This is a genomic window from Arthrobacter sp. UYEF36, assembly GCF_040547025.1.
Classification (GTDB): domain Bacteria; phylum Actinomycetota; class Actinomycetes; order Actinomycetales; family Micrococcaceae; genus Arthrobacter.
This window is the reverse complement of sequence record NZ_JBEPOX010000007.1, coordinates 113,168-226,800: the sequence shown is the minus strand read 5'-3', so window position 1 is coordinate 226,800 and position 113,633 is coordinate 113,168. Positions and strand designations below refer to the sequence as shown.

Below are 113,633 nucleotides of genomic sequence, written 5' to 3'. Positions count from 1 at the left end.
CGTCCGCGCCGGCTTCGCCGCGGCGTCGGGCGACATCATCGTGATGCTGGACGCCGACGGGAGCATGGATCCGCAGGAAATCGGCTGGTTCGTTTCCCCCCTCCAGCATGACTACGACTTCGTCAAGGGCTCGCGCTACGTCACCGGAGGCGGATCGGAGGACCTGACCTGGTTGCGGAACGCCGGCAACCGCGTGCTGACGGGGTTGGCGAACACGGTGCTGAGGAGTAACTACTCGGACCTCTGCTATGGCTACATTGCACTCCGCAGGGAATGCCTCGAGGTTCTTGAGCTGGAGTCGGACGGCTTTGAGATCGAGACGGAGCTGATTGTCAGGGCCGCACGCGCAGGTCTTCGCATCGCGGAAGTGCCAAGCTTCGAACTTGACCGCATCTCCGGAGTCTCGAACCTGCAGACCTTCCGCGACGGATGGCGGGTCCTCCGCACCCTGGCGCGGGAATGCACCACATGGGAAGCGCCAACCGCCGGGGCAAGGCCAGAAGCCCTCCGGCGGGTGAAGTACACCTATCCAAACGTCCGGTTTGCTCGCACACCCACGGACCCGCAAAGCGTCCTTACCGTGGCGGAAGGAGCCTAAGGTGCTCGACTTCAATTTCCGGCCTACCGCTTCGGTGGTCATCTGCTCCTACACGGAGCAGCGCTGGGACCTGCTGATGGACGTCATTAACTCCGTCCACGCCCAGACGTTCCAGCCGAAGCAGGTGATCGTTGTGGTTGACCACAACGAGGACCTGTACAAACGACTGGTGGCAGCCGTCCAGGACGTCACCCTGGTGGAGAGCACCGGGCTTCAAGGGCTTTCCGGAGCGCGCAACACGGGGGTGGGGCTTTCTACCGCGGACATTGTGGCCTTTCTGGACGACGACGCCGTGGCGGCTCCCGACTGGCTCGAAAAGCTGACGGCCCTGTACGACGATTCCGACGTCCTGGCAGTCGGCGGCAAGGTTGAACCCGCTTGGGAAGCCGGACGGCCAAGCCACTTCGGCCCGGAGCTGGACTGGATTGTCGGTTGCAGCCACCGCGGCATGCCGAAGGTGGCCTCCGAAGTGCGGAATGTCATCGGCGCCAACATGTCCTTCCGGCTGCAAGTGCTCCAGCAAGTGGGAGGCTTCAACCTCTCCCTTGGCCGCCAGGGGACCAAACCGCTGGGATGCGAGGAAACCGAAATCTGTATCCGGGCCGCTATCGGCTCCCCGGGGTCGCGCATCGTGTACGAGCCGGCAGCCGTGGTGCATCACTTCGTACCCATCCAGCGGGGAACGTTCCGCTACATGCTGGAACGCTCCTGGTCGGAGGGCATTTCCAAAGCCCAGGTCAGCCACGTGGTGGGCCATAAAAGGGCCCTGGGACCCGAGCGGCGCTATGTGCGCAGCGTCCTGCCGCGGGCGTTCTTTTCCGCGCTGGCGGACTGGAGCAGGGGTGCCGACCCTGAGGGCTGGCGCCGGGCCGGGGCGTACGTAGCTGTTCTGGGGTTCACGGCCGCAGGATACTTCCGCGGACGCCGGCTCGCCCAAGGCTCCGGATCAGTCCTGACCGGGTCAGCACCCGTTCCCCATCGCAGCCCTCCCTGGAGGGAAGCCACGTGATTGAAGTTGGAAATGAGTTTGTGGTGGCACTTGAGGACGCAGGCCTGGACATTGCACCGTCGATGGGGACCGAGGCCGTCCCCGACTGGCCGGGCGCCCTGTGGGTTGGAGCCGTCGACCTCGATTCCCTCGCCGGTTACACCCACCTGAGGCTGCAGGACTCCAAGGGCTATCACCGTGCGCGCTTGCTGGTGCGCAGCGGACCGTCCGTCCGCGGGTTCATCGACGTCGACGCCCCAGACGGCATCCTGGACTGCGGGGTTCTTGCGTCCGCAGCGGCGGCCCTGCCCGCGGCGGTGGCATCTCCGGCGTCGTCGACGCCCTCTATTACCGTGGTTGTGTGCACGCGGGACCGGGCGTCGCTGCTGCGCGGGGCCATCAGCGCGATCCTGCGGCTCGACTATCCGAACTTCGATGTCATCGTGGTGGACAACGGGGCCAGCAATGCCGACACCCGGGACATGGTCCGTGATGAGTTTCGCGACCCCCGGTTGACCCTGATCTCCGAGCCCAGGCCGGGGCTGTCAAAGGCACGCAATGCCGGCTTGCGCCGTGCGCGCGGCGACATCGTCGCGTTCACGGATGACGACGTCGTTGTGGACGAGTTTTGGCTGCGGGGGATCGCCGCCGGTTTTGAACAGGCCCCCGATGTTGCCTGCGTGACAGGGCTGGTGCCGGCCGGTGAGTTGCGCTCGCCCGCCCAGGGCTACTTCGATGAACGCGTCAACTGGTCCAAGATCGTTGCGCCGAAAGTTTTTTCCATGGCAGACCCCCCGGCCGATCTGCCGACATTTCCGTTCTGCGTGGGAGCTTTCGGCACCGGCGCGAACTTCGCCCTGGACCGCCGCGCCGCCCTGGCGCTGGGAGCTTTTGATCCCGCCCTCGGCGTCGGGACGCGGACGTGCGGTGGCGAGGACATCGACATGTTTACCCGGGTCATCCTCGGAGGGCACTCGCTGGTGGTCCAGCCCTCCGCGATTGTCTGGCACCGTCACCGGGCGGAGCTGGAGGACCTGATCATTCAGGCCCGCGGGTACGGCAAAGGCCTCGGATCGTGGCTGACAAAGATTCTCCTGGATCCACACACGGCCCGTCTGGCGATCGCACGAAGCCCGCAAGGCGCGCTGCACTTCCTGAGAAACGCACGAAACCATTCTCTGGGGCAAAGTGCGGTGGAGGCCGCAGCGCCGGTGCCGCGGGACCCGCGCGTCGCAAAGGCCCTGCGGACTGAACTCCTCTCAGTGGCGCGAGGTCCACTGAACTACCTTCTCGAGCGCCGGTCGGGGAAGACATAGACGGGCGTCGCAGTCCCTGGCACGACCGACAGCACACAGTTCCTGGGGTAACGCGGCACAACGGGACGCTCACTTCCCAGTTGCGCAGTTCCCGTAGATCGATCAAGGAAGTATCAGCGATATGAGTCTCTTACTCCAAGACGAAACACCAACCCCCAAATCACCGAAACCATCGGTTGCGGCGTTGAGGGCAAGTAGGCCCTTGGACTTTGGACTGGCGCTGGCCGGCGTCATGCTGGCGGTTCTTATCCTGTTCGACCTCGGCGGCCCGGTGCTCGCGCCGGTCACGCTCCTGGGGTGCCTCGTGCTGCCCGGATGGGTTCTGGTGCGGCGGCTTCCCGACGCTGATCCGGTGGCGCAGGTGGTCTGGACTGTGGTGATGAGCGCGGCCATCTACACCGTGCCTGCCCTTCTTATGGCGTGGGCCCACGTATGGCATCCCCGGCCCATGACGGCCGCCATCCTGATTGTGGCCTCTGCCCTGATCGCAGTATTTCCGCCCGGAAGCGGCACCGGCCGGCATGCAATCTACGGGCATCCGGTCAACAGGCGCCCGGTGGACTGGCGTTCCCTGCGGAATCTGGACGCATTACGGGGCCGGGGCCCGGGGACGTACGTCCCGTGGGCCATCCTCGGGATCGCGATGGTGGTGTGGGGCGTGGCCCTGGCAATCACGGGGGAGGAACTTATCGGGGACAGGGGGCTGCTGACATCGTTCCCGCTGATCTGGTACTTCGCCGTGGCCGCCGTCGTGGCCCTGTGCATCTGGGCCGTCGCCGCGCGGAAGATGGCGTCCAACGTGTTCCTGGGAGCCTCCATCACAGGGCTCGTCGCCATGCTCTACGCCTCGGCTCCGATGGTGGTCAGCGTTCCGCGCCTGCCCTGGTCCTACAAGCACATCGCCGTCACCAACTACATCGGTGCCACGGGCCAGGTGGATCCGTCGATCGATATTTACCAGCGGTGGCCAGGTTTCTTCTCGGTCAGCGCCTTTATGGGCGAGGTCGTGGGCTACCGCAACGCCGTGGACTACGCGGCGCTGGCAGAGTTCAGCTTTGCCCTGCTGGATGTCGTGATCATCCTGGCCATCGCGCGGACCCTCACCAACAACCCGAGGATCTACTGGACCGCCACACTGGTCTTTGCCCTCACCAACTGGGTGAACCAGAACTACTACGCACCGCAGGCGTTCTCCTACACGCTCTACCTGACGATGTGCCTCGTCGCCCTGACGTTCCTCCGGAGCACACCCGCCAAAATCGCGACCCTGGTGGAGGACCGGCTGAAAGGGCTGCAGGTGCGGTTCAATCCCGGACTCCAGCCCGCCCCGGAGGCTCAGGCAATCCGCCCCAGCCGCGCAATGGTCATGCCTGCGGCGGTGGCACTTCTCTTCCTGCAGGCCGTGACAGTCGCGAGTCATCAGCTGACACCGTACATGGCCATCCTGGCGCTGTTCCCGCTTTTTGTTTTCGGCTATTTCCGGCCCAAATGGGTCGGCCCCGCGCTGGCGGTTCTGGCGATCGCGTACTTCCTGCCGAACCTCGACTACGTGGACAACAAATATGGCCTCTTCAGCGGGTTCGACATCTTCAAGAACGCGAGTTACAGCCCGCCCCAGGTGAGTAACATCAATGACGCCTCCCGCTGGTTGGCCCGAGCCCCGGATGCCCTCTCCCTCTTCATCGGGCTGCTCGGGATGGCCGGCTTCGCCCGCAATCTGCTCCGCGGCAACGTCAGGCAAACACTGGTCGTCGGCTGGCTGGCCGTCGCACCGATGTTCTGGCTTTTGGGCCAGTCCTATGGCGGGGAGGCCAAGTTCCGCGTCTTTATGTTCGCTCTCCCGTGGCTGGCGGTCGGGGCGGCCTGGCTGTTCTGGTCCGGACCGGTCCGCACCCGTAACGCCGTGATGGGCGCGACCGCCTCGCTGACGATCATGGCCATGCTGTTCACGATTGTGTATTTCCAGGCCGAAGGGAAATTCCGGGTCCCCAAGGAAGACGTTGTGGCGGCGCAATGGCTGGATGCCCGGGTCGGGGAGAAGGATGTCATTTTTGAAACCAACGCCTTTTTCCCGCTGCTGATCGGCCCGAACTACCCCAGCTTCCTGGAGTGGGGCCGGGTCACTTCGCTGACCAAATTCCTCCAGAAGTCCAACGGGAACGTTATGCCGGAGGATGTGGAGCGGTACGCGAACAAAAACTGGAAACCTCAGCGCATCTTCATCGTCTTCTCGGACTCACAGCTCGCGCAGGCGATCAAAGACAAACTATTCGATGCCGAAATGCTCCCCGCCCTTGAGAGGGAGATAGCTGTAGGGGATAAGGCCGATCATGTATTTGACAATGGAGCCGTCCGAATCTACCAAATCAAAAAGACCCTTTAGATTGGGCAGTGGCGGCGCGGTCCTGGCCAAGGTCGTCGCGATGGCGGTCGCAGGTGCGCTGCTTATTGCGCTGGTTTTCATCCTGTCGCGGAAAGCCCCGCCGGCGGAAATGCCGGTGGGGGATCTTCCGGGGTGGAAGCAGACGGGCGCCCAGGACTTCACCACCCCGGCCACGCTTGGCCGCGTGGGGGAGGTCTACGGCTCGGATATGCGCGGCTACCACGATCTGGAGGACACCTCCGGCCAGGGCATCTACACCCCGGATTCCGTGCTCTCCGTGAAAGAGGGAAAACTCGATTACCACCTGCACACGAAGGGTGGAATACCGCGGGTGGCGAGCGTCGTCCCCTTTGGCTATGCCGGTCAGACTTATGGCCGCTACTCCATCCGGTTCCGGTCAGATACCCTGCCGGGCTACAAAATCGCCTTTCTGCTCTGGCCTTCAAGCGACGATTGGCTCGAGGGCGAGATTGACTGGCCGGAAGGCGAACTCGACGGGAAGATGTACGGCGTTTCAGCCATCAAGGATTCCACCCTTAAAGGCCCGGCCCGCTTCGATCCCTCCACCCGGTACTACTCGCCGACCGATGCGACCGAGTGGCATGTGGCGACGACGGAATGGACGCCCGGCAAAGTCAAGTGGTTTTGGGACGGGGAACTCGTCGGTGAGACCACGATGCCCAAAGGTGTTCCCACCACGGACATGCGGTTGACCCTGCAGGCCGAGACTAAAGACGGCGCGGACTCGTCGTCACCCAAGCCGGAAACCTCCGGACACCTCGAAGTCGATTGGGTAGTGCAGTATGCCTACGCGCCCTAGCCCCGGCCACCCGCTCATCACCGTCAGGATTCGTCAGGCATGATCACCAGGGCTACGGGGGAGGAACAGATGGAAGACCCGACTAACGGCCAGACCGACGCCGGCGAATGGAACGGAGAGCAGCCAGGCATCCACCCGTCTATCGCGAGGGCGTTCCGGGCGCTGGACGGGTCGGGGCTTCCGTGGGTGCTGCTGCGCGGGGAAGATGACCTGGTCCGTCCAAACGGCGATGTGGACATTCTTGTGGCCGGCGGCCAGCTTCCGCGCCTGGACGCCTTGCTGGCGGGTGCAGGGTTCCGCCGGATCATGGCCCGCGGGCACGGAAGCCATCGGTTCTATTTCAATTACGACGCCACGGAGGACCTGTGGCTCAAACTGGACATCGTCGCCGAGATCTCCTTTGGTCCGTTTCAACAGTGGCACACGCTCCTTGCCCCGGGTTGCCTCCAGCGGCGCATCCGCAACGGCCTGCTCTGGCTCCCCGCAACAACCGAGCAGGCATGGCTCCAGCTCCTCCACACGATGCTGGACAAGGGTGGAGCCGTCAGGCCTGGGCGGATGGAAACCGTCCGGGTCGCCGGCGCGCTGGCATCGACGGACGACGTGATCGCGGCCTTTGTCGATCGTCAGGTGGGACCCGGAACCGCTGCGCAGCTGCTGAAGCTCGTTCGATCCGGCAGCGTTGACGATTTCCGTGAGCCGGCACGCCGCATGGCATCAGCCCTGACCCGGAACGCGCCGTTGCGCACCCGGCTGACCGCAGGAAGAAACAGGATCCTCCGGCTGCTCAGCCCGACCTTCCCGGGGCGCTTCAGGCGCGGGCTTGTGGTTGGTGTCATCGGCCCGGAAGGGGCGGACACGACCATACTGCTGCGCCGGCTCGGGGAGACCTTTCCCATCCCCAGCCGCTACGTCTCCCTGGGCAGAACGGCACCCGGGCATGGGGGCGGCTGGGTCACCCGGATTCCCGGTGGGCTGCACGGCCAGCAGGTAATCCGGCAGCTCCGCAGCGCGTTGGCGGCCAAATACCACTACCGCCGGGGCCGGCTGGTTCTGGTGGACCGGCCGGCCTACGACGCTAGCGTGCCGGGATATGCCGCGGCCGGAGGGCAGAAGGAAACGGCCCTGGCGGCCGCGCTGGCGCCCGCACCCGACGTGCTGCTGGTGCTCGACTCGCCCGGCGGGGTCATGCCCGCCGGGAACGGCGGACACTTGCACGAGGTCCTTGAGCAGCGGCGGCAGGCCCGGCTGGAGACGGCGAGGCGGCTCCCTAACGCCTGGGTTGTTGACGCGTCCCAGCCTCAGCCGCTCATCAACAGGGTTGCCACCGGGATCGTCTGGGAGCAGGTGTCGGGTTCCTCCGCCGTGGCCGCCCCCGGCCAGCCCGGCCAGCCCGGTCAGCCGAAGTCAGCGGCGCCGGAAGCCGGAGGGCAGCCGTGAACTTCATCGACTCGGTGCTGCGCGGGCACTACGACGAGTGGAATTTGGCGGACTTCGGACTGGGCGCGGAGTGGACCACCGTCCTGGTGACGCCGCAATTCACCACTTCCCGGCACGTTGTGGGGCTGGTCTTCCCGGCCGGCGCCAGCCAACCCAGCCTGGTCGTGAAAGTGCCGCGGTGCCCGGGAGACAACGAAGGCGTCCAGCGGGAGGCGGACATGCTCCGTCAGCTCAGCACCCTCAGCGGCGGGCGGGTGGAAGGCATCCCGCACATCGTGGCCACCTTGGACGTCGGGCAGCACACCGTGCTGGTGGAGACTGCTTTGACCGGCGCTCCGCTGGACCCGTACCGGGTCGCGGGGGATCTGGCCGGTGCAGTGGCTCTCGGTGTGGACTTCGTGGCCGCGCTGCCGTGCACCCTGCCGGGACCGGACAACCCGGGCTGGTACGAGCGGACGGTCGAGCGCCCGCTGGAGGCACTCGCCTTGCTGCTGCCGGGGGACGCCGAGGTGTCCGCGCTGGTCCACCGCACCCACGAGCTGCTGACGCCGCTGCGGAGCAGCACCCTGCCAGCGGTGTTCGAGCACGCGGACTTGAGCCACCCCAACCTTCTGGTGCAAAGCGACGGCCGGCTTCAGGTTATGGACTGGGAACGGTCGTCGCTGTTCGGCCTGCCCGGCCACGACCTCGTCTTTTACCTGCAATATCTCAGCGAATCGTCCGACATGGCGTTTTCGCGGGTTGCCCAGCTGGCGGCGTTCGACAAGGCCTTCGGGCCCGGCGGGTGGGCGCTGGCGACCCTGCGCGAGCACCTGGTGCTCAGGAACGTCGACCCGGAGTTGCTTCCCCAGGTGGTGATCGCCACCTGGGCACGCTCCGCTGCCACCCTGGCCTACCGACTCGCTGCCGAGGACGTTCCGGCGCCGGGGTCAGCGCAGCTGAGGGCGGCGGTGCTGGACGACCGCGACTTCTGGCTGTGGCGGCACGTCGTCGCCGCCGGGCTGAACTAGGGGTGCGCAGACAAGCCCGGACGGAAGCGGGGCGGGCAATTCGCCCCGGCCAGCGCTTCACGGCAAGATGTGAGCATGGAGCACACTGACCAGCAGCCCTGGGTGAAGAACTACCAGCCGGGCGTCCCGGCCGACATCGAATTGCCCACGGAGTCGCTCGTTGCGATGCTGGAGCGGTCCGTGGCCGAGGCCGGTACGGCCCCCGCGCTGGAGTTCTTCGGCCGCCGGACCAGCTACACCGAACTCGGGGACCAGGTCGACCGGGCAGCCGAGGGCCTGCGCCGGCTCGGTGTCCGTGCCGGCGACCGGGTAGCCCTGATCCTGCCGAACTGCCCGCAGCACGTCGTCGCGTTCTACGCGGTGCTGCGCCTCGGCGCCGTCGTCGTCGAACACAACCCGCTGTACACCTCCCGGGAACTCCGCCACCAGTTCGAGGACCACCAGGCCAGGGTCGTCATCACCTGGGACAAGGCCGCGGCGGCCGTGCGCGACTTTCCGTCGGACATCGAGATTGACCATGTCGTTTCGGTTAATCTCCTGGCGGCGTTCCCCGCCGTCAAGCGACTGGCCCTGCACCTGCCCGTGAAGAAACTGCGGGAGTCCCGCGAAGCACTGACGGCCCCGGCGCCGGGCACCACAGCGTGGAAGGAACTCCTCAGCCACGGCCGCATCGATCCGGAACATCCCCGCCCCGGGGTGTTTGACCTCGCCGCGATCCAGTACACCTCGGGAACCACGGGCCGTCCCAAAGGCGCCATGCTGACCCACTTCAACCTGTACTCCAACGCGCTGCAGGGTGAGGCCTGGATGCAGGGCGCCGAGTACCGCAAGGAAATCTTCTACGCGATCCTGCCGATGTTCCATGCCTTCGGCATGACCCTCTACCTCACCTACGGCATCCGCAAGCAGGGCCTTCTCGTGCTGTTCGCCAAGTTCGACCCGGACCTGGTGCTGGCCGCCATGAAGAAGTCGCCCGCCACCGTCTACTGCGCGGTCCCGCCGATCTACGAACGCACCGCGATGGCCGCGAAGGAGAAGGGCATCTCGCTCCGGTCCTGCAAATACTGCATCTCCGGCGCCATGAACCTGCCGGACCACGTGGTGGAACTGTGGGAATCGGTTTCCGGCGGGCTGCTGGTGGAAGGGTACGGCATGACCGAGTCCTCCCCGGTTGCGCTGGGCAACCCCTTCCACCCCACGCGCCGCAACGGCACGATTGGGGTGCCGTTCCCCTCCACCCTGATGAAGGTGGTCGACCTGGACGACCCGGCGGTGGAAGTGGCGCCGGGCCAGCCGGGGGAATTGCTGCTCAAGGGCCCGCAGGTTTTCCAGGGTTACTGGAACAACCCGGAGGAAACAGCGAAGACCCTCACCGCCGACGGCTGGCTCCGGACCGGCGACGTTGTGACCGTGGACGAGGGCGGTTTCACCACGATCGTTGACCGGGCCAAGGAGCTCATCATCACCGGCGGTTTCAACGTCTCACCCAGCGAGGTGGAGTCGGTGCTGCGCCTGCACCCGGACGTCAGGGACGCCGCCGTCGTCGGCAAGCCCCTTGAGCGGGGCGGTGAGCTGGTGGTCGCCGCCGTCGAGCTTGAACCGGGCGCCACGCTGGATGAGGAGGCCCTCCGCGGGCACTGCCGCGAGCACCTGGCCGGCTACAAGGTCCCCAAGCGAATTGTGGCCATCCCCGACATGCCGCGTTCCATGCTCGGCAAGATCCTGCGCAAGCAGGTTCGCGAGCAGGTGCTGCCGACGCTCTGACCTTTCCGGGCGCCGGAGCGAGTAGGCACGTGTGGCACCGGGGCACTGCCCAAGTAGATCCCCGCGGGAGGGGCCAGAAGCCGCTACTGGTGACACCCCTTGGCGCAGATCGTAGGCTTCATTCCAACGCTCCCGCGGCGGCTTCGCCGTCGGTGTCTTCCGGCGACTGACGCGGTTGATTGAAGCGCTGGGCAGCTTCACGCGGCAGCCGAACCCGGTCAAGGAGGTCTCACGCACATGGTCCACGAGGTCCGAAGCGACGTCCCGGCACCCTTGCTGCCAGGAGACGCTCGACGGCGGTGCGCATGACTGCGGACCCGCACACCAGCCATTCGGCCGTGCACCCGACGGTAGCCAGGGCGTTTTCCGCCCTTGACGACACGGGACTGCCCTGGGTTCTGCTGCGCGGTGAGGATGACCTTGCCCGGCCCGCCGGCGATGTGGACATCCTGGTGGCGGGCGGGCTGCTGCCCGGCCTGGACGAGCTGATGAACGGGATTGGGCTGTGCCGGGTGCGGGCCGCGGGGCACGGGAGCCACCGCTTCTACTTCGGGTACTCGGACTCCGGTGAGCTGTGGCTGAAGCTGGACATCGTCTCGGAGATCTCCTTCGGCCCATTCCAGCAGTGGCGGACCCCGCTGGCGCCGGGCTGCCTCGAGAGGCGCGTCCGGAACGGCGGGTTGTGGATGCCCGCCCCGGCCGACCAGGCCTGGCTACAACTCCTCCACCTCGCACTGGACAAAGGGGAAATCCAGCCGCAACGGGAAGGAACAGCTCTGGCTGCTGCCGCCGGCGCGTCGCCAGAGGACCGCATTGCCGGGTACGTGGACCAGCGCAGCGGGCCGGGCACCGCGGCGCAACTGCTGGATCTGGTCCGTTCGGGCAGATTTGGCGAGTTCTCCGCCCTGGCCGCGCGGCTGCGGTCCGGCTGGACGGACGGGGCACCGCTGCGCACCCAGTCACTGGCCCTGGCCAACCGTGCCTTGCGCCAGCTCAGCCCGAGGCTCCCGGGCCGGGGACTGGTGGTGGGGGTCATGGCCCCCGACGGCGCCGGCAAGACCACTTTGCTCCACGGCATGCGCGCAGATTTCCCCGTCCCCACTGCCTACGTCTATATGGGAATGTGGGGGGCGGGTCCCTGGGACGGCTGGCTGCACCGGGTTCCCGGCGGGCGAACCGCCAAGAAGTTGTACAGGGTCCTCAAAGGAGGGACGGCCGCCAGGTACCACCGTGCCCGCGGCCGCGTGGTGCTGATGGATCGGGTCGCCTACGACGCCCTGCTGCCCGCCGCTGCTGGCAGCAATCCCACAGGCAGCAAACCCGCCGGCGGAGTGTCCAACGCGCTCGCCGTGTGGCTGGGCGCCGCTCCGGACCTCCTGCTGGTCCTCGATGTGCCTGGTGAGGTGATGTTCGCCCGGAAGGGTGAACACACGGCAGAAATCCTGGAGCACTGGCGGCAGTCCTATCTCGCGTTGGCCGATCGGCTGCCGGGATCCCGGATTCTCGACGCCGCCCAGCCCCAGCACGTGGTCCAACAACTGGCCACAAAGACGGTGTGGCGCAGCGTGTGCCCCGGCGAAGCGGAGACTTCCGACCAGGCCAGCCCCGCGGTCCCGGAGGATGCGGCGGCCCTCTCCCTGCATCTGTGGCGGCTGCTCGACTGGCGCTTCCTGGTGCCCGTATTGCAGCCCCGCACCGTGGCATACGGCGGTGCGGTGGGCCCGGAGCTGCTGGCGGCGCTGCGTCTGCTGGACCCCGCCGCCACCCGCATCCAGCCCGGCGGCCACACCGGCACCCGCGCAGGCACCCGCAGCGGCACCCCGGCAGATATGTTCGAGATGGTGCTGCTCAGGGAGCCCGAACTGCAACTCTTCGAGAAGGCGGCGGCGGCGGTGCAGCCCGGCGGCTGGATGTGTGCCCAGGTGAAACGTTCGCTGCTGCGGCGCTCGGGCCCGCGCACCCTGGCGGGATGGAAGCGGACGTTCAGGCGGTCCGGGTTCGAGGACGTCAGCGTCTCCTGGCACGCGACGAGCCTGGACAGCCCGGGCCGCCTGGTTCCCGTGGCGTCGGCAACCGCGGTCAAGGACACCCTGGCGCTACATAAGGGAATCCGCTTCGGACTGGCCAAGGCGGTCCTGGCCCGGCTCGCCCTGGCGCTGCGGCTGTTCGACGTCGCCGTCCCGGAAGGGACCGTGACCGGCCGCCGGCCGGAGAACTGAGAAAGGGCCGGGAGGACCCCGGTCCCGGTTCCGGCTGCCGCCGGTACAGCGGCGCCGCGGGTTCAGCGGCTGCCCCCCGTTCAGCGAAATTCGGACTCACTTGCGCCGGAGCATCTGCACCAGCTCATCATGCAGGGGCCTGAAGCCGAAGCGAAGAATCGCGTAGACCACCGCAACGGCTGTCGGGACAACCAGGATCAGGGTGGTCACCGCGCCCAGGACCGGCGCCGCCAGGACACCGAGGCCCGCCACCGCCACCGCAGCCCCGCAGACCAGGCCGGGGGCTATGGCACGGAGCAGTTCGCGTGCCCGCAGCTGGATGACTCTGGCGGCCACAAGCTGCATCCCGCAGGCGAACAGCACCGCGACGACGAACTGTGCGCAGGCGATGCCCACGATGCCCCACTGGGTGGCAAACAACAGGACCGGCAGCAGGATGACGAGCCGCACCAGCGATACCCCGATGGAAAGCCCCGGACGGCCGATGGCCTTGTACACGTCGTTGGCACCGGCGCCCAGGGAGCGGGCCGCGGCATAGAGGGCGAGGAAAACGAGCGGCAGCACAGCGTCCATCCACTTCTCGCCGAAGACCAGCGGCACCAGAACCGGGGCCACGACTGCCAGCCCCACACCGGTGGTGACGCCGTACAGGGACTGGATCCGTACGCTGGTCAGGTAGCCGGAGCGGAGCCGTTCCGGCTCGCTGCGGACCTGGGTGTACAGGGGGAACAGGACGGTCGACAGCACAAAGAAGACGTTGAGGATCAGCACCTCGGGGAGGCGGAAGGCCAGGGTGTAGTAGCCCAATGCCTGCGCGCCGAGGAACAGCCCGATGATGAGGTAGTCGATGTCGAAGATCAGCCGGGCCAGGAGGCTGCTCCCGGCGACCGGTGCGCCGTATTTCAGGTTGGCCTGGAGGGCATCTTTGCGCACACGCCAGATTTGCCAGGGTCCACCCCTGCCGAGCAGGAGCCAGCACGATGCTGCGTACGCCACGGACCCGGCTGCTGTGCCGACGGCCAGCGACCACGCCCCGTGGCCGGAGAAAGCAAGGGTGAGGGTCAAGGTGCCCATCGTGGCGGCACGAACCACCGGGGCCACCGTGAGCTTCTTGAATTTCAGGTCACGCCGCAGCAGAGCCTCGGGGACAGCGCCGAGCGAGGTGGCCAGCACCGAGATCCCCAGGACCTGGACCAGGGGTTCCACGTCGGGAAGGCTGAAGAGCTCCGCAATCAGCGGTGCGGCAAGGAAGGCGCCCAGGCCAAGGAGGGTGCCAAGCACCACCGAGATCAGCAGCGCGGATCGTGCAATAACGCCGGTGCGTGGAAGGTAGACCAGCGCCTGGGCCACCCCGGCGTCGGCTACAGTCTCCGCGTAGGCCATGAGGACCAGAGCCAGCGCCACGAGGCCGTATTCCTCGGGGGAAAGCAGCCGCGCCAGCACGATGGTCGTGGCCAGGACGATGATTCTCCCGCTGGCAAAGGCCAGCCCCTGCCAAATGGCGCCCCGGACACCGGTCCGGGCCAGTTCTCCGGGAGCGTACGTCATGCCGGTGAGCTTCCAAGCGGCAGATCCGCGCCGCCGGGTCGGGTCGCGCTGCGCAGCTCTTCCAGGTATTCCTGCGTGACCGTCTGCCAGGTCCGGACGGCGCCGGCGTCTCGCTCTGCATCCTGCGGACGCGGGCCGGTCAGCCGGTTGACGAGGTGATCAACAAAGCTCCCGGTGTCCTGCGCGACGGTCAGCAGGGGATGTGGTTCCTGTTCACGGGCGGCGACCGGCGTCGCAACCACGGGGAGCCCCGCGGCAAGGGCTTCACGGACCGAGTTCCGGATGCCGACGCCGTGTTCGTCGGGAAATGCTGCCACATCGGCGGATTGGAAAACATCGAGGACAGACGGCACATTGGCGAGGACCTCCACCCGGGGGCCGGCCAGGGCGAGGACCTCAGGCTCGGGGCGGCGGCCGGCGAGGACGAACCTGGCGTCAGGGACCTGCTCCCACACGAGGGGGGCGATCTTCCCGACCAGGACCTTCGCGCTGTCGATGTTCGGCCCGTAGTTCAGGCTGCCGACAAAGCAGATGACGGGGACGGTCTGCCTGGAGTCAGGGCGGACAGCCAGCTCAGCTCCGTTCGGGATGCTCCGCACCGGCCTCCCCAGCCGTTCAGCCCATTCACGGGCGTCCTGGGACCCTACCGTGAGGAGGCGAGCCCGCGCGGGCAGGCGGCGCTCCGCCCGTAACCATTGCCGTTCCCGAGCCCGGTAGGCAGGCCGCAGGAAGCGGGGGGCAATAGCTGTGTCCATCCCGGCTCTGATCGACCAGGGGTCCACTGTCTGCAGCACAACTGGTCCCTGCACATGGTGGGCGAGAACCAGTGCGTGCGGGCCGTGGATCAGGGTGGCGTCACTGTCCGCGGAAAGCCTGGCTGCCGTCGAGACAGCCTCCGCTGTGGCGCGTTCGTGCTTTCCGACGCCGTTCAGTCCAGCGAAGGAGCGCACCAGCGCCGCCTTGCGGCTCCGGGGCGTCAGGACGTGGACCGCTGCGCAGCGGCTGCGCACCTCGTCCGGAAGGCCGATCGGCCCTGAGTACGTCAGCAACGTCACGTCCACGTCCGCTGGCAGATTCCGCAGGATCTCATAGGGGATCATGGAGCTGCCGTCACCGAACGCGGGGTCCCGATTGGGCACACTTTCTGTGATGTACAGAAGCCTCATTGCACGAGTGTACTGGAGCCGGGGGCCGGGCGGCCGGGGGTCCAATGACCCTGTTGGGGCCGCCTGCCGCTGCCGCCCCGGCGTTCGTCCTTGGCCGCCGGGATTCTGATTCGCATACTGGTAGCAGAGTGCATATCGGCGCAGCAGAGAAGGGCGGGGAGCCATGAGTGGCGGGTCAAGCGGGTCGTTCCGGCGCCGGGTGGAGCGGGCAGCGGAACTCCGCTCTCTTCGGGTGAGCGGAATGTCGGTCCGGGAAGAGGAGGAGCTGGCCGCTGCCGAAGCGAAGGAACGGGAACTGCGCGCAAAATTCGACGACGCCGCCAGGGCCGAGTACCTGGTCCGCGATGCCATGGCGCAGGGCAAATTCGACCACCTCAAATACGCCGGAAAACCCATTCCCGGGCTGGGGGAGAAGTACGACCCCGACTGGTGGGTCAAAGGCCTGATCCAGCGCGAAAACATCACCGGGATGGGTCCCAGGGCCATCCTGCTCCGCACCGAGGACGCCGGGCTCGATGACCGGATCGACGAGCAGCACTCCGAAAAACAGGTCCGCCAGCTCCTGGACGATTTTAACGCCCGCGTGATTGATGCCAGACGGCAGCTGCAGGGCGGGCCGCCGGTCGTCACGAAGACCCGCGACGTCGACTCCGAGGTGCGGCGCTGGGTGGAACGCCGCGCGGCCCGCGCCGCCGTCGTCGCTGAGCTGGCGGCGCAACAGGGACCGGAACAGATCCGCCGTCGGTGGTGGCGGCGGTTCTGGTCCGGTCCCTAGCGGGCTTCCGGCCGGGGGCCCCTGGCCGCGGCCCGGGTCAGTACAGCGAGACTCAGTACCGCGCGATCTGGGTCAGGTAACCGTAGTACTGGCCATCGATCGGGCGGAGCGGGTCGCCCTCGAAGCCGAAGTCGCGGTGTTTCTTGTTGTAGGAGGCGGTGATGTCCAGGAACTGGGACATCACGTCCGCGCCCGTTCCCTCGCACTCCCCTTCGCTGATGCACAGCGCCAGGGAACCGGCGACGGCAGGGCTGGCGAAGCTGGTTCCGTGGGCCACGGCATAGCCGCCCGGGGCCGTGGAGGTCATGCAGACCCCGGGACCGGCGATGGTATGCGCCTTGTCCTCGGACTCGCTGGCGTAGTTGGAGAAGAACGCCGGACGGTCATCCAGTTGCCCCACCCCGGCCCAGTCCTCGGCCCCGCAGACCGGGGCCCCGAGGCCATCAGGCTTCCCGTCGAAGTCTGCTATCGCCGTGGCGGTCAGCACCTCGTCGTACGTGGCCGGGACCGTGCCGGCAATGTCCTGACCGGAGTTTCCGGCTGCGACGGCGTACACGACTCCGGCCTTGACTGAGCGGCAGATGGCGTAGTGCATCGGATCCGTGCCTTTGCCGCAGTTGTCAGTTTCGGTGCCCGGGCCGCCGATGCTGATGTTGGCCACCTCAATGTCGTTCTTCGGATCCTTGTCCTTGCGCGTAGCCGTCACCCAGTCGATGGCGCAGATGAGCATTTCCTCCGTGATCACGCCGGCGTCATCCACAACGCGAACGGACCACAGCGGGGTTCCCGGTGCCGCGCCGATCACGCCCTCGTTGTTGTCTTTGGCTCCGATGACCCCGGCCACGAAGGTCCCGTGTCCAACGTTATCTGTGGGCTCCACGTTGACCGGCGACCCGGTGGAGCAATCGATGCCGCCGCGCACATTGAGGTCCGGGTGGCTTCCGTCGATGCCGCTGTCGATCACGGCCACGTTGACGGCGACGGAGTCTGTGTCACCCTGGTGTCTCGTGTCATCAGAAGCAGCGCCGCCGATCCGCAGCCACCAGAGCGGCTCCACCTGGGTGCTCGGCTCGGGGGCCTCGGGCTTTTGGAATTCCCGGGCGAGGGTGACAAAGTCAACGCCCGGGTCGGCGGCGAGGCGGGCCGCGACGGATGCCGTCATGGTGGCGGCGTACCCGCTCACGGCAGCCCGATAGACCGTGGAAACGGAAAGACCATAGCTGCCCTGCTGTGCCGCGGCCGCGGTGCCGGCGTCGACGAAGCCGTCCTTCAACACCACAATGTAGCTTTGTTCCGGCTCGGCGCCGGCTGAGGGGACGGCGGCGAGCAGTCCTCCGGCCACGGCGATGCTCAGCGCTGCGAGGCCGCTCACGATTCCCCGGAACCTTGTGATGTTCGGCGGTGGCGCGGCGGTTCCTGCGTTCCGGCGTGCCCCCGCGGCTGCAAGCATTGGTTCCCGTGATGATCCCGAACGGCGGACGTGGCTGAACATCGTGGCCTCCCTTAAGCGTCTACGCTACTGAGCGCCCCCCGGTCCTAGCTTAGGCCTGCGACTGTCTCTTGCACACGGACCTTTGGCATTACTTGGAAAAGGACCGCGGCAGCCCTAGGCACGGAGCCAGTCCTGATCGAAGTCGGGGTGGTCGTAATAGGGCAGGGCCAGCGCGTTCAGCGACTGTTCCAGCCATTCCAGTGATTGCGGGATCCAGACGGCGTCCTGAATGGGGTCGCTGACCAGTGATGCGAGGGCCGCCTGCCGGGCTGATTCCACGATACGGATGAGGCGCCGCTTGGCCTCACATTCGAGCAACAGGCGTTGTTCGTACCAGGCACCGGATTTCGAGACAGCCCGGTCGCCCAGGAGGGTCCGCGCCACGGCCTCGTCCTCGGTGATCCGCTCGGACAGGAAATCGACAATGTCCACACCGCGAGCGTACGCGCGGTCCTTGGCCGGCTGCCAGCCCCGGCGGCCGCAACAGCTGCCCCGGTGGCTAGTGCGCTGCCAGGTTTTCCGCGTCCTCCGGGCCGACGAAGTGGCAGGATCCCTCGTGCCGCTCGGACAGGTCGCAGGTCCGGCCGGTGGGCAGGTGGACGTTGCCGCAAAGTCCGGTTATGGCGACGTCCTCGCGGACGTGCAGGCTGCTCAGGTCGGGCCGGCCCTGGCTTTGTTCGTGGATTTGGCGGCCGGCGGAATTGTGCTCTGGACTGTTCATGTCTGCTGCTCCTGGAGTGCCGTGCAGGGAAGTGCCAGTCTCGATTGAGTCCGATGCCCCCCAGTCTCACACGGCGACGTTAATACCGGGTTACCGCCCCGTTAGGGTTTTGTCTCAGGCCCGGTACCGGGCCTGGTTGGAGGGGTATATTTCGAAGGAGAGCAGCGACATCAACCAGGCAAGGGGTGCGCCGTGATGGTGCCAGATTCAGCGGATATCGGTGACCGGGAACAGGGTCCGCGCGGCGAGGCACCGATCAGCGCGGACGCTCTTGCCACCCGGCTGGGTGACATTGCCCGGGAGCTCCAACACGAGGAGGACCCTGACTCCGTGCTGGCCGGGATCGTGCACGCCGCGTTGGAGCTGGTACCGCATGCGGCCGAGGCCTCGGTCTGCCTGGTCACGGGCGACCGGACGGTCGACTCGCGTGCTGCTTCCAGTGATTTGCCGCGCCTGGTGGAAGCCCTGCAAAGCGAGACCGGGCAAGGGCCGTGCCTGGAGGCCTCCTACGAAGAGCGGGTAGTCAGCGTTCCCGATCTCGGCTCGGACGGGCGCTGGCCGGAATTCTCGCGGGCGGCCTACAACCTCGGGGCACGGAGCATGCTCTCCTTCCAGCTCTTCGTTGATGGCGCCCACCTCGGAGCCTTGAATCTGTTCGCGAGGGATGTGGGTGCCTTCGACGCCGAATCCGAGCGCATCGGGGCCATGGTGGCGGCCCACGCCGCGGTAGCCGTCGCCGGCAGCCAGCAGGTCAGCCAGCTCACCCAGGCACTGGATACCCGGGACCTGATCGGGCAGGCCAAGGGAATCCTGATGGAACGCTACAAGATCACGGCCCAGCAGGCTTTCCTGCTGCTCTCGCGGGCCAGCTCGGAGCTGAACATCAAGCTTCACGACGTTGCGGAGCAGTTGACCGTCAGCGGCGAAATGGCCAAAAAGCGGTGACCCCGGCCGGGCCCGCGCCCGCCCCAGGGTCTCAGCCGCTGGGAGGAACCCGCGTGCCATCGATGAGATCCGCGCACACCGTGCCGTTTCATCAGGATCACGCATGCGCGGTTGGTGTCGTCCCGGCCGGCGAGGGCCAGTTCATCGAGGGGGAGCGGATTGAATGGCTGGTTGAGCACTTGCGGCCTTACGGCGTGCGGGCACGATCACCCTGCGTATGCCCCCTGCTGAACCGGGACGCCTGGAGCGGCGGTCCACCTAAGTGACACCTCCGGGTTTTTCCATAAGCGTGCTTACTATAGTTTCGAGGCGGTAACCACCAACTGACGACAGGAGTCCCGGCATGGCTCAGCGAACGGTTTCGGATCTTATCGTGGAACGCCTCCGAGCGTGGGGCGTGGACAGGGTCTTCGGGTACAGCGGAGACGGCATCAATGGTTTTATGGGTGCCCTCCGCCGGTCGGAGGACGCCATCGAGTTCGTGCAGGCAAGGCACGAGGAAGCGGCAGCTTTCATGGCGGTCGGGCACGGAAAGTACACCGGTGGCGTCGGAGTAGTGACGTCCACTCAAGGTCCCGGCGCCGTGCACCTGCTCAATGGCCTCTACGACGCCAAGCTGGACAGCGTCCCGGTGGTGGCGATCATCGGCCAGCAAAGCACCACCGTGTTGGGGGCGGGGTACATGCAGGAAATCGACCTGCTGACGCTCTTCAAGGACGTCGCTGCACAGTTCGCGCAGCTGGCCAGCTCCCCGGAGCAGGTGCCCATGCTGATAGACCGCGCCTTCCGCACAGCACTGGAGACGAAGTCCCCCTGCGTGGTGATCGTGCCCCACGACATCCAAACCGCGGACGCCCCCGAGCTGGAGCATGAACACGGCATCGTGGTTACCGCTCCTGTTTGGAGCCCCGCCCGGGTGATGCCGGGGGAGGCTGAACTGGACGCCGCCGCAGGGATCCTTGCAAAGGGCGAGCGGATCGCACTCTTCGTCGGCCAAGGTGCCCGCGGCGCGCAAGCTGAGGTTGTTGCCCTGGCCGAAAAGCTGAACGCCGGAATCACCACGAGCCTGCTGGGCAAACCGTACGTTGATGAGACACTTTCCTTCGCCACCGGCACCATGGGCCACCTGGGCACTACGTCCAGCGCATATCTGCTCGAGAACTGTGACACCTTGCTGATCATAGGATCCAATGATCCGTGGACAGAGTTCTACCCCAAGCCCGGGACATCCAGGGCTGTGCAGATCGACATCGACGGCCGCAAGATCGCCAACCGGTACCCCGTGGACGTGGGACTGGTAGGCGATGCCGCCGAAACGCTTCGCGAGCTGACGGCGCGGCTCGACAAGGGGCCAAACCAGCCCGCACGCACCCAGTGGCGGACCGACGTCGAGGGTCAAGTGCGCGCCTGGCGCGCCCTGTCAGAGGAACGCGCCAACGTCGCCGCCGAGCCCTTCAATCCGGAACGGGTGGTGCGCGAGCTTAACGGAAGGCTTCCCGCCGACGCGCAGCTGAGCATCGACGTCGGCAGTTGCGTCTATTGGTACGCCCGCCAGCTGGTGTTGCCAGCCGGAGTCCCGGCGCATCTGTCCGGAACGCTCGCCAGCATGGGCTGCGCCATCCCCTACGGACTCGCGGCGAAGCTGGCCCATCCGGAGCGGCCACTGGTGGCACTCGTCGGTGACGGAGGCATGCAGATGTTGGGCCTCGCCGAGTTGATCACCGTTGCGCACCGATGGCGGGACTGGGCGGATCCACGGTTCGTGGTGTGCGTTTTCAACAACCGCGACCTCGCCGAGGTCTCCTGGGAGCAGCGCGAAACAGAGGCCGAACCGCGGTTCCCGGCCAGCCAGGTTATCCCGGACTTCCCCTATGCCGGCTACGCGGAATTGCTGGGCCTGAAAGGTGTCCGCGTCGACGACTCCACGCAGCTGGGCCCCGCCTGGGACGAGGTACTTTCCGCTGACCGGCCAGCGGTCCTGGAAGTACTGACGGACCCGGACATCCCGCTGCTGCCGCCCTTCCCCGCCGGAGCCGAAAAGCTGGAGGACATGCGATCAGCGCTGGCTGAAGAGGGCCCCGATGGCGAGCACGCCCTGAAGCTGCTGGACACGTACGTGGAGGGCGAGTCCCGGATGCGGGACTCCCAGGGTTAACATGCACTGAAGCGCACATCCGGGTTGCGCTGGCACTACCCCCGAAGGGCGTCTTGACGACCGCTGTCCGGCCGCCGAGCATAAGCCCGGCTCCGCCACGAATGGGCCGCGAGTCCGTACGACACCTCAGGCGAGAGAGAGAATGAACGACAGCACGAACCCGGCGGCGGTGCTCAGGGCCACCGCCGGCCCGCCGTGCTCGAAGGCCTCCGGCATCAGGGTGTCGGCCAGGGATGCGATCACTGCGCCGGCGGCAAAGGCCAGCGGCAGCGAGATCGCTTCGGGATCGCTGCCGGACAGGGGACCCGCTCCGACCACGACGGCGATCACAAGCAGTGCGGCGCACGCGGTCCACAGGCCCAGTATCACCCCGGCGGATTTGCCTTGGCTGCGCATCGACGAGGCGCCCACCAGTGCTTCCGGCAGGTTGGACACGAAAATCGCGGCAAGCAGGGCCAGCCCGCCGGTCCCTTCGCCCAGGGAGACTCCCAGCGCGACGTTCTCCGGGACGCCGTCGAGCGTCACGGCGGCGAGGAGCGCAAGGCCCGCCGCGCCGCGGGTGGAGGCGGAGGTGGCGTTCCGGTCCGAGGCTGCCGCATCAGTATCCAGCTTGGGGCTGCCTTGGACCTTATCGGCGGGAACTGCCCTGGCCGTCGAGCCCGGCTGGGCCCAGCGGTCCAGGAAGGCGCTCAGCACGGTGAAGACCACCGCGCCGGCCATAAAGCCGATCGCTGCGCGCACGATGCCGCCGCGCTGATAGGCGTCCTCGAACAGTTCAAAGGTCAGTGCGGTGATCAGGGCACCGGCGGCGAAGGACAGCAGGATCGCCAGCACGCGTTTGGGCAACTCGAATTTGGCGCCGATGAACGCCCCCAGAACCAGAGCACTGGAGGCGACCAGGCCGAAAACCAAGGACGTTCCCACGCGGTCAGTATAGGAAGCAGGCCTATCCGCGGGAAGAGGTCCGGGAAAGGGGCCTTCGGGAAGGGGCGTCATGGAGAAGTGCGTTGAGCTGGTGCCAGCCCCGCCTCAGCCCGCAGCCGCCAGCGGAATTTCCAGGAACCCGCCAGCGGCGTCCCAGCTGCCCGCCGTCCCGAGGTGCCGGCTGAGCCGCTGCATCCGTTCCGCGATCTGCCGGGAACTCCGGCCCGCCAACCGTGCCTGGAAATCGGTGATCAGCGTCGGGTACAGCCGCAGCGTCAGCGGTGTGCCCCCGTCTGTAGCGAGCTGGAAGATGAACGACTGGTCGTTGCGCTCCAGCGGATCCACCGCGTAGTCGTCCACGAAGTCCCCGGCGCTGTAGATGATCGGCCGGTTCCGGAACAGCTCGACGCCGCGGAATATGTGCGGCGAATGCCCGAAGACCACGTCGGCCCCCGCCTCGATCAGTGCCCGCGCCAGCTCGCCGTGCTCGGACAGCGCCCCGGTGCCCCAGTTTGGCCCCCAATGGGCGGAGACGATCAGAAGTCCGACGCGGGCCTTCGTCCGCCGGACCAGGGCCAGCAAATCGGCCACCCTGGGGTCGCTGTCCACCACCGGGACGTAGAAGACCCCGGCCCCGCCGTCAGCCTCCCAGTCCGGCTGGTTGTCGGTGAAGGCAATGAGGCCGACGGCGGTTCCGGATACGCGGCGTACCGCGGGCCGGCGCGCGGAGTCCCGGTCCAGTCCCGCGCCGGCATGCAGGATGCCGGCCGAGTCGAGGGCCGGCAGCATTTCGCGGAAAGCGCCGGCCCCATAGTCCAGGACGTGGTTGTTGGCCAGCGACACCATCCCGATTCCCGCGGACCGGAGGCTTGCGACGTTCTTCGGATCGGACCGGAAGTGGAAGACCTTCCCGGCCTCCGGCTCCCCGCCGGCTGCCAGGACGCACTCGAGGTTGGCGATCGTCAGGTCCGCCTGGCGCAGCACGGAGTCCGTGTCTCCCCACGGGTACTCGGCGCCGACCCGTCTCAGCCGCTCATTGACCAGCCGTCCCAGCATGACGTCGCCCAGCAACCCAATCAACATCGCACACCCGCCCGGGGTTCAGGATTCGTAGTTTTCCACCTGCTTGACGGGCCGGGGCTCTGCCTCATCCGGGTTTTCGCCGTACTGCAGCTTGGCCCTCCGCTGCCGCAGGAGGTCCCAGCACTGGTCCAGATCCTCCTCGATGCGCTTCAACCGCACGTGCTCCGGACCGTGCTCGTAGTCCGGCGAGGAGGACGGGGCCTTCTCGCGGAGCGCCTGCTCTTCTTCCACCAGCGCTGAAATTCGTTCCAGGATGTGCTGTTCGTCCATGACGGCCTTCTTCCGGGTAGCAGTCCTCCCGCCAGAGTAGCGAGGCCGCGAAGCGCTGGCCAGAGGACCGAAGCATAATAATCAGCTTGCTTATTATTTTGTCGCTTCCTAGAGTGGATCCTGTAAGGCATCAATCTCTCCGTGTGGAGGATCCCGGCCCGGTCACGGCCGCGTGACCTCCCCGGCCACCAGAGGAGGACCCATGTCAGAGCACAACATTGCCGGTAAGAAAGTCGCCTTCCTGCTCACGGACGGTGTGGAACAGGTAGAACTGACCAGCCCCTGGAACGCGGTAAAAGAAGCCGGCGGCGAACCCACCCTGGTTGCCCCCAAGGTCGGCAAGCTCCAGGGCTACGACGGCACCGAAAAGGGGCAGGAATTCGACGTCGACCTCGCCGTCGCCGAGGCCAACGCCTCTGATTTCCACGCCCTGGTGATCCCCGGCGGCGTCGTCAACGCGGACCACCTCCGCGCCGACAAGGACGCCCAAGCCTTCACCCGGGCCTTCTTCGAGCAGCACAAGCCGGTGGCCTCGATTTGCCACGGCCCCTGGCTGCTGATCGAGGCCGGCGTCATCAGCGGCCGGAATGTCACCTCGTACCACACGCTCGAGACCGACCTGAAGAACGCCGGCGCCAACTGGAGCGACCAGGAAGTGGTGGTCGACCAGGGCCTCGTGACCAGCCGGAATCCGCACGACCTTCCCGCCTTCAACGACAAACTGCTGGAGGAAATCGAGGAGGGCGAGCACGCCGGCCAGACCGCCTAGGCGGCGACGCCCCAGCACTCCGGGCTGTGCCCGCATCTACCCTCAAGGGCTGATCTGGGGCAGGATATGCCGTGTAACGTGCGCCGCGGCGGCCGCAACACGGCACTCTGGCCGGCGCCCCAGCTGCAAGGAGTCCCGGATATGACCACGCTTAATCCGTACCTGAGTTTCCGCGACAACGCTAAGGAAGCCATGACCTTCTACCAGTCGGTCTTTGGCGGCGAACTGAACATGAGCACGTTCGGCGATTATCACGCCAGCGAAGATGCTTCCGAGCAGGACAAGATCATGCACGCCATGCTGACCACGGACAAGGGAATGGTGCTGATGGGTGCGGACACGCCCAACGGCATGGACTACACGCCGGGCAGCAGCATCTCGGTCTCGCTCAGCGGCTCCGACGAGTCCGAGCTGCAAGGTTACTTCGACAAACTCGCCGACGGCGGCCGAGTGACCGTCCCCATGGAGAAAGCTCCCTGGGGGGATGTCTTCGGCATGTGCACGGATCGCTTCGGCACCGACTGGCTGGTCAACGTCGGCCCCGAGTAGGGACCAAAGGCGGCTGCGGACTGAGGCCGCCCGGCTGCCGGGCCGAGCCGGGCAGCGAGTGGGCTGCCCGGCTCCTAGTCCGGGCTGGAATCCGTCGTGAGTCCGCGGTCGTCGTCGGACTGTTCGTCCTGTTCCTCCGCCGGGCCGGTCGCCTTGTTGCCGTCGTTGGCCCCGGCTTCTGCCTGTGCCTCGGTGGCGCCTGAACCCCCAACGCTCGCGACCTGGCCTTCCTCGCGGGCCACCGGCGCGGCACCCGCCTGGCTGCCGTCCTCGACGCCGTCCTTAACTATGTCTTCTGGTTTCTTGGGTTCCTTGCCCATCGGTTCCTCCCCGCTCTGGCTGCTCCGGTCCAACTGCGAGGGCCCGGCCGCGGGCCCTGACTGCCCAAGATACACCGCCACCCGGCCGGCGTATTCCCCTCTACCGTGGCCGCGACTATTCTGGAGGCGGCCGGGGCGCCGCACATTCGAGTCCACCTTCCCGGTCCAGAGAGGTATGCCATGACCGAGAAGTTGCACCTGACGCCGGAGGATGAGTTCCCGGAGGACCTCACCAAGGTGGCGAACAAGGACCTGCAGGTCCTCGACAGCCAGGTCCAGCGGCAGTTGGACCATGAATACGTGGCAGACGGCGAACCGAACCCGGAGACCGAATTCAGGCACTACGACCTCGATGAGGAGTTCAGTGAGCGCGACAAGAGGAGCGACTGACCGGCGGGTTCTGTCAGTATGCTTACTAGACGCTAACGAGTGGCGCTAGACAAATGCGCTGAACAGAAAAGAGCCCACCATGGACAGGCCCGACCGTTTTGAGATCGAGGCTGCAGGGCATCTGGGCCATGTGTTTGTTTCCACAAGGCCGGCCGGTTCAGCCGGCGCCGAGGCGGCGCGTCCGGCCGTCGTGCTGATCCACGGGATCGGCGTCTCACACCGCTATCTCAAGAGGCTCCATGGGCTGCTGGCCGAGTCTGCGGACACCTACTCGATTGACCTGCCAGGCTTCGGTTCCACGCCGCGGCCGGAGCACACCCTCACGGTCGCCGACCATGCAACCTACATCCTCGGCGCCCTGGAACAGCTGGGGGTTTTGGAGTTCGTGCTGGTGGGGCACTCGATGGGCACCCAGTTCGCGATCGAAGCGGCGCTCCAGCAGCCCGGCCGGATCTCCCAGCTGGTCCTGATGGGACCGGTGGTCGATGCCAAACGCCGCACCGTGGTGCAGCAGGCCCTGGCGTTGGGCCGGGACAGCGTGTTCTTCGAAAGCCCGTCCTCGAATGCCCTCGTTTTTACGGACTACTTCCGCTGCGGGCCCCTCTGGTACCTGAAGACCCTGCGCGTCATGATGGGCTATCCCACGGAACAAAAAATTCCGGGGGTGTCCGCTCCGGTCCTCGTGGTGCGCGGCGCCAGCGACCCGGTGGCCTCCGCCGACTGGTGCCGTCGGCTGGCCGCGCACGCAGACCGGGGGCAACTGCTCGAAATCGAAGGCACCGGGCACGTGGTGCAGCATAACCGCTCCGGGGAAGTGGCGGGAGCCATCCTCGACTTCGCCGGGATCCGCAGGACGGCTGGAGAGGCTCCCCAGGGGCGCCCGGCATGAGCGGGCTCCTGCAGGCCGCCCGGTGGTGGGCCCAGGACTACCTCTATGCCGCCGGCCGGCAGATCCTCAGCGCTGTGTCCCGGACCGGGCCGGAGGATTTCCTCAGCGGGACCGGACGGCCCGTGGTCGTGATTCCCGGGGTTTACGAGGATTGGCGCTTTATGCTGCCGCTGGTCAAGCGGCTCCACGAGGCCGGCCATCCGGTGCATGTGCTGACCCTGCTGCACCGGAACCGGCTCGCAGTTCCCAAAGCTGCGGACCTGATTGCCGGATACATCCGGGACCGTGACCTCACGGACGCGGTGATCGTCGCCCACAGCAAAGGCGGACTGATCGGAAAATTCGTAATGATGCAGCTGGATCCGGAACGCCGGATCGCCGGCATGGTGGCGGTCTGCTCGCCGTTCTCCGGCTCACGCTATGCCTTGTTCATGCTGCTGCCGAGCCTGCGGGCCTTCTCGCCACGGAATGCCGTGACCATACAGCTCTCCCGTGAGGAACGCGTCAACGAGCGGATCACCTCGGTCTACGGGAGCTTTGACCCGCACATCCCCGAGGGGAGCGTGCTCCCCGGCGCCCGGAATATCCAGCTCGACACCGCCGGCCACTTCCGGATCCTGGCCCACGAGGACACGATCCGCACCATCCTGGACACAGCGGCCGCGCCTTCGAGCCAATAGTTGCCCGCGCCAGCCCGTCGACGGCTAGTCTGACAGTGAACGTATCAATGTCCGAATCCCGGACTGACCTTTCAAGGGTTCAGTATGTCTCTTCGCCGGCCATTTCCCGCGGCCGGGGCGTCGCCCGACGTTGCCGGCGGCATTCCCCCGGAGCTCCTTGTCCGCGCCCTTGAAGCGACCTCCGAAATTTCCCTAATCACGGACGCGGCACAGAACATCCTGCATGCCAGCCGTTCCTTCAGCGCCATCACCGGCTACTCGGAAGCAGAGGTGCTCGGCAGTAACTGCCGGATCCTTCAAGGTGCCGGTACCGCGCCGGAGGCCGCCGGGGCCATCCGTGACGCCCTGGCCCGCGGGGAGCAGTTCCGGGGGGAGATCCTCAACTACCGCAAGGACGGATCGCCGTTCTGGAACGCCCTGGCCATTACCCCGCTCCGGGACGAGCACGGTCAGGTGACACACTTCGTCGGTGTGCAGCGGGACATCAACGCCCGGGTCGCCCTGCACGAACAGCTCCGGTTCCAGACCACCCACGATCAGCTGACCGGCCTGCCCAACCGCGCCGCCCTGGACGGCCACCTCGCCAAGGTGCTGGATCCCGACGGCGGCTCCCGGCCCGCCGTCGCCGTCGGACTGATTGACCTGGACCGGTTCAAGGAAGTTAACAACGCCCTCGGGCATGAGGCCGGTGACATCATCCTGAAAAGCTGGGCCGCCCGGATGCAGGCCCGGCTCCAGCCGGCGGAGTTCCTCGCGCGGATGGGCGGAGACGAATTCGTGCTCGTGGTCGCGGGCGCGGCCGGCGGCGACGCAGCGGCGCTGGGCAGCGTGCTCCAGCGGCTCGGCCGGAGTATGGCCGAGCCCTTCGACGTCTCCGGGGAACTGATTTCCCTGACCATGAGCGCGGGGCTGGCATGTTCGCCCCGCGACGGCATTGAAATGCGCACCCTGCTGCGTGCAGCCGATGCCGCGCTCAATGTGGCCAAAGCGCGCGGGGGCGGAACTCAGGGCTGGTGGCAGCTGGCCGGGGACTCCGCGGACGCCGGCGTGGCCGTGGGATCCGCGGCGACTGTCGAACCACCCGGAGGGACACCCGCGGAGGCGGATCCCTCCGGTGATTCCGTCGCCTTCTACCGGGAGCGGCTCTTCGAGGGCGGGCTGGAAATGTTCATGCAGCCAACCGTGGACCTCGACGCAGGCGGCGTCTATCTCTTCGAGTCCCTGGCCCGGCTCAGGCTCGGGGATGGCAGCGTCGTGCCGCCGGCGGCGTTCCTCCCGCACCTCAGCACGGCCGAGACCGCCAGGCTGTTCCGGGCGGGGCTGGAGCAGGTGCTGGCGAGCCTCGCGGCCTGGGACGGGCTGGGGCTCTCCGCCAAGGTCTCCGTCAACATTGCGCCGTCCACCCTGCTGGACCCGGACTGCCCGCCCTTCGTTGAAGAGGCGCTGCGGCGGCATGCGGTCGCGCCGGAGCGGTTGGTCCTGGAACTGCTCGAATCCGAGACCGCGGACTGGGACCTGCTCCGCGGACCGCTGAACCGGCTGGTCACGCTGGGCGTGGGCCTGGCCATGGACGATCTCGGCGCGGGCTACAGCAGCCTCAAGCGGCTGTCGATGCTGCCCTTCACGGCGGTAAAGATCGACCGGGACCTGCTCACGGGTCTCCGCACCAGTCCGCTGGAAACACTCAGCCTGATAGCCACCCTTGTGCAGATCGGCCGGGATTTCGACCTGACGGTCGTGGCCGAAGGCCTGGAAGACCTGGGCGCGACCGAAGCCGTGGCCGTACTGGGCGCACGGTACGGCCAGGGCTACCACCTCGCCCGCCCGATGCCGGCCGCCGAGGTCCCGGGCTGGACGGCGGACTTCGAACCTCAGGAGTACCACCGCCGGGTCCGGACTGCCCTCGGTGCACTGGCCTTCCACTGGAAGTTCCTTCGCCTCGGATCCCCGCATCCGCACGCCGTCGGGGACTGCCCCTTCACGGGTTACCTGGAGTCCCGCGGCGGGAGGCAGGAGAACGTCCACCGCTGGCACGCCCAGCAGCATCGGGCCGACAGCAGCTCCGGCGCCAGCCGGATGATTGTGGATTGGCTGGTCCGGGAAATCCGGCGCGGGGCTTAGGCGTCGAAGTGCGTCCGGGCCGGTCCCTTGCCGAGCGATTCCACGACTCCGGCCGCAACGGCGTGCAGCTTGATGTTCCGTGCGCTGGAAGCAGCTTTGAGGAGCTCGAAGGCCTCGGCCTGGCCGCAGCGGTTCTGCGCCATGATGATGCCTACCGCGACGTCGATGCCGGTCCGTGTCTCCAGGGTTGCCCTGAGGTTCGCCGCCGTGTCGCTGTAGTGCGCGAACCGCACCGCCAGACGCAGCGCCAGGGACGTCTGGCCCACGAAGGTCCGGGCCAGGTCCATCGCCCTGCCATCAAACCGGCCAGAGCGGTGCGAATAAAGGTTGAGGGCGGCACGGGTGTCGCCGTCCAGCAGGAACGGCAGGGCCAGGATCGAGCGGACGCCGTGACCCCGGACGGTGGCGGCGTACTGCGGCCAGCGCCCGCAATCCTCGAGATCCCGGATATGGACAGTTTCCTGTTCTCTGGACGCCGTCACGCACGGGCCGTCACCAAAGGTGTATTGGATTTCGTCCATGGCTTGGGCGGCCGCGCTGCTGCTGGCCACGGTCGCGGCCTTCCGGTGCCGGAAGAGCGTGATCCCGCACAGGATCTCGTCGCCGGGCTCCGAGAGGCTGCGCGCGGAAACCCGCGCCAATTCGCGCAGGAACTCCTCAACGTCGGAGCTGTTGAGGACCAGTTCCTGCAGGTGCTGGTTGGTTGAAGGTGCGTCTATTGAAGCTGCGGTTGATTCTCTAACCACTGTCGCGTCGTGCCGTTTCACTCAGGTCAAACCGATCCGGACGGGCGGCCCACGTGCGTCGGGGCGACAGTGGCGGACGGCGGAGGGCCGGATCGAAGAACAATCCAACGGCTCGCTGCAAAACCGTACGGGGAAATTATATACAGCCGGTACCCGCTTCCCGGCGCACAAGCCGGGGCCGGCCGTGGAGGATTCAGCTTGTGGACGTACCCTAGGGCATAACTCCACGTTCGAACGGATCCTGCATGCCAGAACCCGATGTCCAGAGACCCACTTCCCCGCCCCTGGCGATCGCCGACGCCGCCCACCGGCCGGCGGAAGAGGTCGCAGAGCAGCTTGGCTCCGGCGCGCAGGGCCTGGGCAGCAGCGAGGCCGCCCGGCGCCTCCTCGAGCTGGGACCGAATGCGCTTCGCACCCACCAGGCCAGCGGATGGTCGGTCCTGGGCAGGCAGCTGCGCAGCCCCATCCTGATCCTGCTGCTCGTCACGGCCGGGCTCTCGCTCTTCCTTGGCGATGCCACCAACTCGATCGTGATCGGCGTGATCCTGCTGGTCAGCGTCGGACTGGGGTTCAGTAACGAATTCCGTGCCGAACGCGCCGCCGAGGCGCTGCACTCCCGCGTCACCCACCGCGCCGTCGTCGTCCGCGACGGAACCCCCCAGGAAGCCGACGTCACCGCCCTGGTGCCCGGCGACGTCGTGCATCTGGCCATCGGCGCGATCATTCCCGCCGATATGCGGCTGCTGACGGCGAAGGATCTGCTCTGCGACGAAAGCATCCTCACCGGCGAATCAATGCCGGTCAGCAAGGACCCCGCCCCCGTCCCCGGCGCAGCTGCCCTCGGGGACCTGACGTCGTGTCTGTTCATGGGCACCGTGATCCAGGCCGGCAGCTGCACCGGCGTAGTGGTTGCCACCGGCGGGAGGGCCGAATTCGGACGGATCGCCCTCGGCCTCGGCGAGCGCCAGCCCCAGACCGAATTCCAGCTGGGCCTCCAGCGCTTCTCCTACCTCCTGCTCCAGGTGGCGATCGGGCTCACGTCCCTGATCTTCATCGCGAACCTGATGCTGCAGCGGCCGGTGATCGAGTCGCTGCTGTTCTCGCTCGCGATCGCCGTCGGGATCACGCCACAGCTGCTCCCCGCCATCGTCAGCACGAGCCTGGCCACCGGAACCCGGCAGCTGGCCAAACGAAAAGTCCTGGTCAAACGGCTGGTCTGCATCGAGGACCTCGGGGACATGGACGTTCTGGCGACCGACAAAACCGGAACGCTGACGGAGGGCCGGATCAGCTTCACCGCCGCCCTGCCCGCCGCCCCCGGCATCTCCGCCGGCGAGCTGCTCACCCTGGGGCTGTTGGCCACCGAAGCGGACTACGCGGAATCCCAGACCTCCCCGGTGGGCCTGAACCCCCTGGACGCCGCGCTGTGGGCCTCCGCCGGCGCCGCAGCCTTCCAGCCCGCCCGGTACGAGAGGTTCGACGTCATCGACTTCGATCATCTGCGCCGCCGGACCAGCGTGCTGGTCAGCGAAGCGGGCGCCGCGGCGCGCGTGGTCACCAAGGGCTCGCCGGAAGACGTCCTGGCGCTCTGCGGGGACACCCCGGCCAGCGTGCTGGCGATGCTGGACGAACAGTTCGAAACCGGGTCCCGGGTCGTGGCGGTCGCCACCCGCCCGGCCGAGGGCCTGACCGCGATCGGGCCCGCTGACGAAAAAGACCTGGTCCTCGCCGGCTTCCTCATCTTCCTGGACCGGCCGAAGGCCACCGCCCGCGCTTCCCTGGACCGGCTCGAGGAACTCGGCATTACCGTCAAGATCGCCACCGGGGACAACGCCAAGGTCGCCGAAAAGGTCTGCGACGAGCTCGGGGTGCTCTCCGGCGGAACGCTGACCGGGGCCGCGGTCGAGGCCATGTCCGATCCGGAACTGGCCGCGGCGGCGCGGGAGGCCAGTATCTTCGCCCGGGTCTCGCCCGAACAGAAGGCCCGGATCATCAGGCTGCTGCGGCAAAGCGGTGGGTCCGTCGGCTTCATGGGGGACGGCGTCAACGATGCGCTGGCGCTGCATGCCGCGGACATCGGCATCTCCGTCGACAGCGCCACCGACGTCGCCAAGGACGCCGCCGACGTCGTGCTGTTGGACAAGGACCTGGGCGTCCTGGCCGAGGGCGTGATGGAGGGCCGGCGGATTTTCGCCAACACCATCAAGTACGTCCTGATGGGGACCTCCAGCAACTTCGGCAACATGTTCAGCGCGGCCACGGCCTCCGTGGCGTTGAGCTTCCTGCCGATGCTGCCGGGACAGATCCTGCTGAACAACCTGCTCTACGACGCCGGCCAGCTCGCCATCCCGGGGGACCGCGTGGACAAGGAACAACTGCTCGCGCCCTCGCACTGGGACATCGGCTTCATCCGGCGCTTCATGTTCCTTTTCGGCCCGATCAGCTCCCTGTTCGATTTCGCCACGTTCGCCCTGATGCTGTTCGTCTTCGACGCCGTCCCGGGCGAATTCCGGGCCGGCTGGTTCATCGAGTCCATCGTCACGCAGACGCTCATCATCTTCGTCATCCGGACCCGGCGGGTGCCGTTCTTCCGCAGCCGGGCGTCGGTGGGCCTGGTGGGCGCCTCCCTGGCCGTCGTGGCCGCGGGGGTCTACCTTCCGTTCTCGCCGCTGGCCGGTGTGCTTGGCTTCGATCCGCTGCCCCTCCCGTTCTTCCTCGCCCTGCTCGGGATGGCCGTGGTGTACCTGGTGCTGGTTGAACTGGCCAAACTCTGGTTCTACTCCCGCGCAGCGCAGCAGCCTGTCCTGCCTAAGCCTGCGGGAGTCCGGCGCCGCGGCCGGACCCACCACATCGCGCGCCGGGCCGCACGGTTCAGCACTGCGAGGCCCGGTCACATGCTCCATTACCGGGGGACCGGGCGGGGGCGCCAGCCAATCCGGGCACAAAGGCCCTCACATCCCGGGGCCTCCTGACAGATAGTGGGAGGGAGCGGCCAACTGGTCAATTTCCCAGCCTGCGGAGCTCACGCCTGGATGAGGTCAGGGCCGACATCCCGATTGGAAGCCATATCGATGAGCATTTTCGAAGACAGGGTCGACGCCGGACGGCAATTGGGAAGGCGGCTCGCGGAGTTGCGGGGTCAGGACATCGTGGTTCTGGGCCTGCCCCGCGGCGGAGTCCCCGTTGCCTTCGAAGTCGCCGCCGCCCTGGACGCGCCGCTGGACGTGATCGTGGTGCGGAAGCTGGGCCTGCCCTACCAGCCGGAGCTTGCCATGGGAGCGATCGGGGAGGGCGGCGCCCGCGTACTGGAAGAACACGTGCTGGCCCATTCCCGGGTCAGTGATGCAGAGCTGAAGGCCGTCGAAGACCACGAACGCGCGGTGCTGGAGAACCGGGTGCTCCGGTTCCGGAAGGGCCGGACGCGGCAGGACCTCACCGGGCGCATCGCCGTCATTGTCGACGACGGGATCGCCACCGGGTCCACCGCCCGGGTCGCGTGCCTGATCGCCCGGAAGCTCGGCGCCGCGAGGGTCATCCTGGCCGTTCCGGTCGCCCCCGCCGACACCCTCAGGAGCCTGACCGGGCCCGACGAGGTGGTCTGCCTCGCCACCCCGCACCAGTTCTCCGCGGTGGGCTACCACTACCGCGATTTCTCGCCCACCGAGGACGACGAGGTGGTGCAGCTGCTCGACGCCGCGGCCAAGCGCCTGCAGAACTCGCAGCCGGCGTCCCGCACGCCGGCCACGGCCAGCGTGCAGGACTCGGAGTTCGATGCGGAAGTCGAGATCCCGTCGCGCGCGGTCCGGCTTCAGGGCCAGCTGCACCTGCCGGTTCCGGCGCGGGCCGTGGTGCTGTTCGCGCACGGCAGTGGCAGCAGCCGGCACAGCCCGCGGAACCGTTATGTCGCCGGAGTGCTCCAGCAGGCCGGCCTCGGCACCCTGCTGCTGGACCTGCTGACCCCGGCGGAGGAGCGGAACCGGGCCAACGTCTTCGACATTGAACTGCTGGCCCGCCGGCTGTCCGCTGCCACCGACTGGCTGGCCACCCGGCAGGACACGACCGACTGCACGATCGGCTATTTCGGGGCCAGCACCGGTGCCGGGGCCGCGCTCTGGGCCGCCTCCGAACCGACCGCCAGGATCGACGCCGTCGTCTCCCGTGGCGGACGTCCCGATCTGGCCGGCCCCAGGCTATCCGCCGTCCGTGCGCCCACCCTCCTCATCGTGGGCAGTTATGACCACGAGGTGCTGGAGCTCAACCGCAAGGCGAAGTCGATGATGCGCTGCCCCAACCAGTTGGCCGTGGTCCAGGGCGCCACGCATCTCTTCGAGGAACCGGGTACGCTGGCGGCGGCTGCCATCCTCGCCAGGGACTGGTTTGTCGACTACCTTCTGCCGGCCAAAACCACTCCAGGAGCAACAACATGAGCTACACCTACACCGCCGTCGTCCCGCTGAGCTGGGAAGACGCCGTCGAAAAGACGCGTGCGGCGCTCGCCACCCAAGGGTTCGGAATACTCTCGGAAATCGATGTGCGCGCCACCTTCGCCGCCAAACTCGGCGAGGACGCGGCGGAAGCGCTGGGGGACTACGTCATCCTGGGTGCCTGCAATCCGATGCTCGCAAGCCGGGCGCTCGCCGCCGAGCCGGAGATGGGGGCGCTCCTGCCCTGCAATGTGGTGGTGCGACGCGGCACGGGGGCCACTGCGACGACGGTCCATGCCATCGACCCGCAAACCATGGTCCAGCTCAGCGGAGCTCCCGAGGTCCGCGAGGTCGCAGACGACGCCGGCACCCGCTTGCGGGCGGCCATGGCCGAACTGTCCGGGGACGTCTGATCCGTCAGACTCCGTGCACCTTGTGGTGTCCGCCGGCGCGGTGGCGGTAGGCGTACACCAGCAGCGCCACGCCGGCGAACACCAGGAGCACCGGGACGAAGAACTCGCTGGCGGTGAGCAGCGCCGTGGCCTGCAGGGCGAAGATCAGCCCCATCACGGCGAGGACGGCGGCTGGAATGAGTGGCCACTTCATCCTGGCCGGTTCGGTGGCCCCTAGCTGGGCGGGGCCGCCGGCAGGCTGGCCGGGGCGATGTTCCGGGAGGTGCTCGGGCCGGACCGGAACGAGCGAAAGTGCCGCGAAAGTGGCAGCCATGCCCAGGAACAGGACGGCGGCAACAGCCGTGCCTTCCCAGGCCGGCGGGAGGGCCACCACAAGGGCCAGCGTCAGCATCACCCCGCAGGGGATCAGCGCCCACCAGTTGGAACGTTCGCGCACATACACCGCGCCGAAGCCTGCGCCCATGAACAGGAACAGGAAGGCGCCGGCCCAGAACGCCGCCGGGCCCGGCCAGAGCTGGGTGATCAGGATGACCGCCGCCAGGCCCAAGAACACCGAGCCGGGAATGGCCGCCCACCAGTTCTCGCGGCTGCGGAAGAACAGAACCACAAAAGCGGTTCCGGCTGCAGCGAAAATCAGCGGCCACACGAGGGCCGCGCTATCGAGGATCCCAAACAGGTCCAGCAGCAGCAGGACGCCGGCGGCCATCAAGGCAATGCCGGCGATGATGCTGGTATTTGACGATTTCACCAGTTGCCTCCCGGAACCGGGCGGGCGGCCGCAAAACCGCCTCTGAACCTTCAGGCTATTCCCGCGCGGGCAGCCGGCCTAGGGCACAAGGTCATGGAGGCCGCCGGCCGCCCGGTTAACGGCCACGGCTTTCTGCCCGGGACTTGATGCCCAGGAGCATGCGCCGTTCCATGATGAACTGCAGGGGTTCCAGCACCGGCCGGAGAATCAGCCCCACGGGCAGCGGGGAGTAGTCGTAGCGCGTCCGGGACAGCAGCCTCGTGCTGTGTTCAGTGACAGGCTGCAGCACAAACGTCCAGCCGAGCTCCACCCGAGGCCCCGCGGCAGCGCCGCCGGACGGCCTGATCCTACCGGTGCGCGGGTCCATCGTGCCGCCCAGGCCCAGCACTGATCCGGCCTCCACGCGCCGGACCGGAATCCCCACGTCCGGGCCCAACGGCAGAACGTCGCCGACGTCGAGCTGCTGGTATTCGGGAAGGATCCGGTCTGCGCTGTGCATGCCGAGGCCCGCGGCGTTCTCCAGTAAGTCGTAGCTGTACATGCCGCCGCGTCCGGCCCCGAGCTGGACCAGCCAGGGCCAGACGCTCGCGGACGGCGCGTTGATGGTGACCGCCCGTGTGCTCTGCATCCGGGGCGTCCGCACGAGTTCGTCGCCCGGCAGTGGCGCCGCGGTTTCCTGGGCGGTGGCTCCCCAGTGCAGCAGCCGCGGCCGCACCGCGAGGACATAGCCGGCGGCGACGGCGGCGGCTGCGAGGGCAGCCAGCGGTCCGCGGAGCCGGCGGGTGGCAGGGGACCGGCTCATCATTTGCGGCTTCCTTCGTGTGGTGGCTGGCGGCGCCGGTGTGCGACGGCGGACGGGACAAGGAACGCCAGCGCCGGGACACCCCACAGCCAGAAACCCCAGCCGAACAGCATAAGCCCCAGGTGGAAGGCGATCACGCCGGCCCAGCCCACGGTGGCCCAGGCGCCGCCCCGGAGCAGCAGGAGGCCGAGGGCAACCTCGCCCAGGGACAGGGCCAGGCCCCAGGCGGAGGGATTGGCCATGAAGACGCTTTGCCAGGCGGAGGTGATGAAGGGCAGCAGCGCCCCGTCAGCGAAATGCCGGTAGAACTCCGGGTCCGCGGCCGCGATTCCGAGGTGGATCCCGCCGGTGAAGAGGAAGAAGCAGCCCACGATTCTTCCCGGCCGTCCGGTGCGCTCCGCGGGCCGGGTCCGTTCCGCAGCCTGCGGCTGAGTCATGGCTCCTACTTTCCGGGGCTGGCGCCGGCGCCGGCGCCGGCATCCGCGGTCCGGGCCGGGGGAGTCCGGTGGCGCAGCGCCGCGCCACCGCCGGGATTCAGGTCCAGCTTCCAGAAGTGCAGCCCGCCCAGCACCAGGAAGAAGGCAGAGAGCAGTACCGAGGACCACAGGGACAACGCGGAGACAGGGACGTTAAAGATCGGCTTGAACAGCTCCCCCAGAGCCAGGGAGAAGATCAGTGTGAAGCCGAGCAGGTACAGGGCGGGCATGAACACCAGCCCGGGCCAGCGGCCCCGGAACGTCAGGACGGCGAGGATGAGGAAGGCCGGCATGATGAAGCACAGGTCAAGGACGAAGACGGAGTAGAGCGAATCGATTTGATCGCCGGTCCGCATCAGCGGCAGCAGCATGGCTATCCACAGCGGATAGAAGATGAGCGGCTGCAGGAGCGCGCCGGAGGCGGACAACACCCTGATGCCCTTCGCCAGCCGCGCCCGCCTCGGTCCGTCCGCCCGCAGTTCCAGTGCCGTGTAGACCATCCCCCAGAAGGACAGGGCAAAGACGGCCAGATAGACGAGGTAGAAGCCGTTGTATGTCCGCTCGATGGCGTAGATGCCGTAGGCGTAAAACAGGTAGCCCAGGATTCCCAGCGCCACGAGCTGCACCCTGGGTTGCCCCCGCCGCCCGGCGAAGGCCAGGACCGGCAGGGCAGCGCCGGCGACCGCGGACATCAGGTCCTGGGACACCGCGCCGGGCAGGAGTTCCGTTGCCACGACGCCCCGGTAGATCTCCGGGAACAGCAACCCGGTCACCGCGGCGGGGAGGGTCAGCGCACCGGTGAGGATCCAGAGGGCCAGCACCGGCCACCGGCTGCGGTTCATTCCCTCGCCTGGTGTTTGTCCTCGTCGGCACCGACCACCAGCACCGGACAGTGGGCATGGGCCGCGCAGGCACCGCTGACCGATCCCATGATCTGTGCCAGGAAGCCGCCGCGGCCGCGGCGGCCGACCACCAGGAGCTGGGCGTCCCGGCTCGCCTCGACCAGGACCTTGGCCGGCGGGCCGAACTTCACGGTCCGGGTCAGGCCTGCCGGGACGTCGCCGCCGAACGCACGCTCCAGGGATTCGTCGACGAGCCGTTTGGCCGTCTCTTCGAGCTGGGTGGTGGTGGGGGTGCTCTCTTCGGGCAGGTGCGAGGCCAGGAACAGGTCCGAGGTGCCCAGGCAGGTGAGGACTTCCAGCGGCGCGTCCAGGCTGCGAGCCATGCGCCCGGCGAGCCGGAGTGCCTTCGTCGAGAAATCCGAACCGTCCACGCCCACGACTATCCGCTGATCAGCCTTCATGACCCCAGCCTGACCGGTCCGCCCGTCCGCGCCTAGGGCCAAAAGTCACGCGCGGAGTCGCTCGCAGCCGAAATGGAACCCTGCCGCGGGGGCTCCGGTTTCGGGGGCGGACCGGCCAGGGGGTGTGCACCGCCCCCGCCCACCTTTAGGGTGGAACAAACCCCACACGCCCCACGATGCGAGGAGTACTGATGAGAGTTGCTGTTACCGGAGGAAGCGGAAAGCTGGGCCGGAGCGTCGTCCGGCGGCTGAGCGAGGACGGGCACGAGGTCACCAACCTGGACCGCACCGGCACCCGCGGGCGCGGGTTTACCGAGGTGGACCTGCGCGACTACGGCCAGGTGGTGGACGTGCTCCTGGGCCTTGAGGACCGGCACACGGGGTTCGACGCGGTGGTGCACCTGGCCGCGATCCCGGCGCCCGGCCACGCCCCGGACGCCGCAACCTTCGAGAACAACATGCAGGCCACCTACAACGTGTTCCAGGCGGCGCGCCGCGCCGGGATCAAGAAAATTGTCTACGCATCCAGCGAGACGGTGCTGGGACTGCCGTTCGACGTCGACCCGCCCTACATCCCGGTGGACGAGGAGTACCCGGCCCGGCCGGAAAGCACCTACTCCCTGGTGAAGCACCTCGAGGAACAGATGGCGATCCAGCTCACCCGCTGGGATCCGGAGCTGAGCATCACCGGCCTGCGCTTCTCCAACGTGATGGACCCGGAGGACTACGAGGAGTTCCCCGGCTTCGATGCCGATGCCAGGCTGCGCAAGTGGAACCTCTGGGGCTACATTGACGGCCGGGACGGCGCGCAGGCCGTGGCCCGCGCCCTTGAGCACGGCACCCCGGGTTTCGAGGCGTTCATCATCGCCAACGCGGACACGGTGATGAGCCGCTCCAGCGCCAGCCTCGCGGCGGAGGTGTTCCCCGGCGTGCCGGTGGCCAAGGAGCTCGGAGAGCACGAGACCCTGCTCTCGATCGACAAGGCCAAACGGCTGCTGGGCTATGCCCCTGAGCACAGCTGGCGGAACTACCACCCGCTGCGCACCACTCCAACCGAAGACTGAAGAGGAGTCCCATGCAGTACCGCACCCTGGGCACCAGCGGCGCCGTCGTCTCCACCTTCGCGCTGGGCACCATGACTTTCGGCGCCGAAGCCAGCGGGGAACAGTCCCATGCGATCCTGGATGACTACCTCGCGGCGGGCGGCAACTTCATCGACACCGCCGATGTCTACGCCGCGGGGGTTTCGGAGGAGATCATTGGCCGCTGGCTCGCCGCGCGCCCGGAGGCCCGGGATCGCGTGGTGCTCGCGACCAAGGGCCGCTTCCCGACCGGAAAGGCTCCGAACGACGTCGGCACCTCCCGCCGGCACCTGAACCGCGCGCTGGATGACTCGCTGCGCCGCCTCGGCGTGGAGCAGATCGACCTGTACCAGCTGCATGCCTGGGATCCGATCACGCCGCTGGAGGAATCCCTGCGGTTCCTGCACGACGCCGTCTGCAGCGGGAAAATCGCCTACTACGGCTTCTCGAATTTCCTGGGCTGGCAGCTGACCAAGGCCGTCCACGTGGCCCGCGCCCACGGCTGGAGCGGACCCGTGACGCTGCAGCCGCAGTACAGCCTCCTGGTCCGCGAGATCGAGTCCGAGATTGTTCCGGCCTCGCTCGACGCCGGGATCGGGCTGCTGCCCTGGTCGCCGCTGGGCGGGGGCTGGCTCTCCGGGAAATACAAGCGGGACCAGCCGCCCGCCGGCGCCACCCGGCTTGGCGAAAACCCGGAGCGCGGCATGGAGGCGTGGAAGGGACGGAACGCGGATCCGCGCACCTGGGAGATTGTGGAGGCGGTGCATGACATCGCCGGACGGCACGAGGCAAGCGCCGCCCAGGTGTCCCTGGCCTGGCTGGCGGAACAGCCGGCCGTGACCTCGGTGATCCTGGGTGCCCGCAGCAGGGAACAGCTCGCCGACAACCTTGCGGCCGCGGACCTCCTGTTGACCGAGGGGGAGCTGATGCGGCTGAGCGAGGTGAGCCGGCCGCGCGTCGGCGTCTACCCGTACGGGCCGCTGGCCCAGGAGCAGCGCAGCCGGAAGATCACCGGCGGACGCTAACAAAGCAACGCGGGGTCATTTCGCGCCTATCCCAGCGCCGGGGATGGGCGCGAGGTGACCCCGCGTTGCGTCTCGGGGGCGGGCGCAGGCTGTGTGCCGGGGGCGGATGAAAGCGCAGGAGCAGGTCCGGGTGCGGGGGCGGCGGGCCGCTGGTGGCGGGACCAGATGTCGCCCATCTCCTCGGTGGACTGCTCCACAATCCGGCTCATCGCGGCGTGGGCCGCGTACGCCTCGCCGCGCTGGATGGCGCTGGCCACATCCACGTGCAGCTGAAGCGCCTCATGGTCCGGCAGGTGTGGCATCAGGCCGTGTTCGGTGCGCCCGGTCAGGACCTCGGTGACGAGGTTGTGCAGCTGGGCAAACATGGGATTCCCGGAAGCCTTGAGCACCGCGGCGTGGAACTGGATGTCCAACCGGAGGAATTCGTCGTTCTCCCCGCGCTGGCCCGCCGCCCAGAGCCGCGCGGCATGGGCGACGAGGTCGCTGCCGGCGTCCCAGGAGGCGCGCTCGGCGGCGAGGCGGGCGGCCTGCGGTTCGATCGCGCCGCGGAGTTCGTTGAGTGCCTGCAGCTGCTCCAACCGTTTGGAGGAGGCGAGCCGCCAGCGGATCACCTCCGGGTCGTAGGCATTCCAGGACTCCTCCGGCTGCACTACCGTGCCCAGCCGGCGTCGTGATTCCAGCATCCCCTTGGAGGAGAGAACCCGGGTGGCTTCCCGGACCACGGAACGGGACACCCCGTGCTGCGCCTCGAGTTCGTCCAGGCGCAGGATCGAGTGCGGTGCCAGGGTCCCCTCGGCAATGGAGCGTCCCAGGTTTTGGACCAGCACGGAATGCAGGTCAGCCGCGGACTCCGCCTTTGGGGGTTTCATAAAATAAATCATACGGGTGACGCGCAAGGGGTTGTTTAAGTCTGCTTTATTTATCTATGATCGCTTCCAGAGCAGATGTAAAGATGCATTTGCAGCCGGCTGGGCGTTCACCGCCGGCCCTGAAACCAAGGGAGTCGTAATGAAGCGACGTTCGATCATGCAGTACGCGGCCGTGGCCGCCGCCCTCTCGCTGGGGCTGACCGCCTGCAGCGGCGGCAGCGGCAGCGACGACGCCAAGGCCGCTGGCACCGTCCGGGTCACGCTGGCAAACCACGTCTGGACCGAAGGCATCAAGGCGGCCATTCCGGAATTCGAGAAGTCCAGCGGCCTCAAGGTCGAACTGACCCAGCTTGGCGAAGACCAGCTCTCGGACCAGTACAACGTCAAGCTCAACGCCGGCAGCGACGAGATCGACGTCATGATGTACCGACCGCTGCAGGAAGGCAAGGCGTTCGCCAAGAACGGCTACCTCGCCGACCTGACGTCCAAGGTGTCCTCGGACTCCGGCTGGGACTGGAAGGACTACCAGGAGGGCCCGGTCAAGGCCACCACGGCTGACGGCAAGGTGGTCGGTGTCCCGATCATCACCGAACGCGAAGTGCTCTACTACCGCAAGGACCTGCTGCAGGCCGCCGGCCTGGAGGTCCCCAAGACCATGGAAGAGCTCGAAGCGGCAGCAAAGGCCATCAAGGAGTCCTCCCCGGACACCGCCGGCTTCGTGGCCCGCACCGGCAAATCCGCCGCCGTCACCCAGTTCTCCAGCTTCCTCTACAGCTTCGGCGGCGACTTCACGGATGCCGACGGCAAGTCCGCCGTCAACTCCGACGCCGCCAAGGAGGCCTACGCCTACTACGGCGGCCTGATCCGGAACTACGGCCCGGCGAACGTCAGCACCGACATGAGCTGGCCCGAGGCGATGGCAATCTTCACCCAGGGCAAGGCCGCCTTCTACACCGAAGCCGACTCCCTCTACAAGAACGCCACCGACCCGGCCAAGTCCAAGGTCGCCGACACGGTCGGCTTCGCCGCACTGCCCGCCGGCCCGGCCGGTTCCAAGCCGTACAACATCCCGTCGTGGGGCCTTGCCGTCAACGAAGCCTCGGGCAACCAGGACAACGCCTGGAAGTTTATCCAGTGGGCCACCAGCAAGGAGCGCACCCTGGAAGCCCAGAAGGCCGGTGTTCCCGGACCCCGTGCTTCTGTCTGGTCCGACCCCGCCGGCACCTCCACCTACCCGACGGACCTGGCCGAGGCCATCGCCGTCAGCGCCAAGAACGGCGTCGGCCACGACCGTCCCGAGGTTGTCACGGTCGGCAAGGCCCGCGAAATTGTGGGTGGCCCGATCGTAGCGACCATCACCGGCGAAGACGCTTCCGCCGCCGCCGACACGGCCCACGAGGCCTTCCAGACGTTCCTGGACAGCGAAAAGAAATAGCACGCCCGGCGCGCTCCGCGTCCGATGCACCCCAGCCGCGGCGGGACGGCAGCCCTGCAGCCGTGCCGCCGCGGCACGCACTTCACTTCACCCCCAACTCCTTAGGTGAATCATGTCTGTATTGACCCCTCCCCGCAGCGCGCCTGCCCGTAGCGCCGGCCGCCCTCCCGGCGCCCGTGAGAACTTCTCCGCCTGGGCCAACCGGCACCGCAAGTGGCTGTTCGCTGCGCCAGCGATGATTTTCGTCGGTGTCCTGATCGTCTTCCCGCTGGCGTGGACGCTCTACCTGAGCCTCACCGATTCGCAGGGCTCCGTCCGGGCCGCCTCCGAGTTCGTTGGCCTGGAAAACTACCTCACGGTCCTGTCCGACGGGGAACGCTTCTGGCCGGCCGTCGGCCGCACCCTGACCTTCACCGGCGTCGCGCTGGTCTGCGAAATCGTGCTGGGCATGTGCATCGCACTGCTGCTGTGGCGCCCGTTCCGTGGCGAAAAGTGGGTCCGCGTGGCCATCCTGCTGCCGCTCGTCGCCACTCCCGTGGCCGTCGGCATGATGTGGCGGCTGATCTTCGATCCCAATATCGGCTTCGCCAACCAGTTGCTCGGCATGGTCGGCATCCCGCCCCAGCCCTGGCTCTCCGGCCAGGACACGGCGCTGGGCACCACGATCTTCATGGATGTGTGGCAGTGGACCCCCATGGTGGTGCTGATCCTGCTCGCCGGCCTGACCTCGCTGTCTGAGGAACCCGATGAAGCGGCCAGGGTGGACGGCGCCAACTCCTTCCAGCGCTTCTTTTACATCACGCTGCCGCTCATGATGCCGACCGTGATCGTCGCGATCCTGCTCCGGGGCATCGATGCGCTCAAGACCTTCGACATCCTCTACGCCACCAAGGGCAAGGGCGGTGGGTCGTTCCACGAAGTCGAAACCCTCAACGTCTACGCCTACGGCCTGAGCTTCGACTACAACCAGTACGGGCTGTCCTCAGCGGTGCTGATCCTGTTCTTCATGATCATCATCGGCTCCATGTGGCTGCTGACCATGCGCAAGAAAGCGGTAAGCAAATGACCGTCCTGACCGAATCCCAGACCGGCCGCACTGCCGCGAACAAGCCGGCCCGGCGCCGTCGGAAGCCGCTGGCAAACCGTGCCTACAAACTGTTCAGGGTCCTCGCCCTGGTGGCCGTCGTACTCTTCCTGGTCGCCCCGCTGGTCTGGATGCTGCTGGCGTCCTTCAAGACCAACGTGGACATCTACGACAGCGGCAAGTCGTTCATCTTCACCCCCACGGGCGAGAACTACGCCAATGTGCTGCAGCGCAACAACTACTTCGTCTTCATCTTCAACAGCTTCTGGGTCGCCTTCGTCTCCACGGTCCTTTCCCTGGTCCTGGGCGTCCCGGCGGCCTACGCGATGAGCCGGTTCACCATGCACCGCTCGGCCCTGGTGGTGCTGATGGCACGAGTGATCCCGGGCGTCTCCCTGCTGGTGCCCTGGTACTACGTGTTCTCCAACCTGAGAATGGTGGGCGGCTTCGAGGTACTGATCCTCAGCCACATGTTCGTGGCCCTGCCGCTGATCGTCTACATCATGATGAGCTACTTCGACTCGATGCCGCTGGAACTGGAGGAATCCGCGCAGGTGGACGGGCTCACCCCGATCGGCGCCTTCCGGCGGATCACCCTGCCGCTATCCGTCGGCGGCATCGCCACCGCAGGCATCCTGTCCTTCATCTTCTCGTGGAACAACTTCATGTTTGCCCTGGTGCTCTCCGGCTCCAAGACCAAGACCCTCCCGGTCGCAATCTTCGACTTCGTCTCCTACGCCAGCATCGACTGGGGGGGACTGATGGCCGCCGCCACGGTGGTCACCATCCCGATCATGATCATTGCGCTCTTCACACAGAAGTACATCGTCTCCGGCATGACCGCCGGTGCGACCAAGGGCTAGGCCACCGATGACACAGATCAGCAGGATTGAAACCTTCCTCGTCGCCCCGCGCTGGCTCTTCGTCCGGATCGAGACCGACAGCGGAATCGTCGGCTGGGGCGAGGCCAGCTGCGAGGGCCGCAGCGAAACGGTCCGCACCGCCGTCGGCCAGCTCTCCGAGCTGCTCATCGGCAACGATGCGCTGCGGATCGAGGACCACTGGCAGGTAATGACCAAAGGCTCCTTCTACCGCGGCGGCCCGATCCTGGCCAGCGCCGTGTCCGGGCTGGACCAGGCCCTGTGGGACATCGCCGGCAAACACTTCAACACCCCCGTGCACCAGCTCCTGGGCGGCCACGTCCGGGACCGGATCCGGATGTACGGCTGGGTGGGCGGGGACGAACCCAACGAGGTCGCCGACCAGATCAGCGCGCAGCTGGAGGTCGGGCTCACCGCCGTCAAGATGAACGCCAGCGGCCGGATGAGCCCCATCGCCTCCGTGGCGGAGCTCGACGGCGTCGTCCGCCGCGTCGCAGCCGCCCGCGAGGTCCTCGGGGACCACCGGGACGTCGCGGTCGACTTCCACGGCCGCTTCAGCCTGGCCAACGCCCGGCGGGTGGCGCCGCTGCTGGAACCCTACCGGCCCTTCTTCCTCGAAGAACCCGTGGTGCCGGAAAACACGCACCTGCTGCGTGAATTCACCTCCTCCACCACGACGCCGGTCTCCACCGGTGAGCGCCTGTACAGCCGGCAGGAATTCCTGCCCGCGCTGCAGGCCGGCATTGCCGTGGCCCAGCCGGACCTCTCGCACGCCGGCGGCATCACCGAGGTCCGCAAAATCGCCTCGCTGGCGGAAATCTACGAGGTCCAGCTCGCCCCGCACTGCCCGCTGGGACCGCTGGCCCTGGCCGCCTGCCTGCAGGTCGGCTTCGCGACGCCGAATTTCCTGATCCAGGAGCAAAGCATCGGCATCCACTACAACCAGGGCGCCGAAGTCCTGGACTACGTGGTGGACAAGTCCCCGCTGAAGTTCGTGGACGGCCACATCGAACGCCTGACTGGCCCGGGTCTTGGTATCGAAATCGACGAGGCCGTGGTCCGTGCCGCGGACAAGCGTGGCCACGCCTGGCGCGGGCCCATCTGGCGGCACCCTGACGGAGCCTTCGCAGAATGGTGAATGACATGACAGACGAGTTCAACAAAAACTTGACGCCGGAGGCCCTGCTGGCCGGAATCCGGCAGACCCGGTTGGTCGCCATTGTGCGCGGCACCGACGGCGGCGCCGCCGCGAAGGCGGCCCTCGCGGTCATGGAGGAGGGCTTCCGTTACGTCGAAATCGCGTTGACCACACCGGATGCCCTCGCGGCGATCCGGGAGGCCCGCGCGGCCGCCCCGGACGGCTGTTTCGTCGGGGCCGGGACCGTGCTGACCGCGCAGGACGTCGAGCACGTGGCTGAGGCCGGCGGCCAGTTCATCGTCACGCCGGCGCTGGCCGAGTCGATCGAGGCCGCCGCAGCCCGCGGCATCCCGGTGCTGGCCGGGGCGCTGACTCCCACCGAGGCCTACGAGGCGATGACCCGCGGCGCCACCGCGGTCAAGCTCTTTCCCGCGTCCATCGGCGGACCCGGCTACCTCAAGGCGCTGCGCGACCCGTTCCCCGGGATCCCCTTCATCGCCGTCGGCGGCGTGGGGCTCGACGAGGCGTCGGGCTACTGGCAGGCAGGGGCCGTCGCCGTCGGCCTGGGCGGACCGCTCTTCGGGGACGCCGGCTCGGGCGGCGACCTGGCTCCGGTGCGTGAGCGCGCCCGGGGGTTCGTGGCGCTCGCCACCGAATTTGATCGCCGGCTCGCCGCGGTGAGCCTGCGGTGATTGCCGATCCTGTGCTTCCCGTCCCGGGGATTCCTGAGCTCCTGACCTTCGGGGAGTCGATGGTCTCGCTGCGCTCCGCCGGGCCGTTGTCCGCCGGCGGCTCCCTGGGCATGCATGTGGCCGGTGCGGAGTCGAACGTGGCCGTCGGCGTCGCACGGCTCGGCCACCGGGTGGGCTGGGCCGGGGTCGTGGGCGCCGACCCGCATGGTGAGTTCATCCTGCGGCAGCTGCGGGGCGAGGGCATCGCGGTGCACCACCGCGAGGATGCCGGACGGAGCACCGGCGTGATGTTCCTCGAGCAGCGCACCGCTGACGTCACCCGCGCCTTCTACTACCGCGCCGGTTCCGCCGGATCCACGCTCAGCCGGGACGACGTCGACGCGGCCTTCCGGAGCGGCGCCCGGGTCCTGCACCTCACCGGAATCACCGCAGCCCTGAGCCAGGAGGCGCGGCGGGCCGTCGAGTATGCGGCGGCCCGCGCCGCCGGCGAAGGCCTGGACGTTTCCCTCGACGTCAACTACCGCAGCAAGCTCTGGTCCCGGGAGGAGGCGCGTGCCGTCCTCAGCCCGCTGGCCCGGCACGCCAGCATCCTGATCGCCTCCGACGACGAACTCTGCCTGGTCGCCTCCGGCGGCGCCGCCGGCCCCGAAGCCGGTGCCGGTCCGGCCGGCGACGCCGAAACGGCCATGGCCGCCGAACTCCTGGACCGCGGGGTACGGGAAGTCGTGGTGAAGCGCGGCGCGGCCGGCGCCGGGGTCCACACCTCCTCCGGCCGGTGGGAAACCCCCGCCGTGCCCGTGACCAGCATCGACACCGTGGGCGCCGGCGATGCCTTTACCGCCGGCTACCTCTCCTCCCTGCTCGACGGCGAGGACGTGGCCGGCCGCCTGCGGCGCGGCGCCCTCGCGGGAGCCTTCGCCGTCAGTACCGCCGGCGATTGGGAAGGCCTGCCCCGCCGGGGCGAACTCGCCCTCCTCGGGACCACGCCCAGCGGCACCACCCAACGCTAGGGCCCCGTCCGGATGCCTGCACGGCCACCGACCGCCTCGACCGAATTTCGACCAACACGGAAAGCCTGGACCATAAGTGAAAATCATTGCCGCGGAAGTCTTCGTGACCAGTCCGTCCCGTAATTTTGTGACCCTCCGGATTACCACCGAGGATGGTGTGACCGGGATCGGGGATGCGACCCTGAACGGGCGTGAGCTCGCGGTCGCCGCCTACCTCAAGGAACACGTCGCGCAGTTGCTGATCGGCAAGGATCCGCACCGGATCGAGGACACCTGGCAGTTCCTGTACCGGTCCTCGTACTGGCGGCGGGGCCCGGTGACAATGGCCGCGATTGCCGCGGTGGACATGGCGTTGTGGGACATTAAGGGCAAGATGGCCGGGATGCCGGTGTACCAGCTGTTGGGCGGGGCGTCGCGGAACGGGCTGCGCGCCTACGGGCACGCCTCGGGCGCGGACATCCCGTCGCTGTTCGACTCGGTCCGGGAACACCTGGAGCTCGGCTACAAGTCCGTCCGGATCCAGACCGCGGTGCCCGGGATCAAGGCCGTGTACGGCGTCGCCGCGCAGGCGCAGGCGTCGGGGGAGCGGTACGACTACGAGCCCGCCGGCCGGGGCGCGTTCCCGGTGGAGGAGGACTGGGACACCCGGGCGTACCTGCGGCATCTGCCTTCGGTGTTTGAGGCGGTCCGGAACGAGTTCGGCCCGGAGCTGCCGCTGCTGCATGACGGCCACCACCGGATGACCCCGATCCAGGCCGCGAAGCTGGGCAAGGCGCTGGAGCCGTATGACCTGTTCTGGCTGGAGGACTGCACCCCGGCCGAAAACCAGGAGGCGCTGCGCCTGGTCCGGCAGCACACCACCACCCCGCTGGCCATCGGGGAAATCTTCAACACCGTCTACGACTTCCAGACCATCATCAAGGAACAGCTGATCGACTACGTCCGGGCCGCCTCGACGCACTTCGGCGGCATCTCCCCGCTGAAGAAGGTGATGGATTTCGCCGCGCAGTACCAGATCAAGTCCGGTTTCCACGGCCCCACGGATATCTCCCCTGTCGGGTTCGCCGCGCAGCTGCACGTGGGCCTGGCGATCCACAACTACGGGATCCAGGAATACATGCCGCACTCCGACGCGACCAACACGGTCTTCGAGCAGTCGATGACGTTCGTGGACGGCTACCTGCACCCGGGCGACAAGCCCGGCATCGGCGTCGAGTTCAACGCCGAAGCCGCCGCCGCGTTCCCGTACCAGCAGGCCTATCTGCCCTACAACCGCCTCGTCGACGGAACGGTCCACGACTGGTGACCGTTTCTGCCTGACCGTTTTTGCCTGACCGTTCCATCCTGACCGGGCAGGGCACAAAGAAGGTCCCGGGCGGGAGTCGATGCTCCGCCGCCCGGGACCTGGCTTTTTGCGCTGAAGGCAGGTGCCTATGGCAGGCGCCTAAGTCTTTGCCCGGTTCAGTTAATGATTTCCCGGGTCATGCCGAAAGGGACCTGGTCGGACAGCGCGGCCGTGTAGTGGCCTGCCTTGTGCCGGGTGAGCAGGATGCCCTGCGTACCGGTTTCCATGGCAATCTGCTGAAGCCCGCGGACGGCGTCCTCGAGCCGTTCGTCAAGGACCTGACGGCTGTCGACCTGGATATCAATGCACTCGGTTGCTGTGGTCATCGCTCTGTCTTTCTTGGGTATTACTCGTCGGCCCCAATGATTGAAGCGACAATAACGTCATATTTATCGGCCCGTCAAATCACCGCGGTCGCCCTAAACGTTCTCGGTACGGACCAAAAATTCGGTCGGCGCGTACCGCACGCCGTTGACCTGCAGTTCCAGTAGATGCGCGCCCGCATGATGGCGCCGCGTGGTCATTTGGCGGAAGGCGTGGCGCTTCGAAAATTTCCTGGACTCGCCCGGCCCGAGGACTGACGTTCCGAGCTTGAATACCTTCTCCGCGAGGGTGTCGTTCGCCTTGGCATAGTGCACCACATAGTCGACGGCGAGCCGGGCGTCCGCCGGCCCGGTATTGGACACCTCAAAATCGAAGGCCAGCTCTCCGGGAAGCTCGACGACGGTGCGGTCCAGCCGCGGCGGAGTCACGGCGAGCGACGCCGGCGGGAACCCCAGCAGCTCCAGCGCCGCCGGGTGGGCCTTCTTTAGCAGGGTCCTCAGCCCGTGCCGGACCACCCTGGGCGTGTTCGCGTCCGGGGCGGCCAGCCAGCTGGCCGCCGTGGCCACCACCTCGTCAGGGGCGTGGCGGGCCAGATCGTTGAGGTGGTTGGCCACCGAGCGCCGGACGTCCTCGACCGGGTCCCGGTACAGGGCATTGAGGATCGGCAGGGTGGCGGCGGGCCGGTCCGTAATCTCCGGGACGCGGATCGCCCACGGCAGGTAGGCCCGGGTGCCCTCGCTGGCGAGCCGGCGGACCTGCCAGTCCGGATGGGAGGTCCAGCCCTGAATGACGGCCAGTGCCCGGTCCAGATCGGCCGCGAGGAGCCGCCGGATCGCGAATTCCGCGGTGAGCCGCGGCGTCAGCTCAGCGAGCAGCGCCAGGCAGTCCCCGAACTCGCCGCGTTTCGGGCCGGCCAAAGCAAGGGTGGCCGCTGTCTCGGTCACGGGCCAGATCATCCAGCCGGTGAAGTCCGGATCCTCCAGCGCCCGGCGGAAGATGACTGCGGCGCCGGCGTAGTCCCCCGGCAGGTCAGCCAGCAGGGCGCGGCTCAGGAAGTCGGTGCGTTCCCGCAGGCTCAGTCCGTCGAGGTGCGCGGCCGTTCCGGCGAGCCGGGGGAAGCTGCGGCCCGGCGACGCTGCGGCGATGATCCGCTCCAGCGAACGGACGACACCCGGGTTGATCAGTTCATTCATAACGCCCATTGCTTCAGGCTACCGGGGGCGCGCCGCGGGGCCGCCCTGGCGCCCGGAGCCCCAGCGGCACCGGAACCGGGATATTCTTCACGAAGGAAATGTCCATACGCGGCGTAGAGGCGGAGACGGGAATGGCAGAGGACACGAACGGGAAATCGCCCGGACGGTGGCGGGTTTTCCACGACAAGTTCGTCGTGGAGGAACGTTACATGAGCGAGCGGGACCGGAAGAACCTCTACCGGACCGCGGTCGGCCTCATAATTCTGGGCACAGTGCTGTTCGTCTCGATCCTTGCCGGTGTCCTCCAGCAGGGCGGCCTCACGGCAGGCGACGAACCGGTCCGCTCCTGGCTCCTGACCCTCCGCTCCGAACCGCTCACGACGATCATGATCATCCTCGCGATCGTTTTCGGCCCCGTTGCCCTGCCGATCATCATCCTCGTGGTGACGGTGGCCTGGGGCCTGCTGGCCAAGCACGCCTGGCGGCCGATGCTCCTGGCCGGCGCCATGGTCACCGGCGTGATCCTTGCCCAGATCATCGGGCGCACGATCGGGCGCCAGCGCCCGCCCGTGGATCTTATGCTCTTCGGCGCCGATTTCACTTTCTCCTTCCCGTCCGGCCACGTCCTGGGCGCCTGCGACTTCCTGCTGGTCAGTGCCTTCCTGGTCTTCTCCCGCCGGGACAACCGCATGGCCGCCGTCGCGGGCTTCCTGCTGGCCGGCGTCGGGATCTTCTTCGCAGCGGTCAGCCGGCTCTACCTGGGCTACCACTGGCTGACCGACGCGATGGCCTCGCTGTCCATCTCGTTCGTGATCCTCGGCGGCGTGATCGCCCTGGACACCTGGCGGACCGCCCGCATCCGCGGCGAGCAGATCACCGGAACGCTCTCCAAAGCCGACACCAGCCAGACGTAACGCCCCGCCTGCAGCCCTCTTGTCCCGCCCCGGCGGCGGTGCCACAGTGGGGCCATGGCCACCGAAGGGGATGTCCGCCGCGCCGCGCTGGCCCTGCCGGGTGTGGTTGAACGGCCCAGCTGGGGGCAACCCGCCTGGTTCGCGGCCACTCTGATGGCCCGAATCTGGGAAAAGGGCGTGCTCACGGTCAAGACCGAGGAACGCGAAGCACTCGCCGGAACAGACCCGGACACCTTTTTCTGGACCCCGCACCACGAGCGTTCACCGCAGCTCGTGCTGGTGCGGCTGGACCGGATCGGCGCCGAGGAACTGGCCGAACTCCTTGAGGAATCCCACCGCCTCGCCGGGGGCCGGAGGTCAGGCCCGGCGGGGCACGGGCACAGCCCCGTTCCTTGACCCGGAAGCCCACGAAGCGCCGCTTCCGCGGGCGGACGCGTTCAAAAAGGCCGTGGCGCACGCCAAGGAATTCCTGTTCGGGCCGGAATCCGCGGCGTACTGAGGTTTTGCGGGAGCCCTTCCGGGCCGGGGCCGGTCCGGCGCGCTGGCGCGGGTCGTGGCGCAGGGATGCGCCGCGGCCTAAAATCAGTCAACTGCCTGAAACTACATAGGGGACTCCTCTGATGAAAGCATCCGCCAAGGACTTGGCCGCCCTGCTGCCGCCGCGCTTCACCCTGGGCGTGGCGACCGCCGCCTTCCAGATCGAAGGCGCCCTCGATGAGGACGGGCGCGGTCCCTCGGGCTGGGACCACTTCGCCGCCAGGCCCGGGGCGATCGTGGGGGACCATAGCCCCGCTGTTGCGTGCGATCACTACCACCGGATGCCCGAAGACGTGGCCCTGATTAAAGAACTCGGGGTCGACTCCTACCGGTTTTCCCTGTCCTGGTCACGCATCCAGCCCGGCGGCAGCGGGCCGGTCAATCCCGCGGGCCTCGACTTCTACGACCGGCTGATCGACCTGCTGCTGGCCAACGGGATCGCACCTATGGCCACGCTGTATCACTGGGACACTCCGCTGGAGCTGGATGAGGCCGGCGGCTGGATGAACCGGGACACGGCCTACCGGCTGGGGGAGTTCGCCGCAATCGCGGCGGCCGCGTACGGAGACCGGGTGACCCGCTGGGTGACGGTCAACGAACCCGCCACGGTCAGCACCAACGGCTACATGCTGGGGATGCACGCGCCGGGCGAAGCGCTCATGCTCAAGGCCCTGCCGAGCGTCCACCACCAGCTGCTGGGCCACGGGCTGTCCATGCAGGCACTCCGGGCCGCCAACGTGCCGGGCGAAATCGGGATCACGAACGTCTACTCGCCGATGGTTCCCGCCTCGATCAACCCGCTGGACAAGCTCAGCGCCGGTCTCATGGACATGGCCCAGAACCGGCTCTACGCGGACCCCGTCCTGCTCGGCAAGTACCCGGACACCATCCGGGCCGCCACCTTCTTCTCGTCCTTCAGCCCGTCGAGTGAGGACATGGAGCTGATCTCGCAGCCGCTGGACTTCTACGGGCTCAATTACTACATGCCGACTCGCGTGGCGTCCGGCCCGGGCGAGGGCGCGGTGCCCAAGGGCATGGCCGAGGCCATGGGCGATGACCTGAGCGGCACCGCTCCCGGCTCCCCGTTCCACATCGTCTCGTTCCCGGACACCGAGACCACCGCGTACGGCTGGCCCATCAAACCGGAGTACATGACGGTCGCGCTCGCGGAAACGGCTGAGCGCTACCCGAACCTTCCACCGGTCTACATCACTGAGGGTGGGGCCAGCTTTGAAGACCTTGAAATCCGGGACCCGGAAGGCGGGCTGATCATCCCGGACGAACGCCGCGTGCGCTATCTGGCGGACCATATTGCCACCGCCATCGAAGCGACGTCACCAGGGGGCGCGGCAGAGTCGGTCGAGCTGCGCGGCTACTACGTGTGGTCACTGATGGACAACTTCGAATGGTCGGGCGGCTACAAGCAGCAATTCGGGCTGCTGCACGTGGATCGCGAGACCCAGGAGCGCACCAAGAAGGCCTCGTTCTACTGGCTGCAGGAAGTCCTCACCGCCCGGCACCGGGGCGCCATCCCGGAGGCTCCCGACGCTGACACCGGCGCCGACGCCGGCGCCGCGCCGGTCCCGTCCGTCGCCGTCCCGGCCTCGTCCGACACGGCCAGCCCCCAGCCGGCAGGCTAGTAATAGATCACATGTAGGAGAGGGAGTTCTTCGAGGTGGGGATCCTCGGGGGCTTCTGGCCAGCACGGAACCTCGATGTCAGCGGCAGGGCAATGGTGCCCGGCCGTGCTTAAGTACCAGTCTGTGAAAGGATCCGCGGGCAGTTCCAGATTGGGATCCCGGCCGGGATCCGGGGGCAGTTCCAGATTGGGATCCCGGCCGGGGTCCGCGGGCAGGTCCAGATCGGGAACCCAGCCCGGATCCGCGGGCAGGTCCAGATCGGGAACCCAGCCCGGATCCGCGGGCAGGTCCAGATCGGGGTCCCAGCCTGGATCCGCGGGCAGGTCCGGATCGGGATCCCAGCCCGGCTTTGCGGGCGGGCCTGGGTCCGGGAGTGTGTCGGTGACCGGGATGTAGGGCGGCCAGTCGGGTGGTTCCCAGTCCTGCTGTTCGCTGGGGTAGTGCCGTCCTGTCGGTGAGGTCCAGCCCGGCGGTTTGTGTTTGCTGGCCCCGGATGGTGTCCAGGAGGAGCTGTGTTTGAGGCGGTGGTGCTTGCGGCACGGCTGTCCGAGGTTGGTGATCCCGGTGGTGCCGCCGTCGGCCCAGGCCAGGAGATGGTCGGCCTCGTTGTCCAACGAGTGGTTGTTACAGCCCGGGAACGGGCATCGGCCGTCGCGGAGCCGGAGCCAGTGGCGCATAGCCTTCGTGAGCCGGTAGCTGGTCCGGCCGATTTCCAGCGGCGCCCCGTCACGCGGGTCCGTCAGGACCCGGTAGAAGGAAACCGCACCGTCGGCGACCAGGGCCCGCGCCATCGACGGCGGGATCGGCCCGTACCCGTCCAGGGTCGCGGGTTCCTCCCCGGCGCCGAGGAGGGACAGGACCGGGACGGTGACCAGGACCTGCGCCCGCGGGACCGGCACACCCCCGCACCCGCCGTTGTCATCGGCATCGGCATTGGTGCCGGCGTCGGTGCCGGTGCCGGCGCCGCCGGTCCCGGTGCTCAGGAGCAAGGTGGCGGCGACGTCGGCGCGGAGCTGGGTCAGGGTCCGGGGCTCGTCCGGGCCCTGGAGGGCGCGGGCGGCGGCGGTGGTCCGTTCCCAGATCCCCGCGGCGGTGTCGGCCGGGAGGTAGGCGGAGAGCCAGGCCATCCCGTCACGGTCCGGGCAGTATTCGATCCGCCGGTCTGCAGCGCACTTGGTGTGGCGTTTTTCGATGCTGACCGGGTGGTGGCGTTCGCGCCATGTGCGGGCCTTGGCGCGGAACCGTCCCGGAACGAGGTCCCCGGCCGGGCAGCCGCGGGCCGGGTGGGGCGCGTCGGGGTCCAGGAAGTGCGCCTCCAGCGTGGACGCCCCGGCCGGGTCCAGGTTGCTGGTTTCGTCGACCATGATCCGGGCGTGGGCCCAGGAGATCGTCCCGGCCTGCAAAGCTCCCAGGGTCAAGGGCAGCGATGTCGTCAGGGCCTGGCTCTCGCCCAGCAGGGCACCGGCGGCGTGTTCGCTGACCGTCAGAGCGCACGCGACCTCGGCGACCAGGGCCATCTCCTGAACGGCGCGGTCGTGCGGGGACGCTGCCGGGGACGCCAGCGCCCGGGCCGCCTCCGCGTAGTCCGCGGTCAGCCAAACCTTCAGCGCCGCGCTCCGGGCGTCCATCCGGGCCAACTCCCCGAGCCCGCCCAGGCAAGCATCCGCCAGCTCCCGCAACGGGTCAGCGTCCCGCAACGGATCAGCGTCTTGCGAAGGATCAGTGTGATCCGCGCCGGAGCCGATGAAAGCAGCAAGCGCAGCAACGGACGCGGCGACAGCCTCCAGGGCCTCCAGAGCCGCCCTGTTGTCCGCACTCCATGGTGTGCTATCCACACTCATAGCCTATGGGGAGCCTCTGACAATTCCTGGTGCGGTTGCAGCGCCCGCCGTCGTCCGGTGGGCGCTTAGAGAATCTCCAGCTCCTGCAGGGTTTTCGCCATGCCTGCACCGTCGGGGGAGTAGACCCACGGAACGTTGGAGCCTGTGTGGTCCCCGGTTTCCGAGTGGCCGCCGGCCAGGACGGCTTCGCTGGCGGAGAGCTGCCGGATGCCGATGGCGGCCACCCGCTCGCCGTGCTGCTGGGCGAAGTCTGAGTAGATCGCTTCGTCGTGCTGTCCGTTGTCCCCGAAGAGCAACCAACGCATGTTCGGGAACTCCTCGGCGAGCAGCTCCAGATTGCGGCGCTTGTGCTCCTGGCCGCTGCGGAACCAGCGGTCATGGGTGAGGCCCCAGTCGGTGAGCAGCAGGGCGCCGGAGGGGTACATGTTCCGGGTGATGAAGCGCGCCAGGGTGGGGGCGGCGTTCCACGGCCCGGTGGACAGGTAAATCACCGGGGCCTCCGGGTGCTCCACCTTGAGCCGGTCCATCAGCACGGCCATCCCGGGCGTCGCCATCCGGGCGCGCTCGTTGAGCACAAAGGTGTTCCAAAGCGCAAGGAAGGGACGGGGGAGAGCGGTAACCATGATTGTGTCATCGATGTCGGAAACGATCCCGAGCTTGGTGTCGGGGGCAATGACGAAAATCTTTGCGGTGGCAGGCTCGGTCCCCTCGGCGCGCAGCACCGCGGTGTGCCAGCCCGGGGTGAGCTCCACCTGCACGACGGTGTCCACGAGTCCTCCGCGGTCCGCATGCACGCGGGCAGTTACCCCGCCGATCTCGATCTCCACCTCGGAGTACTCGATCGGGACGGACGTGAACGCCCGCCAGCCGCGGATGTTCTGGTTGCCGTTCTGCGCGGCCTGCTCTGTCCGGCTGCCGGGGTGGGGCCCGCTGGTCAGTACTACCCGGCCGAGCACCCGCACCCAAGTCGTGGAACCGTAGCCTTGGTAGGCGACGGTCGTAGGGACAAAGTCCCAGCGCCGTGCGGCCTTCAGGCGGGCACGATTAACGGTGTCCGAGACCCAGTGTGCCAGGCGAAACGCCCGGTTGCCGGTGACTGGTTGCTGTCGGGGAAATTCCTGTGACGCCAATTCCATGCCTCCACTCTCCCACAAGGGCCCGTCCCGGCGCGGACTGTGTCCGGAAACGCCACGGTTCAGGCGGCGCCCAGCAGATCCCGCAGCGCCACGGCGTTACGCACAGCGTTCCCGCCGCCGTCGTTGTTGAAATATACAAAGACTTCCTTGCCGGCCGCCTGCCATTCACGGATCCGGTCCGCCCACCAGCGCAGCTCATCGTCCGAGTAGGAGCCGCCGTAAAGGTGCTCCCAGTCCGGGCCATGGAGCCGGAGGTAGACGAAAGGTGCGGTGGCACGGAGGACGCACGGGAGTCCCGCGCCGCTCATGACGCAGTACGCGGCGCCGTGCCGCTCCAGCAGCGTGTAGACCTCGGGCGCGTCCCAGCTGGTGTGGCGGAACTCCACGCTGACCCGGATCCAGTCGGGCAGCGCCGTCAGGAAGTACGCCAGCCGCGCGTCGTCCCGCGCGAAACCCGGCGGCAGCTGGACCAGCAACACGGCCCGTTTCTCACCAAGTTCGTGCCAGCAGCGGGCGATCCGCTCAATCCAGACCTCCGGGGAGTAAAGCTTTTTCCCATGCGTCAATCCGCGGGGGGGCCTTGACGGACAGCAGGAACCCGGGCGGAAGCCGCCGGCGCCAGCTGGCGAAGGACGTGTCCCGCGGCCACCGGTAGAAGCTGGCATTGAGTTCCACCGTGGTGAAACGGGCCGCGTAGTGCGCCAGCCGCTCCCGCGCCGGCAGTCCCGGCGGGTAGAGCACGTTCTCCCAGTGGTCATAGCTCCAACCGCTGGTGCCAATGTGAACTGTCCCGTGCTGGGTTGCGCCGTGGTCCATCCCGTCCCCTTTCCCGGCCTGCCGTACCCTAGACTTCCCCGGCCCACTCGCCGGCGTGCGGGGCGAAGGCCTGCACCCACCGCATCCGCTCGGCGTCCGGCAGCGGTCCGCGCGCGACGGCGGCAGCCGCGGCCTCAAGGTTCACGGCCCGGGAGGTCCCCACGATCGCGGTGCTCACCCCGGGCGTGAAGGCAGAGAACCGCAGGGCCGTTCCCTGCCAGTCGTCGGACTCAGGCTCCAACCCCAGCTTGCGAAGCCGCTGCCAGTACGTTTCGCCGTAGGCGCCGACCGGGCGTTCGCTGTGGCGCCAGGGCGCATTGGCGAGCGGACGTTTGGCCACGACGCCGAGCCCCCTCCGGGAGGCCTCCGGCAGCACCTCGCGCAGCGAGCGCTGGTCCGCCAGGTTCACCGAGGACTGGACCGCTCCGAAGACCCCGGCGCCCGCCGCCCACGCGAGCGCCTCGTTCTCGCCGCTGTAGCCGGGCACCCGGACTTTGCCGGCCTCGACACAGGAAAGCAGCGCCTCCACGGCATCCCCGCGTTCCAGCACGGTGAGGGGACACGAGTGCAGGAAGACGACGTCGATCACGTCCGTGCCCAAGGTCTGCAACGCCTCGTCCACGCCGCAAGTCACCGCGGCGGCGCTCCAGTCCGTGGCGCCCACGACGCCGTAGCCAACCTTGGTGGAAAGCACCACCTCGTCGCGGTGCGCCGGAAGCCAGCGGCCGATCCGCTCTTCGGACAGGCCGTAGCCGCGCGCCGTGTCGATGAAGTTAATGCCGAGGTCCAGGGCCCGGTCCAGAAGTGCGTGCGCCTCACCTTCCGTGACGCCGTCATAGCCGATGTGTCCGGCGCCGAATCCAAGGGCGGAGACCTGCAGGGGCGTTGTTCCGAAGTTCCGTTTCAGCATCTAAGGATCCTAGTACCGGGGGAATCCGGTGTGGCACTGTATGTCCCATGGCTCGCATTGAGGATTACGCACTGGTCGGCGATCTGCATACCGGCGCCCTGATCAGCACCGAGGGTTCGATCGACTGGCTCTGCCTGCCTCGCTTCGACTCGCCGGCCTGCTTCAACGCCTTGCTGGACACTCCCCGGGCCGGGCGCTGGCTGCTGGCGCCGGAGGGCGGCGGCGAATGCACCCGAAGGCACTACCGCAAGGGAACGCTCATTTTGGAAACCGAGTGGGAGACGCCCTCCGGAAAGGTCAAGGTCATTGACTTCATGCCGCCCCGCGACGCCGTGGCGGACATCGTGCGCATCGTCGTGGGCATCCGCGGCACGGTCAGGATGCGCGGTGAACTGGTCCTGCGTTTCGATTACGGCCACATTGTCCCGTGGGTCCGCCACGACGATCACGGGATCCACGCGATCGCCGGTCCGGATGCCGCGTACCTTGTGACCGAGGCCCCGCTCCGGGGCGAGCGACTGCGTACCATCAGCGACTTCACCGTCAAAGCGGGGGACCGGGTGCCGTTCGTGTTGACCTGGGCGCCGAGTCATCTGGACCGTCCGCGCGCCGTGGACCCCGAACGGGTCCTGGCATCGACGGAGGAATTCTGGCGGCACTGGACTGCCAAGTGCACGGTCACCGGGCCCTACCGCTCGGCCGTGCAGCGCTCGCTGATTACGTTGAAGGCGCTCACGTTCGCGCCCACCGGAGGGATCGTGGCGGCCGTGACGACCTCCTTGCCGGAGGAGCTGGGTGGCGAACGGAACTGGGACTACCGATTCTGCTGGCTCCGTGACGCCACCTTGACACTCCAGGCGCTGCTGGCGGCCGGGTACACGGAGGAGGCCGCCGCCTGGCGCGACTGGCTGCTGCGGGCAGTGGCGGGAGATCCCAAGGATCTGCAGATCATGTACGGCATCCATGGGGAGCGCCGCCTGCCCGAGGCGGAACTCCCCTGGTTGCGGGGGTACGAGGGTTCCGCCCCGGTCCGGATCGGGAACGCCGCGGCCGGCCAGCTTCAACTCGATGTCTGGGGCGAGGTGCTGGACTGCCTGTCCCTGACCCGGAATTCGTTGCTTACCAGCACCGACGAAGCCTGGGACGTGCAGCTTGCCCTGATGGACCACCTGGAGACTGCCTGGGACCGGCCCGACAACGGGCTCTGGGAGATGCGCGGACCGCGAAGGCACTTCACCCATTCCAAGGTGATGGCGTGGGTGGCGGCCGATCGGATGGTCAAGGGCGTCCGGGATTTCGGCCTGCCCGGCCCCGCGGACCGCTGGGAGGAGCTCCGGGACACGATCCGCGCCGACGTCATGGCCAAGGGGTTCGATGCCGACAGAAACACCTTCGTGCAGTCCTACGGCCGGCCCGAGCTCGATGCGAGCCTGCTGCTCATCCCGCGCGTCGGGTTCCTCGCCCCGGATGACCCGCGCGTGATCGGAACGATCGTCGCCGTCCAGCGGGAACTCACCCATGACGGCTTCCTGCGCCGCTACAAGCCGGAAGAATGCGACGACGGGGTGCCCGGAGGGGAGGGAGTGTTCCTCGCCTGTTCGTTCTGGCTGGTCGAGGCGCTCCTGGGAGCGGGCCGGCACCACGAGGCCCGGGAGCTGTTCGAGCGGCTGCTGGCGCTGCGCAACGACGTCGGGCTCCTCAGCGAGGAATGGAGCATTGAGGCCGGAAGGCAGTTGGGAAATACGCCGCAGGCGTTCAGCCATTTTGCCCTTGTGATGAGCGCCCTGGAACTGCATGAAGACGGCGTGCGCCGCAGTGACTCACCGACCCCGGGGCGCTGATTCGCCAAGCCGGGCCGGCGCGATGCCTGCGCTCCATTTGCAGGACCAGGCTTTTCGTCAAGACCTTAGATAAGTATACTTACTAACACCCCAGCGCGGGGTAGAGGATTAAAGGAGTGTGCGATGGCTGGATATTTCGAGCTCGTGGACGCGCCCGACGGCGGCTTCCGGATTCGGATGCTTGACGGGGCAGGAAGCCTGATGGCAATTTCAGTCACGTTTCCCACGAAGCGGGCAGCTGTGGCCGGAATAGCCCAGGCCCGCGAAATAGCCGGCACCGGGCTCATCCGGGACCGCAGCGCCGGCGGGCAGGCCGCGCCGGCAGGGCCGCTCTCCAGGGTGTCCAGGAGGACCGCCGGAGGCGCGGGCCGCGGAACCTCCTTGTCCGGCGGATCGCTGGCTGCCGGTAAACGCGCCCGCGCCCACCACTGACCTGCGTCCTGACAGTCCCCGCCGCCTTGGCCCCGCAGACCGCATGATCACAGTCCCGCCCCGTGACCGGCGCCAGGCCGCCGTGCTGTTCGACGTCGACGGCACCCTGGTTGACTCCGTCTACCTGCACACCCTGGCCTGGTGGCAGGCGTTCCGGCAGGCCGGTTATGACGTGCCGATGGCGAGCATTCACCGCTCGGTCGGCATGGGCGGTGACAGGATCCTCGCCGGGCTGCTGCCGGCTGGCCGGGACAAGGACGAGGACAGCGCGATCATGGCCTCGCACGCCGCCGTGTTCGGCACGTTCTGGCCCGCCCTGCGTCCGCTGGATGGTGCCCGCGAGCTGCTGGCGCGGTGCCACGACGGCGGGCTCGCCGTGGCGCTGGCGTCCTCCGCCAGGCAACGGGACCTCGAAGTGCTGCGGGCCGTGATCGGCGCCGATGCCTTCATTGACGCCGCCACGAGCTCGGCCGACGCCAAGGAAAGCAAACCGGCGCCGGACATCCTCGTCGCCGCCCTCAACTCCCTGGGTGTGCCGGCTTCGGACGCCGTCTACGTGGGCGACGCCGTGTGGGACATCTACGCCGCAGGCAACCTCGACATCCCGGCCATCGGACTGACGTGCGGCGGCACCAGCGCAGCGGAACTCCGGGACGCCGGCGCCGTCGAAATTTACAGCAGCCCCCGGGAGCTGCTGGAAAATCTCGGGGACAGCGCGATAGGACGGCTCGCCGCCCACGTCCGCCCGGGCGGGCGGATTCGCCCGCGGACGTCAGGCGGCGGGGTTCCGCCACCCTCACGCCCTTAGCCAGCCGCTACAGTGTGTCCATGAATTCATCCGGGGATCAGGAATCCGCGCCGTCCCGGCAGGGGCGGCTGGCCCGGCTCGCGGTGCCGCTTCTGGCCGTGGCCCTGCTGGCGGCGGGCGTGGTCTTCTTGTCGCTGCCGGTGCGCCAGGAGGAGTTCGGCTGGTTTGCCTACGCCCCGCTGTCCCAGCAGACTTTTGCCGCCCCGGGCCTGTTGATCATGGATGCGGGGAAATGGGCGGGCGTCGTGCTGGTCGGTCTCGGACTGTTGACGCTCGCGTTCTGGACGGGCTTCCGCGCGGGCCGGCGCGTCAGCCGGCACTCCGGCTGACGCGGGGACGGCCGGACCTTATCGCTATGACACGTGGCCGCAATGTTGGCGCGGAACACTGTCCTGCTGCGGGATCTCGGCATACGCTAGCCGGATGACACGACAGCACCTGCCCGGCCGAGTAGCCGTAGTCACCGGCGCAGGCTCGGGGATCGGCCGGGCGGTCGCCCGGCTCATGCTTGCCGACGGGTACCGGGTGGTGCTGGCCGGCCGGCGGGAAGCGCAACTGCTCGAGACCGGGGCGGGCCATGCCCAGGCTCTTGCCGTTCCCTGCGATGTCACCATGCCCGACGACGTCGAGCGGCTTTTCGCCGCCGCCCACGAGCGGTGGGGACGGGTGGACGTGCTGTTCAACAATGCCGGTGTTTTCGGTCCGGCCGGCTCCGTGGACGAGATCAGCCTCGCAGACTGGGATGCCACGGTGGCGGTGAACCTGACGGGCTCGATGCTGTGCGCCGCCGCGGCCGTCCGGGCGATGAAGGAACAGTCCCCCCAGGGCGGACGGATCATCAACAACGGTTCGATCGCCGCACATTCACCCCGGCCCCGGACGGTCGCCTACACCGTCACCAAACATGCCATGACCGGGTTGACCAAGAGCATCGAACTCGACGGCCGCGGTTTCGGCATCAGCTGCGGGCAGATCGACATCGGCAACACGGCCACGGAGCTGATGGACGCGATCGGCGTCGGCTCCGGGGCGGTCCAGGCCGACGGCAGCAGCCGCGTGGAGCCGACCTTCCCGGTCGAGGACGCCGCGCGTGCGGTGCTGCTGATGGCCGGGATGCCGCCCTCCGCCAGCGTCGGATCCCTCGTGATCACCGCCGCCGGGATGCCGTTCATCGGACGCGGCTAGCCCGGGCGCAGCCGCCTAGAGCGGGAGCAGGCCGGACAGGTCGGCGCGCAGCCCGGATGCGGCCACCCGGCCGGCGTCGACGGCGTCCGCCCAGCTCAACTGCCCGCTGACCATCGCCAGCCAGGTGGCGGCGTCGCACTCGATAACGTTCGGGGGAGTGCCGCGGGTGTGCCGGGGGCCCTCCACACACTGGGTGACGCCGAACGGCGGGACGCGCACTTCCACTGAATTCCCAGGTGCCCGCGCGGTGACCTCCTCCAGGGAGTAGCGCACCGCCGTCGCGAGCGTGCTGCGGGGGACCCGGGGGCCGGCTTCGGGGCTGGCGGCATCTGCGGCGTCCGGCCCGGGGGCGGTGGCTGACTGCCAGGCGGCGAGGGCTGCATGGCCCTCGTCGAGGGCTATGCGACGTCGTGGAACCACCACTATTTTGCCTCCCGGCCGATCCAAAGCGTTGGCGGCAAACCGCTCAGGCCGCATCTGCATCCACCTTACCCTCACCCTTTTCGCCCGGAGTCCCGGCGTTCCGTGGCACCAGCATCATATTAACTATGTCGAAAAACATGTAGCTTGAATATAAAGTAAAACAGTTGTAGTTTTACTTTACGGGTTGCACCAGTGGAATCCGCGCCTGTTGTCATGACCGACAAGGGGACATGATGACAGCAAGGATGAGCCAGATGCCGTTTTCCCGGCCCCGCAGAGGGTCTCTGGTCCTGCTGGCGTTCGCGCTGGTCGCGGCGCTCACCGGAAGCATGGCGAGTGCACCGGATGCCTCGGCTGACGCCGGGTGCCCTGCGGGAACAGCGATGAACATCGTGGCCCACCAGGACGATGACCTGCTGTTTCAGAGCCCCGGGCTCCTCTCGGCCATCCGCGACGGGTTGTGCGTGCGCACCGTCTACCTGACGGCCGGCGATGCCAACGACTCCGAGGCCTACTGGTCCGCGCGGGAGGACGGTGTGAAGGCCGCCTACGCCCACCTCGCCGGGGTTGCCGACGCCTGGACGACCGCCGACGCCGGGATTGCCGAGCACCCGATTCCGGTGGCCACCCTTGACGGGGCAACAAAGCTCTCGCTGGCCTTCATGCGGCTGCCGGACGGGCACCGCGACGGAAGAGGCGGGTCCGACTACGGTTACGAAAGTCTCCAGAAGCTCTACAGCGGAGCGATCAGCACCATCACGGCCGTCAACGACTCGTCCTCGTACACGCTCCCGGAGCTTCGGGGCACGTTGCTGGCGTTGATGAACAGCTACCAGCCGGACCAGATTTCCACGCTGGACTTCGCGGGTACCTTTGGCGACGGAGACCACAGCGACCACCACACCGTCGCCTACCTCGTGCTCGCCGCGCAGCAGCTTTACACCCTGCCCCACACGATCACCGGCTACCAGGGCTACCCCATCTCCCAACGCCCGGCCAACGTGGTCGATCCCGATCTGACGGCCAAGACCGATGCCTTCCTGGCCTACGCCCAGCACGATTCCAAGACCTGCACCACAGCCCTTGATTGCTCCAACAACTCGGTCGGAAACTGGCTTTCCCGGTCCTACACCGTGCCGCCGACTGCAGTGGCGCCGGTTGCCGGCGCGGAAAGCACCAACATCGAAGGCGACCCCGCCAACGTCGCGGCCTCGGCGTCGGTCACCGCCAGCTCCCAGAACACGGCCTCAGGCCAGACCGCCGTGAAGGCCGTCGACGGCGTCATCGCCGGCCACCCGGTCGACGCCACCCGGGAGTGGGCGACTGTGGGCGGCCGGGCCGGAAGCTACCTCGATCTCGCCTTCCCCGCGGCCGTCACCCTGAACCGGGTGGTGCTTTATGACCGGCCCAACGCCAGTGACCAGATTACCGGCGGCAGCCTCAGCTTCTCCGACGGAACCACCGTCTCGGTGCCCGCCCTGGACAACGCCGGCCAGGCGACCAGCATCAGTTTCCCCGACACTGCCACCACGAACCTGCGGCTGACTGTCACCACCGTCAGCGGCACCACCCGAAACGTCGGACTCGCCGAACTCCGGGCCTACTTGGGCACTGAGGCGCCTGCGCCGACTGCGCCCCTTACTGAGGCGCCTGCGCCCGTTACCGAGGCCCCCGGCCCAGCTGTCCCGGGCACGGAAGCCGCCAACGTCGCGTCCTCAGCCGCGGTCACGGCCAGCTCCCAGAACACGGCCTCCGGCCAGACCGCCGTGAAGGCCGTTGACGGCGTCATTGCCGGTCACCCGGTCGATGCCACCCGGGAGTGGGCCACGGTGGGCGGCCGGGCCGGAAGCTACCTGGATCTCGCCTTCCCCACCGCTGTCACCCTGAACCGGGTGGTGCTCTATGACCGGCCCAACAGCAAGGACCAGATCACCGGCGGCACCTTGAGCTTCTCCGACGGGACCACCGTGCCGGTGCCTACTCTGGACAATGCCGGCCAGGCAACGAGCGTCAGCTTCCCCGACACCTCCACCACGAGCCTGCGGCTGACCGTCACCACCGTCAGCGGCACCACCAGAAACGTGGGGCTCGCCGAACTCCAGGCCTACACCGGCACCGGGGCGCCCGCGCCGACGGCCCCCGATGCCGCCAATATCGCGGCTTTGGCATCGGTCACCGCCAGTTCCCAGAACGACGCCGCGGGACAAACCGCCGTGAAGGCGATCGACGGCGTCATCGCCGGCTACCCGGTCGACTCGACCCGGGAATGGGCGACTGTGGGAGGCCGGGCCGGAAGCTACCTCGACCTCGCCTTCCCCGCCACCGTCACCCTGAACCGGGTGGTGCTGTATGACCGGCCGAACGCCAAGGACCAGATCACCGGCGGCACCCTGACCTTCTCCGACGGATCCACCGTCGCGGTGCCTGCCCTGGACAACGCCGGCCAGGCGACCAGCATCAGCTTTCCTGACACCGTCACCACGAGCCTGCGGCTGACCGTCACCACCGTCAGCGGCACCACCAGAAACGTCGGGCTCGCCGAACTGCAGGCCTACCTGAATTAACTGCCGCCGCCCGGTCTCGCGTCCGGTTGGGCAGTCCAGCCCGCCGTCGGGCGGTGCCGGTTAGTCGAGCAGTGCCGAGACGGCGTGGCCCAGGCGGATTTTACCCACCGGACGGCCGCCGCCGAGTACTGGGGTGACCACCTTGTCCAGGACACTGGCCACTTCCGGGACGTCAACGGCGCCAGCCGCCGCCAGCAGGGTCAGCCCGACGAGCGTGGTGGCCCGGATGTTGCCGTCGAGGATCTTGATGGCGACGGAGGCGCCCGTGGGGGTGGCCATCACCAGCACACCCTCGGCGCCGATCTTTGCGAGGATGCCGAGGTCGTCCATGACGATAGTGTTGCATTCACCCTTGCCCTGTACGGCCCACGGGTAGTCCAGCATCGACGTCGCGATGGTGGCGGCGCGGGCGTTGGAGTTCTTATCCCCGGGGGCCTTGGCCAGCTTGGAGAAGGCCCGCGCCAGACCGGTCAGGGAGACGGCGGCCACGGGAGCGCCGCAGCCGTCGATGCCGAGGTGGGCGATGCTTTCGCCGCAGTATTCCTCGATGACGGACCGGATCCGCTGCTGCAACGGGTGGTTGGGCTCGAGGTAGCTGTTGGTGTCCCAGCCGTTTTCGGTGCAGGCCCAGAGAAACGCGGCGTGCTTTCCGGAGCAGTTGAAAGCGAGCTTGGACTTGCCCCGCTCGGCGCGGACCAGCCAGTTCCTGGCGGTCTCGTCCTCGGGCCAGGCTGTCGGGCACTGGAGCTGCTCTTCCCTGACGCCGGCGGCCTTAAGCATGCCTTCGACGACGTCCATGTGGTCCAGTGAGCCGACGTGGCTGCCGCAGGCGATCGCTGCCTGCGCGCCGCGCAGGGGCACGCCTGACTGCATGGACGCGAGGGCCTGCAGCGGCTTAAGTGTGGACCTGGCGTAGATCGGGGTGGTGATGTCGCCCAATTCGGTGACGACGGTGCCGTCCCCGGCAATGAGGACGGCGGAGCCGATGTGCCGGGACTCCACAAAGCCGCTGCGTTCAACGACAGCCAGTTCGACGGCGGACTCGACGGTGAAGGTGGCGTGTGAATTCAGGGGCATGCAGCAAGTCTATGGTGCCCGGCGGTGATACCCCGTTATTCCACGGTCACCATCAGCGACTGCCAGCCGGAGGCGCCGTCGGGCACTGGATCCGCGCGCTGCTCCGTCTGGACCTCGCCGGTTCCGTCGGTGGCGCGGGCCTTGATGTAATGCGGGCCCGGGGTCGCTTCCCAGTCGAAGGACCACTGCCGCCAGGTGATGAGGGAGGCCTCCGTGGAGAGCACGGCCTCCGTCCAGGGTCCGTTGTCGATCTGCACCTCGACCTTGGTGATGCCGCGCGTCTGGGCCCAGGCTGTGCCCCCGATCGCCACCCGCCCGGCCGGAACCTTCGCGAAGGACTTTGGGACTTCCACCCGGGCCATGGTCTTAATGGGGCCGCGCTCGGACCAGCCGCGCTGCGTCCAGTAGGCTTTGCTGTCCGCGAAGCGGGTGACTTCCAAATCCACGACCCATTTGGTGGCGGAGACGAAGCCGTACAGGCCGGGGACGACCATGCGTACCGGATACCCGTGTTCGAGCGGGAGCGCTTCGTCGTTCATGCCGAACGCCAGCATGGCGTCGCGGTCGTCCTGGAGGACCTCGAGCGGGGTCGAGGCGCTGAAGCCGTCGATCGAGGTGGAGAGCACCATGTCTGCGCCGTCCTTGGGCCCCGCCATTTTGAGCAGGTCGCGGATGGGCATGCCCAGCCATTTGGCGTTGCCGGCGAGATTTCCGCCGACCGGGTTGGATACGCAGGTCAGGGAGACGTGGGATTCAATCAGGTCCGCGTCGAGCAGGTCCTGGAAACTGAGCCGGATTTCCCGTTCCACCAGGCCGTGGACACGCAGCTCCCAGTCCTGGGCGTTGATTTCGGGCACGCTCAGGGCGGTGTCAATGCGGTAGAAGTCGTTGTTGGGCGTCAACCACGGCGTGACCCCGGGAGCTTTGGACTGCACTCCGGCGGGGACGGCCGGGGCCGGTTTCGCCGGCGCGGGGAGTTGCAGGGCCTCGCGCGCCTGGGCCACGTTGCTGCGGGCCGCGCTGAGCAGGCGCCCTCCGGTCGCGGCGATGGCCGAGGCCGCCGCGGTGACTCCGGTCGCGGCGAAGAAGGCGCGGCGGCTGGTGGCGGGGCGTTCCGGTTCCTTGGCGGCCAGGTCCGAGTCCATGTCCGGCCATTGCTGCATCCGCCACAGCCGCGTGATCAGGAAACGGAGGACAATCAGCCCTGCCACCGTGCCGATCACTGAGGGAATCGCGTCCAGCGGTTCGACCCCGGCCCGCGTCACGACGGCGCCCACGATCACGGCGCCCATCAGCAGCACGCCGGCGACGCCGAGGGCCCACTTGCGGTACGCCACAATGCCCAGGACACAGGCGAGCAGCAGGATGGTCACCGCCATGCCGACGAACAGGGCGAGCTTGTCATTGGTGCCGAAGGTGGCGATCGCGAAATCCTTCAGCCACGACGGCGTGAAGTCGATGAAGGTCGAGCCGAGGGCGATCACCGGCGTCGCCCGTGCCGTGAAGAACGCTCCGATCAGTTCCGCCACGGACAGGACGACGGCGGCCGCAGCGACCCCGGCCAGCGCCGCGAGGACAGTGGGGCCGGTCAGCCGCTTCGAGGCTGTGTGTTGGCCGGGCCGCTTCCGGGCGGGCTTCTCTATCCTGAGTTCTTCCGCGCGGGGCGTCTGCATGCTGGGCTTGTCCATACTTGGTCTTCGAAGCAGTACGGGCCGCGGATTGCCCGCCGGGGGTGGCGGCACCTCCGGGGGACATGTCCTCCCTTGGGGCTCAGGGATGGGCATGTTGGCATTATGTCCGGTGGGCGCGGCCAGGACTGGGCACGTCCAGTGGGGCTGACGGCGACATCGCGGGACATGTCCTCCCTTGGGGCTCAGGGATGGGCATGCTGGCATTATGTCCGGTGGGCGCGGCCAGGAGTGGGCATGTCCCGTGGGGCGCGCGGTGGGCAGCGGCCAGGAGTGGGCATGTCCCGTGGGGCGCGCGGTGGGCAGCGGCCAGGGGTGGGCATGTCCACCGGTGGTCACAGCTTAGGAGCCTGCCCGGTCCACAAAGTACCCTTGGGAACTGTGAAGGTACTTGTCATCGGCCCCGGCGGCCGCGAACACGCCATTGTCCGATCCTTGCTTGCCGACCCGAACGTGTCCGAGGTCCACGCGGCCCCGGGCAACGCCGGCATCAGCAAGCTGGTCCCCACACACGCCATCGACGCGAACGACCCCGACGCCGTCGCGGCCCTGGCCACCAAGCTCACCGTTGACCTTGTGGTGGTCGGCCCCGAGGCGCCGCTTGCCGCCGGAGTGTCCGACGCCGTCCGCGCCGCCGGCATCCCCGTGTTCGGTCCCAGCAAGGCCGCGGCCCAGCTCGAAGCCTCCAAGGCCTTCGCCAAGGAGGTCATGGCCGAGGCCGGTGTCCCCACCGCCATGGCCCGGGTCGCCGGCAACGCCGAGGAAGCCGCGGACGCGCTCGACACCTTCGGTGCCCCCTACGTGGTCAAGGACGACGGACTCGCAGCAGGCAAGGGCGTGGTCGTCACCAACAACCGGGACGAGGCCCTCGCACATGCGCAGAGCTGCTTCGATGCCGGCGGCACGGTAGTGATCGAGGAATTCCTCGATGGCCCCGAGGTCTCGGTCTTCGTCCTCTGCGACGGCCTTAACACCGTCGCGCTCTCCCCGGCCCAGGACTTCAAGCGGATCTTCGACAACGACGAAGGCCCCAATACCGGCGGCATGGGCGCCTACACCCCGCTGGAATGGGCACCCGAAGGCCTCGTCCAGGAAGTCCTCGACCGGGTCGCCCAGCCCACGGTCAACCAGATGGCGCACCGCGGCACCCCGTTCGTCGGTGTCCTGTTCGTCGGCCTGGCCCTGACTTCCCGGGGCACCCGCGTGATCGAATTCAACGTCCGCTTCGGCGATCCGGAAACCCAGGCCGTCCTCGCCCGCCTCAAGACCCCCCTCGGCGGGCTGCTGATGGCAGCCGCGAAGGGCGGACTGGACAAGGTCCAGCCGCTGCGCTGGTCGAGGGAAACCGCCGTCGCCGTCGTCGTCGCCGCCGAAAACTACCCCGACAAGCCGCGCACCGGCGACCGCATCCGGGGACTCAAAAAAGCCGAGTCCGTCGAGGGCGTCCACGTGATCCACGCCGGGACCAGGCTCGACGACGAAGGCAAGGTGGTGTCCGCCGGCGGACGGGTTCTCGCCGTGGTGGCGCTCGGCACGGACCTCGTGGAGGCCCGGGAACGGGCGTACGACGGCGTTGAACTGGTCCACTTGGAGGGCAGCCAGTTCCGCACCGACATCGGCGGCAAAGCGGCCCGCGGCGAGATCAAAGTGCAGACGCCCGGCGGCCCCGCCGCGACGAAAGCGAAGGCCTGAGCATGTCCACCCCCGAATCCTCCGTGCCGGAAGCCACTGCACCCGCCTCGGCGGAGCCCAAGGGCGGCCTGGACACCGCAACCCTGGACCTGCCCGGCTGGAAGCACATCTACTCCGGCAAAGTCCGTGACCTCTACGTCCCGGCGGATCAGTCCATCACGGAGCGCATCGGCCAGGAGTGCGTCCTTGTCGTGGCCAGCGACCGGATCAGCGCCTATGACCACGTCCTCGCCAGCGAGATCCCCGACAAGGGCCGCGTCCTGACCCAGCTGAGTCTCTGGTGGTTCGAGCAGCTCGGCGTGGAGCACCACGTGCTCGCGTCCACGGTCGAGGCCGGCGTGCCCGCCGCGGTGGAGGGCCGGGCGATGATCTGCAAGAAGCTGGACATGTTCCCGATCGAATGCATTGCCCGCGGCTACCTCACCGGCTCGGGCCTCCTGGAGTACCGGCAGTCCGGCACCGTGTGCGGCCTTCCGCTGCCCGACGGGCTGGTGGACGGGTCCCGGCTGGATGCGGCCATCTTCACCCCCTCCGCGAAGGCTGAGGTGGGCGAGCATGACGAGAACATCACCTACGACGCCGTCGTGGAAACCGTGGGGGAGGACATCGCCTCCCGGCTGCGCGAGCTCACGCTGGAGATTTACACGAAGGCCGAGGAGATCGCCCGCGCCCGCGGCATCATCCTTGCCGACACCAAGGTGGAATTCGGCGTTGACGCCGCCACCGGCGTCATCACGCTCGGCGACGAGGTGCTGACCCCGGACTCCTCCCGGTTCTGGGACGCGGCCACCTATGAGCCGGGCAAGGCCCAGCCCTCCTATGACAAGCAGTACGTCCGTGACTGGCTGACCTCGGCTGAATCCGGCTGGGACAAGTCCTCGGACGTGACGCCGCCTCCGCTGCCGGCCGACGTCGTCGCCCGTACCCGCAGCCGCTATGTCGAGGCCTACGAAAAGCTCACCGGCCGGACGTTCGCCTAGGCCGTCGCGCGGACCGGGCCGGCTAGGTTCCGGTGGACGAGGCGGCCTGCGCGCGGCGCTGGGCGAGCCGGATCTCCAGTACGGCGTCCATGGCCTGCTGGACCCGGTCCGAGGCGCCGGCCGCGCTGAATTCCTTCTGGGCTTCCTGGAGATAGACGAGGGCCTCGTCGGATTCGCCGGCAGCCTTGAGCGCCTTGCCGAGCAGCAGCGCCACCTCGCCGGCGACGTGCTTGGCGAGCGCATCCTTTTCGGCGTGGATTTCGCGCAGTTTCTGCACTGCCGCCACGATGTCACCGGTCAGGTAGAGCCAGCGGGCCCGGATGAACGCGACCTCGAGCTGGTCCGTCTTGTTGCCGCCAACGATCGAGAGCGCCAGCTCGGCGCGCTCGATCGACGTCAGGGTCTCAGGTTCCACGATCCCGGAGGACAGCCGGACGGCGGCCGAGGCTTTGTTGAACCGCGCCCAGAGGTCAATGTCATTGGCGGGGGAGAGCAGCTGGGCCGCCCGCTCGTGGTACTTGATGCCCTCCGTGTAGTCATGGCGCATGAAGGCCACGTTGCCGATCACCCAGGCGACCTCGCCGGCGAGCTGGGTCATGGAGTGTTCATCCATCTGCTCGTTCATGGCCTGGCAGTACTCCCAGGCCTCATCCAGCCGGCCGCTTTCGGCCAGTGCACCGATGAGGGCGCGCAACGCGCCAATGATCAGGGTGGAACCCTTGGGCAGCTCGGCGCAGAGCCGCACGGCTTCCTGCGCGTGTTCGACGGCGACTGCCAGCTGCCCCTGGCCGTGGCACACGGCCGCGAGCATCTGCCGCGCACGGACCCCCAGGCCTGCCGATTCGGCGGCCATGGGGTGGTCCAGCAGCCGCTGCACAAGGTCCTGGCATTCCTTCAGCTGGCCCTGCTTCATCAGGCACTCGGCCTGCATGTAGGTCATGTTCCACCAGGCGCTGGTGTTCTTGGCCTCAAGGGCTATCTGGGCCGCAGCCGCGGCGTGGGTCGCCGCCAGCGCGTAATCCCTGAGGTCCCAGGCCTGGCGGGCATAGAGGCCCGCCAGAACATACTCGGCGTCGCTGACCGACACCGGCTGGCTCCACGCCTCCAGCGCCTTGGGGGCGAGTTCGAGCCGGCGGGCCAGTTCCTCGATCACGTCCGCGGTCGGTTCACGGCGCCCGGTCTCCAGCAGGGAGATGTAGCTGGGCGAGTACAGATCGCGGCCCAGTTCCGCTTGCGTCAGGCCGCGTTCGAGCCGTTCCGCTCGGAGTTTCTCCCCGAATCCGTTCCCCACGGATACCTCCTAATTCCGGACAGTCTTTGTACTAAATGCTTGACAGTCTCTGTGCAAGCCATTTTACAATGTATGTCAACAAGGGCTCGTACTGGCTTTGTAATGTGTCCGACTCGCGTTTCCAACCCGTATTGAGGAACCCACATGATCAAGAAGATCGCAGCTTCCGTCGCCCTGGCGGGGGCGCTGGCTCTCTCCGCAGCGGCTCCCGCAGTCCTATCCGTCAGTGCTATCGGCAACTGGCCCGACCCCATGGGCAACAGCACCCTGGCGATCGGCAACTGGCCCGATCCCATGAGCTCCACCCAGGGCAGCCTCTCGGCCATCGGCAACTGGCCGGACCCGATGACTTTCTCCACCAACATTGGCAACTGGCCCGACCCCATGTAGGCAACAGCCCCTTTGAAAGCTCCGGGACAGGTGCGAACCCTGTCCCGGAGCTATTTTTGTGCCGGCCGATGGGCCGGGCGGGCAGCAGGAGAGCCAGGGCGCACAAAGAAGAGGGCCTTCCAGCTGGAAGGCCCTCTTCTTGATTGGTCGGGATGACAGGATTTGAACCTGCGACCTCGTCGTCCCGAACGACGCGCGCTACCAAGCTGCGCCACATCCCGATCCGTTACTTCAAAAGCAACTTCACAAGAGTATCCGATCAGGACCCCGGATGCGAAATCGGGCCGCCGGCGCCCCGCAACAGACGCCGCACAACCCCTGGCGTCTCAGACCAGCGAGTCCTTCCAGGCCCCGTGCAGCTGGGCGAAGCGGCCGCCGCCGCCGATTAGCTGTTCCGGGGTGCCGTCCTCGACGACCCGCCCGTCGTGGACCACGAGGACACGGTCGGCCGTCTCCACCGTCGACAGCCGGTGCGCGATGATAAGGGCGGTCCGGCCGCTGTCAGGGCCGATCCCGTGCAGCAGTCCCGCGAGGCCGGCCTGCACGAGCCGCTCGGACGGGATGTCCAGCGAGGACGTGGCCTCGTCCAGGATCAGGACGGCGGGCCGGGCCAGGAAAGCGCGGGCGAAGCTGATCAGCTGGCGCTGCCCGGCGGAGACGCGGCCGCCGCGCTTGTTGACGTCCGTGTCGTAGCCTTCCGGGAGCTCCTGGATGAAGTGGTGGGCTCCCACGGCCCTGGCGGCGGCCTCGATCTCCTCGCGGGAGGCCCCGGGCCGGCCCAGCGCGATGTTGTCCGCGACGGAGCCGCTGAACAGGAAGGCCTCCTGGGTGACCATCACGACGTTCCGGCGCAGATCCGCCGTCGCAAGCTCCCGCAGGTCCACGCCGTCGAGCGTGAGGGAGCCGGCGGAGACGTCATAGAAGCGGGCGATCAGCTTGGCGAAGGTGGACTTGCCGGCGCCGGTCTGGCCCACCAGCGCCACCGTCTGGCCGGCGGGAATGTGCAGGTCCAGGGTGGGGATGATGACGGGGCCGTCGCCGTAGCGGAATTCCACCCCGTTGAAGTCGATGGCACCCTTGGCATCGCGAAGGGCCACCGGGTTCCGGGGCGGCCGGACGGTGGGGACCTCCTCGAGCAGCCCGGAGACTTTCTCCAGCGCCGCCTGGGCGCTCTGGAAGGAGTTGTAGAACATGGCCATCTGGTCCACGGGCTGGAAGAAGCGCTTGGTGGACAGGATCAGGGCCAGCAGCACACCGACGGCGAGGTCGCCGCTGAGCACCCGGAAGCCGCCGAAGAGCAGGACGACGGCGACGCAGACATTGCCGATCAGCACCAGGCCGGGCTGGAAGATGCCGTTGAGGTTGATGGAACGGACCGTGACCTTGCGGTAGTCCTCGGAGAGTTCGGCGTAGCGGGCGGCGTTTTCGCGTTCCTTGCGGAAGGCCTTGACCGCGCGGATGCCGGTCATGGTTTCCACGAAGTGCACGATCAGCCGGGCCGAAACGACGCGGGATTCGCGGAATGCGATCTGGGAGTGCTTCTGGTACCAGCGGGCCAGGAAGTACATCGGCACGCCGGCGGCCAGGACCAGGAGCCCGCTCCGCCAGTCGAGGGCGAACACCGTCACGGCCGTGAACACCATAAACAGCATCCCCGAGGCCAGTGAGCTGATCCCGGAGTCCAGGAGTTCGCGCAGCGCCTCCAGGTCCGAGGTCTGCCGGGCAATGATGCGCCCCGAGGTGTACTTCTCGTGGAATTCCAGGCTGAGCCGCTGGGTGTGCCGGAAGACCCGGACGCGCAGGTCCAGCAGCATGGCCTGGCTCAGCCTCGCCGTCGAGGTCACATACAGGGCGGTGAGGCACGCCGTCGCGACGGCGGCGGCGAGGTAGGCGGCGCCGGTCAGCAGCAGGGGGAAGTTGTCGCCGGCGCGCAGGGCGGGCAGGGCCCGGTCGATGCCGAAGGCGATCAGCGCGGGACCGGCGACCCGCGCCGCCTGGGACAGCACGACGGCGGCAATGGTCAGCCAGAACCGCCGGCGGACCGGGCGGATGAGCGACCCCAGCAGGGCCAGCGAGCGGCGTCGGACGGTCTTGCTTTCGCTCTTGGACAGGTGCGCGTTGTCCTCGTTCGCGGTGCCGAAGGTTGCGCTGCTCATCGGGAAACCTCCTCGGCGTTGAAGCCTGACAGTTCGGAGTCAATCAGATCGGAGTCCAGGTCCCGCGGTTCCGGGTCGAGGTTGGCGATCACGTAGCGGTAGTGGCGGTTCTCCGCAAGTAGTTCGGTGTGGGTGCCGACAGCGGTGATCCGGCCGTCCTCCAGCAGCGCCACCCGGTCCGCCAGTGCCACGGTGGAGGGACGGTGGGCCACGATCAGCGTAGTGGTGTCGGAGAGCACCTCCCGCAGCCTGGTCTCGACGAGTTCCTCGGTGTGGACGTCGAGGGCGGAGAGCGGATCGTCCAGGACCAGGATCTTGGGGCGGGCGGCGATGGCCCGGGCCAGGGCAATGCGCTGCCGCTGCCCGCCGGAGAGGCTGAGCCCCTCCTCGCCGATCAGGGTGTCCAGGCCGTCCGGGAGCGAGTACGCAAAGTGGGCCTGGGCGACGTCGAGCGCCTCCTCGAGGGCGTCCTCGCGGCGCTCGGCCGGCAGGCCGGCCGGGGCGCCGAGCATAACGTTGTCACGGACCGAGCTGGAGAACAGGGTGGTGTCCTCGAACGCGACGGCGACCACCGTGCGGAGCTCTTCGACGCTGAACTCGCGCAAATCCACCCCGTCGATGGTGATGGACCCGTCGGTGACCTCGTAGAGCCGGGGGACCAGCTGGAGCAGGGCGCTTTTGCCGCTGCCGGTGATTCCTACCAGGGCCATCGTTTCGCCGGGCTTGATGTCCAGGTTGATGTCTTTGAGGATCGGCTTGTCCGGGGCGTCCTCGTAGGCGAAGGTGGCGCTGTTGAAGCTGAGGGCGCCCTTCAGCCCGGCGGGGCGGCGGGGCTGTTCGGGGCTGGTGATGGTGTTCTCCGAGTCCATGACCTCGAAGTGGCGGTCCACCGCGGTCTTGGCGGTGAGGGCCATGGCCAGCAGCATGCCGGAGAACTCCACCGGGGTGGCGATCACGGCGGCTGTGGCGAAGAAGGCCACGAGGGCGCCGATGCTCAGCTCGCCGGTGGCGGCCAGCATGACGCCGACGACGAGGCCGGCCCCGAGGGCCAGCTCGGGCAGGAGGGTGACGACGAGGCTGAAGGTTGCGAGGTGCTTGGCCTTGACGATCTCCGTCTGGCGGAGCTCCTCGGCCTGTTCGTTGAAGTTCTCCAGCGCCTCGCGGCTGCGGCCGAACGCCTTGAGCACGCGGATCCCGTGGACCGATTCCTCGACTGTGGTGGCGAGGTCGCCGGCCTGGTCCTGGCTGCGGCGGGCCACCTTGCTGAAGCGGGTGCGGAACCGGAAGCCATAGATCATGATCGGCACGGCGGCGGCGAGGAAGATCAGGGCCAGCTGCCAGCTCATCGTGAACATCACCACGACGCCGATCACGACCGTCAGCGTGGTCACCACGAGCATGATGGCGCCGAAAGCCATCCAGCGGCGCATGAAGTTCAGGTCCGTCATGGCGCGCGAGAGCAGTTGGCCGGAGCCCCAGCGGTCATGGAAGGAGACTGTCAGGTCCTGCAGGTGGTCGTAGAGGGACACCCGCATCCGCGTCTCGACCGTGGTGGCGGGGTTGATCACGAACTGCCGGCGCAGCGCCACGAGGCCGGCTTCGGCGATGCCGAGGCCCAGGATAAGGGCGGAGGCGATCCAGACCGCGTCAGCGCTGCCGCCGGGCTGGAGCGATTCGTTGACCAGCACCCGCAGCACCTGGGGGATGGTCAGGGCCACCACGCTGGCGAGCAGGGCGCAGATCAGTCCAAGGATCAGCCGCGGAATTATCGGCTTGACGTGGGGGTAGAGACGGCTGATGGAGGAGAAAAATGAGGTCTGCTTGGCCATGCCTGCTTCTTGAACGCACGTGCGGATATCTAACGCAACTGGATGTAGTTTCCTGTAGCAACTACCCTAGGCCATCTGGTGACCGGGTTCACATGAAAACGGACAGCATCAGGATCTCGCCCAGTAATTACATTCCGCAATGCTGCGCGGACCGCGTTGCCCGCGGGACATGTCCAGTCCGGGCCGCCGGACATGTCCAGTTCCGGGTGCGGGGAGTGGACATAAGACCACCCGCGGCGCGGGACATGTCCCGTTCCGGGTGCGGGGAGTGGACATAAGCCCACTATGTCCAGCGGTGGCGCCCAGGGGAGGGCATGTCCCGTGGTGGCGGGGGACGCGGGCAGGCTCAGGGTCGCGCGGTGAGCGTGATCAGCACGGCCTCGGGCTTGCAGGCAATCCGGACCGGGGCGAAGCGCGAGGTGCCGATGCCGCCCGAGACGTTCACCGGCGTCGTGCGTCCCTGGTTGTCCCAGTCGTGCAGTCCCTTGGCGCGCCAGGTCGGGAGGTCGCAGTTGGCGACGAGGGCTCCGAAGCCCGGCACGCAGATCTGGCCGCCGTGGGTGTGCCCGGCCAGCAGCAGGTCGGCGCCGTCCTCGGTGAAGTGGTCCAGGACGCGCTGGTACGGGGCATGGATGACGGCGACCCGCAGGTGCGGTTTGGTGTCCTGACCCTTGGTGCCCCGGGGCCAGCCGGCGTACCGTTCGAGCCCCAGGTGCGGATCGTCCACGCCGGAAAAGTCAACGCGCAGGCCCTTGATCACGAGCGACTGGCAGCGGTTGGTCAGGTCCACCCAGCCGCCCATGCCGAAGCCGGAACGGAGCCGCGGCCAGTCCAGCGGGGCCGGGTCCTTGGGCTTCGAGGACGGCCCCAGGAAGTACGCCGCCGGGTTCTTCAGCCGCGGCGCGAAGTAGTCGTTGGAGCCGGGAACGAAGACGCCGGGGAACTTCATCAGCGGGCGCAGCGACTCCAGCAGGGGTTCCACCGCCTTGACATGGCTGAGGTTGTCGCCGGTATTCACCACCAGGTCCGGCTCCAGCTCCCCCAGCGAGGACAGCCATTCGGCCTTCCGGTGCTGGCCGGGCACGAAGTGGATGTCGCTCAGGTGCAGGACCCGGATGGGCCCGAAGCCGGCCGGGAGGATCGGCAGGGTCTCTTCGCGCAGGACGAACTGGTTCTTCTCCCACAGTCCGTATCCGGCGGCGGCCGCGCCGGTCACGGCACCGGCGGCGGCGGTGACGGCAAGGCCGCGCCCGATGCTCCGGGCGCGGCCTGCCAGCGTCTCAAGCCCGGTCACGGCTTGGGCTCGTCTTCCTTCTTGTCCTGGCCCGGCGGGGCGGGCTCACTCGGCGCCGGGCTGGACGGTGCCGGGCTGGACGTTGCCGGGCCGGACGGCGCCGGCGTCGCCTGCGTGGACTGCCGGGGGGCCGGAGTCGGTGCCGGACCGTTCACCAGACTCGACGGCGGTGCCTTGAACGGGTCGGTGCCGTAGGCCGGTGCAACCTGGGTCATGTAGTTGGAGAACTGCGGGCCCGCGATCATGTAACCGTCGATGGCCTTGTAGAACTTGCCGTTGAGGGTCAGGTTGCGTCCCGGCCGGTCCTGGCCGCCCAGGGCGTCGCCGAACCAGGACGCCGTCGCCAGTCCGCTGGTGTAGCCGACGACCCAGGTGGAGTTGTTGGGGTCGTTGGTGCCGGTCTTGGCGGCGATCGGGAAGCTGGTCCGGGTCGAGATCCGCGGCTGGATCAGCGAGCCGGAGCCACGGTTGAGGACTTCCTGCAGCGCGAAGCTAACGCCGCGGGCAACCTCGGGTTTGATCGCGTCGCGGCAGTTGGCGGCCTGGGCCGGCAGCTGGGCGCCGCTGGCGTCGGTCACCGATTCAATCGCGATCGGCTCACAGTACTTGCCGTCGTTCGCGAAGGTGGCGAATGCGCTGGCCATGGTCAGCGGCGAGGTCTGGGTGGCGCCGAGCAGGTTGGACAGGCGTGTCATCGGAACGGGCTCGTTGGTCTGTCCGGCGTGGATTCCCGCGGCGTCGACGATTTTCTGGATGCCGCAGAGGTCCACCTGCGCCGCCGTGGCGAAGGTCATGGTGTTGATCGAGTTCGCCAGACCGTCGACGACGCTCATGTTCTTGTAGTAGCCGTCCTCGGCGTTCTGCAGGTCCTTAGCCGCGCCGAGGCCCTCTTCCGCGGTGTTGTACGCGCCGTCCACCCGGGTGGGGCAGGTGTTCTTCCACCGGTAGTTCAGCGGGTACTTGCGCACGGAGCCGTTGAGGATGGTGTTCATGGACTTGCCTTCGTCGAGCCACTGCGCGAAGGTGAACGGCTTCATCGTGGAACCGGGCTGGAAACCGCCCAGGCCGCCGAGGTCGTTGCCCTGGGCGTCCCGCATGTCCACGTTGAAGTTGATGACGTTGTTGAACTTTCCTTCGGCCTCCAGGAACTGCGTGTTCTGGGCCATCGAGATGATTTTGCCCGACCCCGGCTGCACGGAGACCAGCGAGGCACCCCACTTGTCCGGGTTTTCGCCGGCGGAGCCCTCAACCTGGGCCTGCGCCACCGCCTGGGCGTTCGGGTCCAGCGTGGTCTTGATCGTCAGGCCGCCGCGGAAGACCTTCCGCTCGCGCTCTTCGGCGTCGGCGCCGTAGGCGGGGTTGTTCAGCAGCAGGTGCAGCACGTAGTCGCAGAAGTAGGGGGCCGTCGCCGAGTAGGCGCAGCCCTGGCGCGCCGGCGTGACCTTCGTTTCCACCGGTGTGGCCACGGCGGCGTCGTAATCGGCCTGCTGGATTTTGCCCTGGGTCAGCATGGACTGGAGCACCAGGTCGCGGCGGGCCTGGGCGTTCTCCGGGTTGTTGATCGGGTCGAAGAAGGAGGGGCTGTTGACCAGGCCGGCCAGCAGCGCGGCCTGCGGCAGGGTCAGGTCCTTGGCGGTGGTGCTGAAGAAGAACTTGGAGGCGGCCTCGATGCCGTAGGCGTCGCGGTTGAAGAACACGATGTTGAGGTAGCCCTCAAGGATCTGCTCCTTGGTGAACTTCTTCTCCAGCGCGATGGCGAGCTTCATTTCCCGCAGTTTGTCGCCGACGCCCTTGTTCACGCCGTTGAGCAGAACCTGGTCGCTCTTTCCCTCGGCCTCGAGGGAGGAGTTGATGACGTTGTTCACGTACTGCTGGGTGATGGTCGACGCACCCTGCCGGTTGCCGCGGGCCGTGCTGACGAGGGCGCGCATGATGCCGGTGGTGTCCACGCCGCCGTGCTCATAGAAGCGGCTGTCCTCGATGGCGATCACCGCGTCCTTCACGTACGGCGACATCTGGTCGAGGGTGACCCGGGTGCGGTTCTCGGCGTAGAGGTTGGCGATTACGCTGCCGTCGGAGGCCAGGATCGACGTCGACTGGCTCGGCGGGTCGACCTGCAGTTCGGCCGGCAGGGTCTCGAAAAATTTGATCGATCCGCTGGCCGAGCTGCCGGTGACGGCGGCCGCAGGGACCAGCAGTCCCGCCACCAGGACGCCACAAATGGCGCTCACGCCCAGGAAAAGAAGGATCTTTCCGAGGGTGGTGGCCGTGTCAAATAAAGGGTTCTTACCAGTCGCCATGTTTTCCACTTTACCGGCAAGGACTAGGCTTTAGCTCATGACCAAATGGGAGTACGCCACGATTCCGCTCATTATTCACGCCACAAAGCAGATTTTGGACCAGTGGGGTGACGACGGCTGGGAGCTTGTCCAGGTTGTCCCCGGACCCGAAGGAAACGGCCTCGTTGCCTACCTGAAGCGGGAGAAGCAGTAGTCATGAGCACCCCCGCATCCGCCGTTCCGGGCGCCTCCGAGGGCTCCGGAACACCGGCCCACAGCACCGCCGAAGCGGGCGCGCCGTCCGCCGTCGAGCAGCGCCTGGCCGAGCTTGGCCTGAGCCTGCCGGAGGTCGCCGCCCCGGTTGCCGCCTACGTCCCCGCCGTGATCTCCGGTAACCACGTCTACACCTCCGGCCAGCTGCCGTTCATCAACGGCAAGCTCGAGGCGACCGGCAAGGTCTCCTCCGGGGCCGAAGGCGCGTCGGACGAGGCCACGGTCTCGCCGGAAGCCGCCAAACAGTATGCCGCGGTGTGCGCCGTCAACGCCCTGGCCGCCGTCAAGAGTGTCATCGGGGACCTGGACCGGATCACCCGGATCGTCAAGGTGGTCGGGTTCGTGTCCTCGGACCCGTCCTTCACCGGCCAGCCCGGTGTCATCAACGGCGCGTCCGACCTGCTCGGCAGGGTCCTTGGCGACGCCGGCCAGCACGCACGCTCCGCCGTCGGCGTTGCAGTCCTTCCCCTCGACTCCCCGGTTGAAGTCGAACTGATCGCTGAATTCGCCTAGAGGCCAGGTCCGTTTCCCGTGCCCCAATTAGCCCGACGCCTGTTTGCCCTTCCCCTGGATCTTGAGGGGGCGGCCCGCAGCTGGATTGAACACGGCGAGCGGACCCCCCGCGCGGCCCGGTTCGCGTCCTCCGTTGTGCTGCTGCGGGACTCGCCCACGGGCCTGGAGACCTGGCTGGGCTACCGGCCAGGGTCCTCGCCGCTGGGTGTCCTCGCCTTTCCCGGCGGGTCGCTGGAGGCCTCCGACGACGACGCCGTCGGCTGGCTGGGCCCCTCGCCGCAGCATTGGGCCGAGCACATGGGGACGGCCGACGTCGGACTCGCGCGCCGCCACGTGGTCGGTGCCATCCGTGAACTGTTCGAGGAAACCGGCATCCTCCTGGCAGGACCGGACCTGTCCACCTCGGTGGAAGCGACGTCCACGCCCGAATGGATGCGGGCCCGGGTGGCGGTGGCGGAGCAGGAGAAGTCCTTCACCGAGGTGCTCGCAAAACGCGGCCTCTCGGTGCGGACGGACCTGCTGAAGCCCCTGGTCAACTGGCTCAGCCCGGACTTCGCGCACCGCCGCTTCAACACCCGCTATTTCGCGGCCACGGTGCCGATGAACCAGCAGCCGTCGTTGCTGGCCAGCAAGGGTGTGTGGGGCCGCTGGGTGTGCGTCCGCAAGGTCATCGAGGGACGGAACACCTCCGCGCTCGGCGATGAGGTGGGCCAGGAGAACACGGTCGGACGCAGGCTCGGCGAACTGCTGGTTCCCGGTTCGGAGATCATGCTTGAGAAGATGGCCGCCGCCAACGGCTGCATCGCCTACCTGAGCTACAAGCGCAAGGCCCACGTCTACCAGCCGAAGCTCGTCGAGGAAGACGGCCAGCTCATGCTGGAGGTCGAGGCGGCCAAGACCGTCGCCGGAGTGCCCCAGCGCGAACGCTGACCCGGCCGCGCGCGCCGCGGGCCCGGGTTCCCGCTGGACATGCCCTTTGCCCACCCCGCCCTGCCGCTGGACATGTCCCCTGCTGGGCCGGGCCGGTGGACATGATGGCACTGTGTCCACTCGTTGCAGCCAGGAATGGGCATGTCCCGCGGGCACCGAAGGCCCGGGACGAGCGTGCCCTCCGCCCACCCCGCCCTGCCGCTGGACATGTCCCCTGCTGGGCCGGGCCGGTGGACATGATGGCACTGTGTCCACTCGTTGCGCGCAGGAATGGGCATGTCCCGCGGGCGTGGAGGCCAGGAATGGGCATGTCCCGCGGGCGTGGAGGCCAGGAATGGGCATGTCCCGCGGGCGTAGGGGCCGGGAATGGGCATGTCCCACTGCGGAAGCGCTCAGGCTTAAACGCCGAAGGCCGGCGCCGTTTTCACGGGCCGGCCTTCGGGGTGCTGCCAATCAGGCTTAGCGGGAGCGCTGGCGCAGGCGCTGCATGTCGAGGATGACGACGGCGCGGGCCTCCAGGCGCAGCCAGCCGCGCTGCACGAATTCGGCGAGGGCCTTGTTGACGGTTTCACGGGATGCTCCGACCAGCTGGGCCAGTTCTTCCTGCGTGAGCTCGTGCGCTACCAGAACGCCGTCGGTCGCGGGACGGCCGAAGCGGTCCGCCAGGTCCAGGAGCGCCTTGGCTACACGGCCCGGAACGTCGGAGAAGACCAGGTCGGACAGGGAATCGTTGGTGCGGCGCAGGCGGCGGGCCAGGGCCTGCAGCAGCTGCGCCGAGACCTCCGGGCGGGTGCGCAGCAGGGCGTTGAGGCTCTCATTCTTCAGCCCGGCCAGGCGTGTTTCCGAGACGGCCGTTGCCGTGGCGGTACGCGGGCTCGGATCGAACAGCGCCATTTCGCCGAAGAGCTCGCCCGGGCCGAGGATGGCGAGCAGCGACTCCCGGCCGTCCGGGGACGTGCGTCCGAGCTTGACCTTGCCGGAGACGATGAAGTAGAGCTGGTCGCCCTGGTCGCCTTCCCGGAATACCGAGGCTCCGCGTGAGAGGTCCACCTCGGTGAGTTCGTCCGTCAGCAGACGGAACGCCTCGTCGTCGAGCGTGGCGAAAAGGGGTGCGCGGCGCAATACCTCGATATCCATGAAATCTCCTGACTAAAAACTGTGTCGGCTGGGGCGCTTCAGCCATTGTTTCAGAATTTTGGCGCATCTGTGACGTACTTGGCACCGAAACGCGCCAAACGTCGTGCCAGGGGAGAGTGTGGCCTGGCTCCGGGCTCCGCCCCCGCGCGGCAAACTGTCAGCTGGCGCCGGTAGAATTGGGGCTTACCTGCCTATAAGGAGCATTGGTGTTCGGCTTGACCATCTTGGACCTCGTGTTGATCGTGACGCTGCTGTCCTACCTGTTCCACGGCCTCCGCAACGGCTTCCTGGTCACCGTCGGCGGCCTCGCAGGGTTCGCCGCAGGCGCCGTGGCAGCCTTTGTGTCCGTCCCCATCGTCAGCGGTCTGGTGGAGGACAGCGGCTGGCGCCTCACGGCGATCATTGCTACCGCCGTGCTGCTCATGGTCCTGGGGCACGGTCTGGGCACCGCAATCGGCCACCGGATCCGCAGCGTCGTCCGGATCCAACCGCTCCGGTCCATAGACCGGCTGGCCGGCGGCGGCGTCAACGTGGTGGTCTCAGCCCTGGTTATGTCGATGCTGGCCTTCAGCATCGGGGCGCTCGGCGTCCCCTTCGTCTCCCAGCCGCTCGCCGAGTCCAAGGTGATCCGCTTCATTGACGGAGCGACCCCCGTTCCGCTGAAGACCTCCATGGCCCAGCTGCGGTCCGCCGTGATCGGCAACGGCATTCCGACACTGTTCGAGGGAATCGGGCAGGGCCAGCCGGTGGTGGTCCCGGACGCCAGCACCGACACCCCCGCCCTGAACCAGGCCGCGGCGTCGGTCCTGAAGATCGCGGGAACCGCCTACCAGTGCGGTCAGAACCAGACCGGAACCGGTTTCGTGGTGTCGCCGGGCCGGGTCGTCACGAACGCCCATGTGGTCGCCGGCGTGCCGGAACCGGTGGTGGAGATTCCCGGCGGCGGCGCGCTGCCCGGGCGCGTGGTGTACTTCGACGCCACACACGACCTCGCGGTTGTTGCCGTGGACGGTTTGCGCTCCGCCCCGCTGCCGCTCGGATCCGACCTGCCAACCGGCAGCCCGGCAGCGTTCTCCGGCTACCCCCATGGCGGCCCGTTCCAGTCAAAGCCGGCCACGGTGCAGGACATCACGACGGTGCTCGTCCCGGACATCTACGGCAACAACCCCGCGCCGGCGGATGTGTACCGGATCGCCGGGGACGTCCAGCCGGGGAACTCGGGTGGCCCGCTGCTCACCACCGACGGCCAGGTCGCGGGAGTGATCTTCGCGAAGGCCACGGGCGAATCCTCGCTGGGCTATGCCATCACGATGGCGGATCTGGGACCGGTGGCTGCCCGGGCCCCGGGCCTCGGCAACGCTGTCTCCCCGGGCGAGTGCATCCAGAAGTAACAGTGCATCCAGAAGTAACAGCGATTCCACAGCTAACGGAGGACGCGGCCGAAGCCCGTGGGGTGCCGGTCAGAGCCACTCCAGGCTCTGGCCGTGCGGCCCGGCGATCGCCGCGGGCTTCCCGTTGTGCAGCAGCAGGAACCGTCCGCGGAGCCGGGACTCGTCCATTTCGGGGACCACGCTGGAGCCATCAGCCTGGATGATCACCGTGTGCCCCTCGTTGGAGAGCCAGTGGCAGCCGCGCTCGATGGCCAGCCGTGCCATGGTGGCCCGGAACCGGTCCCGCGCCGCCGCGTCCAGGTAAGCCATGACCGCGCTGTGGTAGACCACCAGGGTGGCGTCCGACGGCGCCCGCGCCGCCAGGGCGGGCAGTTGCTCATTGAGGTCCCCGGCCACGAGCAGGGGCGGATCCGTCTGGGCAATCGCGATCGCCCGGCGCAGCCGCTCGCGGCGGAAGTCCTGCTCGGGCCAGATCAGCGCCTCCAGCCAGGCGACATCGTCGGGGTTCCGGACGTTGAGGGGGTTGAGGTCGATGCCCGCACGCCACACCACCTGCGGGAGCTCCGCCGGCAGCGGCACCGGGCCGGTGACGGCGCAGCCCAGGACCGGGTAACTGCCGGCCGCGGCACCGGCCGGGGCCAGCCGCGTGACCACGGGACCGGCGTCGTACGCGTAACCGTAGTGGTCCGGAAACAGGGCCAGCCCGGCCGAGGCCCCGACCTCGATGAGCGCCAGCGGGCGCCCGCCGGCGCTGGCGATCTGCGCCAGGGACGGCAACAGGGTGGCGCAGCGTCCGGCCTCGTTGGTCTGCGTGGCGCGGGTGAGCACGATCCGCGAGAGGTCCTGCCAGTGCTCGTCCAGAAAGGCCCGGAAGTCCGGGTAGGGGCTGATCCGTGCGCCCAGGAAGCGGGCGGCGGCGAGCATCAGCAGGGGCTGGCGCTTGTTGTACGGCCACTCGTCGATCCGCCGGAGCAGCTCCGGGTCCCCGGCGATGCCCACCGACCATTCGGCGTAGCAGTCGGAGTTGCCGGGCGCGTCCACAGTGCCGAAGTGCCGGTACCACTGCGCCGTCGCAGACTCCTTACCGGCAGACTCCACACGGCCGGATTCGAGGCGGCGCGGTTCCCCTGGGACCGGTTTCCCGCGGCCCGGTTCCCCTGGGACCGGTTCCCCGCGGGCGGGATCAACGGGGGACATGCTCAGTCCCGGCTGGCCTGCAGCCCGGCAAGGTACTCGACGGCGAACCGGTAGCCCAGGATCCCTGCGCCGGCGATCACGGCCTTGCTGATGTCCGAGAGGTACGAGTGGTGCCGGAACGCCTCACGGGCGTGGACATTCGTGATGTGGACCTCGACGGCGGGAAGCTGCACCGCGGAGATGGCGTCCCGGATGGCCACCGAGGTGTGCGTGTACGCGCCGGCGTTGATGACAATGCCGACGGCCTTTCCACGCGCGGCGTGGATGGCGTCCACGAGGGCACCCTCATGGTTGGACTGGAAGCACTCGACGTCGAGACCGTGCGCCGCGCCGGTGTCCTGGGCGAGTTGTTCGACGTCGGCCAGGGTGGCCGTGCCGTATTTCTCGGGTTCGCGGGTGCCGAGCAGGTTCAGGTTGGGTCCGTTGAGGACCAGGATGGTGCCGCGGCCGGCGCCGGCGGGGGTGGCTTCGCTCATGCCTGCCAATGTATCGCGTTGCGTTGCGGCTGACGCCCCGGCGGCGGAAAACGGCACGCAGATGACGGCCCGTTCAGCGGCCCGCAGGCTCTGGCCCACACCGGCCCGCCTGCCTAAACTGGAAGGACCATCGTGCGGAGCTCCCGTACTGGCCAGCCCGCGCGGACAGCCCGATCCCGGAGCAAATCATGCGCAACATTCAGGCAGGAAAATCAATCCGAAGGGTCGCCGTGGGCATCCTCGCCGTTGCGGCGTTCCTTGTGCCGGCGCCCCTGGCCGCCGCCGACCGAGCGGACCGGGATGACCGGGCCTCGGTGATCCGACTCCCGGGCGCCACCGGCGCTGAAGGCATCGCGGCAGGGGAGGGCAACACTTTTTTCGCCGGAGACCTGCTCAACGGGAACATCTTCCGGGGGGATATCGACAGAGGCACGGCAAAACTTTTCATCACGGCGCCGGAGGGCCGGGCAGCCGTCGGCATGAAGGTTGACGAGGATAACGACCTGCTCTTCGTCGCCGGCGGCGGCACCGGCCAGGCCTATGTCTATGATCTGGACACGAAGAAAACCGTGAAAGTCTACGATCTGGCGCCGGCCGGTGCCAGCTTCATCAACGACGTCACCCTGACCCACGACGGCGCGTGGTTCACCAACTCCCGCGCCGGTGAGCTCTACCGGATCCCGATCAGCCGCGACGGTGAACCCGGCGACGCCCGGACCCTGGCCCTCGACGCACCCGCCGGCACCGTGGACGAGGGGTTCAACCTCAACGGCATCGCCGCCGCCAAAGATGGCCACCGGCTGATCGTCGCGCACACGGGCCGCGGGGCCCTGTACAGCGTGGACCCGGACGACGGATCGAACAGGTTGATCGACTTCACGGACACCTCCGGGGCCCCGGTCACCCTGGCGAACGTGGACGGCCTCGTAATCCGTGACAACACCCTCTGGGCCGTGCAGAACTTCCTCAACCAGGTCAGCCGGATCGACCTGGGCAGGTCGCTGCGCAGCGGAGAAGTGCAGGAAGTCATTACCAGCAGGAACTTCGACGTCCCGACGACGGCGGCGCTGTTCGGCAGTACTCTCGCCCTGGTCAACGCCAAATTCGCCACCCCCGCAGCCACCAGCTTCGAGGTGGTCCTCGTCGCAGCCTGTTCCGGCGGCTGAGATCCCGGGCTAAGCGGCGGCGGCACGAGTCCCTAGCGTGTCGCGAGCCGCTCGATCCGGCGCAACGCCAGGGCGCACACCGGCAGGTAGGCGGGTGCCCACCACGGGACCGTGAAGGTGACGAGGCAGCCGCCGTCCTGCGCAATGACGCGGTGGCCGGTGGCCGGAATCCCCGCCACAGACCAGGCCCAGTACCGTCCGGGCTCAAACGCCGTCACGGTGTACGGCAGCGCCGCGCCCACGACAGTGCGGACCTTCCCGCGGCTTCCGAGCGCCAGCCCTCCGGCTGTGGCTGGCCCGGCGTCGGTGATTGATGGCCCCCAGTCCGGCCACTTTCCGGTATCGGTGAGCAGAGCCCAGACGTCCTCCGTGGGAGCGGCGACCCGGCGTGACACGGAGAAAGTCACCGGGGCCGTCCGAGGATTGCCAGTGCGGCACGGTGGCCGCTGACGAGCGCACCGTTAATGGACGCCGTCTCCCGGTGGTCCCCGCAGATGACCAGCCCGGACGGGCCCTCCATCGGTTGCTGGGACCGAAGCGGCGGCGGCTGCAGGGGCAGGGCCTGGGGGACCTCGTGCCGCGCCACCAGCTCCCAGCCGGCCGTGGAGGAGCTGAACAGTTCCGCTGCGTGGCGGAGGACGTCGTCGTCGGTCGGAACCGGGCGGCCCGGGCCCAACAGCGCGGACGTCTGGATCAGGTGCCGCCCGGCGGGGGCGTAGCTCGGTGCCGCGTTGGAAATGACAGCCGCGTTGACCAGCGGCCCGCCCGTGTGCGCGCGGCCGTCAACATAGAGCATGTCCGCCCCGCTGGGCGCCGCGTCGGCAGCGAACCAGTGCGTCAGCACCCCCTTCATGGCCGGCGCGGTGCCGCCGGCCAGCCTGGCGGAGGTGACCGGATCCGCGGCGAGGACAACGTGGCGGGCCCGGAGCCTGGAACCGGCGGATGCGACCAGGGCCGCGTCGCCGTCCGGAGTGATCGACTCCACCCGGGTCGAGGTACGGACCGGGCTGGTGAGGGCGTCCGCCAGCTGCCGGGGGAGGGCCTGCATGCCGTCGCGCGGCAACCCGGGCACCCCGGTCGCAAAGACGCGCACCAACTGCAGTGCGAATTCGTTGGAGGTGCTGCCGTCGTCTTCCAGCAGGACGCCGGCGAGGAACTGGTCCACTGCCCTGCGGAGTTCGCCGGAGCATGCGGCCCGGTCCAGGGCCTCCCGCAGCGGCAGGTCGCCGCGGGGATGCCGCCGGCGACTGGCAAACGCCGGGGCGGCCCAGCGCAGCAGCCCCGCGACGGAGCGGGGGTTCAGCAGTCCGCTGCGCAGGGTCTGCAGGATCAGGCCGGGCTCGCGCACGGGGTGGGCGAGCACCGCGAGGGTGTCCTGCCGGCGGACCCGGAGGCCGGCGCCGAAAGCCTGCAGCGCCAGGGCCTCGACGTCGACCCACCGGCGGACCGCAGGGTAGGCGGGATTGAGCACCTGAAACCCGCGGTCCACCAGGAAGCCGTCGATCCGGTCGGTCCGTATCCTGCCTCCGACGTCGTCGGAGGCCTCCCACACCTGCACCTCGCGCCCGGCAGCCTGCAGCTCCCGGGCGCACTGCAACCCGGCCAGGCCGGCGCCGACCACCAGCACGTCACACGCATCCGTCATCGCCGCAACGTTCCGCCCTGGGCCGCCCGGACCGGGTGCTTGCTCACTTTCTCAGCGAGTGCGCGATCTGGGCCATGACGGTGTTGTCGGCCAGGGTGGTGGCGTCGCCCACTTCGCGTCCTTCGGCGACGTCCTTGAGCAGGCGGCGCATGATCTTGCCCGAGCGTGTCTTGGGCAGTTCGGGCACCACCAGGATGGTCTTGGGCTTGGCGATCGGCCCGATCTCCTTGCTGACGTGGTTCCGGAGTTCCTGCACGATCGCGTCCCCGGTGTCCACGGCGTCGCCGCGCAGGATCACGAAGGCGACGACCGACTGGCCAGTGGTCTCGTCCGCGGCGCCCACGACGGCGGCCTCCGCCACCGCAGGGTGGCTGACCAGCGCCGATTCGATCTCGGCGGTGGAGAGCCGGTGGCCGGAAATGTTCATCACGTCATCGACCCGGCCGAGCAGCCAGATGTCCCCGTCCTCGTCCTTCTTGGCGCCGTCGCCGGCGAAGTACATGGTCTCGAAGCGGGACCAGTAGGTTTCCTTGAAGCGCTCCGGGTCGCCCCAGATGCCGCGCAGCATGGCCGGCCACGGCTCGCGGATCACGAGGTAGCCGCCGGAGCCGTTGGGCACGGACTCGCCGAGTTCGTCCACGACGTCCACGGCGATGCCGGGCAGCGGGACCTGGGCGGAGCCGGGCTTGGTGGCCGTCACGCCGGGCAGCGGGGCGATCATCTGCGCCCCGGTTTCGGTCTGCCACCAGGTGTCCACGATCGGCGCCGGGTTTTCCTTGCGCTCACCGTTCTTGCCGGCGTTGCCGCCGATGACCTCGCGGTACCACATCCACGCTTCGGGGTTGATGGGTTCACCGACGGAGCCCAGGACGCGGATCGAGGAGAGGTCCGACTTGGCCGGGATCTCCTTGCCCCATTTCATGAACGTCCGGATGGCGGTGGGGGCGGTGTAGAGGATGGAGACCTTGTACTTCTCCACGATCTCCCACCAGCGGCCCTGGTGCGGGGAGTCCGGGGTGCCTTCGTAGATCACCTGGGTGGCGCCGTTGATGAGCGGGGCGTAGGCGACGTAGGAGTGCCCGGTGATCCAGCCGACGTCGGCCGTGCACCAGTAGACGTCCGTTTCCGGCTTGAGGTCGAAGACGGCCTTGTGCGTGTAGGCGCCCTGGGCGATGTAGCCGCCGGTGGTGTGCAGGATGCCCTTGGGTTTGCCGGTGGTGCCGGAGGTGTAGAGGATGAAAAGCGGGTGCTCGGAATCATGCCCGACGGCGGTGTGCTCGGCGGAGGCGGTCCCGACCGTGTCGGCCCACCAGTGGTCGCGGCCCTCGTGCCAGTCGACGTCCTGGCCGTTGCGCTTGACGACGACGACGTTCTGCACGGTGTGGCCGCTGCCATCCCCCTCGTGGGCGAGCGCCTCGTCGACGGCGGGCTTGAGCGCGCTGGGCTTGCCGCGCCGGTAGGTGCCGTCCGCGGTGACGACGAGCTTGGCTTCGGCGTCGTCGATCCGGGAGCGGAGTGCCTCGGCGGAGAAGCCGCCGAAGACCACCGAGTGGATGGCGCCGATCCGGGCGCAGGCCAGGAGCGTGATCACGGCCTCGGGGATCATCGGCAGGTACACGGCCACCCGGTCGCCCTTGGCGACGCCGAGCGACTCGAAGGCGTTGGCGGCCTTCTTCACCTCTTCGGTGAGCTGGGCGTAGGTATAGGTGCGGGTATCGCCGGGTTCGCCCTCGAAGTAGATGGCGACGCGGTCCCCGTGGCCGGCCTCGACGTGGCGGTCCAGCGCGTTGTAGGCGGCGTTGATCTCGCCCCCGACGAACCACTTGGCGAAGGGCGGCGTGGACCAGTCCAGGGCCTGGCTGAAGTCCTTGGACCAGGTCAGCAGCTCGCGGGCCTGCTTCGCCCAGAAGGCGGGCCGGTCGGCGTCGGCCTCGGCATAATCCGCGGCGGTGACCACCGCGTTGGCGGCGAACTCGGGGGAGGGGGCGAACTTGCGGTTTTCCTGCGACAGGTTTTCAAAGGCATCGCCTTGGCGGGCCTGCGTCGTCGTGGAGCCGGGGGTCTGCTGGGACATGGTGAACCTCATCATTCATCGATCCGTGCTACGCGGTACCCCGTTCCGCCGCAGCGCCGGGCCGCTTGCGCGTCGTCGGGCATCGGCTGGTCACGGACGTACCGCAAAGAGCTGTTCCGAAATACACACTAACGCCTGCGGCGGCCCCAACGTGTGCCGCGTCACACAGCGAACCGTGAGCGGTGTTTGTTAAGCGACGAATGGCGGCGGGGCGGCCTGCGGCGGCTCTGCTGCGGCCCGATTCCGTGCCGCCGTCCCCGGCTTGTCAGCTAGTGATCGGCGGGCCACTTGACTAGGCTGAGATGGAATTGTGACATCCGATGGAGGCGCCGGGACCGCTCGCGGTCCCGGCTTGGCCTGCCGTTAGACGGTGCTGTCCAGAGTGCCGCCATGCTAAGGAGAACCGAATGAACGACCAAACAAACGGGCAGCTCAAGCCGCCCGCCCAAAGCCAGGGCAACGGTGGCGCGGACCGGTCCGGCGGCTTCGGGGAAGCACCCCGTTTCACGGTGGACAAGGCGGACAAGGCAAGCGGGAAGACGGCCGGCAAGAAGAACGAGGCGGTCCTCGGACCGTTCACCATCCGTGATCTAACTGTTTTCGGTTCCACGCTGATCCTCTTTGTCGCATCGCTGATCCCAATGTTTGCCGTCCGCTACAACCTGTGGAACCTGGGCAGTCTCTTCTTCCTGGGCCTCGGGATCCTCCTGCCGGTGATTGTTGCCGCCCTGTTCGTGGCACGTCGCCTCAGCCCCGGAACGAAGATCCGGATCGGCTCCCTGTCGGTGGACCAGTTCGGCTCCGTTGTGGCGTCCTTCGCCGTCGCGTTCTTCTTCCTCGCCGTCGCGGGCGCCTACGTCCCCAGTATGCTGCTGGCCCTCGTTGGTGCCCTCGGGCTCCTTGCGGCCACCGTGCTGGGCCGCCTGATCCCCTTCTTCGCCGGAGATTTCCTGGACCGCGCAGAAGTGCCCGCCCACGTCGTGGCCCGCGAGTCGGCGGTCCCTGTCCGCAAGCCGCGCGCCCCCAAGGAGCCAAAAGAAGCCAAGGACGGGACCGCGCCGAAGGCCGCCGGTACCAGCGCCGTCGCCGGTTGGGCGAAACGGATGACCGCGGGCGGACAGTCCGGTGCCGCAGGGACAGGCGCCGCCTCGGGTGCTCCCGGCGCAGCTGCAGTGTCGGGCGCCGCTGCAGGCGCAGCATCCGGCGCCGCAACGGGCTCATCCGCGGTCCGCCCCGCAGCTGCGACGCCCGCCGCGGGCCAGGAGGCACCGGCCCGGGCCGCCGCGCCCACGCCCGTCGTCAGCTCCCCGGAAACCCAGGTCGCGGGTATCGTGCCCGCCGCGACCGCATCGAAGGCGCCGTCCCCGGCGGAACAGGGCCAGGCCGGCGCCGTCGTGCCCCCGGGCGCCACCGCCCCTGCAGGCGAGCACCCCAGGGATGCCCGGGCCGCTTCGGCGGCGGAGGAAACCCGGGCCGCCGAGGCTTCCGCCCCGTCAGGCACCAGTGCCCCCACCACGGTGAACCCGCAGGTCCGCCAGCAGGAGCCAATCGGTGCCACCGTCGACCCGGAACACCGCCACGAGGACCATCACGCCCCGATCGTCCACGAGGCATTCTGGTTCGCCGTCGCCCAGCCCCGCACCGCCGTGGATGAGCACAGCGGCACGGCGGCCTTCGTGATCGAACCCGGCGGCTGGGTGCTCGCACTGGAGGACCGGGGCCACGAATTCCTGGTCCAGCACACGGACGGCCGTGTAGGCGTGCTCCGCGACCTCAGCAACATCGAACGCGGTTAGTCAGCCCCGGTGGCCGGCGAGTCCAGCACGTCAGTCCCCGGCAGCGCCGTGGCCAACCCCGCAAGCGCGGGCACCAAGGGCGCGGGCACCAAGGGCGCCGGCACCAAAAGTGCCGGCGCGCGGGCTGCGCGGGCCGCGGGGGAGTCCCTGCTGGGGTTGAAGCGGCGCGCACGCCGGATCAACAAGGCGCTGGCGGAACAGTATCCTTACGCCCACGCGGAACTCGACTTCCGCAGCCCGTTTGAGCTGGTGGTGGCCACGGTGCTGTCGGCCCAGACCACGGATGTGACGGTCAACCAGATCACGCCCCTGCTGTTCGCCCGGTACCCGGACGCGCGGAGCCTGGCCGAGGCGGACCCTGCGGAGCTGGAGGCCATCATCAAGCCGACCGGGTTCTTCCGCGCCAAGTCCAGGAACCTGATGGCGCTGTGCAACCGGCTCGCGGATGAGTACGACGGCGAGGTGCCGGGCCGGCTGGCGGATCTGGTGACGCTGCCCGGCGTGGGGCGGAAAACCGCGAACGTGGTGCTCGGCAACGCCTTCGGCGTCCCCGGGATCACGGTGGACACCCACTTCGCCCGGCTCGCCCGGCGCTTCGGCTGGTCCGAGTCCGATGACCCGGTGCGGATCGAGTCGGACGTTGCGGAACTGTTCGAGCCCCGGGACTGGACCATGCTCTCGCACCGGGTGGTGTTCCACGGCCGGCGGGTGTGCCATTCCCGCAAGCCGGCTTGCGGTGCGTGCGCTGTCGCGAACTGGTGCCCGAGCTACGGGATGGGGGAGACGGACCCGGACAAGGCCAGGAAGCTGCTGAAGTACGAGCTGGCCCCGGGGCAGGAGGAGCTGCTGTCCAAGCTCCTTGCAGAAACGCACCGGGCCGCGGAAATCCGGATGGAATCGCAAGGGAAGCCGCTGTGACGGCCCGCCAGGACCTCATTGACCTGCTGGCTGCGGTGGAGGCCGGCACGGCGCCGTCCCCCGATCCGCGCTGGCGGGAGATCCCTGTCGAGTCCGGGGGGCGGATCCGCCGGGCGGCCGTGCTGATGCTTTTCGGCTCCCTCGATGATGTCCCGGCCACCTCGGTCAAGCTCCTCGCCCCGGCCGACCTGGATGTCCTGCTGCTGCAGCGTGCCCATACCCTGGATGACCATCCGGGCCAGGTCGCGTTCCCCGGCGGCGGCATCGACCCGGGCGAATCCGTCATCGGCGCCGCCCTGCGGGAAGCGGAAGAGGAAACCGGGCTGGATCCGGCCGGCGTCGAGGTCCTCGGTGTCATGCCGGAACTGGCACTTCCCCGCGGAAACTTCCTGGTGACCCCGGTGCTGGGCTGGTGGGCGTCCCAGTCGCCCGTGCGGGTAGTGGACTACGGCGAGTCCGCCCAGGTGTTCCGCGTTCCGGTCCGGGATCTGCTGGACCCGGACAACCGGGTGATGGCCACCGTGACCCGGGCAAACCAGACGTTCCTGAGCCCTGCGTTTACCGTCAATGACGTCGTGGTCTGGGGCTTCACCGGGATGATCCTCAGCCAGCTCTTCGACCAGCTGGGATGGGCGGTCCCTTGGGACCGCGAGAGCCTGCTCAGCGTGGACACCTGGAGCAGGCTCGACGGCTGAGGCCGGGACCATCGGGGAGTCAGTCCGGCACCGGGCCTTGTGCCGTTCTCTTGGGGTCGGACCCGCCGCGGGCCTGGGACTTGTCGACGATCAGCCCCGTGGCGGCGTTCTCCCGCACGGCGTTGATGCCTGCGGCCGCGCCCTTGATCGTGCTGAACAGTGGTGAAACGGCGACCACCGTGCCGTCGGACGCAGTCAGCTTGAAGAAGTACTTCTTCCCGCCGGCCTCGGCGATCTCAAAAATGCCAGCCAAAATGTGTTGCCTTCCCAAAACTTTGCGTCGTTGCAAGGCCGGCGGATGTCGGATCGATAACCGGCCTTTTTGAGCGTATCCGCCGTCAGGCACGGTTCTCAACGCTACCGGCGGGTACGTTACGGCGGGCGACTCCGCAGGTTTATTTGGCGTTGTCGTAGGAGTCCACGACCGCGACGCTCACCGGGAACTCCACCGGGATCCTGCCGAACAGCAGTTCCTTGGCGGCGTTCGCGGCTTCCTCGATGGCCTGGATGCAGTCGGCCACCGCGGCCTCGGGGCAGTGGACCATGACCTCGTCGTGCAGGAAAAACACGAGTTCCCCGGCGGGGCCACCATCCGCGCGCATGGCGCGCAGCCGGCGTCGCAGTTCTGCCAGCCAGCAGGCCGCCCAGTCCGCCGCGGACCCCTGCACAACAAAGTTGCGGGTGAACCGGCCCCGCGAACGGGCAATCGAATCTGCCCGGCGTTGTTCCTCGGCGCTGGTCGACTGCTGGCTCTGCAGCCAGCGCTCGGACGGCGGCGGGCTGCTGCGGCCCAGCCGCGAGGTGACCGTCCTGCCGGCCTCGCCTTCGCGGGCTGCCTGCTCCACGAAGCCCACCGCACGCGGGTAAGTCCGGGTCAGCTGCGGCATCAGGCGCCCCGACTCGCCGGTCGTTGCTCCGTAGATCGCTCCGAGCAGCGCCACTTTGGCCTTGGCGCGGTCGCCGCCGAAGCCCTGCGCGGCGATACCGGCGTACAGGTCCTTGTCGCGCGCGGCCTCAGCCATCTTGGAGTCCTGCGCGAGCGCCACGAGCACCCGGGGCTCCAGCTGCGAGGCGTCGGCGACGATCAGCTTATGGCCCGGATCGGCATGGACGGCGCCACGGATCTGGCGCGGAATCTGCAGCGCCCCGCCGCCGCGGGAGGCCCAGCGGCCGGACACGACTCCGCCGACCACATACTCCGGCTGGAACCGGCCGTCCTTCACCCAGGCATCCAGCCAGGCCCATCCGTTGGCGGCGTGCAGGCGGGAGAGTTTCTTGAAGGCCAGCAGCGGCTCGATCGCCGGATGGCTGGATCCCTTCAGTTCCCACTGCTGTGTGGTCTTCACTTCGATGCCGTTCCGGTGCAGGGCCCGCATGAGCTCCTGGGGCGAGTCCGGATTCAGCGAGGGGGAATTCAGCAGGTGCCGCAGCTCGGCGGTGAGCGCCTCCAGCTTGGCCGGACGGTGGCCCAAGGGCGGCCGGGGGCCTAGGTAGTCCGCCAAAATCTGCTCATGCAGTTCCTCGCGCCACGGCACACCGGTGTGCTGCATTTCCGCCGCGATCATGGCGCCGGCGGACTCGGCCGCGAGCAGCAGCTGGAGGCGCTGCTTGCGGTTGTCGCTGTGGCGTTCGACGCCGGCCCCACCCACCTGGCCCAGTGCCTGCTGCTGGGCGGCGAATTCGGCGCGGAGATCCTCGGGGCTGTGGCGGGGTGTTTTGCGCATGCCGGGATCATCGAACAGCGCGCCCTGGTCAGCCGGCGGGGGAGGCGGCTGCAGCGCGCGCGGCGGCGGCTGCAGCTCATCGTCCTGGACCAGTTTCTCCGCGTTCTGGGCATACGCGGTGTGGGCCGTGAACTCCGAGTGGGCCAGGATCGCGCCGCACAACGTGAGGTCGTAGCAGCGTTCCACCTCGACCCCGGCGGCCAGCAGGGCGGGGTACCAGTCCTGGGTGCGGTGCCAGATCCAGCGCGGCCTCCGCCGCTCGAGTTCACGCACGACGCCGGTCAGCCCTGCGGCGCTCACGGTCCGCGGTTCCGGTGTGGCCGGGTGCGGGGCTCCGTCCGCGGTGAGTTCCTGGAGGGCTGCGCCGTCGGCGTGGGCGGCGAGCAACAGGTACATAGGATCAATTCTGCCCTGCAATGCGGCGTCCCCCGTTCACCTGGCCTGATGACGTTACTTGTCCACTGACAGTACTTGTCCACATAACGGCCGGCGCGGGTTATGGCAGGTCGCGGGGAAGGGAAGAGTGGCCGTATGAGCCGGCACCAGCTATCAACGTCGAGCCAAGGTCCCAGTCCCAACCCGGATCCCGGCCCGAGTCCCGGCGCGGACAACGGCCCCGGGGCCGGGCGTTTGCCGGGTCCGGGGGCGTGGCCAGGTACCGGACCGGGTCCGGGGGCCGGTGCTGTGCCGTGGCTGCCGGACGCGTCGCCGGAGACGCTGCTGGTGACGGCGGTTGCGGTGCTGCGCGGGGAAGTGGAGCGCATTGTCGCGGCGTCCGGCGGCCAGCTGCGCACGGTGGCGAGCATCAGGGAAGCGGCGCCTTTCTGGGACACTGCCGCCGTGGTGCTGCTCGGCAGCGACATCCGGGAGTTGCCGCCGCGGGGACGATCCCCGGCCGTGCTCGTTGGCCTGACCGGGGATGGCGACAGCCTGTGGCACCTGGCCGCCGCCATCGGTGCCGAACGCGTTGCCGTGCTGCCCGAGGCCGCGACCTGGCTCGCCGAGTACCTTAGCCGCTCGCGCACGCCTGAATCCGGCGGACTCGTCCTCGGTATTGTCGGGGGGTGCGGCGGGGCGGGGGCCAGCACCGCAGCCGTCTGGCTGGCGCATGCTGCCGCCCGGGAGGGTGTGCGTGTCCTGCTCGTGGACGGTGATCCGTGGGGCGGTGGCCTGGAGCTGGCGCTCGCCGCCGAGGACGCGCCCGGACTCCGCTGGCCGGACCTGGCGGATGCCAGCGGCACGATCGATCCCCGCCAGCTCGCCGATTCGCTGCCCTTGGCCGGCGGATTCCCGTTCCTGTCCTGGCCCGGGAACAAGGAGCGCCACAGCGGAGTGGACCACACGGTCGTGGCCGGGGTGCTGGACGCCGCCCGGCGCGGCTTCGAGCTGGTCCTCGTGGACATCGGCCGGGGACGGGAAGCGCTGCGGACTTTCGCCTGGGACTGCGACCGGATGATCGTCGTGGCGCCCGCGCTGCTGCGCGCGGTCGTCGCCACGGCCCGGCTGCTGCAGGACCTTCCTGCGGTGGAAACGGTGCTGGTGGTGCGCGGCAAACCCGGGGCCCCGCTGGATGCGGAGCTGATTGCCGAGTCCGTCGGGCTGCCCCTGGCCGGGATCATGCCGGACGTCAGGCGCGCCGCGGCCGCCACGGAGCTCGGGCGTCTGCTGGACACCGGACGGCAGCGCAATGTCCGGCGGTTCGCCGGCTCCGTCCTTGACTTCGGCGCTGGAGTCACCGGATGAGCGCCCACTCGGCACCGGGGCCTCCGGACGCCGGTGCCGGCCCGGGCAGCCTGCGCTACCGGCCTCCGGCCCGGGGCTCCGTTGATGCGCGGCTGCTGGAGTCCGTCCGCGAATCCGTGATGTCCGACGCCGGGCCGGTGACGCCGTCCCGCGTGGCAGCCGCCGTGCAGGCAAGCGGGCGCCTGCTGGGGACGGCCGGAGCCCTGGCTGCGGTCGAGGGCATCAGCGCGGAACTGAACGGCCTCGGGCCCCTGCAGGTCCTGGTCCGGGACCCGGCCGTGACCGACATCTTCGTCAACGGGCCGGGTTCCGTCTGGCTGGACCGCGGCGGCGGACTCGAAAGGGCGCCGGTCGCGTTCTCCGGTGAGCCGCAGGTCCGGGCACTGGCAGCCCGGCTCGTGTCGGCGGGCGGGCGGCGGCTGGATGATGGCTCCCCCTGCGTGGACGTCAGGCTCGACGGCGGGTTCCGGGTCCATGCCGTCCTTCCGCCGATCTCCACAACGGGGACACTCCTGAGCATCAGGATCCGGCGTGAACGGGTGTTCTCGATGGACGAGCTGCGGCGGAACGGAATGTTCGGGGCCTTGGTGCAGACCGTGCTGGAGCGGATGGTGGAACACCGGCTGAGTTTCTTGATCAGCGGTGCCACCGGGTCGGGGAAAACCACGCTCCTCGCCACGCTCCTTGGCCTGTGTGCGTCCGGCGAGCGGCTGGTCCTGATTGAGGACGCCTCGGAACTGAACCCGGTTCACCTGCACGTCGTCTCGCTGGAGGCGCGGCACGGCAACCTCGAAGGCGGCGGCGCTGTGGATCTGGGCGAGCTCGTGCGGCAGTCCCTGCGGATGCGGCCGGACCGGCTGGTCGTAGGGGAGTGCCGGGGCGCAGAAGTGCGTGAACTGCTGGCCGCGATGAACACCGGCCACAGCGGGGGCGGCGGGACCATCCACGCCAACACCGCGGCCGACGTGCCGGCAAGGCTCACCGCGTTGGGGGCGCTGGCCGGGATGGGGCAGGACGCCGTCCGGCTGCAGGCAGCCAGCGCCCTCGACGCCGTGGTCCACGTGGAAAGGATGGACAACGCGCGGACAGTGGCCTGCATCGGCGTGCTGGAAGACAGCCCGGCGGGCCTGGTGGTCGGCTCCGCGCTGGACGTTTGCGCCGGCGTCGTCCGCTGCGGGCCGGCGTGGCCGGGGCTGGCGGGCCGCCTGGGAATGGATCCGGCTGAAGTGGGCCCGGCATGACCGCCCTACTGACCGGGGTGCTGGCCCTCGCCGTATTCCTGGCACTCACCCCGCCGGGAGCCCCGGGCCGCCGGCTTCGCGCGGCGCTGCCCGGCTCCCGGGGCCGTCAGACCGCCGGCCCTCCTGCGCCACCGGGCGGAGTGAGGGGATGGCGGCGACGGAGCGCCCCGACGGTTTCGATGACCCTGCTCGTGCAGCAGATGGCGGCTTTGCTCAAGGGCGGCCGCACTCCCGCGAGGCTGTGGGATGAACTGTGGCTCCTGCATGGGGGCGATCCCGCGGCGCCCGTGTCCGGGGAGGGGGCTCCGGGCCGGAACCTGCTGCCCGCCCCGGGCTCCGCGCGGATGCTTGCCGCAGCCCGCGCGGCCGCTGTGCGCGGGTCTCCGGTCGGAGCGGCCATCCGATCCGCCGCGGCCGGGTCCGGCGGAACGGACTCCGGGAAGACCTGGGGAAGTGGTGCAGTCGCGGCCGTCCGTGCGCGCCGCGTCTGGTTTCAGCTCGCCGCGTGTTTTGAGATTGCCGAGGCCAGCGGTTGCCCGCTGGCGGACGTGTTGACGCGCTTCGCCGCCCAGCTTGAGGCCGAGGACGACGCCGAGGCCGCCCGTCAGACGGCGTTGGCCGGCCCCCGTGCGACCGTTCGGCTGCTGACGTGGCTTCCGTTCCTGGGTCTGGGCCTGGGCATGCTGCTGGGCGTGGACCCTGTCGAGGTCCTGCTGGGAACCCCCTTGGGTGTGGCGGCGCTCGCAGCGGGCCTCGCCCTCACCGCGGCAGGCCGGATCTGGTCGTCACGGCTGGTCCGGACGGCTGAGGGGCTTCAGCCATGACGGCGGACGCGGCGGGTCTGGCGGTGCTGGCGGTGCTGGCACTCGCAGCCGTGACCGCGTGTTCGGACCGCGGCATGGCCAGGCGAAGACTCCGGCGCCAGACGCAGCCCGACCCGAACACCGGAAGCTCGGGCGGTTCAGAAAACAGCCACGGGCCGGCCGGGGAAGCCAGCGGGCCGGGGCTGGGTGACGCGGCAATGTTGCTGGAACTGATCGGCGCGATGCTCGAGGCGGGGGCCGGACTCGGCCGTGCCCTGGCGCTGGTAGCCGAGTTGGCAGAGCCGGAAATCCGTGGTCCGCTGCGGCCGGTCGTCGCGGCACTCGCCATTGGCGCCGAGTGGGACACCGCCTGGCGCAGCTCGGACGTCCGGGCGCCGGGACTCCTCGCCGTGCGCGATGCGCTGGGGTTCGCCGCGCTCACCGGCGCCCCGTCCTCCGCCATCCTCTACGCCCAGGCGGCACGCATACGGCGTGAGCGGTTCCGGGACGCGGAAAAACGGGCCGCAGCCCTGGGAGTGAAGCTCGTTGTACCGCTCGGTTTGTGCTCGCTTCCGGCCTTCATCTGCCTCGGCGTTGTCCCGGTGCTGCTGGCGATGCTTCCGGGCTGACCCTTGGTGGGAGGCGGTGGTGGTCGAGGTATTCCTCCACAGTCCGCGTGGAGGGGCCGGTTTTCCACTTGGCTCGATCAGCGCCTTACGGGTTGCCGTCCCAGTCTGAAGAGTCTAAGAACAGCCGGCGGTCCCGTTGGCCCGAGGAAAGGAAAACCCATGTCACTCCATCACGTCGCGCCCGCCGGATTCCGCCAGGCGCTGCAGGCCCATCCTGAGGCGGAGAACGCTGAAGTTCACGAGATTTATCCGGGAGCCAGTGCCGCCGGCCCGCTCAGGGGGCGAAAGCTGAGAAGGCCCGGAGGGCCGAGCAGGCTGTTTGGCTCGGAGACAGGAATGGCGACGGCCGAGTATGCCATTGCCACGCTCGCCGCTGTGGGGTTTGCCGGCATCCTCGTGTTCATTATGCGCAGTGACGAAGTCCGGGGTTTTCTGTTGAACCTCATCCGTACGGCGCTCGCCTTGCCATGAGCTGCGGAAGGCCGGCCGGGGGAGTGAAAGGGGGAGCGTCGTCCCCGCCTGCCGCCGGGCGCCCCAGATGGCGGCAGGGCGCGCGCGGCGGCACGTCCCGCGGCGCCGTGACGGCCGAATTCGCGGTGGCGCTGCCCGCCGTCCTGCTGCTGCTCGCCCTGCTGCTGGCCGGCTCAGCGGCGGGAGTGACCCAGCTGCGGCTGGAGGAAGCGGCCAGGGCCGGTGCCCGTGCCCTGGCCCGGGGCGAGGATGCCGCCGCAGTGGATGTGATCGTCCGCCGGCTCGCGGGTGCCTCGGCGGCATCGGCCGTGGCGTCCGACGGCGGCTGGCTCAGTGTCACGGTCTCCGGCAAGGTTCCGGGGGCCGTTGGCTCGCTCCTTCCCTGGACTCTCACGGCTCGTGCCTGGACCAGGGGCGAAACGTCCGGACCTTCGGCCGCGGCACGGGTCCCCCCGATCTGGCACCATCAGCTGCAGAGTCTGGCCGCATGAGCCAGCCGGGCGGCCGCAGGACACCTCCGGTCGAGCAACCGGACACTTCGGCGGAGTGCGGCGCCGGCACTGTGCTGGCGCTCGGGCTGGGACTGCTGGTTGTGCTCGCCGCGGTCCTGATCGCGCTGCTGGCCCAGTCGGCCGCGATGGCTTCCCGGGCGGCGGCAGCCGCGGACCTTGCGGCCCTTGCCGCCGCGGATGCTGCCCGGGGAATCGCTCCGGGAGAACCCTGCGCCGTCGCCGTGGACGTCGCACACCGGAACGGCGCCAGGGTCCTCAGCTGCGCGGAAGGCGCCGGGCACACGGTCCAGGTCCGCACTGAACTCGCTGTCCGCACGCCGATGGGTGCGGCCACGGGTCTGGCCCGGGCGGGGCCTCCCCCGTGAGCCGGTGGCTGTATCCGCGGCTGCCGCCGTGGCTACGCCTGCATCGGGGTCGCGGCGTGGTCCGGCTGTCCGGCGCGCATCTGGTCCGTTGCGTCGTGGAGCAGCACGTCGATGAGGGTCACGGCGGCGTCCTTGTCGAGGGGATTGTTCTTATTGCCGCACTTGGGCGACTGCACACAGGACGGGCAGCCGGACTCGCATTCGCAGGCCTGGATGGCGTCGCGGGTGGCGGCAAGCCAGACCTTGGCCTTGTCGTAGCCGCGCTCGGCGAAGCCCGCCCCGCCGGGGTGGCCGTCGTACACAAAGATGGTCGGCACCCCGGTGTCGGCGTGGATGGCCGTGGACACCCCGCCGATGTCCCAGCGGTCGCTGGAGGCAACCAGGGGCAGGAGCCCGATCGCCGCGTGCTCAGCGGCGTGCAGGGCGCCCGGGAACTGCGCCTCGATCAGTCCCGCGCCGGTCAGCGAACGGTTGTCCATAACAAACCACACCGCCTTGGTGAACAGATCCCGGGCACCCAGCTCCAGCGGCTCCTCGCCGAGGATCTCATTGGAAATCAGCGCCTTGCGCTGGAAGGAGACCACCTGCGTTGTGACCTTCACATCCCCGAAATGCACGGCCACATCGCCCCACTGGGTGGTGCGCTGCGTCTCGAGCACCTCGATCTGGGTCACGTCGCGTGCGGTGGTGTAGTAGTCCGGGTTCGCCCGGCGCACCACCACGCAGTGATCGTCCTCGTTCAGGTCCTCCACCACGTAGCTCTCGCCCTGATGGACGTAGATCGCACCCGTGTGGGCCTGGTAATGCGTCTGTGGGGAATCCATGGTCCCCAGCAGGGATCCCGTGTCGGCATCCACGATGCTCACCGGGCCGCCGCCGTCAGCCCTCAGGTTCACCATGGCCGCGGCGCTTTGCGGGTGGGTCCAGAACCACCCCGCCGGGCGACGGCGCAGATACCCCTGGGCCACCAGCTGGTCCAGCAACTTCTCGGACGTGGCACCAAACAGTTCCAGCTCGGCATACCCCAGCGGCAGTTCGGCGGCGGCGGCACAAAGGTGGGGACCCAGCACATAGGGATTGGAGGGATCGAAGACGGTGGCCTCCACCGAGACGTCGAAGATCGCCTCGGGGTGGTTCACCAGATAGGTGTCCAGCGGGTCATCGCTCGCGACGAAAGCGGCAATGGCATCCTGCCCGGCCCGGCCGGCCCGGCCGATCTGCTGGAACAACGACGCGCGGGTTCCCGGCCAGCCGGCCACGAGCACGGCGTCGAGGCCGGAGATGTCGATCCCCAATTCCAGGGCCGAGGTGCTGGAGACGCCCAGCAGCTCACCGGAGCGCAGCGATTTCTCCAGGGCCCGGCGCTCCTCCGGCAGGTAGCCCGAACGGTAGGCCGCGACCCGTTGCGGCAGGCTGGGATCGACCTCGTCGAGGAGGCGCTTGGTGATGGAGGCGATGGTCTCGGCGCCGCGCCGGGACTTGATGAAGGCTATGGTCCGCACCCGCGAGGACACCAGATTGGCCAGCAGGTCCGCGGTTTCCGCGACAGCCGTGCGCCGCTCCTTGGCGCCGTTCTCGCCGCGGAGCTCGGTCAGGGCAGGCTCCCAGAACGCGACGGTGGTGGAGCCGTGGGGCGAGGAGTCCTCGGACACGGCACGGACCGGAGCGCCGATGAGCCGGCCGAAGGAGGTGCCGGGCTCGGACGCCGTGGCGGAGGCGGCGATGAACACCGGCCCGGAGCCGTCCGGGCTGTAGTAGGCGCAGATGCGGCGCAGCCGGCGCATCAGGTTGGCCACGTGGGATCCGAAGACGCCGCGGTAGCTGTGGGCCTCGTCCACGACCACGTAACGCAGCCGGCGGAAGAACCGTGCCCACCAGGCGTGGTTGGGGAGGATTCCGAAGTGCAGCATGTCCGGGTTGGCCAGGATGAAGTTCGCGTGGTCCCGGATCCAGCGGCGGGACGCGGGGTCGGTGTCGCCGTCGTAGGTCTCGGCCCGGACGGTGGGGAGTTTCAGCGCCCGGATCGCGGCCAGCTGGTCGGCAGCCAGGGCTTTGGTGGGGGAGAGATAAAGGGTGACGGCGCCGTCGTCGTGGATCTTGCCGGGATCGGCGAGGACCCTCAGCTCGGAACGGTGGATCGCGTCGAGCGCCGGCAGCTGGTAGGCCAGCGATTTTCCGGAGGCGGTGCCGGTGGCGATCACCACGTGCTCGCCGGCGTGGGCGAACTCGGCGGCCTGGATCTGGTGGCGGTAGGGCTCGTGGATGCCCAGCGAACCGTAGGCGTCCACCAGATCGGGGTGGGTCCACCCGGGCCAGGGCGCGTGCACGGCCCGGCGGGCTGGAATGGTGCGCACATGACGGAGCTGTTCCGGGTCCGGGCCGCGGCCCAGCAACGGAATCAGGGACTCATGTGGGTTCACTCGTACATTCTTTCACCCGGCCTCAAATCGTCCGGGGCGCGTGACCCGCCAGCCCAGTGCCTCAGCCCACGGACAGGTCCGAGCCTTCGTCCGAGGCGGAGAGCATCAGCACATGGCTCACCGTGGTCCAGCCCAGGTGCGAGTAGAGCTTCTGCCCGTCGAGTGAAGCGAGCAGCAGCCCGGTTTCGATGTCGTGCTCAAATGCCTGGGCGGCGAGGGCGCGCATGACGAAGCTGCCCAGGCCCCGGCGCTGGTACCCGGGCTCGGTGACGATCTTGTCGAAGATTGCGGTGTTGCCCACCACGAACATGCGCCCGCTTGCCGCCACCTCGTCCCCGGCGTAGACCACGGCATGGTGGACACCGTCGGTCCGTGACGGAACCCACCGGAGATCATCGTCCGGAAGCCAGGGGTCCTCGGCGTCCTGGGTTTCCATGTCCACGACCATCATCGTCTGCGAGGCGGACGTGACGTTGAGCCCGTGCTGCTGGGCGAGGAAGTGGTACCGCGCAACATCATTCGTGAGGACCGTGAGGACCCGGGCGGGTACTTCCGCGGTGGCGTCTGCCAGGGCGGCGAACTCCGCATCGGAGGGATCATGGGCGAAGTATTCCCATTCGTGGGTGGTGTCCGCCCTAAAGGCCGCCGGGAACCTGCCCTCCCGGCGTGTCTCATATCCGCGGCAGCCGGCCCAACCGGTGACCCAGATTTCCAGCAGATGGGTGGTGTCTTCAACCATGGCCTCGAGACTCATGTGATGAGCGTATTCCAGCCCCGCCGCAAGCAACAGGGGCCGCGTCCGGGAACCGGCCTTGCTTACGTAATTGTGACCGGACCCGGCCAGCCGGCAGCGGACGGACGGTGTCTGCACCGCGGTCCTGGTCCGCGGCCCGGTCAGCACAGCGGGTTCCCGGCGGCCCGTGGCTTTCGGTCCACCCAGTACCCTTAAAACGTGGCTTTGAACAGAATTGTGCTCTTTTACGGCTTTACCCCGCTCCCGGACCCGGATGCCATCCGGCTCTGGCAGCGTGCGCTCTGCGAGAAACTCGGCCTGACCGGCCGCATCATCATCTCCAAGGACGGCATCAACGCGACCGTCGGGGGCGAGCTGAACGCGGTCAAGCAGTACGTGAAGACCACCCGCGAATACAAAGGCTTCCACGGTATCGACGTGAAGTGGTCCGACGGCGGCGCGGCGGACTTCCCCCGGCTCAGCGTCAAGGTCCGCGATGAGGTTGTGTCCTTCGGTGCCCCCGGAGAGCTCAAGGTCGATGCGGGCGGCGTCGTCGGCGGCGGCAAGCATCTCAAGCCCGAGGAACTGCACCAGCTCGTGGCGGCGCGCAAGGAAGCCGGCGAGGAGGTCGTCTTCTTCGATGGCCGCAACGGCTTCGAGGCCCAGATCGGCAAATTCAAGGACGCGATCGTCCCGGACGTGGCCACCACCCACGACTTCATCAGGGAGCTCGACTCCGGGAAATACGACGAGCTCAAGGACAAACCGGTGGTCACATACTGCACCGGCGGCATCCGCTGCGAAGTGCTGTCCAGCCTGATGGTGAACCGCGGCTTCAAGGAGGTCTACCAGCTCGACGGCGGAATCGTCCGCTACGGCGAAACCTTCAAGGACCAGGGTCTCTGGGAGGGATCCCTCTACGTGTTCGACAAGCGCATGCACCTTGAATTCAGCGAGGACGCGAAGACCATCGGCGAATGCGTCCGCTGCGCGGCGCCGACGAGCAAATTCGAGAACTGCTCCAACCCGTCATGCCGCACGCTTACGCTCTACTGCTCGGACTGCGCCGCCAGCCCGGAGACGCTCCGCTGCCCGGATGGCTGCGCGGCCTGAGGGTCTGCGGGCCGAGACCAGCCGTCTGAGTTCGCTCGCCGGCGTCGGACCTCAGATGCGGCTCACCCGGTAGGCGAAATTTGCTCCGGCGTTGGCCTCCACTTTGATGGTGAGCACGGCGTCTGCGGGCAGATACACCACGTTCACCCGCGAGGTTCTGCACCGCAGGTTCAGGTCCACCAACTCCTTTTTCGCGTGGCTGATAGTGAAGGAGACCCGCCGCGGACTCCGGCAGGCGAGGGTCAACGCGTAGCTGCCACTGGGCAGTCGGGCGGTGGTCTCCTCGCGTTCCTCATCTGCCTCCAGGGTTCCGTAGCCGGTGCGGAACACCTGGCCTTCGGTGGCGGGGAGTACCTCCGCCAGCCACGCGTCCAGTTCGGCCCCGGAGACAGGCTGTCGCGTCGACGGATCCCGCGGCAGCGCCGCATCGGTGAAGGCCGGGGCGGGTGCGGACTCCGTGCCGCCGGCAAAACCGTCGTCGTATTCGTAGGCGCAGCCGGCCAACGCGATAGCCACGGCCAGCGTCAAGGACAGTCGCGCGGCCGGTGCCGTGCGAGTCCGGGCCACGCTCGACGCCGGAACAGAGGGCATATCCCGACTTTAACCCCGCCCCTGCCCGGGCGCCAGAGCCCAACGGCGGGCGACAGAAGCGCCGCTCCGGTACCTACGGCCCTTCCTCGTGAAAGCTGATCCGGACGCCCGCGACTGCGACGCTTCCGGGTCCGCCGGCGCCTTCCCGGATGAGGTGGGCCGTTACGGTCCCGGGCACGAGGTCCACCAGCGCTTCGGCCACGTCGCCGCAGTCGAGGCTGCGCTCCAGGAGCGTGCTGTCCTGGATTGACCCCTGACGGGGGCTTTGGACGACGGACAGGTGCGCATCCGGTGCCCCGACGCAGGCTGCGGTGACCTTGTACTGGCCGGCCCTTGTGACAATGCTCGACGTCGATAACCCTCCGCCGCCGCTGTCGCCGAGCCCGCCTGATCCGCCGCTCAGGAGTCCGTCCGGTGCGCCACCGAGGAGAGCCTCGACGTTCAACAGGTTGCGGGTTTGGGCGGCAACGAGTTCCGGGTCCCGGGTAGGCAACGGCGCCCCTGCCGCGCCTGAGCGGGCGGACGGCCCGGCCGGTGGTAGTCCCACGTCGTCGGCCGGGTAGGCACACCCGGCCAGTCCAGCGGCAACAGAGCCCGCAGCCAGCAACAGTGCAGCCCGGACCGTCCAGTGCGTACCCCCAGTAGCAACCATGCACCGAGCCTAGTCGCAGGGGTCGCGGGCGCAAGCCGCCGGCGCCCCTTCCCGGGGCGGGACCCGGCTGCTACGCCACAGGCACCAAGTGATAGGCGTAAATGAGCGGGGCATCCACGCTTGAGGCGCTGATCTGCAGCGTACCCGCGGCGGGGACCTTGATGCGCGCCGTCTCGCGGCTGCCGTTGCAGGCTGCCCCGGGCTCGGCCAGGTTCTCGCCGTCGAGGGAGACGTCGAAGAAGGCCTTGCCGCCGCCCTCGCAGGTGATGGTCAGTGTGTAGGTGCCCGCCTCAATGCCGGGTGCGGTTTTGACGATCGGATCCCGGTTGAGGATTTTTCCCGCATCCTCGACCACTGTCCCGGCGGCAGAGGGAAGCGCCGTCGCTTTCCACGCCGGCACGTCGGCCGACTCGATGGAGCCGGCCGGGGAGCACGCCGCCGCGGCCAGGACGACGGCGGCGCCCGCAGCAAAACCGAGGGCGGCGCGCCGGAAGGACCGGGTGGTGCCGCCCCCACTGGGCAGGACGCGACGGGGGCCGGGGATAACGAAGAGCATGCCTCCAACTTACCGCCGTTGCGGCCGGCAGCTGATTCCCCGGCCGCAACGGCACCGAGACTCTCCGGCGGCCTACCGGGAGATCAGCTCGGGCACCCGGCCCCGGTGCAGGGCCAGGTACACGCGGTCGCGCAGGAGGTTGGCCTCCCCGTCGGTCAGCGTCCGGTCCAGCGGCTGCAGCACCAGCCGCAGCAGCACATTCACCTGGTCCGGAGCGAGCCGGAGCCTTTCGACGGCGGCAGGCGGCAGACCCGCCGCCGGGGTGACAGCCTGAACCTCCAGCGCTGCCAGCACCTCGGCGTCCGCCCCGAGGGCCGTCCGCGCACGGTCACCGAGCAGCTCGACGTCGGCTTCCGCCGCGGAAGCGAGCACGAGGGACAGATCGCGCCTGACCTCCGGCATGACCGACACCGGCCGGTAGGGGTCCAGGTCCAGCAGCTGGGCCTGAATTCCGGGGTTTTCGGAGCGCAGGAGCCGGATGTCCCGGATGCCTTTGCGCAGCATCAGGGCACGGTCCAGCCCCAGCCCCAGGGCCAGGCCGGCCCAGCGCCGGGGGTCCAGTCCGGAGCTGCGGAGGACCTGCGCGGCCACGAGGCCGCATTCGGCCAGTTCCAGCCATTCCCGGCTGCCGTCCGGCTGGCTGACGAGCACGTCGAGCTGCCTGCCCGTGTCCGTGTAGTGGTGGCGTGCCGGGACCGCGCGCCATTGCACGTCCGGATACTGGGCGGCCGGCAGCACTGCTTCCACGACGGCCGCCATCATCCGGTCCAGCTCGCCGGAACCCAGCAGGCCGCGCGCCTTGAGCCGCCACAGATCCACCTGATGCGGGGCGCCCACGTGGGTGCGGTCGATCGAGTCCCGCCGGTACACCAGACCGGGCAGTGCATGCAGCCGGTCGTAGTGGCCCATTTCCTGGCCCAGCGAGTCCAGCAGGGCCGGCACGCCCGCCGAGGTGTGGCTCCGCAGCATGACCGTGGGGCTGACGTGGCGGGAGTAGCGCGAATCCCGCGTGACGTCGTCGGGGGAGTAGCCCAGGCGGTCGTAATTGTCGGCCGTGGCGACGAGGGGGCTGAGCCGGTGCGTTTCGACGCCGATGCCCCAGAGCCGCTCGAGCGCCGTGATGACGTCCGTCAGCAGCAGGGACATGGCGTGCGGGCCCTGGGCGGGATCGGACAAGTCGCGGAGCACGAGGGCGGCCTGGAGTTCAGCGGGGGTCAAATAGCTTTTCATGAGGGGTCCTTGATGTGGAGTGCGGGAGGGGGAACTTCACCCTCAGCCGCTGCACCGGACGGACCCCGGCGGCTGCGGTTAGGCGCGCGACAGGAAGCCCGTGCGGCCGGAAAACGGCCGAGGGCTGATAAATCGCTGCTGCGTGTGCATACCTCCAATGCTACGGCAGCCCGCCAGGGTCCCTGCTGAACCCACAGGTCCGGGTGAATGCCAGGCTCTAGGCCCACGAGCCGGGGCCGGGACTAAACTTGTCCGGTGACTCCCTCAACGCACTTCACCGCAGGCAACACCCCCGACGCCCCGCGCAGCGACCTCCCTGACCTGCTCGACGCCCTGGCCGCGGACCTGCGCGGCATCGGCTACACCGTTGACGGCGTCGCCGAACTCCTTGGCGAGGCCGCGCACAGCGCCCTGAGCCGGGATCAACTGGTTCCCGCGCTGATCGTCACCGGGACGGCCCGCCACGGGGAGCCGACGACGGCGGCGCTCGCCGCCGTGGTCCGTTTCTGGTTGCTGGCCGAACCGCAGCCCGCCGCCACGCTCGACGCAGCCCTGCCCGGCATCCGCACGGCGGGCCTGCTGGAACTGGGCCTCGTGGAGCCGTCCGCGGAGGGCCTGATCCAGGCGAAGGTGGACCTGCGGCCCTACGGCTGGGACGGAACCGCCGGGGAAGGCACCCGGGGGGAAGGCACCCAGGGGGAAAGCACTCTCAGCAGCGGCGGCGCGGAGCTCTGGGTGGCCAGCGATCTTGCCGCCCACCAGCGCCCCGGGGTGCTGCGCCACGACCACGTGCTCGGGATCGGGCAGGCCTCCACCACCCTGGTGCAGGTCACCGCACGCCGGCACGTGGCGCGGGCGCTGGACCTCGGCACCGGCTGCGGCATCCAGACCTTCCACCTGCTCCACCATGCCGAGCACGTCACGGCCACCGACATCTCCGACCGCGCCCTCGCGTTCACGCGCTTCAACCTGCTGCTCAACGCCGGCCAGCTGCACCTGGACCCCGCCGATCCGGAAGCCCGGGTGAGCCTGCGCCGGGGATCCCTGCTCGATCCCGTGGCCGGCGAGGAGTTTGAGCTGGTGGTCTCCAACCCGCCGTTCGTGATCACGCCGCGCAGCCAGGGCGAAGCCGCCGCGGACCAGTTCACCTACCGCGACGGCGGACTGCCGGGCGATGACATCGTCGCCTCGCTGGTCCGGGCCCTTCCGTCGGTCCTCACCCCCGGCGGAACCGCCCAGCTCCTGGGCAACTGGGAGATCCCGGTGGGCGCAGCCTGGGACGAACGGCCGCAACGCTGGGCCGGCCCGGACGCGGACGCCTGGTTCATCCAGCGCGAGCAGGTCAGCCCGGAACAGTACGCCGAAACCTGGCTGCAGGACGCTTCCGAGGCCCGCGACCGGAGGCTCTACCAGGACTCCTACGCCGCGTACCTGGATGACTTTGACGCCCGCAACGTCGAGGCAATCGGCTTCGGGATGATCTGGCTGCGGCGGCCCGCCGCGGGCTCCACCCCGTTGCTGCGGCGCTTCGAGGAGATCACCTATCCGATCGAGCAGCCTGCCGGCCCGCACCTTGGCGCCGCCGTGGAACGCGCCGACTGGCTGGCCGCCCACGACCTGGCGGCGGCGCACCTGCTCGTCGCCGACGACGTCACCGAGGAGCGCCACCAGCGACCCGGAGCCGAACATCCCGGCGTCATCCTGCTGCGCCAGGGTGCCGGCCTGCGCCGCACCAACCTGCTCAGCACCGAGCTGGCCGGTTTTGTCTCAGCGTGCGACGGCGACCTGTCCGTCGGGCAGATCATCGGCGCCCTCGAGGCCCTGCTGGGCGGGGGCGAGGACTGGGACGGGGAGACCTTCCGCGCCGGTCTGCTCACCGAGGTGGGGAACCTGGTCCGCGACGGCTTCCTGCTGCCCGCCTGACGCGGCGGCCGCGCCCTCGCTGCCGTAGCGCGGCAGGACGTATGCCGTGACGGCCACGGCCGCCAGGACCCCGCCCACCCCGGCGACCAGGAAGCTCACCCGAATGGGGAGCAGGGCGCCGAGCAGCCCGCCCAGCGCGAGCGCCCCGATGGACACGGCCCGGGTCATGCCGCCAATGATCGCCATGGCCTGACCGCGGCCGCTTTCCGGGATCCGCATGATCGCAATCGCCCCGAAGCACGCGTTCAGCACCCCGCAGGTGGCCCCCATGGCGGTGTAGGCCACGAACAACAGTTCAATGTTCGGCACCAGGGACATGATCCCCAGGAAGGCCGAGGTCAGGGCCATTGAGAGCAGCAGCGCGCGCAGCCGGGTCGGCGGGGTCTTGATCCGGCTGGCCACCCCCGCCCCGGAAGCCATCCCGAGGCCGAACGAGGCGGCCAGCAGTCCGTACTGCGTTTCGGTGGCGCCGAGCTCGTCGCGGGCCAGGAAGACCTCCAGGACGTTGGTGGCCTCGCCGACGGTGATGAAGAACAGCGCGCCGAGGACCAGGGCCCAGACCAGGCCGTCGCGCCGGATCAGGCGCAGCCCGTCCAGCAGGGCAGGATTCTCCTTGCCTGCCCGCTCGGCGGCCGTGCCGCGGCGGGTCCGGATCAGCATGGCGGCCACGCCCATTGCCAGGTAGCAGCCGCTGGCCACGGCGAACACCAGGCCGGATCCGCCCCAGCCGCTGAGCAGTCCTCCGGCCGCCGGTCCCACCATGCCGGCGATCATGATGGTTGCCTGCATGGTGCCCAGAGCGCGCGGGGTCCGTTCCTCGCCCACGATCCGGGGCAGCAGGGCCTGCCAGGTCGGTCCGGCCACCGCCTGCGCGGTATCCAGGAGGAAAGTCATGGCGAACAGCACCGGAAGGTAGTTGTCCAGGTACTGCATGCCCAGCCCCATGCCGGCGACCGCGGCGGCACTGACCACGGAGGACGCCGTCGCCAGCGTCCTGGAATCACGGGTATCGGCCAGCCGGCCGGCCCACGGCGCCAGCAGTACCAGCGGGAGTGCCGAGCACAGCAGGTATGCCGCCACGAGCCAGGGTCCGGCGATTGCCGTCTGGCCGGCGGCGGCGAGGTTTTGCAGGTGTAGCATGACGCTGATGATGACGGCGCCCATACCGGCCGTGGCGATGAAGCGGGCGCTGCTGGCGAGGACGAAGTCGCGGTTGCGCCAGAGGGGCTGCGCGGCCCCCGAATCAACCGGCTGGTTATGAAATACCCGTTTCATAATGAGCAAGCTACTCTGCGACGGAAGTCAGTGTCAAGCATTTCTTTCATAGTTTGACGGCGCTCGGTAGACTGGTGGGGTGAATGCAGAAACCCCAATGGCGGAATCACCGGTCCCCCCGGCCACGAAACGCCGGCATCGCCCGGAAAAGAAAGTGGAGATCACCGATCCGAAAGCGATCCGCGCGCTGGCCCATGCCGCCCGGCTGGAAGTCATCTCCGAACTGTATTCAACCCAGGTGAGCCGGACGGCCACCGAACTCGCCGCACAGACCGGCCTCACCCCGAGCGCCATGAGTTACCACCTGCGTGCGCTGCAGAAGTGGGGCATCGTGGTGCCGGCCCCCACCGCCGGAGATGCCAGGGAGCGCCGCTGGAAAGCCGCGGGCACCGACTTCACCATCAACTCCGGTGGCGGGGTGGCAAGCCCGGAATTCGCTGTCCTGGACCTTGAACTGGATGCGTACCGCCGGCGCGTCAGCGCCTACGCCAGGACCCGGGACGAGCAGCGCCAGCGCGGCGAGGCCGTGGACGGGCCCTCCTCCGTGGTGCTGGCCAGCAACCTGCTTTACCTCACTCCGGACCAGCGGGCAGAGCTGAACAACCGGCTCTTCGAACTGCTGCGGGACTACGAACTGGAGGATCCGGACCAGGTCCCCGAAGGAGCCGAGCGCATGGCGACCCTGTGGTCGATGATCCCGGACGACCGCGGCAAGCCTCCCGCGGCCCCCTCCGGCAGCCCTGCCTGACAGCATCGCAGGCCGCCGTGAACGACCCCGGCGGGGACTTGCTTCCCGGAGCTTCAGAACGTCCGGAAGTCGTGCCCGGGTGCCCTCCGTTTCGGGCTGGATGCGCGGGAATCCGCAAAATATGGTGAACTAGGCGGGTATGGGCGCATCTGCCCGAGCAACCTTTTTCTGTAGGAGCACCGTGCCAAGCAAGGCCAAAACCGGTAAGAAACTCGTGATCGTGGAGTCTCCCGCCAAGAGCAAGACCATCGCCAAGTACCTCGGCGAGGGCTTCATCGTTGAGGCCTCCATTGGTCACATCCGCGACCTCCCGCAGCCTTCCGAACTGCCGGCGGAGTTGAAGAAGACCTCGGTGGGCAAGTTCGCCGTCGACGTTGATAACGACTTCAAGCCGTATTACGTGGTGTCCCCGGACAAGAAGAAAAAGGTCGCCGAACTCAAGGCCCAGCTTAAAGACGCTGACGCTCTTTATCTCGCAACCGATGGGGACCGCGAGGGCGAGGCCATCGCGTGGCACCTGCTGGAAGTGCTCAAGCCCAAGGTGCCGGTCTACCGGATGACCTTCGGTGAAATCACCAAGGAAGCCATCCAGCGCGCCATGGGCAACCTGCGCGACGTCGACCAGGACCTCGTGGACGCGCAGGA

At 68.3% G+C, this 113,633-nt stretch carries 104 protein-coding genes, 1 tRNA gene and 2 pseudogenes (2 of these 107 running past the window's edge); 61 read left to right on the top strand and 46 right to left on the bottom strand.

All coding sequences use genetic code 11. The annotated features are described in order from the left end of the window. The 9 genes from ABIB29_RS12615 to ABIB29_RS12575 all read left to right on the top strand — a co-directional run. Positions 1-598: the 3' portion of a glycosyltransferase family 2 protein gene (locus tag ABIB29_RS12615; protein ID WP_354173146.1), read on the top strand. It extends 188 nt beyond the left edge of the window; only the last 598 of its 786 coding nucleotides appear in the window; its start codon lies beyond the left edge, outside the window; the stop codon is at positions 596-598. Position 599: 1 nt separating this feature from the next. Next, a complete protein-coding gene (locus tag ABIB29_RS12610; RefSeq protein WP_354173145.1) occupies positions 600-1,607 on the top strand; it encodes a glycosyltransferase family 2 protein in 1,008 nt (335 codons plus the stop codon). Then, a complete protein-coding gene (locus ABIB29_RS12605) occupies positions 1,604-2,902 on the top strand; it encodes a glycosyltransferase family 2 protein (RefSeq protein WP_354173144.1) in 1,299 nt (432 codons plus the stop codon). Before ABIB29_RS12610 ends, ABIB29_RS12605 begins: the two co-directional genes overlap by 4 nt. A gap of 202 nt (positions 2,903-3,104) precedes the next feature. Further along, a complete protein-coding gene (locus tag ABIB29_RS12600) occupies positions 3,105-5,285 on the top strand; it encodes a hypothetical protein (protein WP_354173143.1) in 2,181 nt (726 codons plus the stop codon). A gap of 1 nt (position 5,286) precedes the next feature. Then, positions 5,287-6,105 carry a glycoside hydrolase family 16 protein gene (locus ABIB29_RS12595; RefSeq protein ID WP_354173142.1) on the top strand — a complete coding sequence of 273 codons (819 nt, stop codon included), beginning with the start codon at positions 5,287-5,289 and terminating at the stop codon, positions 6,103-6,105. 39 nt (positions 6,106-6,144) lie between these two features. Then, positions 6,145-7,545 carry a nucleotidyltransferase family protein gene (locus ABIB29_RS12590; protein ID WP_354173141.1) on the top strand — a complete coding sequence of 467 codons (1,401 nt, stop codon included), beginning with the start codon at positions 6,145-6,147 and terminating at the stop codon, positions 7,543-7,545. Next, the gene (locus tag ABIB29_RS12585; protein ID WP_354173140.1) at positions 7,542-8,555 is read left to right on the top strand and encodes an aminoglycoside phosphotransferase family protein; all 1,014 of its coding nucleotides are present in this window, start codon (positions 7,542-7,544) and stop codon (positions 8,553-8,555) included. The genes ABIB29_RS12590 and ABIB29_RS12585 overlap by 4 nt, the downstream gene beginning before the upstream one ends. Before the next feature lie 75 nt (positions 8,556-8,630). Beyond that, the gene (locus ABIB29_RS12580; RefSeq protein ID WP_354173139.1) at positions 8,631-10,319 is read left to right on the top strand and encodes a long-chain-fatty-acid--CoA ligase; all 1,689 of its coding nucleotides are present in this window, start codon (positions 8,631-8,633) and stop codon (positions 10,317-10,319) included. 305 nt (positions 10,320-10,624) lie between these two features. Further along, entirely contained in the window at positions 10,625-12,538 is a 1,914-nt protein-coding gene (locus ABIB29_RS12575; protein WP_354173138.1) for a hypothetical protein, read from the top strand. Positions 12,539-12,634: 96 nt separating this feature from the next. Here the strand turns inward: ABIB29_RS12575 and ABIB29_RS12570 are convergent, their stop codons facing one another. Continuing rightward, complete coding sequence (locus ABIB29_RS12570) at positions 12,635-14,086, bottom strand: lipopolysaccharide biosynthesis protein (protein WP_354173137.1); 1,452 nt, start codon at positions 14,084-14,086, stop codon at positions 12,635-12,637. Next, positions 14,083-15,252 carry a glycosyltransferase gene (locus tag ABIB29_RS12565; RefSeq protein WP_354173136.1) on the bottom strand — a complete coding sequence of 390 codons (1,170 nt, stop codon included), beginning with the start codon at positions 15,250-15,252 and terminating at the stop codon, positions 14,083-14,085. The genes ABIB29_RS12570 and ABIB29_RS12565 overlap by 4 nt, the downstream gene beginning before the upstream one ends. A gap of 163 nt (positions 15,253-15,415) precedes the next feature. On the opposite strand from ABIB29_RS12565, the gene ABIB29_RS12560 reads away from it, so the two are divergent. Continuing rightward, complete coding sequence (locus tag ABIB29_RS12560) at positions 15,416-16,027, top strand: DnaJ family domain-containing protein (RefSeq protein WP_354173135.1); 612 nt, start codon at positions 15,416-15,418, stop codon at positions 16,025-16,027. A 52-nt stretch (positions 16,028-16,079) separates the two neighbouring features. Here ABIB29_RS12560 and ABIB29_RS12555 read toward each other — a convergent pair whose 3' ends face one another. The 3 genes from ABIB29_RS12555 to ABIB29_RS12545 form a co-directional block, all read right to left on the bottom strand. Next, positions 16,080-17,399, bottom strand: coding sequence for a S8 family peptidase (locus ABIB29_RS12555; RefSeq protein ID WP_354173134.1), 1,320 nt, complete (start codon positions 17,397-17,399; stop codon positions 16,080-16,082). Positions 17,400-17,633: 234 nt separating this feature from the next. Then, positions 17,634-17,951: a DUF6221 family protein gene (locus ABIB29_RS12550; RefSeq protein ID WP_354173133.1), complete on the bottom strand. Its 318-nt coding sequence runs from the start codon at positions 17,949-17,951 to the stop codon at positions 17,634-17,636. Between the two features lie 67 nt (positions 17,952-18,018). Next, on the bottom strand, positions 18,019-18,240 hold the full coding sequence (locus ABIB29_RS12545; RefSeq protein WP_354173132.1) for a hypothetical protein: 222 nt from the start codon (positions 18,238-18,240) through the stop codon (positions 18,019-18,021). 195 nt (positions 18,241-18,435) lie between these two features. On the opposite strand from ABIB29_RS12545, the gene ABIB29_RS12540 reads away from it, so the two are divergent. Together ABIB29_RS12540 and ABIB29_RS12535 are read left to right on the top strand one after the other, a co-directional pair. Continuing rightward, on the top strand, positions 18,436-19,185 hold the full coding sequence (locus ABIB29_RS12540; protein WP_354173131.1) for a GAF and ANTAR domain-containing protein: 750 nt from the start codon (positions 18,436-18,438) through the stop codon (positions 19,183-19,185). Positions 19,186-19,528: 343 nt separating this feature from the next. Then, complete coding sequence (locus ABIB29_RS12535) at positions 19,529-21,340, top strand: thiamine pyrophosphate-requiring protein (RefSeq protein ID WP_354173130.1); 1,812 nt, start codon at positions 19,529-19,531, stop codon at positions 21,338-21,340. A 126-nt stretch (positions 21,341-21,466) separates the two neighbouring features. Here ABIB29_RS12535 and ABIB29_RS12530 read toward each other — a convergent pair whose 3' ends face one another. From ABIB29_RS12530 to ABIB29_RS12520, 3 genes are all read right to left on the bottom strand, one after another. Next, on the bottom strand, positions 21,467-22,264 hold the full coding sequence (locus tag ABIB29_RS12530) for a ZIP family metal transporter (protein WP_354173129.1): 798 nt from the start codon (positions 22,262-22,264) through the stop codon (positions 21,467-21,469). Positions 22,265-22,369: 105 nt separating this feature from the next. Next, positions 22,370-23,347, bottom strand: coding sequence for a CapA family protein (locus ABIB29_RS12525; RefSeq protein WP_354173128.1), 978 nt, complete (start codon positions 23,345-23,347; stop codon positions 22,370-22,372). Positions 23,348-23,365: 18 nt separating this feature from the next. After that, positions 23,366-23,617 (bottom strand): DUF2630 family protein, encoded by a 252-nt coding sequence (locus tag ABIB29_RS12520; RefSeq protein WP_354173127.1) that lies wholly within the window; start codon positions 23,615-23,617, stop codon positions 23,366-23,368. 202 nt (positions 23,618-23,819) lie between these two features. On the opposite strand from ABIB29_RS12520, the gene ABIB29_RS12515 reads away from it, so the two are divergent. Both ABIB29_RS12515 and ABIB29_RS12510 read left to right on the top strand, forming a co-directional pair. After that, a complete protein-coding gene (locus ABIB29_RS12515; protein ID WP_354173126.1) occupies positions 23,820-24,386 on the top strand; it encodes a type 1 glutamine amidotransferase domain-containing protein in 567 nt (188 codons plus the stop codon). A 141-nt stretch (positions 24,387-24,527) separates the two neighbouring features. Continuing rightward, complete coding sequence (locus ABIB29_RS12510; protein WP_354173125.1) at positions 24,528-24,935, top strand: VOC family protein; 408 nt, start codon at positions 24,528-24,530, stop codon at positions 24,933-24,935. A gap of 74 nt (positions 24,936-25,009) precedes the next feature. Here ABIB29_RS12510 and ABIB29_RS12505 read toward each other — a convergent pair whose 3' ends face one another. After that, positions 25,010-25,255: a hypothetical protein gene (locus ABIB29_RS12505; protein ID WP_354173124.1), complete on the bottom strand. Its 246-nt coding sequence runs from the start codon at positions 25,253-25,255 to the stop codon at positions 25,010-25,012. Between the two features lie 180 nt (positions 25,256-25,435). Here ABIB29_RS12505 and ABIB29_RS12500 point away from each other — a divergent pair, with 180 nt between their 5' ends. The 4 genes from ABIB29_RS12500 (at position 25,436) to ABIB29_RS12485 (ending at position 29,335) form a co-directional block, all read left to right on the top strand. Continuing rightward, positions 25,436-25,645 carry a hypothetical protein gene (locus tag ABIB29_RS12500; RefSeq protein WP_354173123.1) on the top strand — a complete coding sequence of 70 codons (210 nt, stop codon included), beginning with the start codon at positions 25,436-25,438 and terminating at the stop codon, positions 25,643-25,645. Between the two features lie 79 nt (positions 25,646-25,724). Further along, positions 25,725-26,534: an alpha/beta fold hydrolase gene (locus ABIB29_RS12495; protein WP_354173122.1), complete on the top strand. Its 810-nt coding sequence runs from the start codon at positions 25,725-25,727 to the stop codon at positions 26,532-26,534. Beyond that, positions 26,531-27,214, top strand: coding sequence for an alpha/beta hydrolase (locus ABIB29_RS12490; protein ID WP_354173121.1), 684 nt, complete (start codon positions 26,531-26,533; stop codon positions 27,212-27,214). The genes ABIB29_RS12495 and ABIB29_RS12490 overlap by 4 nt, the downstream gene beginning before the upstream one ends. An 84-nt stretch (positions 27,215-27,298) precedes the next feature. Beyond that, positions 27,299-29,335 (top strand): putative bifunctional diguanylate cyclase/phosphodiesterase, encoded by a 2,037-nt coding sequence (locus ABIB29_RS12485; protein WP_354173120.1) that lies wholly within the window; start codon positions 27,299-27,301, stop codon positions 29,333-29,335. Here ABIB29_RS12485 and ABIB29_RS12480 read toward each other — a convergent pair. Beyond that, complete coding sequence (locus ABIB29_RS12480) at positions 29,332-30,081, bottom strand: GAF and ANTAR domain-containing protein (protein ID WP_354173119.1); 750 nt, start codon at positions 30,079-30,081, stop codon at positions 29,332-29,334. The genes ABIB29_RS12485 and ABIB29_RS12480 overlap by 4 nt on opposite strands. 245 nt (positions 30,082-30,326) lie before the next feature. On the opposite strand from ABIB29_RS12480, the gene mgtA reads away from it, so the two are divergent. The 3 genes from mgtA (at position 30,327) to ABIB29_RS12465 (ending at position 34,918) form a co-directional block, all read left to right on the top strand. After that, on the top strand, positions 30,327-33,053 hold the full coding sequence (gene mgtA, locus ABIB29_RS12475; protein WP_354173118.1) for a magnesium-translocating P-type ATPase: 2,727 nt from the start codon (positions 30,327-30,329) through the stop codon (positions 33,051-33,053). Positions 33,054-33,152: 99 nt separating this feature from the next. Beyond that, positions 33,153-34,508: a phosphoribosyltransferase family protein gene (locus tag ABIB29_RS12470; protein WP_354173117.1), complete on the top strand. Its 1,356-nt coding sequence runs from the start codon at positions 33,153-33,155 to the stop codon at positions 34,506-34,508. Next, positions 34,505-34,918 (top strand): DUF302 domain-containing protein, encoded by a 414-nt coding sequence (locus ABIB29_RS12465; RefSeq protein WP_354173116.1) that lies wholly within the window; start codon positions 34,505-34,507, stop codon positions 34,916-34,918. The genes ABIB29_RS12470 and ABIB29_RS12465 overlap by 4 nt, the downstream gene beginning before the upstream one ends. Before the next feature lie 4 nt (positions 34,919-34,922). Here the strand turns inward: ABIB29_RS12465 and ABIB29_RS12460 are convergent, their stop codons facing one another. The 5 genes from ABIB29_RS12460 to ABIB29_RS12440 all read right to left on the bottom strand — a co-directional run bounded on the left by ABIB29_RS12460 (position 34,923) and on the right by ABIB29_RS12440 (position 38,247). Next, positions 34,923-35,666, bottom strand: a complete 744-nt coding sequence (locus ABIB29_RS12460; protein WP_354173115.1) for a hypothetical protein — start codon at positions 35,664-35,666, stop codon at positions 34,923-34,925. A gap of 115 nt (positions 35,667-35,781) precedes the next feature. Then, positions 35,782-36,471: an SRPBCC family protein gene (locus tag ABIB29_RS12455; RefSeq protein ID WP_354173114.1), complete on the bottom strand. Its 690-nt coding sequence runs from the start codon at positions 36,469-36,471 to the stop codon at positions 35,782-35,784. Continuing rightward, positions 36,468-36,905 carry a hypothetical protein gene (locus ABIB29_RS12450; protein WP_354173113.1) on the bottom strand — a complete coding sequence of 146 codons (438 nt, stop codon included), beginning with the start codon at positions 36,903-36,905 and terminating at the stop codon, positions 36,468-36,470. Before ABIB29_RS12450 ends, ABIB29_RS12455 begins: the two co-directional genes overlap by 4 nt. Positions 36,906-36,910: 5 nt before the next feature. Further along, on the bottom strand, positions 36,911-37,786 hold the full coding sequence (locus ABIB29_RS12445) for a hypothetical protein (RefSeq protein ID WP_354173112.1): 876 nt from the start codon (positions 37,784-37,786) through the stop codon (positions 36,911-36,913). Continuing rightward, entirely contained in the window at positions 37,783-38,247 is a 465-nt protein-coding gene (locus ABIB29_RS12440) for a universal stress protein (RefSeq protein ID WP_354173111.1), read from the bottom strand. Before ABIB29_RS12440 ends, ABIB29_RS12445 begins: the two co-directional genes overlap by 4 nt. Before the next feature lie 191 nt (positions 38,248-38,438). Between ABIB29_RS12440 and ABIB29_RS12435 the strand changes: the two genes are divergently transcribed. Then, positions 38,439-39,311 (top strand): NAD-dependent epimerase/dehydratase family protein, encoded by an 873-nt coding sequence (locus tag ABIB29_RS12435; protein ID WP_354173110.1) that lies wholly within the window; start codon positions 38,439-38,441, stop codon positions 39,309-39,311. 11 nt (positions 39,312-39,322) lie between these two features. Continuing rightward, positions 39,323-40,354 (top strand): aldo/keto reductase, encoded by a 1,032-nt coding sequence (locus ABIB29_RS12430; RefSeq protein ID WP_354173109.1) that lies wholly within the window; start codon positions 39,323-39,325, stop codon positions 40,352-40,354. A gap of 26 nt (positions 40,355-40,380) precedes the next feature. On the opposite strand, the gene ABIB29_RS12425 is transcribed toward ABIB29_RS12430, so the two are convergent. Further along, positions 40,381-41,223, bottom strand: coding sequence for a FadR/GntR family transcriptional regulator (locus ABIB29_RS12425; protein WP_354173108.1), 843 nt, complete (start codon positions 41,221-41,223; stop codon positions 40,381-40,383). Positions 41,224-41,362: 139 nt separating this feature from the next. On the opposite strand from ABIB29_RS12425, the gene ABIB29_RS12420 reads away from it, so the two are divergent. The 7 genes from ABIB29_RS12420 to manD all read left to right on the top strand — a co-directional run bounded on the left by ABIB29_RS12420 (position 41,363) and on the right by manD (position 48,769). Further along, positions 41,363-42,658 (top strand): ABC transporter substrate-binding protein, encoded by a 1,296-nt coding sequence (locus ABIB29_RS12420; protein WP_354173107.1) that lies wholly within the window; start codon positions 41,363-41,365, stop codon positions 42,656-42,658. Between the two features lie 112 nt (positions 42,659-42,770). After that, positions 42,771-43,724 (top strand): carbohydrate ABC transporter permease, encoded by a 954-nt coding sequence (locus ABIB29_RS12415; RefSeq protein WP_354173106.1) that lies wholly within the window; start codon positions 42,771-42,773, stop codon positions 43,722-43,724. Beyond that, positions 43,721-44,605, top strand: coding sequence for a carbohydrate ABC transporter permease (locus ABIB29_RS12410; protein WP_354173105.1), 885 nt, complete (start codon positions 43,721-43,723; stop codon positions 44,603-44,605). The genes ABIB29_RS12415 and ABIB29_RS12410 overlap by 4 nt, the downstream gene beginning before the upstream one ends. 7 nt (positions 44,606-44,612) lie before the next feature. Continuing rightward, positions 44,613-45,761: a galactonate dehydratase gene (gene dgoD / locus ABIB29_RS12405; RefSeq protein WP_354173104.1), complete on the top strand. Its 1,149-nt coding sequence runs from the start codon at positions 44,613-44,615 to the stop codon at positions 45,759-45,761. Positions 45,762-45,766: 5 nt separating this feature from the next. Then, positions 45,767-46,453 carry a bifunctional 4-hydroxy-2-oxoglutarate aldolase/2-dehydro-3-deoxy-phosphogluconate aldolase gene (locus ABIB29_RS12400; protein ID WP_354173103.1) on the top strand — a complete coding sequence of 229 codons (687 nt, stop codon included), beginning with the start codon at positions 45,767-45,769 and terminating at the stop codon, positions 46,451-46,453. Continuing rightward, complete coding sequence (locus ABIB29_RS12395; RefSeq protein ID WP_354173102.1) at positions 46,450-47,463, top strand: sugar kinase; 1,014 nt, start codon at positions 46,450-46,452, stop codon at positions 47,461-47,463. Before ABIB29_RS12400 ends, ABIB29_RS12395 begins: the two co-directional genes overlap by 4 nt. A 76-nt stretch (positions 47,464-47,539) precedes the next feature. Then, positions 47,540-48,769: a D-mannonate dehydratase ManD gene (gene manD / locus ABIB29_RS12390; protein WP_354173101.1), complete on the top strand. Its 1,230-nt coding sequence runs from the start codon at positions 47,540-47,542 to the stop codon at positions 48,767-48,769. A 155-nt stretch (positions 48,770-48,924) separates the two neighbouring features. Here manD and ABIB29_RS12385 read toward each other — a convergent pair whose 3' ends face one another. After that, positions 48,925-49,134 (bottom strand): hypothetical protein, encoded by a 210-nt coding sequence (locus ABIB29_RS12385; protein WP_354173100.1) that lies wholly within the window; start codon positions 49,132-49,134, stop codon positions 48,925-48,927. Positions 49,135-49,227: 93 nt separating this feature from the next. Next, positions 49,228-50,334 (bottom strand): DNA alkylation repair protein, encoded by a 1,107-nt coding sequence (locus tag ABIB29_RS12380; RefSeq protein ID WP_354173099.1) that lies wholly within the window; start codon positions 50,332-50,334, stop codon positions 49,228-49,230. Positions 50,335-50,456: 122 nt separating this feature from the next. Between ABIB29_RS12380 and ABIB29_RS12375 the strand changes: the two genes are divergently transcribed. The 3 genes from ABIB29_RS12375 (at position 50,457) to ABIB29_RS12365 (ending at position 53,416) form a co-directional block, all read left to right on the top strand. Continuing rightward, a complete protein-coding gene (locus ABIB29_RS12375) occupies positions 50,457-51,239 on the top strand; it encodes a phosphatase PAP2 family protein (RefSeq protein WP_354173098.1) in 783 nt (260 codons plus the stop codon). A gap of 54 nt (positions 51,240-51,293) precedes the next feature. Continuing rightward, the gene (locus tag ABIB29_RS12370; protein WP_354173097.1) at positions 51,294-51,635 is read left to right on the top strand and encodes an MmcQ/YjbR family DNA-binding protein; all 342 of its coding nucleotides are present in this window, start codon (positions 51,294-51,296) and stop codon (positions 51,633-51,635) included. Between the two features lie 224 nt (positions 51,636-51,859). Next, positions 51,860-53,416 carry a GH1 family beta-glucosidase gene (locus ABIB29_RS12365; protein WP_354173096.1) on the top strand — a complete coding sequence of 519 codons (1,557 nt, stop codon included), beginning with the start codon at positions 51,860-51,862 and terminating at the stop codon, positions 53,414-53,416. Here the strand turns inward: ABIB29_RS12365 and ABIB29_RS12360 are convergent. From ABIB29_RS12360 to ABIB29_RS12345, 4 genes and pseudogenes are all read right to left on the bottom strand, one after another. Further along, complete coding sequence (locus tag ABIB29_RS12360) at positions 53,413-55,251, bottom strand: HNH endonuclease signature motif containing protein (RefSeq protein ID WP_354173095.1); 1,839 nt, start codon at positions 55,249-55,251, stop codon at positions 53,413-53,415. The two genes, ABIB29_RS12365 and ABIB29_RS12360, sit on opposite strands and share 4 nt — an antisense overlap. Before the next feature lie 71 nt (positions 55,252-55,322). Further along, positions 55,323-56,393, bottom strand: coding sequence for an App1 family protein phosphatidate phosphatase (locus ABIB29_RS12355; RefSeq protein ID WP_354173094.1), 1,071 nt, complete (start codon positions 56,391-56,393; stop codon positions 55,323-55,325). Positions 56,394-56,452: 59 nt separating this feature from the next. Continuing rightward, positions 56,453-57,209 (bottom strand): annotated as a pseudogene (locus tag ABIB29_RS12350) (DUF72 domain-containing protein). 28 nt (positions 57,210-57,237) lie between these two features. Then, entirely contained in the window at positions 57,238-58,119 is an 882-nt protein-coding gene (locus ABIB29_RS12345) for an aldo/keto reductase (RefSeq protein ID WP_354173093.1), read from the bottom strand. Between the two features lie 47 nt (positions 58,120-58,166). On the opposite strand from ABIB29_RS12345, the gene ABIB29_RS12340 reads away from it, so the two are divergent. The 5 genes from ABIB29_RS12340 (at position 58,167) to ABIB29_RS12320 (ending at position 62,385) form a co-directional block, all read left to right on the top strand. Further along, positions 58,167-59,960: a glycoside hydrolase family 15 protein gene (locus ABIB29_RS12340; RefSeq protein WP_354173092.1), complete on the top strand. Its 1,794-nt coding sequence runs from the start codon at positions 58,167-58,169 to the stop codon at positions 59,958-59,960. A gap of 123 nt (positions 59,961-60,083) precedes the next feature. Further along, entirely contained in the window at positions 60,084-60,392 is a 309-nt protein-coding gene (locus tag ABIB29_RS12335; protein ID WP_354173091.1) for a YegP family protein, read from the top strand. Between the two features lie 43 nt (positions 60,393-60,435). Then, on the top strand, positions 60,436-61,200 hold the full coding sequence (locus ABIB29_RS12330; protein ID WP_354173090.1) for an HAD family hydrolase: 765 nt from the start codon (positions 60,436-60,438) through the stop codon (positions 61,198-61,200). 20 nt (positions 61,201-61,220) lie between these two features. Continuing rightward, entirely contained in the window at positions 61,221-61,529 is a 309-nt protein-coding gene (locus ABIB29_RS12325; protein WP_354173089.1) for a hypothetical protein, read from the top strand. A 94-nt stretch (positions 61,530-61,623) separates the two neighbouring features. Then, on the top strand, positions 61,624-62,385 hold the full coding sequence (locus ABIB29_RS12320) for an SDR family oxidoreductase (RefSeq protein WP_354173088.1): 762 nt from the start codon (positions 61,624-61,626) through the stop codon (positions 62,383-62,385). A 15-nt stretch (positions 62,386-62,400) separates the two neighbouring features. On the opposite strand, the gene ABIB29_RS12315 is transcribed toward ABIB29_RS12320, so the two are convergent. After that, positions 62,401-62,808, bottom strand: coding sequence for a sterol carrier family protein (locus ABIB29_RS12315; RefSeq protein WP_354173087.1), 408 nt, complete (start codon positions 62,806-62,808; stop codon positions 62,401-62,403). A 230-nt stretch (positions 62,809-63,038) separates the two neighbouring features. On the opposite strand from ABIB29_RS12315, the gene ABIB29_RS12310 reads away from it, so the two are divergent. Continuing rightward, positions 63,039-65,372 carry a PIG-L family deacetylase gene (locus ABIB29_RS12310; protein WP_354173086.1) on the top strand — a complete coding sequence of 778 codons (2,334 nt, stop codon included), beginning with the start codon at positions 63,039-63,041 and terminating at the stop codon, positions 65,370-65,372. A 60-nt stretch (positions 65,373-65,432) separates the two neighbouring features. On the opposite strand, the gene ABIB29_RS12305 is transcribed toward ABIB29_RS12310, so the two are convergent. Then, entirely contained in the window at positions 65,433-66,449 is a 1,017-nt protein-coding gene (locus ABIB29_RS12305; RefSeq protein ID WP_354173085.1) for an asparaginase, read from the bottom strand. Positions 66,450-66,484: 35 nt separating this feature from the next. After that, positions 66,485-68,137 (bottom strand): molybdopterin-dependent oxidoreductase, encoded by a 1,653-nt coding sequence (locus ABIB29_RS12300; protein WP_354173084.1) that lies wholly within the window; start codon positions 68,135-68,137, stop codon positions 66,485-66,487. A gap of 381 nt (positions 68,138-68,518) precedes the next feature. Between ABIB29_RS12300 and purD the strand changes: the two genes are divergently transcribed. Continuing rightward, positions 68,519-69,829: a phosphoribosylamine--glycine ligase gene (gene purD / locus ABIB29_RS12295; protein WP_354173083.1), complete on the top strand. Its 1,311-nt coding sequence runs from the start codon at positions 68,519-68,521 to the stop codon at positions 69,827-69,829. A 2-nt stretch (positions 69,830-69,831) separates the two neighbouring features. Then, complete coding sequence (locus tag ABIB29_RS12290) at positions 69,832-70,809, top strand: phosphoribosylaminoimidazolesuccinocarboxamide synthase (protein ID WP_354173082.1); 978 nt, start codon at positions 69,832-69,834, stop codon at positions 70,807-70,809. A 22-nt stretch (positions 70,810-70,831) separates the two neighbouring features. On the opposite strand, the gene ABIB29_RS12285 is transcribed toward ABIB29_RS12290, so the two are convergent. After that, positions 70,832-72,100, bottom strand: a complete 1,269-nt coding sequence (locus tag ABIB29_RS12285; protein WP_354173081.1) for a helix-turn-helix domain-containing protein — start codon at positions 72,098-72,100, stop codon at positions 70,832-70,834. A gap of 144 nt (positions 72,101-72,244) precedes the next feature. Here ABIB29_RS12285 and ABIB29_RS12280 point away from each other — a divergent pair, with 144 nt between their 5' ends. Beyond that, positions 72,245-72,490 (top strand): hypothetical protein, encoded by a 246-nt coding sequence (locus ABIB29_RS12280; protein WP_354173080.1) that lies wholly within the window; start codon positions 72,245-72,247, stop codon positions 72,488-72,490. A 144-nt stretch (positions 72,491-72,634) separates the two neighbouring features. Here the strand turns inward: ABIB29_RS12280 and ABIB29_RS12275 are convergent. From ABIB29_RS12275 to ABIB29_RS12255, 5 genes are all read right to left on the bottom strand, one after another. Then, positions 72,635-72,711, bottom strand: a tRNA-Pro gene (locus ABIB29_RS12275). Between the two features lie 105 nt (positions 72,712-72,816). Continuing rightward, positions 72,817-74,646: an ABC transporter ATP-binding protein gene (locus tag ABIB29_RS12270; protein WP_354173079.1), complete on the bottom strand. Its 1,830-nt coding sequence runs from the start codon at positions 74,644-74,646 to the stop codon at positions 72,817-72,819. Next, entirely contained in the window at positions 74,643-76,475 is a 1,833-nt protein-coding gene (locus tag ABIB29_RS12265) for an ABC transporter ATP-binding protein (RefSeq protein WP_354173078.1), read from the bottom strand. The genes ABIB29_RS12270 and ABIB29_RS12265 overlap by 4 nt, the downstream gene beginning before the upstream one ends. Before the next feature lie 346 nt (positions 76,476-76,821). Further along, positions 76,822-77,769: a metallophosphoesterase gene (locus ABIB29_RS12260; RefSeq protein WP_354173077.1), complete on the bottom strand. Its 948-nt coding sequence runs from the start codon at positions 77,767-77,769 to the stop codon at positions 76,822-76,824. After that, a complete protein-coding gene (locus ABIB29_RS12255; RefSeq protein ID WP_354173076.1) occupies positions 77,766-80,069 on the bottom strand; it encodes a transglycosylase domain-containing protein in 2,304 nt (767 codons plus the stop codon). The genes ABIB29_RS12260 and ABIB29_RS12255 overlap by 4 nt, the downstream gene beginning before the upstream one ends. A 37-nt stretch (positions 80,070-80,106) precedes the next feature. On the opposite strand from ABIB29_RS12255, the gene sp36 reads away from it, so the two are divergent. The 3 genes from sp36 to ABIB29_RS12240 are packed head-to-tail and all read left to right on the top strand — an operon-like array spanning position 80,107 to position 81,764. Next, a complete protein-coding gene (gene sp36 / locus ABIB29_RS12250; protein WP_144671455.1) occupies positions 80,107-80,262 on the top strand; it encodes a Sp36 family protein in 156 nt (51 codons plus the stop codon). A 2-nt stretch (positions 80,263-80,264) separates the two neighbouring features. Continuing rightward, the gene (locus ABIB29_RS12245; protein WP_354173075.1) at positions 80,265-80,834 is read left to right on the top strand and encodes a RidA family protein; all 570 of its coding nucleotides are present in this window, start codon (positions 80,265-80,267) and stop codon (positions 80,832-80,834) included. An 18-nt stretch (positions 80,835-80,852) separates the two neighbouring features. Next, complete coding sequence (locus ABIB29_RS12240; RefSeq protein WP_354173074.1) at positions 80,853-81,764, top strand: NUDIX hydrolase; 912 nt, start codon at positions 80,853-80,855, stop codon at positions 81,762-81,764. Positions 81,765-82,223: 459 nt separating this feature from the next. Here the strand turns inward: ABIB29_RS12240 and ABIB29_RS12235 are convergent, their stop codons facing one another. After that, a complete protein-coding gene (locus ABIB29_RS12235) occupies positions 82,224-82,901 on the bottom strand; it encodes a Crp/Fnr family transcriptional regulator (RefSeq protein ID WP_011693220.1) in 678 nt (225 codons plus the stop codon). A gap of 206 nt (positions 82,902-83,107) precedes the next feature. On the opposite strand from ABIB29_RS12235, the gene ABIB29_RS12230 reads away from it, so the two are divergent. Next, a complete protein-coding gene (locus ABIB29_RS12230; RefSeq protein WP_354173073.1) occupies positions 83,108-84,292 on the top strand; it encodes a MarP family serine protease in 1,185 nt (394 codons plus the stop codon). Between the two features lie 69 nt (positions 84,293-84,361). Here the strand turns inward: ABIB29_RS12230 and ABIB29_RS12225 are convergent, their stop codons facing one another. Both ABIB29_RS12225 and aroQ read right to left on the bottom strand, forming a co-directional pair. Further along, positions 84,362-85,390, bottom strand: a complete 1,029-nt coding sequence (locus tag ABIB29_RS12225; protein ID WP_354173072.1) for a DUF2332 domain-containing protein — start codon at positions 85,388-85,390, stop codon at positions 84,362-84,364. Positions 85,391-85,491: 101 nt separating this feature from the next. Continuing rightward, positions 85,492-85,965, bottom strand: coding sequence for a type II 3-dehydroquinate dehydratase (aroQ, locus tag ABIB29_RS12220; RefSeq protein ID WP_354173071.1), 474 nt, complete (start codon positions 85,963-85,965; stop codon positions 85,492-85,494). Between the two features lie 188 nt (positions 85,966-86,153). On the opposite strand from aroQ, the gene ABIB29_RS12215 reads away from it, so the two are divergent. Continuing rightward, complete coding sequence (locus ABIB29_RS12215) at positions 86,154-87,131, top strand: SMP-30/gluconolactonase/LRE family protein (RefSeq protein ID WP_354173070.1); 978 nt, start codon at positions 86,154-86,156, stop codon at positions 87,129-87,131. Between the two features lie 32 nt (positions 87,132-87,163). Here the strand turns inward: ABIB29_RS12215 and ABIB29_RS12210 are convergent, their stop codons facing one another. From ABIB29_RS12210 to acs, 3 genes are read right to left on the bottom strand one after another with little or no spacing between them, the layout of a single operon-like run. Continuing rightward, positions 87,164-87,538 (bottom strand): SRPBCC family protein, encoded by a 375-nt coding sequence (locus ABIB29_RS12210; RefSeq protein WP_354173069.1) that lies wholly within the window; start codon positions 87,536-87,538, stop codon positions 87,164-87,166. Next, positions 87,535-88,776: a flavin monoamine oxidase family protein gene (locus ABIB29_RS12205; protein WP_354173068.1), complete on the bottom strand. Its 1,242-nt coding sequence runs from the start codon at positions 88,774-88,776 to the stop codon at positions 87,535-87,537. Before ABIB29_RS12205 ends, ABIB29_RS12210 begins: the two co-directional genes overlap by 4 nt. A gap of 43 nt (positions 88,777-88,819) precedes the next feature. After that, on the bottom strand, positions 88,820-90,850 hold the full coding sequence (acs, locus tag ABIB29_RS12200; RefSeq protein ID WP_354173067.1) for an acetate--CoA ligase: 2,031 nt from the start codon (positions 90,848-90,850) through the stop codon (positions 88,820-88,822). Positions 90,851-91,257: 407 nt separating this feature from the next. Here acs and ABIB29_RS12195 point away from each other — a divergent pair, with 407 nt between their 5' ends. The 3 genes from ABIB29_RS12195 (at position 91,258) to ABIB29_RS12185 (ending at position 94,259) form a co-directional block, all read left to right on the top strand. After that, positions 91,258-92,646: a hypothetical protein gene (locus ABIB29_RS12195; protein ID WP_354173066.1), complete on the top strand. Its 1,389-nt coding sequence runs from the start codon at positions 91,258-91,260 to the stop codon at positions 92,644-92,646. Positions 92,647-92,793: 147 nt separating this feature from the next. Further along, positions 92,794-93,564: an endonuclease III gene (gene nth / locus ABIB29_RS12190; protein WP_354173174.1), complete on the top strand. Its 771-nt coding sequence runs from the start codon at positions 92,794-92,796 to the stop codon at positions 93,562-93,564. Continuing rightward, complete coding sequence (locus ABIB29_RS12185) at positions 93,561-94,259, top strand: NUDIX hydrolase (protein ID WP_354173065.1); 699 nt, start codon at positions 93,561-93,563, stop codon at positions 94,257-94,259. The genes nth and ABIB29_RS12185 overlap by 4 nt, the downstream gene beginning before the upstream one ends. Positions 94,260-94,278: 19 nt before the next feature. Here ABIB29_RS12185 and ABIB29_RS12180 read toward each other — a convergent pair whose 3' ends face one another. Both ABIB29_RS12180 and ABIB29_RS12175 read right to left on the bottom strand, forming a co-directional pair. Further along, a complete protein-coding gene (locus ABIB29_RS12180) occupies positions 94,279-94,512 on the bottom strand; it encodes a YegP family protein (RefSeq protein WP_354173064.1) in 234 nt (77 codons plus the stop codon). A gap of 142 nt (positions 94,513-94,654) precedes the next feature. Then, positions 94,655-96,379: a bifunctional 3'-5' exonuclease/DNA polymerase gene (locus tag ABIB29_RS12175; protein WP_354173063.1), complete on the bottom strand. Its 1,725-nt coding sequence runs from the start codon at positions 96,377-96,379 to the stop codon at positions 94,655-94,657. Between the two features lie 297 nt (positions 96,380-96,676). Here ABIB29_RS12175 and ssd point away from each other — a divergent pair, with 297 nt between their 5' ends. The 7 genes from ssd to ABIB29_RS12140 all read left to right on the top strand — a co-directional run bounded on the left by ssd (position 96,677) and on the right by ABIB29_RS12140 (position 101,747). Beyond that, positions 96,677-97,726, top strand: a complete 1,050-nt coding sequence (gene ssd, locus ABIB29_RS12170; protein WP_354173173.1) for a septum site-determining protein Ssd — start codon at positions 96,677-96,679, stop codon at positions 97,724-97,726. Beyond that, positions 97,723-98,967, top strand: a complete 1,245-nt coding sequence (locus ABIB29_RS12165) for a TadA family conjugal transfer-associated ATPase (protein ID WP_354173062.1) — start codon at positions 97,723-97,725, stop codon at positions 98,965-98,967. Before ssd ends, ABIB29_RS12165 begins: the two co-directional genes overlap by 4 nt. After that, entirely contained in the window at positions 98,964-99,791 is an 828-nt protein-coding gene (locus ABIB29_RS12160; RefSeq protein ID WP_354173061.1) for a hypothetical protein, read from the top strand. Before ABIB29_RS12165 ends, ABIB29_RS12160 begins: the two co-directional genes overlap by 4 nt. Beyond that, positions 99,788-100,399, top strand: a complete 612-nt coding sequence (locus tag ABIB29_RS12155) for a type II secretion system F family protein (RefSeq protein WP_354173060.1) — start codon at positions 99,788-99,790, stop codon at positions 100,397-100,399. Before ABIB29_RS12160 ends, ABIB29_RS12155 begins: the two co-directional genes overlap by 4 nt. Positions 100,400-100,504: 105 nt before the next feature. Next, positions 100,505-100,870: a DUF4244 domain-containing protein gene (locus ABIB29_RS12150; protein WP_502915600.1), complete on the top strand. Its 366-nt coding sequence runs from the start codon at positions 100,505-100,507 to the stop codon at positions 100,868-100,870. Between the two features lie 107 nt (positions 100,871-100,977). Continuing rightward, positions 100,978-101,361, top strand: coding sequence for a TadE family type IV pilus minor pilin (locus ABIB29_RS12145; RefSeq protein WP_354173058.1), 384 nt, complete (start codon positions 100,978-100,980; stop codon positions 101,359-101,361). Next, positions 101,358-101,747 (top strand): Rv3654c family TadE-like protein, encoded by a 390-nt coding sequence (locus ABIB29_RS12140; RefSeq protein ID WP_354173057.1) that lies wholly within the window; start codon positions 101,358-101,360, stop codon positions 101,745-101,747. Before ABIB29_RS12145 ends, ABIB29_RS12140 begins: the two co-directional genes overlap by 4 nt. 32 nt (positions 101,748-101,779) lie before the next feature. On the opposite strand, the gene ABIB29_RS12135 is transcribed toward ABIB29_RS12140, so the two are convergent. Both ABIB29_RS12135 and ABIB29_RS12130 read right to left on the bottom strand, forming a co-directional pair. Next, on the bottom strand, positions 101,780-104,167 hold the full coding sequence (locus ABIB29_RS12135; RefSeq protein WP_354173056.1) for a DEAD/DEAH box helicase: 2,388 nt from the start codon (positions 104,165-104,167) through the stop codon (positions 101,780-101,782). 61 nt (positions 104,168-104,228) lie between these two features. Further along, a complete protein-coding gene (locus tag ABIB29_RS12130; RefSeq protein ID WP_354173055.1) occupies positions 104,229-104,921 on the bottom strand; it encodes a GNAT family N-acetyltransferase in 693 nt (230 codons plus the stop codon). Between the two features lie 198 nt (positions 104,922-105,119). Between ABIB29_RS12130 and trhO the strand changes: the two genes are divergently transcribed. Continuing rightward, positions 105,120-106,013: an oxygen-dependent tRNA uridine(34) hydroxylase TrhO gene (gene trhO / locus ABIB29_RS12125; RefSeq protein ID WP_354173054.1), complete on the top strand. Its 894-nt coding sequence runs from the start codon at positions 105,120-105,122 to the stop codon at positions 106,011-106,013. A gap of 51 nt (positions 106,014-106,064) precedes the next feature. Here the strand turns inward: trhO and ABIB29_RS12120 are convergent, their stop codons facing one another. The 4 genes from ABIB29_RS12120 to srmL all read right to left on the bottom strand — a co-directional run bounded on the left by ABIB29_RS12120 (position 106,065) and on the right by srmL (position 109,042). Next, entirely contained in the window at positions 106,065-106,604 is a 540-nt protein-coding gene (locus ABIB29_RS12120; RefSeq protein ID WP_354173053.1) for a DUF6023 family protein, read from the bottom strand. A 73-nt stretch (positions 106,605-106,677) separates the two neighbouring features. Next, the gene (locus ABIB29_RS12115; RefSeq protein WP_354173052.1) at positions 106,678-107,256 is read right to left on the bottom strand and encodes a hypothetical protein; all 579 of its coding nucleotides are present in this window, start codon (positions 107,254-107,256) and stop codon (positions 106,678-106,680) included. Between the two features lie 70 nt (positions 107,257-107,326). Further along, complete coding sequence (locus tag ABIB29_RS12110; protein ID WP_354173051.1) at positions 107,327-107,812, bottom strand: DUF6023 family protein; 486 nt, start codon at positions 107,810-107,812, stop codon at positions 107,327-107,329. Positions 107,813-107,884: 72 nt separating this feature from the next. Further along, positions 107,885-109,042, bottom strand: coding sequence for a PheS-related mystery ligase SrmL (gene srmL, locus ABIB29_RS12105; protein ID WP_354173050.1), 1,158 nt, complete (start codon positions 109,040-109,042; stop codon positions 107,885-107,887). 255 nt (positions 109,043-109,297) lie between these two features. Here srmL and ABIB29_RS12100 point away from each other — a divergent pair, with 255 nt between their 5' ends. Next, the gene (locus ABIB29_RS12100) at positions 109,298-110,965 is read left to right on the top strand and encodes a DUF7059 domain-containing protein (RefSeq protein WP_354173049.1); all 1,668 of its coding nucleotides are present in this window, start codon (positions 109,298-109,300) and stop codon (positions 110,963-110,965) included. Between the two features lie 9 nt (positions 110,966-110,974). On the opposite strand, the pseudogene ABIB29_RS12095 reads toward ABIB29_RS12100, so the two are convergent. Then, positions 110,975-112,129, bottom strand: a pseudogene (locus ABIB29_RS12095) (MFS transporter); the annotation flags it as partial. 208 nt (positions 112,130-112,337) lie between these two features. Between ABIB29_RS12095 and ABIB29_RS12090 the strand changes: the two are divergent. Together ABIB29_RS12090 and topA are read left to right on the top strand one after the other, a co-directional pair. After that, positions 112,338-112,988 (top strand): ArsR/SmtB family transcription factor, encoded by a 651-nt coding sequence (locus tag ABIB29_RS12090; RefSeq protein WP_354173048.1) that lies wholly within the window; start codon positions 112,338-112,340, stop codon positions 112,986-112,988. A 181-nt stretch (positions 112,989-113,169) separates the two neighbouring features. Continuing rightward, positions 113,170-113,633 carry the 5' portion of a type I DNA topoisomerase gene (gene topA / locus ABIB29_RS12085; RefSeq protein WP_354173047.1) on the top strand. It continues 2,272 nt past the right edge of the window, so the window shows 464 of its 2,736 coding nt (coding positions 1-464); it begins with the start codon at positions 113,170-113,172; its stop codon lies beyond the right edge, outside the window.

Coding starts and splice junctions, on each gene's coding strand:
- ABIB29_RS12500 (WP_354173123.1), top strand. CDS start 25,436: ATGACCGAGAAGTTGCACCTGACGCCGGAGGATGAGTTCCCGGAGGAC.
- ABIB29_RS12485 (WP_354173120.1), top strand. CDS start 27,299: ATGTCTCTTCGCCGGCCATTTCCCGCGGCCGGGGCGTCGCCCGACGTT.
- ABIB29_RS12325 (WP_354173089.1), top strand. CDS start 61,221: ATGAATTCATCCGGGGATCAGGAATCCGCGCCGTCCCGGCAGGGGCGG.
- ABIB29_RS12425 (WP_354173108.1), bottom strand. CDS start 41,223: ATGAAACCCCCAAAGGCGGAGTCCGCGGCTGACCTGCATTCCGTGCTG.
- aroQ (WP_354173071.1), bottom strand. CDS start 85,965: ATGAGCGAAGCCACCCCCGCCGGCGCCGGCCGCGGCACCATCCTGGTC.
- ABIB29_RS12380 (WP_354173099.1), bottom strand. CDS start 50,334: ATGGGCGTTATGAATGAACTGATCAACCCGGGTGTCGTCCGTTCGCTG.
- ABIB29_RS12525 (WP_354173128.1), bottom strand. CDS start 23,347: ATGTTGATTGGGTTGCTGGGCGACGTCATGCTGGGACGGCTGGTCAAT.
- ABIB29_RS12215 (WP_354173070.1), top strand. CDS start 86,154: ATGCGCAACATTCAGGCAGGAAAATCAATCCGAAGGGTCGCCGTGGGC.
- ABIB29_RS12280 (WP_354173080.1), top strand. CDS start 72,245: ATGATCAAGAAGATCGCAGCTTCCGTCGCCCTGGCGGGGGCGCTGGCT.
- ABIB29_RS12175 (WP_354173063.1), bottom strand. CDS start 96,379: ATGTACCTGTTGCTCGCCGCCCACGCCGACGGCGCAGCCCTCCAGGAA.
- ABIB29_RS12155 (WP_354173060.1), top strand. CDS start 99,788: ATGACGGCGGACGCGGCGGGTCTGGCGGTGCTGGCGGTGCTGGCACTC.
- ABIB29_RS12245 (WP_354173075.1), top strand. CDS start 80,265: ATGAGCACCCCCGCATCCGCCGTTCCGGGCGCCTCCGAGGGCTCCGGA.
- ABIB29_RS12300 (WP_354173084.1), bottom strand. CDS start 68,137: ATGGACAAGCCCAGCATGCAGACGCCCCGCGCGGAAGAACTCAGGATA.
- ABIB29_RS12510 (WP_354173125.1), top strand. CDS start 24,528: ATGACCACGCTTAATCCGTACCTGAGTTTCCGCGACAACGCTAAGGAA.
- ABIB29_RS12345 (WP_354173093.1), bottom strand. CDS start 58,119: ATGCTGAAACGGAACTTCGGAACAACGCCCCTGCAGGTCTCCGCCCTT.
- ABIB29_RS12310 (WP_354173086.1), top strand. CDS start 63,039: ATGATGACAGCAAGGATGAGCCAGATGCCGTTTTCCCGGCCCCGCAGA.
- ABIB29_RS12370 (WP_354173097.1), top strand. CDS start 51,294: ATGGCCACCGAAGGGGATGTCCGCCGCGCCGCGCTGGCCCTGCCGGGT.
- ABIB29_RS12375 (WP_354173098.1), top strand. CDS start 50,457: ATGGCAGAGGACACGAACGGGAAATCGCCCGGACGGTGGCGGGTTTTC.
- ABIB29_RS12110 (WP_354173051.1), bottom strand. CDS start 107,812: ATGCTCTTCGTTATCCCCGGCCCCCGTCGCGTCCTGCCCAGTGGGGGC.
- ABIB29_RS12355 (WP_354173094.1), bottom strand. CDS start 56,393: ATGGAATTGGCGTCACAGGAATTTCCCCGACAGCAACCAGTCACCGGC.
- ABIB29_RS12505 (WP_354173124.1), bottom strand. CDS start 25,255: ATGGGCAAGGAACCCAAGAAACCAGAAGACATAGTTAAGGACGGCGTC.
- acs (WP_354173067.1), bottom strand. CDS start 90,850: ATGTCCCAGCAGACCCCCGGCTCCACGACGACGCAGGCCCGCCAAGGC.
- ABIB29_RS12560 (WP_354173135.1), top strand. CDS start 15,416: ATGAGTGGCGGGTCAAGCGGGTCGTTCCGGCGCCGGGTGGAGCGGGCA.
- ABIB29_RS12465 (WP_354173116.1), top strand. CDS start 34,505: ATGAGCTACACCTACACCGCCGTCGTCCCGCTGAGCTGGGAAGACGCC.
- ABIB29_RS12450 (WP_354173113.1), bottom strand. CDS start 36,905: ATGACTCAGCCGCAGGCTGCGGAACGGACCCGGCCCGCGGAGCGCACC.
- ABIB29_RS12490 (WP_354173121.1), top strand. CDS start 26,531: ATGAGCGGGCTCCTGCAGGCCGCCCGGTGGTGGGCCCAGGACTACCTC.
- ABIB29_RS12590 (WP_354173141.1), top strand. CDS start 6,145: ATGATCACCAGGGCTACGGGGGAGGAACAGATGGAAGACCCGACTAAC.
- ABIB29_RS12235 (WP_011693220.1), bottom strand. CDS start 82,901: ATGGATATCGAGGTATTGCGCCGCGCACCCCTTTTCGCCACGCTCGAC.
- ABIB29_RS12340 (WP_354173092.1), top strand. CDS start 58,167: ATGGCTCGCATTGAGGATTACGCACTGGTCGGCGATCTGCATACCGGC.
- ABIB29_RS12365 (WP_354173096.1), top strand. CDS start 51,860: ATGAAAGCATCCGCCAAGGACTTGGCCGCCCTGCTGCCGCCGCGCTTC.
- ABIB29_RS12305 (WP_354173085.1), bottom strand. CDS start 66,449: ATGCCCCTGAATTCACACGCCACCTTCACCGTCGAGTCCGCCGTCGAA.
- mgtA (WP_354173118.1), top strand. CDS start 30,327: ATGCCAGAACCCGATGTCCAGAGACCCACTTCCCCGCCCCTGGCGATC.
- ABIB29_RS12415 (WP_354173106.1), top strand. CDS start 42,771: ATGTCTGTATTGACCCCTCCCCGCAGCGCGCCTGCCCGTAGCGCCGGC.
- srmL (WP_354173050.1), bottom strand. CDS start 109,042: ATGAAAAGCTATTTGACCCCCGCTGAACTCCAGGCCGCCCTCGTGCTC.
- ABIB29_RS12385 (WP_354173100.1), bottom strand. CDS start 49,134: ATGACCACAGCAACCGAGTGCATTGATATCCAGGTCGACAGCCGTCAG.
- ABIB29_RS12255 (WP_354173076.1), bottom strand. CDS start 80,069: ATGGCGACTGGTAAGAACCCTTTATTTGACACGGCCACCACCCTCGGA.
- ABIB29_RS12320 (WP_354173088.1), top strand. CDS start 61,624: ATGACACGACAGCACCTGCCCGGCCGAGTAGCCGTAGTCACCGGCGCA.
- ABIB29_RS12440 (WP_354173111.1), bottom strand. CDS start 38,247: ATGAAGGCTGATCAGCGGATAGTCGTGGGCGTGGACGGTTCGGATTTC.
- ABIB29_RS12535 (WP_354173130.1), top strand. CDS start 19,529: ATGGCTCAGCGAACGGTTTCGGATCTTATCGTGGAACGCCTCCGAGCG.
- ABIB29_RS12160 (WP_354173061.1), top strand. CDS start 98,964: ATGACCGCCCTACTGACCGGGGTGCTGGCCCTCGCCGTATTCCTGGCA.
- ABIB29_RS12445 (WP_354173112.1), bottom strand. CDS start 37,786: ATGAACCGCAGCCGGTGGCCGGTGCTGGCCCTCTGGATCCTCACCGGT.
- ABIB29_RS12520 (WP_354173127.1), bottom strand. CDS start 23,617: ATGGACGAACAGCACATCCTGGAACGAATTTCAGCGCTGGTGGAAGAA.
- ABIB29_RS12330 (WP_354173090.1), top strand. CDS start 60,436: ATGATCACAGTCCCGCCCCGTGACCGGCGCCAGGCCGCCGTGCTGTTC.
- ABIB29_RS12515 (WP_354173126.1), top strand. CDS start 23,820: ATGTCAGAGCACAACATTGCCGGTAAGAAAGTCGCCTTCCTGCTCACG.
- ABIB29_RS12335 (WP_354173091.1), top strand. CDS start 60,084: ATGGCTGGATATTTCGAGCTCGTGGACGCGCCCGACGGCGGCTTCCGG.
- ABIB29_RS12495 (WP_354173122.1), top strand. CDS start 25,725: ATGGACAGGCCCGACCGTTTTGAGATCGAGGCTGCAGGGCATCTGGGC.
- ABIB29_RS12545 (WP_354173132.1), bottom strand. CDS start 18,240: ATGAACAGTCCAGAGCACAATTCCGCCGGCCGCCAAATCCACGAACAA.
- ABIB29_RS12400 (WP_354173103.1), top strand. CDS start 45,767: ATGACAGACGAGTTCAACAAAAACTTGACGCCGGAGGCCCTGCTGGCC.
- ABIB29_RS12540 (WP_354173131.1), top strand. CDS start 18,436: ATGGTGCCAGATTCAGCGGATATCGGTGACCGGGAACAGGGTCCGCGC.
- ABIB29_RS12115 (WP_354173052.1), bottom strand. CDS start 107,256: ATGGTTGCTACTGGGGGTACGCACTGGACGGTCCGGGCTGCACTGTTG.
- ABIB29_RS12140 (WP_354173057.1), top strand. CDS start 101,358: ATGAGCCAGCCGGGCGGCCGCAGGACACCTCCGGTCGAGCAACCGGAC.
- dgoD (WP_354173104.1), top strand. CDS start 44,613: ATGACACAGATCAGCAGGATTGAAACCTTCCTCGTCGCCCCGCGCTGG.
- ABIB29_RS12090 (WP_354173048.1), top strand. CDS start 112,338: ATGGCGGAATCACCGGTCCCCCCGGCCACGAAACGCCGGCATCGCCCG.
- ABIB29_RS12195 (WP_354173066.1), top strand. CDS start 91,258: ATGAACGACCAAACAAACGGGCAGCTCAAGCCGCCCGCCCAAAGCCAG.
- ABIB29_RS12470 (WP_354173117.1), top strand. CDS start 33,153: ATGAGCATTTTCGAAGACAGGGTCGACGCCGGACGGCAATTGGGAAGG.
- ABIB29_RS12270 (WP_354173079.1), bottom strand. CDS start 74,646: ATGAGCAGCGCAACCTTCGGCACCGCGAACGAGGACAACGCGCACCTG.
- ABIB29_RS12130 (WP_354173055.1), bottom strand. CDS start 104,921: ATGAGTCTCGAGGCCATGGTTGAAGACACCACCCATCTGCTGGAAATC.
- ABIB29_RS12435 (WP_354173110.1), top strand. CDS start 38,439: ATGAGAGTTGCTGTTACCGGAGGAAGCGGAAAGCTGGGCCGGAGCGTC.
- ABIB29_RS12575 (WP_354173138.1), top strand. CDS start 10,625: ATGACTGCGGACCCGCACACCAGCCATTCGGCCGTGCACCCGACGGTA.
- ABIB29_RS12410 (WP_354173105.1), top strand. CDS start 43,721: ATGACCGTCCTGACCGAATCCCAGACCGGCCGCACTGCCGCGAACAAG.
- ABIB29_RS12455 (WP_354173114.1), bottom strand. CDS start 36,471: ATGATGAGCCGGTCCCCTGCCACCCGCCGGCTCCGCGGACCGCTGGCT.
- ABIB29_RS12580 (WP_354173139.1), top strand. CDS start 8,631: ATGGAGCACACTGACCAGCAGCCCTGGGTGAAGAACTACCAGCCGGGC.
- ABIB29_RS12570 (WP_354173137.1), bottom strand. CDS start 14,086: ATGACGTACGCTCCCGGAGAACTGGCCCGGACCGGTGTCCGGGGCGCC.
- ABIB29_RS12565 (WP_354173136.1), bottom strand. CDS start 15,252: ATGAGGCTTCTGTACATCACAGAAAGTGTGCCCAATCGGGACCCCGCG.
- ABIB29_RS12420 (WP_354173107.1), top strand. CDS start 41,363: ATGAAGCGACGTTCGATCATGCAGTACGCGGCCGTGGCCGCCGCCCTC.
- ABIB29_RS12290 (WP_354173082.1), top strand. CDS start 69,832: ATGTCCACCCCCGAATCCTCCGTGCCGGAAGCCACTGCACCCGCCTCG.
- sp36 (WP_144671455.1), top strand. CDS start 80,107: ATGACCAAATGGGAGTACGCCACGATTCCGCTCATTATTCACGCCACA.
- ABIB29_RS12265 (WP_354173078.1), bottom strand. CDS start 76,475: ATGGCCAAGCAGACCTCATTTTTCTCCTCCATCAGCCGTCTCTACCCC.
- ABIB29_RS12205 (WP_354173068.1), bottom strand. CDS start 88,776: ATGACGGATGCGTGTGACGTGCTGGTGGTCGGCGCCGGCCTGGCCGGG.
- ABIB29_RS12120 (WP_354173053.1), bottom strand. CDS start 106,604: ATGCCCTCTGTTCCGGCGTCGAGCGTGGCCCGGACTCGCACGGCACCG.
- ABIB29_RS12430 (WP_354173109.1), top strand. CDS start 39,323: ATGCAGTACCGCACCCTGGGCACCAGCGGCGCCGTCGTCTCCACCTTC.
- ABIB29_RS12165 (WP_354173062.1), top strand. CDS start 97,723: ATGAGCGCCCACTCGGCACCGGGGCCTCCGGACGCCGGTGCCGGCCCG.